Annotated in this window: 102 protein-coding genes and 4 pseudogenes (1 of these 106 running past the window's edge); 6 read left to right on the forward strand and 100 right to left on the reverse strand. The window is 41.4% G+C overall.

The window, feature by feature from the left end:
• Nucleotides 1–831, forward strand: an 831-nt coding sequence (locus tag ACFX4H_RS06715) for an NAD(P)/FAD-dependent oxidoreductase (protein ID WP_377434786.1), incomplete at its 5' end; no start/stop codon positions are given.
• A 54-nt stretch (nucleotides 832–885) separates the two neighbouring features.
• Here ACFX4H_RS06715 and chbG read toward each other — a convergent pair.
• From chbG to ACFX4H_RS06740, 5 genes are read right to left on the reverse strand one after another with little or no spacing between them, the layout of a single operon-like run.
• A complete protein-coding gene (chbG, locus tag ACFX4H_RS06720) occupies nucleotides 886–1,617 on the reverse strand; it encodes a chitin disaccharide deacetylase (protein ID WP_098936619.1) in 732 nt (243 codons plus the stop codon).
• Nucleotides 1,614–2,957 carry a 6-phospho-beta-glucosidase gene (locus ACFX4H_RS06725; RefSeq protein ID WP_377434789.1) on the reverse strand — a complete coding sequence of 448 codons (1,344 nt, stop codon included), beginning with the start codon at nucleotides 2,955–2,957 and terminating at the stop codon, nucleotides 1,614–1,616. The genes chbG and ACFX4H_RS06725 overlap by 4 nt, the downstream gene beginning before the upstream one ends.
• On the reverse strand, nucleotides 2,954–3,301 hold the full coding sequence (locus ACFX4H_RS06730; RefSeq protein ID WP_034313462.1) for a PTS sugar transporter subunit IIA: 348 nt from the start codon (nucleotides 3,299–3,301) through the stop codon (nucleotides 2,954–2,956). Before ACFX4H_RS06730 ends, ACFX4H_RS06725 begins: the two co-directional genes overlap by 4 nt.
• 17 nt (nucleotides 3,302–3,318) lie before the next feature.
• Nucleotides 3,319–4,668, reverse strand: coding sequence for a PTS sugar transporter subunit IIC (locus ACFX4H_RS06735; RefSeq protein WP_034313464.1), 1,350 nt, complete (start codon nucleotides 4,666–4,668; stop codon nucleotides 3,319–3,321).
• 4 nt (nucleotides 4,669–4,672) lie between these two features.
• Nucleotides 4,673–4,981, reverse strand: coding sequence for a PTS sugar transporter subunit IIB (locus tag ACFX4H_RS06740; protein WP_048684685.1), 309 nt, complete (start codon nucleotides 4,979–4,981; stop codon nucleotides 4,673–4,675).
• A 280-nt stretch (nucleotides 4,982–5,261) separates the two neighbouring features.
• On the opposite strand from ACFX4H_RS06740, the gene ACFX4H_RS06745 reads away from it, so the two are divergent.
• Nucleotides 5,262–5,978: a GntR family transcriptional regulator gene (locus ACFX4H_RS06745; protein ID WP_377435277.1), complete on the forward strand. Its 717-nt coding sequence runs from the start codon at nucleotides 5,262–5,264 to the stop codon at nucleotides 5,976–5,978.
• Nucleotides 5,979–6,375: 397 nt separating this feature from the next.
• Complete coding sequence (gene asnB / locus ACFX4H_RS06750) at nucleotides 6,376–8,259, forward strand: asparagine synthase (glutamine-hydrolyzing) (RefSeq protein ID WP_249597809.1); 1,884 nt, start codon at nucleotides 6,376–6,378, stop codon at nucleotides 8,257–8,259.
• Between the two features lie 1,137 nt (nucleotides 8,260–9,396).
• On the opposite strand, the gene ACFX4H_RS06755 is transcribed toward asnB, so the two are convergent.
• On the reverse strand, nucleotides 9,397–10,131 hold the full coding sequence (locus ACFX4H_RS06755; RefSeq protein WP_377434791.1) for an alpha/beta fold hydrolase: 735 nt from the start codon (nucleotides 10,129–10,131) through the stop codon (nucleotides 9,397–9,399).
• 483 nt (nucleotides 10,132–10,614) lie between these two features.
• On the opposite strand from ACFX4H_RS06755, the gene ACFX4H_RS06760 reads away from it, so the two are divergent.
• The gene (locus tag ACFX4H_RS06760; protein WP_377434794.1) at nucleotides 10,615–11,271 is read left to right on the forward strand and encodes a hypothetical protein; all 657 of its coding nucleotides are present in this window, start codon (nucleotides 10,615–10,617) and stop codon (nucleotides 11,269–11,271) included.
• Nucleotides 11,272–11,470: 199 nt separating this feature from the next.
• On the opposite strand, the gene ACFX4H_RS06765 is transcribed toward ACFX4H_RS06760, so the two are convergent.
• The 5 genes and pseudogenes from ACFX4H_RS06765 to ACFX4H_RS06785 all read right to left on the reverse strand — a co-directional run bounded on the left by ACFX4H_RS06765 (nucleotide 11,471) and on the right by ACFX4H_RS06785 (nucleotide 15,361).
• Nucleotides 11,471–12,079 (reverse strand): methyltransferase, encoded by a 609-nt coding sequence (locus ACFX4H_RS06765; RefSeq protein WP_249597812.1) that lies wholly within the window; start codon nucleotides 12,077–12,079, stop codon nucleotides 11,471–11,473.
• Between the two features lie 170 nt (nucleotides 12,080–12,249).
• The gene (locus ACFX4H_RS06770; protein WP_377434797.1) at nucleotides 12,250–12,423 is read right to left on the reverse strand and encodes an SDR family oxidoreductase; all 174 of its coding nucleotides are present in this window, start codon (nucleotides 12,421–12,423) and stop codon (nucleotides 12,250–12,252) included.
• A gap of 5 nt (nucleotides 12,424–12,428) precedes the next feature.
• Nucleotides 12,429–12,922 (reverse strand): annotated as a pseudogene (locus tag ACFX4H_RS06775) (SDR family NAD(P)-dependent oxidoreductase).
• 191 nt (nucleotides 12,923–13,113) lie between these two features.
• Complete coding sequence (locus tag ACFX4H_RS06780) at nucleotides 13,114–13,479, reverse strand: PqqD family protein (protein ID WP_034313480.1); 366 nt, start codon at nucleotides 13,477–13,479, stop codon at nucleotides 13,114–13,116.
• Nucleotides 13,469–15,361 carry an OPT family oligopeptide transporter gene (locus ACFX4H_RS06785; RefSeq protein WP_377434799.1) on the reverse strand — a complete coding sequence of 631 codons (1,893 nt, stop codon included), beginning with the start codon at nucleotides 15,359–15,361 and terminating at the stop codon, nucleotides 13,469–13,471. The genes ACFX4H_RS06780 and ACFX4H_RS06785 overlap by 11 nt, the downstream gene beginning before the upstream one ends.
• 323 nt (nucleotides 15,362–15,684) lie before the next feature.
• Here ACFX4H_RS06785 and ACFX4H_RS06790 point away from each other — a divergent pair, with 323 nt between their 5' ends.
• Nucleotides 15,685–16,338 carry a cupin domain-containing protein gene (locus ACFX4H_RS06790; RefSeq protein ID WP_034313486.1) on the forward strand — a complete coding sequence of 218 codons (654 nt, stop codon included), beginning with the start codon at nucleotides 15,685–15,687 and terminating at the stop codon, nucleotides 16,336–16,338.
• Between the two features lie 486 nt (nucleotides 16,339–16,824).
• On the opposite strand, the gene mutL is transcribed toward ACFX4H_RS06790, so the two are convergent.
• The 26 genes from mutL to ACFX4H_RS06920 form a co-directional block, all read right to left on the reverse strand.
• A complete protein-coding gene (mutL, locus tag ACFX4H_RS06795) occupies nucleotides 16,825–18,765 on the reverse strand; it encodes a DNA mismatch repair endonuclease MutL (RefSeq protein ID WP_249597816.1) in 1,941 nt (646 codons plus the stop codon).
• A 22-nt stretch (nucleotides 18,766–18,787) separates the two neighbouring features.
• Nucleotides 18,788–21,412 carry a DNA mismatch repair protein MutS gene (gene mutS, locus ACFX4H_RS06800; RefSeq protein WP_377434802.1) on the reverse strand — a complete coding sequence of 875 codons (2,625 nt, stop codon included), beginning with the start codon at nucleotides 21,410–21,412 and terminating at the stop codon, nucleotides 18,788–18,790.
• A gap of 218 nt (nucleotides 21,413–21,630) precedes the next feature.
• Complete coding sequence (locus tag ACFX4H_RS06805; protein ID WP_034313495.1) at nucleotides 21,631–22,170, reverse strand: outer spore coat protein CotE; 540 nt, start codon at nucleotides 22,168–22,170, stop codon at nucleotides 21,631–21,633.
• A 213-nt stretch (nucleotides 22,171–22,383) separates the two neighbouring features.
• On the reverse strand, nucleotides 22,384–22,812 hold the full coding sequence (locus ACFX4H_RS06810) for a YlbF/YmcA family competence regulator (RefSeq protein WP_034313499.1): 429 nt from the start codon (nucleotides 22,810–22,812) through the stop codon (nucleotides 22,384–22,386).
• A gap of 1 nt (nucleotide 22,813) precedes the next feature.
• Nucleotides 22,814–24,358, reverse strand: coding sequence for a tRNA (N6-isopentenyl adenosine(37)-C2)-methylthiotransferase MiaB (gene miaB, locus ACFX4H_RS06815; protein WP_048684706.1), 1,545 nt, complete (start codon nucleotides 24,356–24,358; stop codon nucleotides 22,814–22,816).
• A gap of 342 nt (nucleotides 24,359–24,700) precedes the next feature.
• Entirely contained in the window at nucleotides 24,701–25,741 is a 1,041-nt protein-coding gene (gene tdh / locus ACFX4H_RS06820) for an L-threonine 3-dehydrogenase (RefSeq protein WP_283867908.1), read from the reverse strand.
• A 655-nt stretch (nucleotides 25,742–26,396) separates the two neighbouring features.
• A complete protein-coding gene (locus ACFX4H_RS06825; protein ID WP_057278380.1) occupies nucleotides 26,397–27,263 on the reverse strand; it encodes a 2-oxoacid:ferredoxin oxidoreductase subunit beta in 867 nt (288 codons plus the stop codon).
• Nucleotides 27,250–29,007, reverse strand: coding sequence for a 2-oxoacid:acceptor oxidoreductase subunit alpha (locus ACFX4H_RS06830; protein WP_057278381.1), 1,758 nt, complete (start codon nucleotides 29,005–29,007; stop codon nucleotides 27,250–27,252). Before ACFX4H_RS06830 ends, ACFX4H_RS06825 begins: the two co-directional genes overlap by 14 nt.
• Nucleotides 29,008–29,222: 215 nt before the next feature.
• Complete coding sequence (locus ACFX4H_RS06835; protein ID WP_377434806.1) at nucleotides 29,223–30,155, reverse strand: dipeptidase; 933 nt, start codon at nucleotides 30,153–30,155, stop codon at nucleotides 29,223–29,225.
• Nucleotides 30,156–30,288: 133 nt separating this feature from the next.
• Entirely contained in the window at nucleotides 30,289–30,549 is a 261-nt protein-coding gene (gene spoVS / locus ACFX4H_RS06840) for a stage V sporulation protein SpoVS (protein ID WP_029281188.1), read from the reverse strand.
• A 174-nt stretch (nucleotides 30,550–30,723) separates the two neighbouring features.
• On the reverse strand, nucleotides 30,724–31,521 hold the full coding sequence (locus ACFX4H_RS06845; protein WP_249597817.1) for a TIGR00282 family metallophosphoesterase: 798 nt from the start codon (nucleotides 31,519–31,521) through the stop codon (nucleotides 30,724–30,726).
• 151 nt (nucleotides 31,522–31,672) lie between these two features.
• Nucleotides 31,673–33,232 carry a ribonuclease Y gene (gene rny / locus ACFX4H_RS06850; RefSeq protein WP_057278383.1) on the reverse strand — a complete coding sequence of 520 codons (1,560 nt, stop codon included), beginning with the start codon at nucleotides 33,230–33,232 and terminating at the stop codon, nucleotides 31,673–31,675.
• A gap of 352 nt (nucleotides 33,233–33,584) precedes the next feature.
• Nucleotides 33,585–34,631, reverse strand: a complete 1,047-nt coding sequence (gene recA, locus ACFX4H_RS06855) for a recombinase RecA (RefSeq protein WP_034313522.1) — start codon at nucleotides 34,629–34,631, stop codon at nucleotides 33,585–33,587.
• 348 nt (nucleotides 34,632–34,979) lie between these two features.
• On the reverse strand, nucleotides 34,980–36,212 hold the full coding sequence (locus ACFX4H_RS06860) for a competence/damage-inducible protein A (protein WP_034315395.1): 1,233 nt from the start codon (nucleotides 36,210–36,212) through the stop codon (nucleotides 34,980–34,982).
• 22 nt (nucleotides 36,213–36,234) lie between these two features.
• Nucleotides 36,235–36,819: a CDP-diacylglycerol--glycerol-3-phosphate 3-phosphatidyltransferase gene (pgsA, locus tag ACFX4H_RS06865; protein WP_034313524.1), complete on the reverse strand. Its 585-nt coding sequence runs from the start codon at nucleotides 36,817–36,819 to the stop codon at nucleotides 36,235–36,237.
• A gap of 163 nt (nucleotides 36,820–36,982) precedes the next feature.
• A complete protein-coding gene (locus tag ACFX4H_RS06870) occupies nucleotides 36,983–37,882 on the reverse strand; it encodes a helix-turn-helix domain-containing protein (protein ID WP_063591645.1) in 900 nt (299 codons plus the stop codon).
• Nucleotides 37,883–37,899: 17 nt separating this feature from the next.
• Nucleotides 37,900–38,691 carry a DUF3388 domain-containing protein gene (locus ACFX4H_RS06875; RefSeq protein ID WP_034313530.1) on the reverse strand — a complete coding sequence of 264 codons (792 nt, stop codon included), beginning with the start codon at nucleotides 38,689–38,691 and terminating at the stop codon, nucleotides 37,900–37,902.
• A 243-nt stretch (nucleotides 38,692–38,934) separates the two neighbouring features.
• Complete coding sequence (locus ACFX4H_RS06880; protein ID WP_034313532.1) at nucleotides 38,935–39,192, reverse strand: DUF3243 domain-containing protein; 258 nt, start codon at nucleotides 39,190–39,192, stop codon at nucleotides 38,935–38,937.
• Between the two features lie 82 nt (nucleotides 39,193–39,274).
• A complete protein-coding gene (gene ymfI / locus ACFX4H_RS06885) occupies nucleotides 39,275–40,000 on the reverse strand; it encodes an elongation factor P 5-aminopentanone reductase (RefSeq protein WP_034313534.1) in 726 nt (241 codons plus the stop codon).
• Between the two features lie 18 nt (nucleotides 40,001–40,018).
• A complete protein-coding gene (gene yfmH / locus ACFX4H_RS06890; RefSeq protein WP_377434810.1) occupies nucleotides 40,019–41,305 on the reverse strand; it encodes an EF-P 5-aminopentanol modification-associated protein YfmH in 1,287 nt (428 codons plus the stop codon).
• A complete protein-coding gene (yfmF, locus tag ACFX4H_RS06895; RefSeq protein ID WP_377434812.1) occupies nucleotides 41,305–42,585 on the reverse strand; it encodes an EF-P 5-aminopentanol modification-associated protein YfmF in 1,281 nt (426 codons plus the stop codon). The genes yfmH and yfmF overlap by 1 nt, the downstream gene beginning before the upstream one ends.
• Before the next feature lie 210 nt (nucleotides 42,586–42,795).
• Nucleotides 42,796–43,716, reverse strand: coding sequence for an ABC transporter permease (locus ACFX4H_RS06900; protein ID WP_048684941.1), 921 nt, complete (start codon nucleotides 43,714–43,716; stop codon nucleotides 42,796–42,798).
• Nucleotides 43,717–43,755: 39 nt separating this feature from the next.
• Nucleotides 43,756–44,799 (reverse strand): ABC transporter permease, encoded by a 1,044-nt coding sequence (locus ACFX4H_RS06905; protein ID WP_034313547.1) that lies wholly within the window; start codon nucleotides 44,797–44,799, stop codon nucleotides 43,756–43,758.
• On the reverse strand, nucleotides 44,792–46,327 hold the full coding sequence (locus ACFX4H_RS06910; protein ID WP_133348182.1) for an ABC transporter ATP-binding protein: 1,536 nt from the start codon (nucleotides 46,325–46,327) through the stop codon (nucleotides 44,792–44,794). The genes ACFX4H_RS06905 and ACFX4H_RS06910 overlap by 8 nt, the downstream gene beginning before the upstream one ends.
• Before the next feature lie 205 nt (nucleotides 46,328–46,532).
• Nucleotides 46,533–47,621 (reverse strand): BMP family lipoprotein, encoded by a 1,089-nt coding sequence (locus tag ACFX4H_RS06915; RefSeq protein ID WP_048684735.1) that lies wholly within the window; start codon nucleotides 47,619–47,621, stop codon nucleotides 46,533–46,535.
• Nucleotides 47,622–47,784: 163 nt separating this feature from the next.
• Nucleotides 47,785–48,510 (reverse strand): GntR family transcriptional regulator, encoded by a 726-nt coding sequence (locus ACFX4H_RS06920; RefSeq protein WP_034313556.1) that lies wholly within the window; start codon nucleotides 48,508–48,510, stop codon nucleotides 47,785–47,787.
• A gap of 303 nt (nucleotides 48,511–48,813) precedes the next feature.
• On the opposite strand from ACFX4H_RS06920, the gene ACFX4H_RS06925 reads away from it, so the two are divergent.
• Nucleotides 48,814–49,113, forward strand: coding sequence for a DUF6509 family protein (locus ACFX4H_RS06925; protein ID WP_063591649.1), 300 nt, complete (start codon nucleotides 48,814–48,816; stop codon nucleotides 49,111–49,113).
• A gap of 31 nt (nucleotides 49,114–49,144) precedes the next feature.
• On the opposite strand, the gene ACFX4H_RS06930 is transcribed toward ACFX4H_RS06925, so the two are convergent.
• From ACFX4H_RS06930 to smc, 63 genes and pseudogenes are all read right to left on the reverse strand, one after another.
• Nucleotides 49,145–51,472 carry a DNA translocase FtsK gene (locus tag ACFX4H_RS06930; protein WP_377434815.1) on the reverse strand — a complete coding sequence of 776 codons (2,328 nt, stop codon included), beginning with the start codon at nucleotides 51,470–51,472 and terminating at the stop codon, nucleotides 49,145–49,147.
• A 238-nt stretch (nucleotides 51,473–51,710) separates the two neighbouring features.
• A complete protein-coding gene (locus ACFX4H_RS06935; RefSeq protein WP_034313564.1) occupies nucleotides 51,711–51,938 on the reverse strand; it encodes a YlzJ-like family protein in 228 nt (75 codons plus the stop codon).
• Nucleotides 51,935–52,681: a ClpP family protease gene (locus ACFX4H_RS06940; RefSeq protein ID WP_034313566.1), complete on the reverse strand. Its 747-nt coding sequence runs from the start codon at nucleotides 52,679–52,681 to the stop codon at nucleotides 51,935–51,937. Before ACFX4H_RS06940 ends, ACFX4H_RS06935 begins: the two co-directional genes overlap by 4 nt.
• Before the next feature lie 122 nt (nucleotides 52,682–52,803).
• Nucleotides 52,804–54,474, reverse strand: coding sequence for a ribonuclease J (locus tag ACFX4H_RS06945; RefSeq protein ID WP_377434817.1), 1,671 nt, complete (start codon nucleotides 54,472–54,474; stop codon nucleotides 52,804–52,806).
• A 283-nt stretch (nucleotides 54,475–54,757) separates the two neighbouring features.
• Nucleotides 54,758–55,627 carry a 4-hydroxy-tetrahydrodipicolinate synthase gene (gene dapA / locus ACFX4H_RS06950; RefSeq protein WP_034313572.1) on the reverse strand — a complete coding sequence of 290 codons (870 nt, stop codon included), beginning with the start codon at nucleotides 55,625–55,627 and terminating at the stop codon, nucleotides 54,758–54,760.
• Between the two features lie 46 nt (nucleotides 55,628–55,673).
• A complete protein-coding gene (gene dapG / locus ACFX4H_RS06955) occupies nucleotides 55,674–56,900 on the reverse strand; it encodes an aspartate kinase (protein ID WP_034313576.1) in 1,227 nt (408 codons plus the stop codon).
• A gap of 105 nt (nucleotides 56,901–57,005) precedes the next feature.
• Nucleotides 57,006–58,061, reverse strand: coding sequence for an aspartate-semialdehyde dehydrogenase (gene asd / locus ACFX4H_RS06960; RefSeq protein ID WP_034313578.1), 1,056 nt, complete (start codon nucleotides 58,059–58,061; stop codon nucleotides 57,006–57,008).
• 211 nt (nucleotides 58,062–58,272) lie between these two features.
• On the reverse strand, nucleotides 58,273–58,875 hold the full coding sequence (locus ACFX4H_RS06965; RefSeq protein ID WP_034313581.1) for a dipicolinate synthase subunit B: 603 nt from the start codon (nucleotides 58,873–58,875) through the stop codon (nucleotides 58,273–58,275).
• Nucleotides 58,872–59,774, reverse strand: a complete 903-nt coding sequence (dpaA, locus tag ACFX4H_RS06970) for a dipicolinic acid synthetase subunit A (protein WP_249597872.1) — start codon at nucleotides 59,772–59,774, stop codon at nucleotides 58,872–58,874. Before dpaA ends, ACFX4H_RS06965 begins: the two co-directional genes overlap by 4 nt.
• 228 nt (nucleotides 59,775–60,002) lie before the next feature.
• On the reverse strand, nucleotides 60,003–60,272 hold the full coding sequence (locus ACFX4H_RS06975; protein WP_048684753.1) for a YlmC/YmxH family sporulation protein: 270 nt from the start codon (nucleotides 60,270–60,272) through the stop codon (nucleotides 60,003–60,005).
• A gap of 158 nt (nucleotides 60,273–60,430) precedes the next feature.
• A complete protein-coding gene (locus ACFX4H_RS06980; RefSeq protein ID WP_034313588.1) occupies nucleotides 60,431–61,657 on the reverse strand; it encodes a M16 family metallopeptidase in 1,227 nt (408 codons plus the stop codon).
• 46 nt (nucleotides 61,658–61,703) lie between these two features.
• A complete protein-coding gene (locus ACFX4H_RS06985; protein ID WP_034313591.1) occupies nucleotides 61,704–62,663 on the reverse strand; it encodes a polysaccharide deacetylase family protein in 960 nt (319 codons plus the stop codon).
• Between the two features lie 157 nt (nucleotides 62,664–62,820).
• Nucleotides 62,821–64,938, reverse strand: coding sequence for a polyribonucleotide nucleotidyltransferase (gene pnp / locus ACFX4H_RS06990; RefSeq protein WP_034313594.1), 2,118 nt, complete (start codon nucleotides 64,936–64,938; stop codon nucleotides 62,821–62,823).
• A gap of 319 nt (nucleotides 64,939–65,257) precedes the next feature.
• Nucleotides 65,258–65,527: a 30S ribosomal protein S15 gene (rpsO, locus tag ACFX4H_RS06995; RefSeq protein WP_034313598.1), complete on the reverse strand. Its 270-nt coding sequence runs from the start codon at nucleotides 65,525–65,527 to the stop codon at nucleotides 65,258–65,260.
• Nucleotides 65,528–65,662: 135 nt separating this feature from the next.
• The gene (ribF, locus tag ACFX4H_RS07000) at nucleotides 65,663–66,613 is read right to left on the reverse strand and encodes a bifunctional riboflavin kinase/FAD synthetase (RefSeq protein WP_057278396.1); all 951 of its coding nucleotides are present in this window, start codon (nucleotides 66,611–66,613) and stop codon (nucleotides 65,663–65,665) included.
• 33 nt (nucleotides 66,614–66,646) lie between these two features.
• Nucleotides 66,647–67,567 carry a tRNA pseudouridine(55) synthase TruB gene (truB, locus tag ACFX4H_RS07005; protein WP_034313603.1) on the reverse strand — a complete coding sequence of 307 codons (921 nt, stop codon included), beginning with the start codon at nucleotides 67,565–67,567 and terminating at the stop codon, nucleotides 66,647–66,649.
• Nucleotides 67,568–67,715: 148 nt separating this feature from the next.
• Nucleotides 67,716–68,084: a 30S ribosome-binding factor RbfA gene (gene rbfA / locus ACFX4H_RS07010; protein ID WP_034313607.1), complete on the reverse strand. Its 369-nt coding sequence runs from the start codon at nucleotides 68,082–68,084 to the stop codon at nucleotides 67,716–67,718.
• A gap of 17 nt (nucleotides 68,085–68,101) precedes the next feature.
• Nucleotides 68,102–68,383, reverse strand: a complete 282-nt coding sequence (locus ACFX4H_RS07015) for a DUF503 domain-containing protein (protein WP_034313609.1) — start codon at nucleotides 68,381–68,383, stop codon at nucleotides 68,102–68,104.
• A complete protein-coding gene (gene infB, locus ACFX4H_RS07020) occupies nucleotides 68,380–70,533 on the reverse strand; it encodes a translation initiation factor IF-2 (RefSeq protein WP_249597820.1) in 2,154 nt (717 codons plus the stop codon). The genes ACFX4H_RS07015 and infB overlap by 4 nt, the downstream gene beginning before the upstream one ends.
• A 19-nt stretch (nucleotides 70,534–70,552) precedes the next feature.
• Nucleotides 70,553–70,858 carry a YlxQ family RNA-binding protein gene (locus ACFX4H_RS07025; protein ID WP_034313614.1) on the reverse strand — a complete coding sequence of 102 codons (306 nt, stop codon included), beginning with the start codon at nucleotides 70,856–70,858 and terminating at the stop codon, nucleotides 70,553–70,555.
• Nucleotides 70,859–70,862: 4 nt separating this feature from the next.
• Complete coding sequence (gene rnpM / locus ACFX4H_RS07030) at nucleotides 70,863–71,138, reverse strand: RNase P modulator RnpM (protein ID WP_034313617.1); 276 nt, start codon at nucleotides 71,136–71,138, stop codon at nucleotides 70,863–70,865.
• 16 nt (nucleotides 71,139–71,154) lie between these two features.
• Nucleotides 71,155–72,285, reverse strand: coding sequence for a transcription termination factor NusA (gene nusA, locus ACFX4H_RS07035; protein WP_048684764.1), 1,131 nt, complete (start codon nucleotides 72,283–72,285; stop codon nucleotides 71,155–71,157).
• 43 nt (nucleotides 72,286–72,328) lie between these two features.
• Nucleotides 72,329–72,802 (reverse strand): ribosome maturation factor RimP, encoded by a 474-nt coding sequence (gene rimP, locus ACFX4H_RS07040; RefSeq protein WP_377434821.1) that lies wholly within the window; start codon nucleotides 72,800–72,802, stop codon nucleotides 72,329–72,331.
• A 193-nt stretch (nucleotides 72,803–72,995) separates the two neighbouring features.
• Nucleotides 72,996–77,318, reverse strand: a complete 4,323-nt coding sequence (locus tag ACFX4H_RS07045) for a PolC-type DNA polymerase III (protein WP_057278400.1) — start codon at nucleotides 77,316–77,318, stop codon at nucleotides 72,996–72,998.
• Nucleotides 77,319–77,481: 163 nt separating this feature from the next.
• Nucleotides 77,482–79,182, reverse strand: a complete 1,701-nt coding sequence (locus ACFX4H_RS07050; RefSeq protein ID WP_249597822.1) for a proline--tRNA ligase — start codon at nucleotides 79,180–79,182, stop codon at nucleotides 77,482–77,484.
• A 269-nt stretch (nucleotides 79,183–79,451) separates the two neighbouring features.
• Nucleotides 79,452–80,720: an RIP metalloprotease RseP gene (rseP, locus tag ACFX4H_RS07055; RefSeq protein WP_283867451.1), complete on the reverse strand. Its 1,269-nt coding sequence runs from the start codon at nucleotides 80,718–80,720 to the stop codon at nucleotides 79,452–79,454.
• Nucleotides 80,721–80,727: 7 nt separating this feature from the next.
• Nucleotides 80,728–81,888 carry a 1-deoxy-D-xylulose-5-phosphate reductoisomerase gene (gene dxr, locus ACFX4H_RS07060; RefSeq protein ID WP_034313632.1) on the reverse strand — a complete coding sequence of 387 codons (1,161 nt, stop codon included), beginning with the start codon at nucleotides 81,886–81,888 and terminating at the stop codon, nucleotides 80,728–80,730.
• 43 nt (nucleotides 81,889–81,931) lie between these two features.
• Nucleotides 81,932–82,729 carry a phosphatidate cytidylyltransferase gene (locus ACFX4H_RS07065; protein WP_034315397.1) on the reverse strand — a complete coding sequence of 266 codons (798 nt, stop codon included), beginning with the start codon at nucleotides 82,727–82,729 and terminating at the stop codon, nucleotides 81,932–81,934.
• A gap of 25 nt (nucleotides 82,730–82,754) precedes the next feature.
• Nucleotides 82,755–83,528, reverse strand: coding sequence for an undecaprenyl pyrophosphate synthase (locus ACFX4H_RS07070; RefSeq protein WP_034313634.1), 774 nt, complete (start codon nucleotides 83,526–83,528; stop codon nucleotides 82,755–82,757).
• A gap of 400 nt (nucleotides 83,529–83,928) precedes the next feature.
• Entirely contained in the window at nucleotides 83,929–84,486 is a 558-nt protein-coding gene (frr, locus tag ACFX4H_RS07075; RefSeq protein WP_034313637.1) for a ribosome recycling factor, read from the reverse strand.
• A 3-nt stretch (nucleotides 84,487–84,489) separates the two neighbouring features.
• Nucleotides 84,490–85,212, reverse strand: a complete 723-nt coding sequence (gene pyrH, locus ACFX4H_RS07080) for a UMP kinase (protein ID WP_034313639.1) — start codon at nucleotides 85,210–85,212, stop codon at nucleotides 84,490–84,492.
• A gap of 125 nt (nucleotides 85,213–85,337) precedes the next feature.
• Nucleotides 85,338–86,222: a translation elongation factor Ts gene (gene tsf / locus ACFX4H_RS07085; RefSeq protein ID WP_377434824.1), complete on the reverse strand. Its 885-nt coding sequence runs from the start codon at nucleotides 86,220–86,222 to the stop codon at nucleotides 85,338–85,340.
• A gap of 308 nt (nucleotides 86,223–86,530) precedes the next feature.
• Nucleotides 86,531–87,244, reverse strand: coding sequence for a 30S ribosomal protein S2 (rpsB, locus tag ACFX4H_RS07090; RefSeq protein ID WP_034313644.1), 714 nt, complete (start codon nucleotides 87,242–87,244; stop codon nucleotides 86,531–86,533).
• Between the two features lie 154 nt (nucleotides 87,245–87,398).
• Entirely contained in the window at nucleotides 87,399–87,617 is a 219-nt protein-coding gene (locus ACFX4H_RS07095) for a DUF6115 domain-containing protein (protein ID WP_377434826.1), read from the reverse strand.
• A 6-nt stretch (nucleotides 87,618–87,623) separates the two neighbouring features.
• Entirely contained in the window at nucleotides 87,624–87,935 is a 312-nt protein-coding gene (locus ACFX4H_RS07100; protein WP_377434828.1) for a hypothetical protein, read from the reverse strand.
• A 268-nt stretch (nucleotides 87,936–88,203) separates the two neighbouring features.
• Nucleotides 88,204–88,968, reverse strand: coding sequence for a FliA/WhiG family RNA polymerase sigma factor (locus ACFX4H_RS07105; protein WP_063591656.1), 765 nt, complete (start codon nucleotides 88,966–88,968; stop codon nucleotides 88,204–88,206).
• Nucleotides 88,969–89,094: 126 nt separating this feature from the next.
• Nucleotides 89,095–89,506, reverse strand: a pseudogene (locus tag ACFX4H_RS07110) (chemotaxis protein CheD); the annotation flags it as partial.
• A gap of 4 nt (nucleotides 89,507–89,510) precedes the next feature.
• A pseudogene (locus ACFX4H_RS07115) lies at nucleotides 89,511–90,195 on the reverse strand (Hpt domain-containing protein); the annotation flags it as partial.
• A gap of 21 nt (nucleotides 90,196–90,216) precedes the next feature.
• Nucleotides 90,217–91,310: pseudogene (locus tag ACFX4H_RS07120) on the reverse strand (protein-glutamate methylesterase/protein-glutamine glutaminase).
• 953 nt (nucleotides 91,311–92,263) lie between these two features.
• On the reverse strand, nucleotides 92,264–93,043 hold the full coding sequence (codY, locus tag ACFX4H_RS07125) for a GTP-sensing pleiotropic transcriptional regulator CodY (RefSeq protein ID WP_034313657.1): 780 nt from the start codon (nucleotides 93,041–93,043) through the stop codon (nucleotides 92,264–92,266).
• 107 nt (nucleotides 93,044–93,150) lie between these two features.
• Nucleotides 93,151–94,560 carry an ATP-dependent protease ATPase subunit HslU gene (hslU, locus tag ACFX4H_RS07130; protein WP_034313659.1) on the reverse strand — a complete coding sequence of 470 codons (1,410 nt, stop codon included), beginning with the start codon at nucleotides 94,558–94,560 and terminating at the stop codon, nucleotides 93,151–93,153.
• Between the two features lie 12 nt (nucleotides 94,561–94,572).
• The gene (gene hslV / locus ACFX4H_RS07135; RefSeq protein WP_048684874.1) at nucleotides 94,573–95,100 is read right to left on the reverse strand and encodes an HslVU peptidase proteolytic subunit; all 528 of its coding nucleotides are present in this window, start codon (nucleotides 95,098–95,100) and stop codon (nucleotides 94,573–94,575) included.
• Between the two features lie 20 nt (nucleotides 95,101–95,120).
• Nucleotides 95,121–96,023, reverse strand: a complete 903-nt coding sequence (xerC, locus tag ACFX4H_RS07140) for a tyrosine recombinase XerC (RefSeq protein WP_377434832.1) — start codon at nucleotides 96,021–96,023, stop codon at nucleotides 95,121–95,123.
• Nucleotides 96,024–96,082: 59 nt separating this feature from the next.
• Entirely contained in the window at nucleotides 96,083–97,390 is a 1,308-nt protein-coding gene (gene trmFO, locus ACFX4H_RS07145; protein ID WP_048684880.1) for an FADH(2)-oxidizing methylenetetrahydrofolate--tRNA-(uracil(54)-C(5))-methyltransferase TrmFO, read from the reverse strand.
• A gap of 401 nt (nucleotides 97,391–97,791) precedes the next feature.
• Nucleotides 97,792–99,867: a type I DNA topoisomerase gene (topA, locus tag ACFX4H_RS07150; RefSeq protein WP_034313673.1), complete on the reverse strand. Its 2,076-nt coding sequence runs from the start codon at nucleotides 99,865–99,867 to the stop codon at nucleotides 97,792–97,794.
• A 265-nt stretch (nucleotides 99,868–100,132) separates the two neighbouring features.
• Nucleotides 100,133–100,999: a DNA-processing protein DprA gene (gene dprA, locus ACFX4H_RS07155; RefSeq protein WP_053534373.1), complete on the reverse strand. Its 867-nt coding sequence runs from the start codon at nucleotides 100,997–100,999 to the stop codon at nucleotides 100,133–100,135.
• A gap of 118 nt (nucleotides 101,000–101,117) precedes the next feature.
• The gene (sucD, locus tag ACFX4H_RS07160; protein WP_034313677.1) at nucleotides 101,118–102,020 is read right to left on the reverse strand and encodes a succinate--CoA ligase subunit alpha; all 903 of its coding nucleotides are present in this window, start codon (nucleotides 102,018–102,020) and stop codon (nucleotides 101,118–101,120) included.
• 18 nt (nucleotides 102,021–102,038) lie between these two features.
• Nucleotides 102,039–103,199, reverse strand: coding sequence for an ADP-forming succinate--CoA ligase subunit beta (sucC, locus tag ACFX4H_RS07165; protein ID WP_377434835.1), 1,161 nt, complete (start codon nucleotides 103,197–103,199; stop codon nucleotides 102,039–102,041).
• Between the two features lie 478 nt (nucleotides 103,200–103,677).
• Nucleotides 103,678–103,950, reverse strand: a complete 273-nt coding sequence (locus ACFX4H_RS07170; protein ID WP_249597825.1) for an EscU/YscU/HrcU family type III secretion system export apparatus switch protein — start codon at nucleotides 103,948–103,950, stop codon at nucleotides 103,678–103,680.
• The gene (locus tag ACFX4H_RS07175) at nucleotides 103,947–105,866 is read right to left on the reverse strand and encodes a hypothetical protein (RefSeq protein ID WP_377434837.1); all 1,920 of its coding nucleotides are present in this window, start codon (nucleotides 105,864–105,866) and stop codon (nucleotides 103,947–103,949) included. The genes ACFX4H_RS07170 and ACFX4H_RS07175 overlap by 4 nt, the downstream gene beginning before the upstream one ends.
• A gap of 13 nt (nucleotides 105,867–105,879) precedes the next feature.
• A complete protein-coding gene (locus ACFX4H_RS07180) occupies nucleotides 105,880–106,662 on the reverse strand; it encodes a ribonuclease HII (protein ID WP_377435279.1) in 783 nt (260 codons plus the stop codon).
• 149 nt (nucleotides 106,663–106,811) lie between these two features.
• On the reverse strand, nucleotides 106,812–107,690 hold the full coding sequence (gene ylqF, locus ACFX4H_RS07185; RefSeq protein WP_241637040.1) for a ribosome biogenesis GTPase YlqF: 879 nt from the start codon (nucleotides 107,688–107,690) through the stop codon (nucleotides 106,812–106,814).
• Between the two features lie 17 nt (nucleotides 107,691–107,707).
• Entirely contained in the window at nucleotides 107,708–108,268 is a 561-nt protein-coding gene (gene lepB / locus ACFX4H_RS07190) for a signal peptidase I (RefSeq protein WP_034313700.1), read from the reverse strand.
• Between the two features lie 218 nt (nucleotides 108,269–108,486).
• Entirely contained in the window at nucleotides 108,487–108,834 is a 348-nt protein-coding gene (gene rplS / locus ACFX4H_RS07195; RefSeq protein WP_034313702.1) for a 50S ribosomal protein L19, read from the reverse strand.
• A 130-nt stretch (nucleotides 108,835–108,964) separates the two neighbouring features.
• Complete coding sequence (trmD, locus tag ACFX4H_RS07200; RefSeq protein WP_034313706.1) at nucleotides 108,965–109,699, reverse strand: tRNA (guanosine(37)-N1)-methyltransferase TrmD; 735 nt, start codon at nucleotides 109,697–109,699, stop codon at nucleotides 108,965–108,967.
• A complete protein-coding gene (rimM, locus tag ACFX4H_RS07205; RefSeq protein WP_034313708.1) occupies nucleotides 109,699–110,217 on the reverse strand; it encodes a ribosome maturation factor RimM in 519 nt (172 codons plus the stop codon). The genes trmD and rimM overlap by 1 nt, the downstream gene beginning before the upstream one ends.
• Nucleotides 110,218–110,227: 10 nt before the next feature.
• Nucleotides 110,228–110,614, reverse strand: a complete 387-nt coding sequence (locus tag ACFX4H_RS07210; protein WP_034313711.1) for a YlqD family protein — start codon at nucleotides 110,612–110,614, stop codon at nucleotides 110,228–110,230.
• 215 nt (nucleotides 110,615–110,829) lie between these two features.
• Nucleotides 110,830–111,060 (reverse strand): KH domain-containing protein, encoded by a 231-nt coding sequence (locus ACFX4H_RS07215; protein WP_034313713.1) that lies wholly within the window; start codon nucleotides 111,058–111,060, stop codon nucleotides 110,830–110,832.
• A gap of 13 nt (nucleotides 111,061–111,073) precedes the next feature.
• Complete coding sequence (gene rpsP / locus ACFX4H_RS07220; RefSeq protein ID WP_048684918.1) at nucleotides 111,074–111,346, reverse strand: 30S ribosomal protein S16; 273 nt, start codon at nucleotides 111,344–111,346, stop codon at nucleotides 111,074–111,076.
• Between the two features lie 152 nt (nucleotides 111,347–111,498).
• Nucleotides 111,499–112,839: a signal recognition particle protein gene (gene ffh, locus ACFX4H_RS07225; RefSeq protein WP_034313716.1), complete on the reverse strand. Its 1,341-nt coding sequence runs from the start codon at nucleotides 112,837–112,839 to the stop codon at nucleotides 111,499–111,501.
• Nucleotides 112,840–112,850: 11 nt separating this feature from the next.
• Entirely contained in the window at nucleotides 112,851–113,183 is a 333-nt protein-coding gene (locus ACFX4H_RS07230; RefSeq protein WP_034313718.1) for a putative DNA-binding protein, read from the reverse strand.
• Nucleotides 113,184–113,399: 216 nt separating this feature from the next.
• Nucleotides 113,400–114,428 (reverse strand): signal recognition particle-docking protein FtsY, encoded by a 1,029-nt coding sequence (ftsY, locus tag ACFX4H_RS07235; protein ID WP_377434841.1) that lies wholly within the window; start codon nucleotides 114,426–114,428, stop codon nucleotides 113,400–113,402.
• 27 nt (nucleotides 114,429–114,455) lie between these two features.
• A protein-coding gene (gene smc / locus ACFX4H_RS07240; protein WP_377434842.1) for a chromosome segregation protein SMC crosses the window boundary here: on the reverse strand, nucleotides 114,456–115,343 show its final stretch. It continues 2,676 nt past the right edge of the window; the window shows 888 of its 3,564 coding nt (coding positions 2,677–3,564); the start codon falls outside the window, past its right edge; it ends in the stop codon at nucleotides 114,456–114,458.

Here is a 115,343-nt window from a genome sequence, read left to right on the forward strand (position 1 = left end):
GGACTTGAGGAAAACAGCATGGTCTTGAAATCCGTTAATGATGCTAACAAGATTTACAAACATATCGAAGATCGCATCCGCGAATATTCTCAAACGAATAATGAAGCGGACGCAACCATCGTGATCGGCGGCGGCGGATTGACGGGCGTTGAGTTAATCGGTGAAATCGTGGATCATTTCCCTAAAATCTCCAAAAAGTTCGGAGTGGACTTCAAGGACTTGAAAATCAAGCTTGTGGAAGCTGGTCCAAAAATCCTTCCGGTCCTGCCTGATCACTTAATCGAACGTGCCATGACAAGCCTGGAAGCACGCGGCGTTGAATTCCTGACAGGTCTGCCTGTAACGGGTGTTAAAGGAAATCAAATCGAATTGAAAGACGGACAAACGATAACGGCCAATACGCTTGTTTGGACAGGCGGAGTTGCGGCTCTTCCTATCGTAGGCGAATCAGGCCTTGAAGTGGATCGCGGCAAAGCAACCGTCAATGAGTATTTGCAATCCAAATCCCATAAAGACGTATTCGTTGTCGGCGACAGTGCCGTTGCGTTCCCTCCAGAAGGCGGCCGTCCATACGCTCCTACTGCACAAAATGCTTGGCAAATGGGTGAGCTCGTTGGATACAACCTATATGCAGCATTTGAAGGCAAGAAACTTGAAGAATTCTCACCTGTAAACTCAGGTACACTTGCGAGCCTTGGCCGTAAGGATGCAGTGGCAACCGTCGGGGCCAATAACACGTCCCTTAAAGGCCTTCCGGCTACATTGATGAAAGAAGCAAGTAATGTTCGTTACCTATCACACATCAAAGCCCTATTCAGCCTGGCTTATTAATTTTAACAATAAAAGAGGACCATTCATCTTTTGATGAATGGTCCTCTTTTGAAATCAAATCTTTACTTGGTTAATGCTGAATCTAAGGGAAAATCCCTCAGGTAATTTTGCCTTTGTCAAAATCCTGGTTTCTTTCAAGCGTTTATCATTATAAGAGGAAACCTCCATCAATTCTTCATCCATATAAGCAGGATGGGTCATTATCTCCACACTCGCCCCATCCATTACTCTCCCTTTCAAGTTTTGAAAGTAATCTTCAACCACCATTTCTCCATAAAAATCATCCAGGAAAACATCTGTAACGGTTTGAATCCCTGCAAGGTGGCTTCCGGCATTACGGACTGGCAATCCATATTTATCTGACAGCTTTTTAATAACCGGTAGAAATGCTTTGATCCCGTGTACATGATGGTGGCTATCGAAATGAGTCGGGAATAGGCCAAATTCCAAAAATCTTTCGATTTGTGCTGACCACTCCCTCTCCAATTCGCTCAAGGAAATGCCGGCAGGATCCCCATATACCGTACCTTGCTTCTTAAAGAAACCAGATTCGTCAACCAAACTCGGAACATCACTCAACAAAGGTTTACCCCATGTCAGGACTAAGTGAATACCTACCTTCAACGATGGTGTTTTCTTGGCGATTTCAATCGCATGCTCCGTTGCTTTCGCATTCATCATGATCGTTGCCGAATTGACAATTCCATATTTATGGCTATCCAAAATCCCATAATTCACCGCTTTAGTTAACCCGAAATCATCTGCATTTACAAGGACTTCAATCATGATAAATTATCCTGCAACTCCTTTTTTTCAAAAAACTGCGGCAAATAATCTTTATGTGCCTCCAGCATTTCGTCCAAGATAAGTTTTGCAACCCGGTCGCTTGGAACAAGTGGATTGATCGTCATAGCAAGCAAAGCAGTATCATAGTCCCCCGAAATTGCAGCTTCGATGGCTACCCTTTCAAAGGATTTGATTTGCTGAATTAATCCGCGGACAGCGACAGGAAGCTCTCCAACATTGATTGGTTTAGGACCATCCTTAGTTATCACGCAACTGGTTTCAATCGCCGATCCGTATGGGATGCCTTCAATCGCACCATGGTTGACCGTATTCACCGCTTGAATATCTCGCTTATCCGTATGCATCGAGCAAATCAACCGCACAGCCGCATCACTGTAGTACGCACCTCCGCGCTCTTCAAGCTGCGGCGGCTTGATAGCCAAATCTTGGTCTTTGTATAGTTCGAATAAGCCTGTTTCAAGTCTTTGAACGACCTCTGCACGTGTTTCCCCTTTTTCCGCATCCTTCAATTCTTGGGCCAGCACATCACCCGTTTTATAATAGTAGTTGTGGTAAGGGCATGGAAACAGGTTCAACGCTCTAAGAAATTCCGGCTCCCAGCCCATTGCATGGATATTCTTCATCGTGACGGCTTTAGCTGGATCCGTAATCAAATGGATGATTTGATCTTTGACACTCTCGCCATCAACGAATACATCCAAGCCGTAAACCATATGGTTCAAGCCGGCAAAGTCGATCCGGACCCTTGATGGCTCTACATCCATCAAATCCGCAACACCCCGTTCCATCCCAATCGGTACATTGCAGAGTCCGATGATTTTGGAAATATTACTGTGACGAAGAACTGCTTCCGTTACCATTCCTGCAGGATTCGTGAAGTTAATCAGCCATGCTTCCGGACATAATTCCTCCATCTCATGAGCAATATCCAGAATGACGGGAATCGTTCTAAAGGCCTTGAAAAGCCCGCCTGGTCCATTCGTCTCCTGCCCGATCACTCCGTGTTTCAATGGAATCTTTTCATCAAGAGCCCTGGCTGCGAGTTGCCCCACCCGAAGCTGGGTCGTTACATAATCAGCACCCTTAAGCGCTTTCTTTCTATCCAGCGTGAGATGGACTTCAATATTCACACCAGCCTTTTTAATCATTCTTTTTGCCAAATTTCCGACAATTTCAAGCTTTTCCTTTCCCGCTTCGATGTCCACGAGCCAAATTTCACTCACAGGAAGTTCTTCATGATATTTGATGAAACCTTCGATCAGTTCAGGCGTATAGCTCGAACCTCCGCCAATCGTGACGATCTTCAACCCCTTGCTCATTCAGCAGTCCTCTCCTTCACAGCATCTGCATGTAAGAATTCTTCGCGTAGATCGATCATTTCAATTGCAAGATCCTTCATAGTCATCGCTGTCATTAAATGATCTTGTGCATGCACCAGGATAATGGGAAGATCAAAAGAGTCCCCGCCTGCCTCAGCATGGATTAATTGGGTTTGGTATTTATGGGCTTGCAGTAATTCCGTTTCCGCCTCGGCGATTTTCACGCGGGCAGAATCAAAATCCTTCTTCTTTGCCTCCTGCAACGCTTCCATTGCAAAGCTTCTCGCATTCCCGCTATATAAAATCAATTGAAAGGATAGCTGGTATAATTCTTCTTTTTCCATTTTTCATCACTACTTTCTTAAAGGCTTAGCGTTTCTGAATCTTTTGTAAGCTTTGTTTCATTTTTGGTGTCTATCTTCACTTGAGCATAAACGAATGGTAAATAGATAGCTGTTGAAATGACTAGATTGATTGCAGCCAAAACCGCTCCAGATACATGTCCGCCTGTGGCAAGGAATCCACCGACAATCGGCGGGGTAACCCATGGAATCTTAGCGACGATCGGGAAAACCATTCCGCTGCTTACCGCGATATAAGAGATCACCGTTGTAATTACCGGGCCGAGAACAAATGGGATGAACCACATTGGATTCAGAACGATAGGCAATCCGAAAAGAATGGGTTCGTTAATCTGGAACACTCCTGGTGCCCCTCCGAGTGCAATCATCTGTTTATACCGTTTCCGGCCGGCAATGATCATTGCAATGATGAGGCCCAGTGTTGCACCAGATCCGCCTAAATAAACAAATGCATCCAGGAAAGAACCCGCCAATACCCCGTATTGGTCCATGTCTTTGACGCCTTTTGCATATAAATCGATATTTTTCACTCCTGAACTTTCAAAAAGCGGTGTCGTTATACCACCAAGGATATTGGGTCCATGCAAACCGATCATCCATAATAAATGAACAAGAAATACTAGTAAAATAGCGAATGGCAATGAATCTACTGCACTTTGTAATGGAGATACGATCACTTTACTCAACCAGTCATTCAATACCTGCCCATCCGTAGCTTTACGGAACAGCAGTCCGAATATACCAGCGATAAAGATCGTTGCCATACCCGGCACTAACTTTGCAAATGAACGGGCAACCGCAGGAGGAACCCCATCAGGAAGCTTGATGACTAAATACTTCACGCGGGACAGTCTCACAAATATTTCAGTGGCTATCAAGGCAACGACAATTCCTGTAAAGAGGGCTGTAGCATTAAAATAGTTTACGCTTACAAAACCCCAGGCCCCGCCAGTAACATCCTTATCATCGATGGTTAAAGTTACATTTCCGATTTGAGGCAATAGTAAGAAGAAACAGGCTGCGGATACCAGCATCGCTTCAAAACCATCGTCACCGTATGATCGTGCCAATTTATAAGAAATGCCGAATACAGCGAATACCGTCATGAATGCAAAGGTTCCAAACCAAATATCACCGCCGAGCGTATTCCATGCTGGACCGAAGATGGCCTCCATCATTCTTCCGTATGGCTTGATGACTTGCCCTAGATTATTAAACAGGACGGCGAATGACCCGATCATTGTAATCGCTATCATTCCAATCAATGCGTCACGAATTGCAAGCAAATGCCGGTTATTTCCTACCTTTACCGCCCCAGGCATAATATACTTATCAATAAAAGTCATCATATCCTTATTCTCCTTTTATTAAAGTAGTGGCTTGTTTTAGCACTTCTTCACCATTACATAGTCCATAGAACATCGGATTGATGGTTGCGACAGGTATTCCCTTTTCTTTCCCCGCTTCCTGTAGCTTGGAAAGAAGATATCTAACCTGTGGACCTAATAAAATAACATCGGCCTTATCTATTTCATTGTTAACTTCTGTAGAACCAACTGCCCATATATGACACTCTACCCCTTGTTTTTTAGCACTTTCCTCCATCTTGGTAACTAATAAACTAGTAGACATCCCTGCAGAACAACATAATAAGATATTCATTGAAATTACCCCCCTTTTTAATGATTGATTATTCAGTATTTTCAAGTGAGTTGAAACCGTTTTCTTATAAATAACCGATGTTACTTTTTTATCACTTCCCTTGGATGAAATGGGTATTATTGCCTCCATACATACATTGTAGTTACAAATCGAAAAAATATCAACACAAATTTAAATTTGTTACTACAAATTTGTGAATTAAAGTTGATTATTGTACTTATCCGAGATAATCTATATGTATATATTGGGAATGAGCATAGGAGGAATCACTGTGGAGACCATGAATAAAGAAGCGGCATTGCATTCCATAGTTAAGGAATCGATTATCGATCTCATAAAAAATGGCGAATATCAAACAAATACAAAATTACCGACTGAGGCTGAATTTTGTAAAATATACGGAGTAAGCAGGACAACTGTTCGCACGGCCTTACAGCAATTGAACGTCGAAGGCTATATTTACCGTGTCCAAGGCAAAGGTACTTTCGTTTCGGAGAATAAAGTGAAGCAATTTCTTACAAGCACGGTTGAAAAATTCTCTGAGCAAGTCACGATGCAAGGTAAAAACCCTTCAACAAAGGTCATTAGCTTAAAGGTGATTGAAGCAAATGCTACACTTGCCAAGCTTTTCAAACAAAATATTGGAGACCCCGTAAATAAACTGGAACGGATACGTTACGTGAACGGCATCCCGCTTCAATATGAAATTGCCTTTCTCCCTTGGTATAAAACACCCGGGCTAAATATTGAAGCCTGTGAAAAATCACTCTTTAAAGTACTTGAAACACAATTCGATTTAAAAGTAAAAAAGACGGTCGAGCACTTGGAGTTTTCACTTGCCGACGATTCCATTTCTGATAAATTGGAAGTTCCGAACGGTTCACCTTGTTTTTCATTGGAAACATACACATATGAGAATGATGGATCGGTTATTGAATTCTCTAAAACTCTCTTTAGAGGCGATCGTGCCCACTTTATCATCGAGCGGAACTATTGAAATAAGACGGATGCCTTATTAATTACGGCATCATAGTCTGTAGACAAACTCGATTTTTTTAAGTGTTTGTAAGATTGAAACGTTGAATTCCCTCCAGGCACCCCCTCCAATCAACTGGAACCTTTTTTAATAAAAACTGCATGCAAACTTATTTTTCTTCTAGAGGCAATCATAATGATTGTCTCTTTTTGTTGTTTTTCTGATACATATTTACATAATTACAAATACATTCATTTTATGAGCAAAATTGACAAATATATCATAATCACCTAATCTAGAAGACTAGGAGATTCCATTCTATTTACATTGGCATTCAACTTTGTACCTATTTTTTGAAAATATTAATAAAAGTTATTGGGAAATCTCTTACTATTAATTAATTAGGCAGGTGGATTTTATGTGCGGTTTTGTTGGATGTATTCACGAATATCCGAAAGCCATAAATTCAAATATGAAAGAAACGATTCAGAAGATGAACACGATCATTACCCATAGGGGTCCGGATGATGAAGGATATTTCTTTGATGAATTTGTGAATTTTGGATTTAGGAGATTAAGCATAATCGATATAGATAATGGAAACCAACCCCTTTCATATGAAAATGAAAGATATTGGATCATTTTCAATGGCGAAATCTATAATTATATTGAACTAAGAAAAGAACTCATTGATGAAGGATATGAGTTTACGACAGATTCTGATACGGAAGTGATATTGGCCCTCTTTAGTAGCCAAAAAGAGCAAACTGTCCAGAAATTGCGAGGCATGTTCTCTTTTGTCATTTGGGATAAAATCGAGCTAAAGCTTTTTGGTGCAAGGGACCACTTTGGAATCAAGCCTTTTTTCTATTGTGAGCAAGATGATGTTACTTATTTTGCATCAGAAAAAAAGAGTATTTTGACAGCCATGAATGACGAGCTGGATGTGAATTCATTACAGCATTTTCTCAGTTTTCAATATGTTCCCGAACCATCGACCCTATCCAAGAATATTGAAAAGTTATTACCTGGACATTACTTCACTAAAGAACCAGGAAAGAAAATGGATATAAAAAGGTTCTGGAAACCTATTTTTCACCCTTCCAATATAGACGATTCAAAGGTCCTAAAAGAAATACAAGACACTCTGATGGATTCCGTAAACGTCCATATGAGAAGTGATGTTCCAGTTGGATCTTTTTTATCGGGCGGGATTGATTCATCATTTATCTGCTCCATCGCAAAAGAGATTAACCCTAAGATCAAAACTTTTTCTGTTGGGTTCGAAAGAGATGGATATAGTGAAATAAACGTTGCACAGGAAACAGCAGCCGCACTGAATGTAGAAAATATAAGTTATATCATTAGTCCTGAAGAATTCTTGGCGGAACTGCCGAAGATCATCTGGCATATGGATGACCCTTTAGCGGACCCCGCTGCCGTCCCACTATATTTTGTCGCCCGGGAAGCTAAAAAACACGTCAAAGTCGCTTTGTCCGGTGAGGGGGCAGATGAGTTATTCGGCGGATATAATATATACCGGGAGCCCCATTCCCTGCGCATGTTTTCCTATTTTCCAACACCATTGAACAAAGTGTTGAAGGCGATTTCCTCTCTTTTGCCAGAAGGTGTTAGAGGAAAGAGTTTTATAGAGCGTGGAGTGACACCTTTAGAAAACCGATATATCGGGAACGCAAACATATTCGGCGAGAAAGAGAAAAAACGACTACTTGTGAATTATCTCAACGGACTAGAAAATGAGAAAGTGACAAATCCCATCTATTCAAGTTCTTTAGGGTATGATCCTATAACCCAAATGCAAAACATTGATATTCAAACTTGGCTAAAAGGTGATATTTTATTGAAGGCAGATAAAATGTCCATGGCGAATTCTTTAGAGGTGAGAGTTCCATTTTTGGATAAATGCGTTTTCAATACGGCTTCAAAACTTAATATGGATCAAAAAGTGAGAAATGGAACGACCAAATACATGCTCCGAAAAGCTGCCCGCGGGATAGTGCCGGAACATGTATGGAGCAGAAAAAAGCTAGGCTTTCCTGTTCCGATACGACATTGGCTGAAGGATGAGTTACACGATTGGGCTGTAAGGTTAATCCAGGAAAGCCCGACTGACTACCTTTTTAATAAAGCGCAAATTATAGAATTACTTGAAAACCATGTAAATAATAAAGCGGACAACAGCCGGAAGCTCTGGACCATTTTGACGTTTATGACTTGGCATAAAATTTATATAGAAAAACGATATGAGCCCCAAAAGAATTTACAATCTGCTTTATATTAAACACCTTTATTGGCTTCACTCTTTGCACCCAAGCACCCATGAAAGATTGCTTGGGTTTTTTCAATATTTACTTTTTTATCATCAGTTTTTCGATGCAATCCCGATTATTAAGGGTGATTCAGGAAAAAGAGATTAGGAGAATGACATATCTAAGATTATCCCAATTAACCTACTCATTATTTCTGCGACGAAAAATATTGAAGAACAAACGAAAGGACAAACGTTCAGAAATGATTTATATTAGCTAAAATTTGCTGAACCCCTCCATTCCGTCTCTAAGTCAAAGAAGCGAGGGCATACCTCTCTTTATCCATCATTACATAAAAACGAAAAATCGATAAAAGAGGAGCAATAATCTCTGATGGGTAGGCTAAAAAGGGCGAGTGGGAATTCTCCATCCTCTCTGTAATACGTTAACTTTAAGAATAGTTCGTTGAATAGTTCTCGATTCCCGAATTGATGAAAATTCACTATAATTCCTCGTACACACAGCAGTAAAGGCTGAATGATCTATGGCACCACTAATTGCAAAAGTACAAGGAACATAAAAATAGACAAACTCGATTTTCATCGAGTTTGTCTACAGTCTGAAATCTCTTCTTATATAGTTGGCTTGCAATCAAAAACAAGTTTATAATTTATAGATTATATTTTTATTAAAGATTAGATTAAATAAAACTGCATTAGAGTAGCTGTTTCTCTCTTCGGTTATCTCGGTTTAATTTCGAATATTTCTTCTACCTTTACCGATATCTCATTCGTTTTCTCTAGAGAAGTGGATGGCGGCAACTGAATGGACGTCGTCACCGTTTTGGTACCTTCATTCGGAATAAATGTAAAGCCAAATGACGGAATGGCGAATGATTCAACAAGAATTACGGCTGAACTGATTAAAATATAAATTAGTGATTCAATATTTAACCATCAAATGCCATACCCTCTATGAATTGCCCTTTCACTTTCTTCTGGCGTCTCTCTTTAGAATGCAAATTTGGCTAAAACCGGAACAATTGTAATCGCGACCAAAAGTGAGAAAAAAATAATTAGGGCAAACGGTAAATAGAACTTTTCAGTAATGCCACCCACAAACCAATTGGAAGGAACACAACAACTGTTGTAATCGTTGATGAAATTTACTTATTCCCCATTCTGTTCAAGCCATTTTTTTGTGACAGCTATCATTTCCTCTTGTTGTTTCTTAGCTGAGATAGTCGCTTCATTATCTCCCTTTTGCTTTCCGTATACACCAAATTGACCGTGGTTCCCCCCCGCTATCTTATGCATGTTTGCCTCTTTAGATAGTAAGTGCTTTGTCTTCATAATCTTCTCTACTGTAGATAGCCCATCATATTTTGCATATAACGATAGCATAGGAACTTTCATTTTTGAAAAGTCATTCGAGTCACTGGGATATGAACCGAGGAGGATAATCCCTTCCACCTCTTTTGGATTTTCATAAGCATATGCGGTGGCGGCCACTCCTCCTAACGAATGACCAGCAACGTACCATTTCTCCACTGCTGGATATGCATCTTTAGCTTCCGTCGCTTTATTTTTATCAAACATAGCGAAATTGAACCTTACATCTGGGATAACGACTGTATATCCCTCTTTCGCTAATTCTTTTGCATAATAACCGTATGCTTCGGGCTCAACCTTAGCACCTGGATACAGGACAATGCCCACTTTCTTGTTTTTTGTTGGTTCGAATGTGACAAACCCATTTTCCTTTTTTATATCCCCCTTTCCAACTAACGCATACAATTCATCTGATGGTTTGTATGTTTGTTCTGACCATATATAAAAGCCGCCGAAAGCGATAATCATTAATAGAATTATACTAATGAGAATATATTTCATAACTTTCTTCATTTTATACCCCACTATCCCTAAAATTTATTTCTAAGTACTTTTTCTAACGCACATAGATACTGGTATTGCTCTTCATTTTCTTTTGGGCTATATAAAACGAACATTCCATCTAACTTCCTTCTCTTTTGAATATTTTTTGTCATTTTCCTCATGTAGACGGATAAGTCATCTCTACTTAATCTAAAAAAGAAACAAGGCGCGAAAGAAGCTGGTTACCACGTATTTCAATAGTTGCTTAACAGTAATATCGCTATTTATGGGTTTGACAATGCTTCCATCCTTGTTTAAATATAAAGTTTCTTATGTAGACCTTTGATCCTTTATAAAAACCACATATAAAGCCTACCTATTATATTCTCCGAATAGGTATTTCCAATCTTTCCTGAATATGAATTTCACAATAAACTAAAATTATATTTAAAAGGGCACTTTTATGTTTTGTTCTATTATAGTACGGAAAAAACAATATAGGGGGTGATGTAGTTGGATACTATTTTATATTTTTGTTATTCAATCGTTTATATGATCCTTTTTATCATGGGAATGGCGTTACTTCGACAGGACCGCAAACTCTTCTCGTATTCAAGCTTTCTTCTTCTAGTTACTTTCGGGCTTATCGTGGATAACTTAATTATTGCCTCGGGAAAGTTCATTGGTGATGGCCCTTTGTTAAACTCATTAAATGCATTACGTTTCTGGAGTCATGGATTTATCACTCCCACATTGATCTTGTTTGGATGGGGAATGGCAAAAAGGATACATATTCCTTTTACAAAAAAAACGATAGCACCCTACTTTTTCCTTTTCCTTACAGCTGGGCTTATCATCTATGAATTTATTGAAAATATGCATAAGACATTTGTACCAATCTACGAGTATGGAGTTTTAAGATATGTTAGTGAGGAATCTTCGGGCCCACCTTTAATGGTGCTTATTGTCACCTTTATATTATTGGTGATTAGCATCTACACATTTATAAGAACACGTTGGATTTGGATGCTTTTAGGGGTTATAGTCATGATAGTTGGAAGTGCCATTCCTATTCCCATAGAAAGTTCGGCTGTTACCAATGCATTTGAATTAATTTTTTTATGTTCACTATGGCTTACAAACTATAAACTGGAAACTCGCTCTTCATAGACAAAGTGATTCATCCTTAGAAATAAAAGGGCATAAAATTTAAAGATAAAAAATGGAATAGGAGCATGCAAAAAGAAAAAAGTAATAAGGATTTTACAATCCGCTTTAAATTAAGCGCCTTTATTGGCTTCACTCTTTGCACCCAAGCATCCATGAAAGATTGCTTGGGTGTTTTTATCACCGAAAAACGAATATCCATTCAATATAACAAATGGTATATGACGAATTTCTCAAAAGGATTAGATTCAGTCAAGCCAGGTAACATCACTTCGTTTTTCAGCTCGAAGGCAGTTTGATTTTCGAGGAAAAAAATATAATCCTGTGAAGCATAATATAATATCAGTTCGATTTGGCGCGGTTCTTTTTCAAAGGAAAGCAAAATGTTATTGATGATTTTCATGAAAATCTGTACCGAGAACGGATTAAAGAAATAAAAATGATTGTCTTGCGTATCAATATCATATTCTTCTGCCAAGCAACAGTGGAATTCTATATCGTTATTGTCGTTTTTCCTTTTTTTCATGTAGCCATTCAGATTCTCGATCGCTTCTTTATAGAAATTTTCATTCATTTCCACGCCAACCACAGATGATTGATAGAAGTGATGGATCAAAAAATTCAAGCGTCCTTTACCGCATCCAAAATCCACAATGCGATCATTTCTTTTCAATGGATATTCTTTGAATAACTGTTCTAATGCGCTGTATGGGGTAGGTTCATATCGATGATAATGCAAAGAATCATTGAATTTTTTTTGTTCACCTTCCGTCCTGATGTTCAGCATTTCATCATAATTTTTTACTTCCATTGTTATATGCACCTGCTTCATGTTTTTTAATAAAGGGCGTGGATTTTGCTCTCGTTACATAATCATTAAATTCGGAGATGCTTGAGGTTAACTATATAATGACCGCCTTCCACTTGGATCGTCTGACCTGTAATGAATTTGGACTCTTCAGTTGCAAGGAATGGTACGGTTTAACCGATATCATCCGCTTCACCATGATATGGCAATGCATTGAATTTGCCAAAAATATCGAGTACGGCCTGAGGCATATTATTTTTCGCTGCAGGAGTTAATATGAGACCTGGTGCCATTCCATTACAACGAATATGATCTTTACCATACTGTGCAGCGGTATAACGAGTCAAATTCACTACCCCCGCTTTGGACGCACCATATGCGGATCGTACGAGTCACCTGTAAATCCGGCCATTGAGTCCGTATTGATAATCGAACCTCCTCCAGCTTTAATCATGTGAGGAATCGCAAACCTGCTTCCTAATAGCACACTTTTTAAATTCACGTCCATAAGTCGATCCCATTCTTCCAAATCTAAGTTCACGACATCCAGATCACTATGCAGGTTAGTTAAACTCACATTATTAACGAGTACCGTATCCGTTCCATATTGTTCAATGGTAAAGTCGACTGCTGCCTGGATGGAGTCTGCTTGTCCAGCATCCAAAAATACTCCAGCTGCTTCCCCACCTTGTTTTTTAATGTTATCGGCCGCTTCTTTTGCTCCTGCTTATTAAAATCAGCAATCACGACTTTTGCGCTTTCTTTAGCCATTAGTGTCGATATGGATAACCCAATGCCTGAAGCTCCACCTGTCACTAATGCTACTTTACCTTGTACTCTTCCCATGATAAACCACCTGCGCTTCAAAATGTGAATAGTTTTGCTTTATTTATCATGACTAACAGTACAAGAATACAACGTATATAAAGTTATTACAAATAATTATACCTATAGTATAATTCCATAAAATGCAATGTGGTAAATTTTGTACCAATACAGAAAAAAGCTGAAGCACCCAGAAGTGCTTCAGCTTTTTTTCATTTTTCTTCTTCATCATCCCATATGATCCAATCATGAACCTCTAGAATTTCCAGGAATTTCATCAACCTGGGTAAGGCTGGTTCCGCTTCCTCACCAAAATGTTCACTCATCGCATCAGAGATCTGATTTACATTCCTTTGGAACTCCATCTGTTTAATGGCATATGCTCCAAACTTATCAAGCTTGATTTTACGGACTGATGGCTGTTTAAAGAAACGAATGGTCATTCGTTCCACAAAATTGGTCCTTTGAATGACCAAAAAAGTTGCTTCCGAAGATTCTTGCACCATAGTGACGCGTCTTTCCAAAAGGGGAACCATGGTTAACAGGTTCCTCTTTTTTGATTGGCGTTTACGAAGCATCTTCTTTTTTCCCTTTGCTGGATACGAACCAAAGCAATCCAGCTAGAGCAAGGAATAATAAGAATGGCAGCAAATTGCTGGCTAATTTAGCTGCAGCCGGAACTTGGACACCTGCCGCGATCAATATGGCAATAAGAACACCAATCAATGATTCACCCGCTATTAAACCAGAGGCAAATAATACACCTCTGTCAACCCTTGCTTTAAGCGTTTCTTTTGTTTTCGAGAAGAACTCAACGAAGAATCGAATAAATCCACCGATCATGATTGGCGTACTAGTATGAACCGGTAAGTATATGCCGACAGCAACAACAAGTGAATTCAAACCGAAAAACTCTAATGTAATGGAAATAGCCGCACCGATAAAGATCAGAGTCCAAGGTAAATCTCCCCCTAGAACACCTTCGGCAAGTATTTTCATAAGTGCCGCTTTAGGTGCAGGCAGTTCTGCAGAACCCATCGTATATGCGTTATCCATAAGAACCAGGATAAAACCAATGACAGAAGCGGACGCTACAACACCGATCATCATGGCAACTTGTTGTTTCCATGGTGTTCCGCCGACGATATATCCTGTTTTTAGATCCTGAGAAACATCACCTGAAACAGCAAGTGCTGTACAAATGATTGCAGCGACGGTTAAAGCTGCTACCATTCCAGTCGTACCAGTAAAACCAGTTGCCTTATAGACAATCGCAACAATCAATAGAGTGGCGATCGTCATTCCTGAAACAGGGGAAGACGAACTTCCGACGATTCCAACAACCCTTGAAGCCACTGTCACGAATAAAAATCCAAAAATCGCGATTGCAATCGCACCGATGATTCCTACATCTGTTATAGGTGTGAAAGCAATGACTAAAATTAAGATGATCGTACCCAACCAAACGTATTTAGCCGGTATGTCTTGTTCTGTACGGATAGAACCAGATTTTAGTTGTCCTTTATTGGCTTTTACGCCTTTAAGAGTATCAATAACTGAACTGAAAAGTATTGGTAATGTTTTGATCAAAGTGATCAATCCGCCCGTTGCAACGGCACCAGCACCAATATAGCGAATATAATTATCCCAAATTCCCCATGCATCCAATTCACCGATCGGTACATCAGAAGGGAAAATGGCTGTCCCATTGTTTCCGCCAAAAAAGCTGATGGCCGGTATTAAAACGACCCAGGCTAATAAACCCCCACCTAGCATTTGTCCTGCAACCCGCGGTCCAATAATGTACCCTACACCCAAAAGGGAAGGAAAGGCATCAAGACCAACCACTGCATTTTTAAAATTCGTGATCCCTGTTTCAACCTCAGTCTTGAAAAGCTTAAATCCATCACCAAACCCTTTAACAACACCGCCAATAACCAAACCGGCTCCGATTAGCTTGGCGCTTGTACCGCCCTTTTCTCCTGACTTCAGAACCTCGGCACATGCCGTACCTTCTGGATAAGGTAATGTTTCATGCTCCCTTACAATCAAAAGCTGGCGAAGGGGAACCATCATGAAGACCCCTAAAAATCCCCCAGTTAATACTACGAAAATGATGAATGCTTGACTCACGTCCATGTCCCACATGAATAATGCCGGAATGGTAAATACAGCACCGGCACCAATAGCCTCACCTGCCGTGGTCATCGTTTGCACAATATTGTTTTCTAATATTGAATCCCTGCGAAAAACCCCTCTTAATATGGCCATTGAAATTACCGCCGCGGGTATAGAAGCAGAGACAGTTAAACCAATAAGTAGGCCTAAGTATGCATTTGCCGCCCCGAATACGATTGCAAGAATGATCCCTAGAATGATTGCAGTTGCAGTCAATTCCGGTAGAGATTTAGATGCAGAAACGTACGGGACGAATTTACTCTCTTTTGAATTGTTCGACAATTTAGCCACTTCCTATGTTAAACTTTAAAATCACAGAGAACATTATATCACTGTAATTTAAAGTCGCGCAATGGGAAAATTCTGCTTATTAAAAGTTTGATTATATCCAATAATCAGATTAGTAGTTTCGGTTATAAAATAATATCGATATAATAATCATAACTAATACGTTACCCGAAGTCACTGTCTATCATTCATTCAATGACAGTATCATCAGCAACCCTTATCACCTCGATAGGCACATAACCACTGGGTTAGTGCACATTAGAATGAGATTTAACATACCCTGAAAAATCAAGTCTTAAAAAAGGAATGATAAATTCATGGTCTCCTATATGGACTATACTTCACCATCCACACAATTCTTTTTCGATGTCAATAAAAGCAATTTCATGAAAAAAGACAATCAAAACTATATTAATGCATTAGGTGTTAAACAATTAAATACCCTCGAAAATGTTTCATTATTAGATATTTACCTTAGTACAGACAATGTCGTAGAACCGCATTATCACCAAAATGCAGCGGAGCTAGTGTATTGCATTTCTGGAGCGGCAACCGTTTCCTTACTGAATCCATTTACAAAGCAAATTCAAAATTACCCCATTAAACCCGGTCAAGTAGCCAACGTCCCACAAGGTTGGTGGCATTATGAAGTGGCTAATGCTGATAATACCCACTTGCTCGCCATTTTTAATGCACCAACACCTGAGGTGATCCTCGGTTCAGATATCTTGAAATTGACGCCTGCAAATATTATGGCTCATACTTATTGCATGGATGAAAACCAATGGAAAAAAGCAATTGCAACAGTTCAGCCATCAACATTCATCGGTCCGCCAGCCAACTGCCATCGAGCGGCCGAAGAAGACATGCAGCAGTATCCTCAATATACTAATCACTATGATAACCAAATGTATACTGCCCCGGCTTACAACTATCAATATCAGCCCAATCCCCCGTATTATTATTTTTGAAGGATAAGTGCAGGGAACTCAATCCCCCCTGTTCGAGGTCCTATACAACTAATAAATCGGAATCAAAAAAGCAATGGAGAACCCTATTACATAAGGGTTCTCCATTGCCTTTAATTACATGATCCGTTTTTCACGCCACATCTTACATTATGGTGGTCACCTAATGTGGTTTATGAGCATTAAAAATCCAGGGTACGCTTGGATACAATCAGTTATACCTCTCTTTATATTCTACCGAGTTTCTTCTTATAATATAAGAGGTTCTCAAATTGCCCCCCATCTATAACAACAGATGATTCATTTCAATTTTGCGGTTGGCTCAGAGCTTTTCTTCTATAAAGGTACCTACCCTATTGTCTTATTCTTTGTATCTTTCTGAAATTTATTTTAAAAGTGCATGGACCAATAAATGTGGTCATTTTGTGGTCATTTAACTAAAAAAGCAATGGAGAACCCCATTACATAAGGGTTCTCCATTGCTTTTAATTACATGATCCGTTTGAACATTTTTTCCATTTCATATATGGAATATGAGATGATGATAGGTCTTCCATGAGGGCATGTGAAGGGATCTGTTGTCCGCCTCAGTTCATCCAGTAGTGCTTGGATTTCATCATTGCGCAGATGACGGTTTGCCTTTATGGAGGCTTTACAGCTCATCATGATGGCTGCTTCTTCGCGCAATTTTTTGATGTCGACCTTTTTCATCGATAGCAATTGTTCTATCATTTCCTCAAGGATTTCCTGTTCAATTCCTTTAGGGAACCATTGTGGATGCGATCGGACAATATAGGCATTATAGCCAAACTCCTCTAAAAAGACGCCGACTTTTTCCAACTCATTCCGATATTCATTTATCCGGATACATTGGTCCGTTGAAAATTCAAGGGTGATGGGGACCAGCATATCCTGTAGCTCGTTTTCAACTCGACCGACTTTTTCTTTAAAGTATTCGTATTTGATCCGTTCCTGGGCAGCATGCTGGTCTATGATATACAAGCCCTTTTCGTTTTGGGCGAAAATATATGTTCCATGCATTTGCCCAATCGGGTACATCGGAGGGATGCGGCTTTCCGGTTCATTCGCCTCGATTTCCTCCTCTTGTTCGACTGTGTAGGTTGTAAACTTTTCAGCTGACTCGAAATATGATTTGCTTTCATCATCTTGTAAGACCGGTACATAGACATCTTCCATTTGCTGCTGTTCAGTGCTATAGATTATTTCCTTTATTGGTTCAAGATTGAAATCTTCATTATGATCCACGTAATTCTTATGTTCCTGCTTTTCCCGTATCAAGGTATCCTTCAAGAGGGAAGCCTCTTTCTTGGCTTCTTCCAGGACCCGCTTGCCGCTTTCCACAACATGGTCCAATTCCAGAGTGGTTTGCTCACTTTTCACCTGTTCCGGCTTTGCTGCTGGTGTATATCCACTTGGTATTAGAGACATCTTTTTAAACGAAGATTTAATCGTTTCCGATACAAGACTGTACAATTCCTGTTCCTTGCTGAGCCTTACCTCCATTTTGGATGGATGTACATTGACATCGACAAGAATCGGATCCATTTCGATATTCAGCAAAGCGATTGGAAAACGTCCAATTGGAAGAAGTGTATGATACCCATCCAGGATTGCTTTCACGAGCGCATAGTTTTTAATGAAGCGTCCGTTTATCATGGTTGAAATGTAATTCCTTGAAGCCCGGGTGATCTCGGGCATGACGATATATCCGGATAATTTGAAATCCAAGGAGCTTGCCTGAACCGGAATCATCTTTTTGGCAATATTCGTACCATAGATTGCCGCCAGCACCTGCCTGACATCACCGTTACCATTTGTATGGAGGATACGCTTCTCATTGTGTGTTAACCGTATAGAAACATCCGGATGTGAAAGTGCGAGCCTGTTAGCGACATCCGTGATATTTCCTAGCTCGGTATGAATGGTTTTCATATATTTCAACCGTGCAGGGGTATTAAAAAACAAGTCGGAAACCAGGATATCCGTTCCTTTACGGCTGGATGAAGCCTCAAGTTCCTTAACCAAGCCTCCTTCAAGAAGTATGCGCGTTCCTACCCCTTCGCCAGTGCTGCTTTTCATTTCAAAACGGGAAACTGAAGCAATACTGGGCATGGCTTCACCGCGGAAGCCAAGTGTTCGGATTCGGAAGAGATCATTTTCATCTTTAATTTTACTGGTGGCGTGACGTTTAAATGCCGCTTCTATGTCATCAGGTAAAATCCCATCGCCATTATCCACGATCCGAATGGAACCAAGTCCAGCCTCCACCAATTCAATCTCTATAATGGTACTGTTTGCATCTATTGCGTTTTCCACAAGTTCCTTAACGACTGAGGCTGGGCGTTCAACAACTTCGCCAGCTGCGATTTTATTAGATAAAGCCTCATCAAGCTGTATGATTTTTCCCATTTTTATCGCCTCGCTTTAATTCTCATTTAAGTTTCTTTTGTAATTTATAAAGGGTATTCATTGCCTCAAGCGGCGTCATTTCAAGGATATCCAGTGATTTTATGTCATCCAGCACCTTTTTTTCCTTTGGTGAAGAATTCACCCTTCCTTTAGGAGCTTCTTCTCCAAAGAAGGAAAGCTGTGCCTCATTGACGGATGTCACAGGGGCAGCTTCGGCAATAGATGCTTTTTCAGCAGCAGGCTGTTCAGGAATCGCCTTTGCCTGTCCATTTTCATTCTCTAGCTGGGCTAAAATAGCAGCCGCCCGATCTATTAACTGCTCCGGTAAATCAGCAAGCTTAGCCACATGAATTCCATAGCTTTTATCTGCTGGCCCTTCTTTAATTTTATGAAGGAAAACGACATTTCCATTTTGCTCAATGGCACTTACATGGATATTTTTCAATTTTGGGAGTTCCGTTGCCAATACAGTCAATTCGTGATAATGAGTCGAAAAGAGTGTCTTTGCCCCAATTTCCTCATGAATAAATTCAATGATGGCCTGAGCAAGCGCCATCCCATCATAAGTTGATGTTCCCCGGCCTATTTCATCAAATAATATCAAACTGTTTTCTGTGGCATTCATGATGGCATTTCTTGCTTCAAGCATCTCGACCATGAATGTACTTTGACCGGAAATCAAATCATCTGCCGCGCCAATCCTGGTAAATACCTTATCAAAAATAGGTAATTCAGCTATACTTGCAGATACGAAGCATCCAATTTGCGCTAAAATCGATGTTAGCGCTATTTGACGCATATACGTACTTTTACCCGACATATTGGGCCCTGTGATCAAGAGTAACTCCCGATCTCCATCCATAAAGCAGTCATTGGGGACATATTCCTGTGATTGAAGGACTTTCTCGACCACTGGATGCCTGCCTTCCTTCAGTACGATTCTTCGATCATCGGAAAAGACAGGCTTCACATAATGGCGTTCTTCACTTATCGTCGCAAAGCACTGCAGGACATCCAGTTCACTGACGCCTTTCGCCAAATCCTGTAAGCGAGGGATATAGCTTTTGACCTCTTCACGAAGATTGAGGAATAAGTCATACTCCAAACTGATGCTTTTTTCTTCTGCTTGTAAAATCAAAGCTTCCTTTTCTTTCAATTCAGGTGTGATATAACGTTCGGCATTCGTTAAAGTCTGCTTCCGTTCATAACGGCCTTCTTCAAGCAGATGCAAATTTGCTCGTGTGACTTCAATGTAATAGCCAAATACACGATTATATCCGATTTTCAAGGATTTGATCCCGGTGCGTTCCCGCTCTTCGCGTTCAAGCTGTGCAATCCAAGTTTTCCCGTTTCTGCTGGCATCCCTGTATGTATCCAGCTCCTTATGGAAACCATCCTGAATGATATTCCCTTCCTTCACGGACAATGGGGGGGTTTCTACAAGCGCCGTTTCAAGTAAATCCGTCACTTCTTCACAAGGATCCAATTTATCGGCAAGGATTGAAATATCCTGATTGGAAGCCATTGACTTCACGATTTCACGAATGACCGGTACCTGTTGCAAGGAACGTTTCAGTTGAATCAAGTCCCGAGCGTTTACATTCCCGAAGGCCACCCTTCCGGCAAGCCGCTCCAAGTCGTACACTTCCTTCAGGCGTTCACGTAAGTCTTGTCGTTCGAAGTATTGATTTTTCAGGGTTTCAACAAGGCTTTGTCTCCGCTCGATCTGTTTTTTATTAATGAGCGGTCTATCAATCCATTGCTTCAACATCCTTCCGCCCATGGCTGTTTTTGTTTCATCAAGCAGCCATAGTAATGAGCCTTTTTTACCTTTGGAACGAATGGTTTCAGTTAATTCCAAATTACGTTTGCTATAATAATCAATTTTCATATATTGTGATGTTTCATATGCAAGCACTGGCTGTAAATGATCCAGGCTGCGTTTTTGGGTACGGTATAGATAATTCAATAAACGTGAGGTCGTTGTCGCCAGTTTCTGGTCTTTTAACAAATGAAGCAATGGAGCGAATGACTCGCTTTGGACCAAATTACTCTCTAGGGATAGAGCGGCTGCGCCCCGTTCTTGAAGCATTTTTTTCCATTCTTCATTGAAATCCTCGGCAATGACCACTTCACTCGCACCCAGGATGGCAAATTCATTCAGAACTTCCTCGAAACTCTCAATCAATGTAACCTTATTTTCCCCTGTCGATAAATCATTGTATCCAAAGCCAAACTGACCATCCGTAAAATAAGTGATGGTGGCAATATAATTATTTTCCTTTTCACGAAGACCCTTACTATCCATTTTCGTTCCCGGGGTAATCAGCTGGACAACTTCCCTGCGTACCACACCTTTGGCTTGCTTAGGATCTTCGGTTTGTTCACAAATAGCTACTTTAAAACCTTTTTCTATCAATATATCAATATAATTAGCAGCCGAGTGATACGGAATGCCGCACATCGGAATTCGCTCTTCACTACCGCCTTCTCGGCTCGTTAATGTGATTTCGAGCTCTTGTGATGCATTCAGTGCATCGTCAAAAAACATTTCATAAAAATCGCCTAAACGAAAAAATAAAAAGGCATCCTGATACTCTGCCTTAATTTTTAAATATTGCTGTATCATCGGAGTATATCCAGCCATTCCTTCAAAACCTTTCCAAACTAAAATCTATTACACATTTATGTCCTTCATTATAACATACGAAAATGCAACATGGCCTGTATTCGAAATTGCATGGTAAATCAATTATCCTTATACATTGTAAGCTAGCTGTATCTGCAAAGCCATAGGGACTTGTCCCGCTTTAAATTAAATAAAACCGGATGAAGGGAATGTCATCCGGTATTAATTTCTATATTCTATTCGTCTTCGAATTCATCAAGGAAATCCGGATCTAAATCTTCGAAATCCTCATCATCGAAATCAGAGCCCCAGTCATCCTCACAGCGGCCATCTGGACTTACAGCGACACAAATTTTCGTTTCGCCGACGACTTCCACAAAGAATTCCCTTTCCACATGGACAATGATTTTTTGTCCACATGGGGAGATGCATGCTTCTAAACAATTCGGCTGTTGGACAGCTTTTGCAACGATTTCATGGTCATCAAGACAATCGGGATCACGGTATTTCAGCGAAATAACGTCGGTATATTGCACTTTTTCAGTTACAACTTCCGTCTTTGAATTTTGGTTATAAGAATACCAGACGTTGATTTCGTAGCTGCCGTGAATTTCTACCTTTTTGCCGACTTTCTTTGCATCGTATTTATGGTTGATGATCCAACAACCTAGAATGCTAGAAGGATGATGAGCCGGGCAAATGGTGTGAGAGGACTTAGTGAATTTACGTCCTTTTGCCACCACCGCTTTAGTAATTATCTCTCTATATTGTGACATGCTAGCGAACCCTCCTCATACAGTTTCCATTCATCCTATGCGTGGTAAAAGTCTAGTGTGCGTAGAATTTTAATTGTTTGAAAACTGCTGTAATGTTTTAAACCTAGGTTATTTTATGCTCATGTTTTGGGATATGTGTCACGAATGGGCACTGTATAAGGATTTCCGCATATTAAAAAAGCCCTTCTGAAACCAGAAGGGCTTTTTTAATATTCATGAACAGCTTCCGCCGCCTGCTTGTACCTGTGAACCCGTCTCACCTCGAAGGACATCGCCTTCGGTCGATTCAATAATCAGGTCCGTCACCTTATTCGATACTTGTGATGAGACCATTTGTAAAAGATCATTTACATCCACTTGGGATTGTTTGAATTCTTGCACGATCGGAAGTTCATCCAATTGTTTTTCCAGTGCATCAATTTTGGCCTGCACTTGACTGTATGCTTTCTCTTTGCCGTAATGTTGGAAGTTTACAGCCTGTTTTTGCAAACTCTTGATGCTGGCGATCATTTCACGGATTTTTTGATTTTCATTGATGTGAGCTTCTGCCCGTTTAAAGAAATCGACTTCTTCCGTGCTGGCGATCATTTCAGCAAGCTCGGCCGCTTTATTCAGAATGTCATCTTTAGTATATTTAGTCATATTACTCCACCTCAATCGCCGTTGCTTCTTCAACCATATCCCCATTTAATGACCATGTTTTCGTTCCGGTGATTTTCACTTTTACGATTTTGCCAATAGCGGATTTTGGTCCTTTGAAGTTCACGAGCTTATTTTTCGTTGTATAACCTGCTAATACTTCCGCATTCTTCTTGCTTTCGCCTTCAACGAGCACTTCAACAATTTGTCCATCATACTCTTTCATTTTCAATGCGCACGTTTCATTTACAAGGGCATTCAAGCGTTGCAGACGTTCCTTTTTCACTTCCATCGGTACATTATCCTGCATTTTCGCAGCCGGTGTTCCCTCACGTGGTGAATAGATGTAAGTATATGCTGCATCAAAACCAACTTCACGGTATAATGACATCGTTTCTTCAAAGTGCTCTTCCGTTTCATTCGGATAGCCTACAATGATGTCCGTGGTTAGCGATGCACTTGGGATAGCTTCCTTGATTTTTTTTACTAGCTCTAAATATTGTTCGCGTGTATACTTACGGGCCATGATTTTAAGTGTTTCCGTACTTCCCGATTGAACTGGAAGATGGATATGGTCAACGAGATTTCCGCCTTTAGCCAGTACTTCAATCAAATGATCATCAAAATCACGGGGATGGCTTGTCGTAAAACGAATACGCGGAATGTCGATTTTGCGGATTTCATCCATCAAATCGCCGAAACGATAATCGATATCCGTAAAATCTTTACCGTAAGCATTCACATTCTGTCCAAGCAGGGTTATTTCCTTGTAACCCTGTGCCGCTAAATGACGGACTTCCTGGATGATATCTCCAGGCCTGCGGCTTCTTTCTTTCCCTCTCGTATACGGTACGATGCAGTATGTACAAAACTTATCGCAGCCATACATGATATTGACCCATGCCTTGGTTTTTCCTTTACGCACTTTCGGAAGGTTCTCGATTACATCACCTTCTTTAGACCAAACCTCAATGACCATTTCCTTGGAAAGATAAGCTTCATTAAGAATTTGCGGCAGGCGGTGGATGTTATGCGTTCCGAAAATCATATCTACAAAATGGTGCTTCTCTAGAATCCGCTTTACAACTGTCTCCTCTTGTGACATACAGCCGCAAACCCCAAGCAGTAGATCCGGCTTTTCCAATTTCAATGATTTCAAATGCCCCAATTCACCGAACACTTTATTCTCTGCGCCTTCCCGAATCGCACAAGTGTTAAGTAAAATGACGTTAGCATCATCCACCGAGTCTGTCGCCTGATAACCAAGTGCCATAAATATGCCCGCCATGACTTCTGTATCATGTTCGTTCATTTGACAGCCAAAAGTGCGAATGTAAAACTTTTTACCTTCTCCCATTCCGCGGAAACCTTCAGGGATGGCAAAGTCATCATGATATTCTACTTCTTCTTTTCCCCGCTTTTTCGCATCCTTTAAGGAAGGTGGAATATAAACGGCTTGAAAGTACTTACTGAAGTCCTTTTCGGATTTTTTGTCCGCTGGATTCTCAGCCTGTACTTGTTGTGATTCTAATCGTTGTTTCTCGTTCATAGTTAATCTCCTTTCAAAATAGTTAGTTTATTTCTTTCACCAACTATTCCAAGACCTATCATCAAATGGATTTATACGGATTCCTTTTTAAGAATTTCCAGTAAATATTAGCTATTAAGTGTGATATATCCACATTATCATAGTATAAAGCTTTTAACAGCAAGAAACAATCATTCTGTCGTGGCTTCTTCAATTGTAAGAAATTTTTCACAAATATTGAAAATAAGAACATGAAAGAAGAGGCTAGGACGAATTTAGCCTCTTCTTATCATTTTCGGATGACGCTTTCCCCTTTCAAGATTTTTCAAATGCAGACCATGCAATTTCCACCTTTTTAGGTGTTCAAGGTATAAGGAGAACCTTACCACACTGGCCTTTGATCATCAGTTCAAATCCCTTTTCAAAATCACTGAGTGAGAACCGATGGGTAATCATTGGTTTTACATCAACCTTGCCACTTTCAAGCAGACTTGAAACCTGTTGCCAGGTTGAAAACATCTTCCTTCCAGTTATCCCTTGGACAGTAAGACCCTTGAATACGATATCCTCTGTTATATTAATCGTGACGGGCTTAGAAGGCAGACTTAGAATGGATATTCTTCCACCATTGGTCGCCATCTTGAACCCTTGTTGGATAGCTGCTGGATTACCGCTCATTTCACAAACAACATCCACCCCGTCCCCACTTGTAATGCTTTTCGTGATTTCCACTGGACCCTGATTCATTGAATGAATGAGGTGTGTGGCACCCATCTTTTTGGCTAGCTGAAGTCGATAATCATTAATATCAAGAGCGATTACTTTATCAGCACCTGCGGCCTTTGCTACAGCAATCGCCATAAGCCCAATTGGACCACAACCGATTATTGCCACCGTTTTACCCAGCACCTCGCCAGCCAGCACTGAATGGACGGCATTCCCCATCGGTTCTTGGATGGTAGCTATATCGAGTGGCATATCACTTGGATTTTTCCATAAATTCTTGGCTGGCAGAGCTATGTACTCTGCAAAGCACCCTTGTTTATCCACACCGATAATGTTTGTTTTTTTACAGATATGGAATTGTCCGGTTAAGCATTGCCTGCATGTACCGCAAACTATATGTGTTTCGGCAGATACACAATCACCAACTGAAACATTACTGACACTTGCTCCTATCTCGATTACTTCCCCTGCAAATTCGTGCCCAAATACGTATGGCGGGCTCACCCTTCCTTGTGACCATTCATCCCAGGTGAAAATATGAATATCCGTTCCGCAGATCGAGGTCATCTTCACTCGAATCAAGACCTCGTCATCACGAATGTCCGGTATATCGACAACTTGTAATTGTGCCCCATAACCTCGGTGGTGTTTGACGACCGCTTTCATTTTACCTCTCAACATGTACATTCCCCCTGAAATAGGGCTGTGCTTTTTCATCTACCTTAATATGTAAAGATATGAAAAATCAATCACAAAAATACCATAATCACTTTTGTACCGGCCTTTTCACATTAATAATGATGATTTTTAGGCATTCGTACATTTTTGTTAAATGGGTCATGTTTCTATAGCATCTTGTCCGCTCTCGAATAAGATATCTTGTACAACAAAAAACAAAAACAATGAAGGAGTGACTTATATGTCATGTGGATGCAATAATCATGATCGGGATCGGGATCGCGATCGGGATAGAGATAACGACAGAATCGCAGACGATTTTTGTCGTGCTGTGAGGGGCTGTAATAGGCGCGACAACGATCGGGATCGGGATCGGGACCGCGATCGGGACAGAGATCGGGACAGAGATAACGATAGAATCGCAGACAATTTTTGTCGTGCTGTGAGGGGCTGTAATAGGCGCGACAACGATCGGGACCGTGACCGGGACCGCGACCGCGACCGCGACCGTGACCGCGACCACCATTGTCGTAGAAGGAATCGTTGCAATTTCTTCGGATTCTAATTTAGAGAGTATAGTACTCTCTCTACTTGAGCTTTCCAATTAGTCATAAAAAAAGGTTCACCCCATCTTAAGGGGTGAACCTTTTAACTTTTACATAAATTCAGCAACAAGCTTATCAAAGTGCGCTTGATCCAGTGTCAAATCTGATTTGTTTAGCGCTTTTTCAGCATACCCTGGCACTAATTCCTGGTACGAAGGGCGTGAAGAGTCTTGATAAATGATCCCTGTCACAAGGCTGTCATGCTGCATCAAAGTCTGCATGGCCTGTTCTTTATTTGATGAATCATAGCCTTCAATCGTGTTCAATTTAGTTAAGTTTTGTTTAAACCAATCATACGTATTGATCTTATTATATGTTACGCAAGGAGAGAAAACATTGATAAAGGAGAACCCTTTATGGTTTATCCCTGCTTCAATGATCGCCGTCAGGTCTTTCAAGTCAGTGGAAAAGCTTTGGGCCACAAACGTTGCGCCAGCTGACAATGCTAATTCCATAGGTGAAACAGCCTGTTCTATTGATCCTTCTGGAGTGGATTTCGTTTTAAATCCAGCAGCGGATCTAGGAGAAGTCTGGCCTTTTGTCAATCCATAAATTTGGTTATCCATGACAATATACGTAATGTCGATATTACGGCGGATCGCATGGATGGTGTGTCCCATCCCGATTGCAAAACCATCTCCGTCACCGCCTGAAGCTATAACGGTCAATTCACGGTTGGCCATTTTTACTCCTTGGGCAATTGGCAGTGAGCGGCCATGGATGCCGTGGAAACCATAGGACTTGATGTAACCGGATATACGCCCTGAACAGCCGATACCGGAAACAACGGCCAAATTCTCCGGCTCCAATCCCACATTGGCTGCCGCACGCTGCATGGCAGCCTGAACGGAGAAATCTCCGCAGCCAGGACACCAGTTGGGTTTTACATCATTCCGAAACTCTTTAAACGTTGCCATATTCGAACATCTCCTTGCATTGTGTGTGAATTTCATGCGGGAGGAATGGGTTGCCATCATATTTTAGGATGCTTTTTATTTTATTAACATGTCCGACATTCATCTTGATAATATTAGCCAATTGTCCAGTCGCATTATTTTCAATAACTACTACTTTCTTAGCACTTTGCACCAATGAAAGGACTTCATCAGCTGGGAAAGGATGAATCAAGCGGATTTGCGCATGATTCACTTTCATTCCGTCCGTTTCTAAACGGCCGATCGCTTCATCAATCGTCCCGCGTGTTGAGTTAAAACCAAGAATTAATAAATCCGCTTCTTCATGCGGTGTGTTTTTGTATACTGGTGTTTGGAATGTGTTAGTTAAATTATTCAGCTTACGCATCCGTTTATCCATTTGCACTTTGCGATTCAAGGCCGTCTCGGAAGGTCTGCCCGTTTCATCATGTTCAACACCCGTAACATGGTGAATTCCATTTTTCATACCAGGCACTACCCGTGGTGAGACTCCGTCTTCCGTTACTTCATAACGCTTGAAGTAAGATTTGTTTTCTGGCTCTTCAATTTCAAAGTCAACCAATTTTCCGCGTCTTATCTCCACTTTGCCGTAATCAAGCGGCTGAACCGTCTGTTTACCTAATGATAGCTGTAAGTCGGATAAAACGATAACCGGACATTGATATTCCTCTGCAAGGTTGAATGCTTCTGCCGTATCATAAAAAGCTTCCTCAACAGTACTCGGAGCCATGACGATTTTAGGTATTTCACCATGTGTACCATAAATCATGGCCATTAAATCGGATTGCTCCTGTTTTGTAGGAAGTCCCGTAGATGGACCGCCACGTTGAGTATCGACGATGACAATTGGCGTTTCGGTAATGCCCGCTAAACCAATCGCCTCCATTTTCAAGGAAAGCCCAGGTCCAGCTGAAGCTGTGATGGCACGTACACCGCCATAGTTCGCACCGATTGCCATTGTGGCTGCCGCGATTTCATCTTCAGTCTGTATGACCGTCCCGCCAAATTGAGGAAGTTTCTTAATTAAGTATTCCATGATTTCCGAAGCCGGAGTAATCGGGTAAGCTGCCATGAAGCGGCAACCTCCTGCAACTGCGCCTAAAGCGATAGCATCGTTTCCGATCATGAACATACGTTTTTGGCCGTCTGCCTTTTCCAGCTCCATCGCGCCCAGTTTTTCTCCAAGCAGCACTTCCATTGCCTTATAGCCGGCAGTAATGGCATCCATATTCTTCTTAACGATTTCTTCACCTTTACGGCCGAATATTTCATCAACCACATCGTTGAATACGGAAATTTCCATTCCGAGAACAGCACATGTTGCACCGATGGCAACCATATTTTTCATTAATGATGTTCCTAATTCGGCTGCTATTTCCGTAAAAGGAACAATATATAATTCTGCCTTTGTATCTTCTGGGCAGACAGGTTTGAATTTTGCATCTGCAATTATGATGCCACCCTCATGTAATTCTTTATAATTGACGTCAATTGTTTCTTGGTCAAAAGCAACTAAGATGTCTAAATCATCAGAGATAGCACGAGTTTCCGTAGTACTTACACGAATTTTGTTATTCGTGTGTCCACCCTTGATTCGGGATGAGAAATGACGGTAGCCATACAAGTAATAACCTAAGCGATTGAGGGCAATACAGAATATTTCTCCTGTACTTTCAATACCTTCACCTTGTTGTCCGCCAACTTTCCATGAAAGTTGATTGATCATGTCTTACACTCCTTTAGGACGTTCGTATATAAATGCATTTAACCGCACCTCTCTTAGAACATTCAATTATGTATAATTATCGTTCTAATTTAGGAAAGGTGTACTAAACGCTTTCAATTCTATCGGTTAAATCATCAAATTGCAACCTTTTTGCTTTTATTTTTTATATTTTCAGAATATTTATTCATATCTATATAGTAAGAATTGAAAATCACCTAAGATATTTCCTTTTCAAGCGGAAAATTACGAGTGAAATTATCAAAAAGGAGACCTTTTACAAACTCACTGGTATAAAGCCTGTTCAATTCATTTATTAAGTTATGATAATCCTTATATGACGTTAACTTCTCTACCATATGATCGATTCCATCGAAGTCGGACCCTAATCCAATTTGTCTTTCCCCGCCCAAACTGCATATATGCTCTATATGTTTCAAGATATCCTTTATCGTAACCGGGCCATTTGCTAGAAATTGCGGGACAAAGGTTACGCCGATCACCCCATTTTTCTGTAAAAGGGCTTTTATCTGCCCGTCCTTTAAATTTCGCGGATGCGGACAAAGGTGATAAGCATTCGAATGGGAGGCGATCGGGAATTTCGCCAACTTTAGGGTGTCCCAAAATCCAGCTTCAGATAAATGGGATAAATCACACCAAATTGACTTCTCATTCAGTAGCGCGACCACTTCCGTTCCAAATCCTGTCAAGCCTCCCCCTCTTGTTTCCAATGCCCCATCCGCTACCAAGTTAGCGTGATTCCAAGTCAGACCTACAGAGGATACTCCAAGATGAATAAGGGTTTTCAGTTTCAACAAATCATTCCCAATGCAATCGCACCCCTCCAAAGTTAGCATTGCACCGATTTCCTTTTCTTTTAAAGATTCGATGTCTGCCTTGGTCTTTATGAATTTCAATTCCGGCTCCGACAAAATCTTTTCATGAAAAATATCCACCATCGCCAAAGCCGCTTGAAATCTCATATCAGGGTGGACTTTTTCAGGAATATATATGGCAAAACATTGGACTTTTCCCCCTTCATCCAATAAACCCCGCTTTGTTATATGTAATTTATCACTATTTGTAAAAGAAATATCCGGATCGATGAACATCTTCATCAGCACATCACAATGTGCATCAAAAATCTCCAATGTAATCCCCCTTCCTGTACTTTTTTATGATTATATATACCATTATAAAGCGATAAGGATCTTTCGTCATTGGGAAGTCACGACAAAAAAGTGCCTGCTCGCCATCCGACAAACAGGACACCCAAACATGCAATTATCTTGGTTCAATGATTAGTTTTATTGCCGTTCTTTCTTCGCCATCAATAAGTATATCTGTAAAGGCAGGAATACAAATCAAGTCAACTCCACTAGGTGCGACAAACCCTCTTGCGATTGCTACTGCCTTGACGGCTTGATTTAACGCACCTGCACCGATTGCTTGAATTTCGGCTGCCCCTCTTTCCCTGAGCACTCCCGCTAGTGCGCCTGCTACAGAATTAGGATTAGATTTTGCTGAAACTTTTAATATTTCCATTCCTAGTCCTCCTTGTTTTCCCTGCCGATTCTAACTTGGCTCAATAGTTATAACACTTTCCACTGCTACTATATTCATCAAGTAAAACTTGTATGACAAAGAAAACCGGGATTGTACACCATTTATTAAAGAATGGAAAAACGGATGGCAGTTTGACTGTCCATCCGTTCTTAATCAATGGTAAAAGGGATGATCTTCGTTAATCAGGATCCTTTCTATCTTCTTTGCCTTGCCAGTTTTCTCATCAATTTCAAGGAGAACCCCACTTAATAGGGTCCGTCCCTCTTTTGGGACTTCGAAACGAACTGGAAGGCTGGTCAGGAACCGATGGATGACTGCCTCTCTTCCCATACCAAGGATGGCATCATATGGTCCTGTCATGCCTACATCTGATATGTAAGCGGTGCCTGCAGGTAATATACGGTTATCGGCTGTCTGGACGTGTGTGTGTGTACCAACGACGGCTGTAACCTTACCATCCAAGAACCACCCCATGGCTTGCTTTTCACTTGTCGCTTCACCATGAAAATCGACAAAGATGATCGGTGTCTTTTTTCGAGCCTCCGCCACTAGTTCTTCCGCCTTTTTGAACGGACAGTCCAAATCCGGCATGAACGTTCTCGCTTGCAAATTGATGACCGCTATTTCATGCTGGTTCAATTTTAAAAATTTCATACCTTCTCCGGGTACCCCGTCTGGAAAGTTTGCTGGACGGACAAGATATTTCGCTTCATCAATAAAATTGAAAATATCACGATTATCCCATGTATGGTTTCCCATGGTCACTGCCTGCGCTCCCCACTCTAAAAAACTGCGGTAAATCTTTTCTGTAATCCCCCGGCCACTTGCTGCATTCTCGCCATTGATGACCGTGATATGCGGACGATACTTTTCTTTTAACTTAGGTAGGTATTCTTGGATCATGTCACGACCTGGAGAACCCACTACATCCCCTATAAATAGCAATTTCATTGTAAAACCCTTTCTGGATTCACCTGATTATATGAATTATTCAAGTATGTATTGTAACATAATTGGGGGTAATTATAAGAATACGCTTAACGATTCATATCGGAAAAAGAAAAAACGAAGTGGTTTGCACCACTTCGTCTTTCACTAACAATTATTTGGCATATTCGACTGCTCTTGTTTCACGGATGACCGTGACTTTTATATGACCTGGGTAATCGAGCTCTTCTTCAATCCTTTTCCGGATATCACGTGCGAGTCGATGTGCCGAAAGGTCATCGATTTGTTCTGGTTTCACTAGAATTCGCACTTCTCGTCCGGCTTGAATCGCAAAAGATTTCTCCACTCCATCATAGGACTCGGAAATTTCCTCAAGTTTTTCAAGTCTTCTAATGTAATTTTCAAGCGTTTCACTTCTTGCTCCCGGTCTTGCAGCTGATAATGCATCAGCGGCAGCCACAAGCACTGAAATGATGGAAGTTGGTTCCGTATCGCCATGATGTGAAGCGATGCTGTTAATGACAGTTGGATGCTCTTTATATTTGGTTGCTAATTCAACGCCAATTTCAACGTGACTGCCTTCCACTTCATGATCGATCGCTTTCCCAATATCATGCAATAAACCTGCACGGCGGGCAAGAACTTCATCCTCACCGAGCTCAGCGGCCAGTAAACCTGAAAGCTGGGCCACTTCAATTGAATGTTTAAGTACGTTTTGCCCATAACTGGTACGGAATTTCAAACGTCCTAGTATTTTGATGAGATCTGGATGGAGACCGTGAACTCCAACTTCAAAAGTAGTCTGTTCACCAATTTCACGAATATGTTCATCTACCTCACGTCTTGCTTTGTCAACCATTTCTTCAATGCGAGCCGGATGGATCCGTCCGTCCTGAACAAGTTTCTCAAGAGCCAAGCGTGCCGTTTCCCGTCTAATTGGATCGAATCCAGATAAAATGACAGCTTCAGGAGTATCATCAATAATAAGGTCAATACCTGTTAGCGTTTCTAACGTCCGGATATTTCGTCCTTCACGTCCGATTATCCGTCCTTTCATTTCATCGTTTGGAAGATTTACTACAGAAACGGTGGTCTCTGCAACATGATCAGCCGCACAACGCTGAATGGCAAGAGAAAGGACTTCTTTTGCTTTTTTATCAGCTTCTTCTTTGGCACGGGTATCACTTTCTTTAATCATAAGCGCTACATCGTGAGCAAGCTCGTTTTCCATTCGGTCTATAATGATTGCTTTAGCCTCTTCACGAGTTAAACCGGAAACACGTTCAAGCTCTGTTTGCTGCTTACGAACCATCTCTTCCACTTTGCTTTCCATCTCTTCAATATGCTGTTGTCTTTGGTTTAGAGAATCTTCTTTTTTCTCCAAAAGGCTTTCACGTTTGTCTAACGTTTCATCCTTACGGTCCAGATTCTCTTCTCTTTGCAATAACCGATTTTCTTGTTTTTGTAATTCGTTCCTTCTTTCACGGGCTTCCCGATCCGAATCGGCACGAACTTTATGAATTTCATCTTTTGCTTCCAACAAGGCTTCTTTCTTAAGTGCTTCCGCTTCACGTTTTGCATCCTCAAGGATGTGTTCTGCAGAGCCCTTTGCCCCTGCTATTCTACTCTCAAATTTTGATTTGTGAATAAAATAACCAACAACTGCACCGACGATTAGGCCAAGCAAAGTGAAGATGATTGTCATGGGTTCCATCGTTTCACCTCCCCTTGCTATGAACTTTTTACATAAAATGTTGAACTGTCGGCAAGTACATTGCACATAAATTCAATATACAGCACTTAATTTTCAAAATTTTAGTTTGAAAAATTGTAAAATATACATATTAATTGTATAGTTGAGAATTTTTATTGTCAAGCGTTTGTCCCTTATGTATCAATGATTATTCAAGTTTTCTTAATATCAACCATCATAATGTACAGCATTCATTATGGAAGCAGTCTGTAAATCTTATTACAATGCCATTTAATCCGCTGAAAATTTCGCATTTTTCTTAAAATATACATAAAAGGCCTAAGCGAATAAGCTTAGGCCTTTTCCAATATCATTAATCAAGCAATTCAAAATGCTCTTCTGTTTCATTTTCTTCTGGTGGTAATTCATGCTCTCCATCAAGATTATAGTGATCTCTGATTTTCTGAGAAATTTCCTGAGCGATATCCTGATTTTCTTTCAGGAACAGCTTCGCATTTTCACGGCCTTGTCCGACACGCTCTTCATTGTATGAATACCATGAGCCGCTTTTAAGGACGATATCCAGGTCTGCACCCATATCGATGATTTCACCTTCCTGCGAAATCCCTTGACCATACATGATGTCAACTTCAGCTTGGCGGAATGGTGGAGCAACCTTGTTTTTTACAACTTTGATTTTAGTTTTATTACCGACGATTTCATTACCTTGTTTTAATTGTTCCGCACGGCGCACTTCCAGACGAACAGTTGAATAGAACTTCAATGCCCGGCCTCCCGGAGTCGTTTCTGGATTCCCAAACATAACACCGATTTTTTCACGGACTTGGTTAATGAAAATGGCAATGGTATTTGATTTATTAATGGAACCAGACAGTTTTCTAAGTGCCTGAGACATCATCCTGGCTTGAAGACCCATATGGGAATCTCCCATTTCGCCTTCAATTTCAGCTTTAGGAACAAGTGCTGCCACCGAGTCAATAACAATGATATCTACTGCTCCGCTTCGAACTAACGCTTCAGCGATCTCTAAGGCTTGTTCACCCGTATCAGGCTGTGAAAGGAGTAACTCATCGATATTCACACCAAGTTTTTCTGAATATGCTGGATCTAAAGCATGCTCGGCATCAATGAATGCAGCCGTCCCACCAGTCTTTTGTACCTCTGCAATGGCATGTAATGCTACAGTCGTTTTACCTGAGCTTTCAGGTCCATATATCTCAATGACCCGGCCTCTTGGATATCCGCCCACTCCCAACGCTACGTCCAATGCTAAAGAACCGCTTGAGATCGTTGAAATCCTACGATCAGTCTGTTCCCCAAGTTTCATAATCGAACCTTTACCAAATTGTTTCTCAATTTGTTTTAACGCCATATCTAAAGCCGCTTGACGATCACTCACTTAATTTCCTCCTCTATATTCAACTAATCGGCTGTCCGATTAAAGGTGTACTTACGTTAGCAATTATTCGAGTTCAAGGTTTGTACCCTGTCTCAAAACCTATCTTTACTATATACTCTTTTTACTATTTTGCCAAGCAAAAAGTCGAACATTCATTCGTTTTTTTCTTTCGGGATATTCTTTGTAAAAAAGCGTTTTAGCTTAAGGAAATTTCCATTTCGCTTCACTTACTCCCTAAAAAATACATTTTCATTGAATTAACTTTTTTCTTTTTTCCCTATTTTGCAAGAAACAAACTTCTAAAACCAAATAAAAAGCAGAGCTGTAAAAAAGCTCTGCTTATGGCGTTTATAAATCCCTTAATAGGTAATGACAGCCGTACTTCACACTCCGAATACGGTTTTGCGCCCTGCTACCGGAAAGATTCAACTCCTTGAAATGAGTGTTTCCATCCCGATAGGAAATGCCAATAAATACTGTACCAACAGGCTTGCCTTCTTGTTCATCCGGCCCTGCAACACCCGTAAAGCTTATGCCTACATCCGCATCGAGCTTACTCCGGACATTAGAGGCCATTTCCATTGCACACTCACCGCTGACCACCCCATACTCAGATATGGTATCATCACTGACGCCGAGGACATTGGACTTCGCATCATTCGTATAGCAGACCATTCCGCCCTTAAAGACTTTACCGGCGCCCGGGATGGTTGTCAGCTGTTCTTGGAACATCCCCCCGGTCAAGCTTTCAGCTGCCGCGATTGAAAGCTTGCGGACCGTTAATTCTTTTACAAGTTCCTTTATTAGCGAAGTATTATCACTTCCATAATGGAACTTGCCGACCCTGCTAAGAATTTCTTTTTCCGTTTCTAAAATAAGTTCTTCGCATTTTTCTTTGGAAGGGCCTTTGGCGGTGATCCTTAACGTCACTTCCCCTTCGGCTGCCAGCGGAGCGATTGTCGGATTCGTTTGATTGACAAGGAGATCTTCAATCACCGTTTCCAGTTCGGCTTCACCTATACCGTAGAACCGTAGAACCTTGGAATCGATCCGTTCATGCTTTTCCAATTTATTCATGATCTTTTCATAACCATAACTTAAAAACATCGGCTCCATTTCACTTGGTGGACCAGGCAGGAGCATATATGTAATCCCGGATTTGGACAAAACCATTCCCGGGGCCATGCCATGATCGTTTGCCAACACTTCACTGCCTTCTAAGACAAGGGCCTGCTTTTTGTTGTTTTCCGTCATCGGCCGTTCCCGTTTTTGGAAGTAAGCTTCAATGGATTGCAAAGCTTCATCATTAAAAACGAGCTTTTTCCCGATATGGCGAGCAATCGTTTCTTTCGTTAAGTCGTCTTTGGTAGGACCAAGTCCACCGGTAAAAACAATCAAGTTCGCCCTCGATTCAGCGATTTCTATAGCTTGTTGTAATCGGCGGTCGTTATCCCCGACCACAGTATGGTAAAAAACGTTGATCCCCATTTCCGCAAACTGCTGCGATAAGAATCTTCCATTAGTGTTATTGATTTGACCTAAAAGAAGCTCTGAGCCCACTGCAATGATTTCTGCATCCATCTTTTCAAAACCACCATTCGTTTTACTTTGAATTAACAAATACTTCTTTGTTTTTTATAAAATAATCCAAACCTGACCAGATTGTAAAGATTAATGCAATCCATAATGCGATATTGGCAAATGGAAGTGAAATGAGGGCAAATGGAAGATTATGCAGCAATAAAGCCGAAATAGAAACAATTTGTGCCCATGTTTTAATTTTACCTAGCTGGTTCGCTGCAACCACTTCACCTGTACCCGCTAACACCAAACGCAATCCAGTTACTGCAAACTCGCGACTTATGATCACGATGGCAATCCAAGATTGACCGTACATTAAATCTAGATCAACCAAAACGATTAAGGCAGCCGAAACAAGAAGTTTATCTGCCAATGGATCTAAAAATTTTCCTAAATCAGTAATCATATTATACTTTCTGGCAAAATGGCCATCGATCCAATCCGTAGTGGAAGCGATTATAAAGAGGATGGCTCCGGCCAGGTGTGCCACTGGCAAACTGTATTCTCCCCAAGTCAGTGTCCCCCATGAAAAAGGAACGAGCATGATGATTAAAAATACTGGTATTAAACAGATTCTTGCTACTGTAATCTTATTAGGCAGATTCAAAACTTTTACCTCCAAAATTTACGCCTGCCATTCGGGCCTGCGTCTTAGATCTAAAATAATGCTTATATGTATAATTTAACTCAAAATCCAATCTTATATGCCGAATGGACCATTTCCCGCGCCTTACCATTAAATAGAGCAAAAATAGTCATCTATAAGATGACTATTCGGCTTTCGTAAATTGTATCGTAACCAATTGCGTATTCACTTCAGTCGGTGAAATGGAATACTCCAGCTTCTCATCATTCACATAAATCTCTGTTTCATATGCTCTGCCTATATTGATGACAGCTTCTTTTTCATTGGTGAAATCAATTTCCTGGCTTTTGTCCTTTTCGATAGTGCCTTGGAAAAGTAATTTACCTTCACCATTTTTTATGCCGACCCATGGTGAGCCTTTGGAGGTCACCTTTAATTTAAAAGTATCGGTATTTTTTAATTCATACGTACTATTTTTACCGCTGGAACTTGTGACGGCAAGATTTTGCTCTTTCTCTTCATCTTTGACTGCTGTATCAACTTCATTCTTCTTTTCAGATGAATCTGATTTTTCTTCATTCTGTTTTTGGTCTGCATTCTCTTCTTCTTTGTTAAACTCTTCACTTTTATTGTAATCCACGGCATCGCTCTGTTTCGCGTCCTTTTTGTCCTCGTTATCCGGATTACTCATATAGTTCAATACCAGAACCCAAATCAATACGGCCGCACCAATGACTAAAACGGCAGCCAAGATCTTCGGTAACAATTCCACAACCTTTGAATCTCCTGCCGGAATGGTTTTCCGGGATTGGACCCGTGAAAGCTGTTCTGGCAATTCCTCACTATAGACCGATGGTATTTCACTCTTATATTGTTCGAAAATCTCTTCTGAATCCAGTCCGACCGCTTCACAATATTGCTTTATGAATGCCCGTACATAGAACTTTCCTGGCATCATGCTGTAATTTCCTTCTTCAATGCCAATGAGGTAACGCTTTTGGATCTTCGTTAATTCCTGCAAATCTTCTAGGCTAAGACCTTTTGCTTCCCTAGCTTCCTTTAATCGATTACCCAACTCAGTCAAATAAAACACCTGCCATTTTAAAAGTCAAAGGAACCAAAATCGGACCCTGAAAACTGGTCTTTTTGGTCGACAACTTCATATGTTATTTCTTCTTCAGGATTGTTTCGCAATTCAATAATATAATCAAAGTCTTCGAGGGTATACTCCGTATTTTGGACAAAAACATCCGGATGTTCGATTACTTTGACAGCATCAAGCCTCATTATTTCACGAATCAACTGCCAATGACGCTCATTTGCACGGCGAGTGGAAACAATTCCATCTAAAATGAACAAATTATCATTATTATATTCATCCTCAATAAGCTGGCTGCGGATAGTCTGCTTTAAAAGGGTCGATGACACAAACAACCATCTCTTATTAGCACAAACACTCGATGCCACGATAGATTCAGTTTTTCCGACACGGGGCATCCCTCGAATCCCGATCAATTTATGACCTTCCTGTTTAAATAGCTCGGCCAGGAAATCGACAAGCAAGCCTAGTTCATCACGAACAAACCTAAATGTGTTTTTCTCATCGGCATCGCGCTGAATATAGCGTCCATGCCTGACTGCGAGGCGATCACGTAATTTAGGTTCCCTAAGCTTAATGACCTTTATCGTATCCATCGTACGGAGAATTGACTCGAATCTTTCTATATTACGGCTGTCTTTGGCCAACAAAAGTAACCCACGCCTGCCTTCATCGACCCCGTTAATGGTGATGATATTAATGGAAAGCATACCCAGAAGGGATGAAATATCCCCTAATAATCCAGGACGGTTGACTTGAATTTCATATTCAAAATACCATTCTTTATTATCCACGATAACACTCCTTAAGCCTAAAAGCTTTTACCCTAATCATGGGCAAAAAACTTATCCATCGTAAATTTCAAGGTCTGAACACTTTAATATTAATTGTCTAGCTTCTATAATATAGCATTTCGTGATAAGTTAAAAGGAAAAACCCTATAAAAGTATTCATTTTTATATAAGAGGACAAATAGTCATCCCCCTCGAATCCAAAAGGCCCTGTTAATTAATAACAGGGCCTTTTGGATTGATATTTTACTTCGTTCCATTGTTCTCGACTAACTTGACCATGACACTTGCCATGGCATGTTTTTCTTGATCGCTTGCCACTGACCAAAGATCAGCAAGCACTTTCTCTTGATCATTCTGGGGCTCAACCTGATTAGCTAGGTAATCACCGATTTCGTAAGCCAAGTTGTTAACAGCGCCTTCTGACAAGCCTTGTTGTTCACCTTGATGTAATCTGTCGCCTAAGAAGTTTTTCCATTGATCCCAATTGTCCAGTACAGACATGAATGGTCACCCTTTCCTTCAAAATAGTACAAAGATATTTTGTGAAGAAATTGAGGGAATTATTCATGTCTTTTAAAAAAAATCATGTGTACCATCCGCCATTTACGCCTAAAATCTGCCCGGTTATATAGGACGACTTGTCGGAAAGCAAATAGTATACGGCCTCCGCGACTTCTTTGGAATGCCCCATCCTGCCCATCGGGATATCGCCTTTGATGATTTCCAGATCTTCTGCACTGAAAGATTCGAGCATGGAAGTGGAAATCGCACCGGGGGCAACGGCATTCACCCGGATTCCATTAAGCGATACTTCTTTGCTAAGCGCCTTGATAAAAGCATTTTGGCTGCCTTTGACCATTGAATATAATACTTCACAAGATGCACCTGTCTGCCCCCAAATTGATGTGACGGCAACGATGGCAGCCTGTTCTTGGTACATAAGCTTTGGAAGCAGTTCCTTTGTTAATTGGAAAGGGCTCGTTACATGCAGCTGAACCATTTCAGTAACGATAGTCTCATCCATATCAGATATAAGCCCATAATAGCTATTGCCACTATTAAGGACGATTGCATGAAGGGCAAAAATATTTTCCGCCAATTTCTTATAGCCGTCCGGTGCAGCCAAATCCGCTTGTATCGGAATAATTTCGACTTGATGAGGCTTCAGTTCTTCAATAAGGGCAAGTATCGCTTCTTCATTGCTGTTATAATGTAAATAAAGTGAGTAATTCTCCTCGGCGAGCTTTATAGCGATTTCCCTGCCGATTCCTCCACTGGCTCCTGTAATAAGGGCAAAACGTTTCCCCACTTTCACGCCCCCTTTATATTATTTCGGAAGTACCTGACAGACTGTCATCCGTTCATCGGATATTAAGTACTTGGCGACCTCCCTGATATCTTCGATAGTTAGTTTTTCCAATACCGATACAACATCGAACAAGTTCATATCATTGAATGCATATCTGGTGAATTGATTCGCTATATATTCCGGCGAATTCAAGGAACGAAGGAAAGATCCGATTTTTTTCTTGATAGTCCTTTGCAGGCTTTCTTCATTCAGGCCGGTTCCGGCTTTTGATTTTTGCAGGATACCGAATAAAGACTCCATCAACTCATCAGGTTTGGCACTGTCCCCGCCAATTAACGCAAATCCAAAACCTTGTTCCTGTGTGTAATCATATGAGAAGCTTTGATCGATCAGCCCTTCCTCATACAGCTCCTCATGCAAAGGCGAACTTTTGCCAAACAGCATTTCCAAATAAATATTGGTCGCCAATTCCCTTTTCAAAAGCTGTAAACCGGATTGGTTTACATTGATGGCCTTGATGCCCAGCATCACTTTTGGTGTCTGGACATTCATCCTTAAGACTTCCTTATCCTTGGCAACGGTTTCCGGCTCTTCGTCAAATTTACGTTCCACTGCTGGTTGTTCGTTGTATCCTTTACCATTTTGGTTATCCCGAATCAGTTTCATGGTACTTTCGACATCTACCGGTCCTACAACGAATAGGAGCATGTTGCTAGGATGGTAAAACGTATTATAACATTCATAAAGCATATCTTTCGTAATACCTGCAATCGATTCCACAGTACCGGCAATATCGATTTTCACTGGATGCTGATGATACATATTGGCAATCGTCCCAAAATATAACCGCCAGTCTGAATTATCATCATACATGTTGATTTCCTGCCCAATGATTCCTTTTTCCTTTTCTACCGTCTTTTCCGAAAAGTAAGGATCCTGGACAAAGTCAATTAAGGTAGTAAGATTCCTCTCGAAATCAGACGTGCTGGAAAATAAATAAGCTGTACGGGTGAAAGAGGTAAAGGCATTTGCAGATGCTCCCTGCTTTGAAAATTGCTGAAAAACATCACCATCTTCCTTTTCAAATAGCTTATGTTCAAGAAAATGGGCAATCCCATCTGGTACTTTAGAGAATTCCGTTTCATTCAATGGTTTGAAATGGTTGTCGATTGAACCATAATTCGTCGTGAAAGTCGCAAATGATTTATTGAACCCGCTTTTCGGAAGAATATATACTTCGAGACCATTATCCATTTTTTCATGGAAAAGCTCTTCTTTCAATTGAGTGAATGCTATTTTTTCCATTACCCTTGCACCTCCGCTTCCGTTAGGAAATAAATCGTATCAAGCTGGATCTTTTGACCAACTGCAATGATTTCTTCCTTTGTCGTCCGCTCTGTTTTTGTAAACCACTCGTCGAGTGATATATCCTGCCCGGAAATCACATTATGATATAAAATTTCCACAAGCCCTCTCGAAACGTCAATGGTTTCAAGGAGCTGGTTCTTAACGACCGCCTTTGTCTGTGCAAGTTCTTCATCGGAAAAGTTACCTTGCTTCATTTCCTTCATTTGTGCATGAATGATATCCAATGCCTGCTTGTAGTTGGCATTTTCAATGCCGGCCATGACCATCAATAGTCCTTTATGACTTTCAAGCCTTGAAGCTGCATAATAAGCAAGGCTGGCTTTCTCCCTGACATTAATGAAAAGTTTTGAATGTGAAAAACCACCAAAAATCCCATTGAAAAGCTGAAGAGCATAATAATCCGGATCACCGTATGCAACTTGGGTTCGATAACCGATATTCAATTTCCCTTGTTTCACATCCGATTTCTCGATGATTTCCTTTTCCTTCTCCACTGCCTTGCCCGTATTCCTCGGCAGTCTAACAGGCTCACGTTCTTGCAACGACACATACTTGTCAGCCAGTGCCTCCACTTCCGATCCATCGATGTCGCCGATTACATATAAATCGATTTCATCTTCCGACAGCATTTTTTTATAGTAGGCGAATAGGGACTCTGGAGTTATCGTTTCCAAGTCTTGAAGATTACCGCTCGCTTCTAAAGCATATGGTTCGTTTTTGCACATTTCCTCTACTAGACGTGTAGCTGAATATCGCATTTTGTCATCGGAAATGGATTGAATCCGCTGTTTTAAGGAACGGATTTCATTGGAAACCGTTTTAGGGTCAAAGGCTTCGCCGTTTTTCTTCGGATTGAAGATCACCTCTGATAATAACCCAAAAGCCTTTTCGAGAAGCGGGGTTGAATCACTAAGGAATTTTTCATTGACGATATCAATCGTAAAACTTATGATTTGATATTCTCCTTTTTTAGCTACATCGACATAAAACCCTGCTCCATATAAATCATCAAGATAAGATCGAAGCTCGGGTGTTGTAGGATATTTACTTGTATTACTTTGTAACACATATGGCAGCAATGCACGATATGTAACGTCCTCTTTTGTCAAAGCGGCCTTCATCTTCAGCACGAGAGTATTCGTTTTATATTTATCCGTCCGGACCACATGAAGCTTGTAGCCGCTTTTTTCCGTAATTGTATCGGAAGCAATAGACATGAATAATCCTCCTCATTATATAAATCACCTTTATTAGCTTATTGTTTGTAGTTTGGAACCCTTTTAAACATCTACTTAAAATATACATGTGAAAGGAAAAATCATGCAAGTTACAGCTACTTTTTTTGGTTTTTCACCAGCTTACCATCACTTATGGCTCAATCTCTAAAGAAAAAACCGGCCAGCACAGTTTGCTGACCGGTTAGACACTTATCTTTTCCCTTTGATGTATGGCTGTCCGGATGCTTTTGGAGCATCAGCACGTCCAATGAAACCAGTTAGCGCAATGATCGTCAGAACATATGGAGCGATCAAGAGATAAACTGATGGAATATCCTTGAAGAAGGGAAGGCTCGAGCCAACGATACTTAAACTTTGAGCCAAACCAAAGAATAAAGCTGCTCCCATTGCCCCGATCGGGTGCCACTTACCAAAAATCATGGCGGCAATGGCCATGAAACCTTGACCATTAATTGTCGCATGATTGAATTCATTTGAAAAGATGGTGGCATAAATCGCTCCGCCGATACCTCCAAAAGCACCTGATAATAAAACGGCGGCATATCGGATTTTCGTAACATTGACACCCATCGTATCAGCAGCCATGGGATGTTCTCCCACTGCACGAATCCTTAACCCGAATGGTGTTTTATAAAGAACATACCAAACGACAAAAGATATGAGAATCGCTATATATACGATGTAATAACCATTTGCGAAAAAGATGGGTCCAATAAATGGAATATCACTTAATAATGGAACATCAATCCTTGGGAATGTTTCTGTGATTCTATCAGTTTGACCTTTGTCAAAAATCAGCTTCACCAAAAACATGGTCAGACCTACTGCCAACAAGTTGATGGCAACCCCACTAACCGTTTGGTCCGCCCTGAACGTAATGCATGCCACAGCGTGCAGAATGGAAAACAGCAAGCCGGCAATCATTGCCGCTAAGACTGCAAGCCAAGGAGTCCATTCCCCAAATACATCAGCAAACATTAAGTTAAAAACAATCCCTGTAAAGGCACCAATGACCATCAAACCTTCTAAACCGATGTTTATGACACCAGCCCGTTCAGAAAACACTCCTCCGAGTGAAGTAAAAATAAGTGGAGCAGCTAGAGCTATCATAGATGGAATAATAATTTGTAATACTTGGAAAAAATCCACTTATTTCACCCCTTTCTTAAATCGAGCGGCAATCCAACGTATAAAATAACTGGATGCTACGAAGAAAATGATCAATGCTATGACAATATCCACAATTTCACTAGGTATTCCGGTTTCTAGCGGCATATTCAATGCCCCGGCTTTCAGTCCCCCAAATAATAAGGCTGCAAGCACAACACCAATAGCCGTATTCGCCCCTAATAAGGCTACTGCAATCCCATCAAAGCCCATACCTGTGAACCCGCCTTTGACCGCTGCATAACCGAAAGTTCCAAGGCCTTCCATCGCACCCGCAAGTCCTGCAAAAGCACCTGAAATAACCATGGAAAGTATGATGTTCTTATTGACACTCATCCCTGCATACTCGGACGCGTGCTGATTGAAACCTACCGCTTTCAGTTCAAAGCCGGTTTTGGTCCTTTCAAGCAGGAACCACATGATGATTACGCAAATAATCGCTACCACTATTCCCCAATGCATCCGGGAAAAATCCGTAATGCTTTCAAAAAAAGGAGACCGCAGTGATGCTGTATCAGCAATTCTTTCTGTTTTATCCAGCTTGTCAGTCATTACATTCCTAATTAAATAATTCGTCACATATAAAGCTGTATAATTCAACATGATGGAAACGATTACTTCATGTACACGGAACTTAGCTTTTAAATAACCAGGGATAAAAGCCCACAATGCCCCAGCAGCTGCACCAGCTAATATGGCCAATGGCAAATGGATGATTCTCGGAAGATCAAAAGCGATTCCGACCCAAACTGCCGCCAGCCAGCCTACAATTAATTGCCCTTCTACACCGATATTGAAAAGGCCCGTGCGAAAAGCAAAAGCCACTGCCAAACCGGCAAGGATATAAGGGATGATTGTCCTGACGGATTCCCCTACATAATAGGAATCCCCAATAATTCCATTTACCATGGAGCCATAGCCGGCAACTGGGTCATAGCCGCTTACCAACATGATTATGGCCCCAACGACTAAGCCGAGGATAACTGCTATTAACGGACTCGTTAATTTAGATAAATACTTAGACATTTTGTTTTCCACCTGCTTCCGTCCGTTTACTGCCAGCCATTAGAAGGCCAAGCTCCTGTTCAGTCGTTTCTTTCGGATCGACAATTGCGACGATTTCCCCTTCGTATATAACGGCAATCCTATCGCTCACATTCATGATTTCTTCCAATTCAAATGAAATGAGAAGTACCGCTTTTCCTGCATCACGCTGTTCAATGAGCCGTTTATGGATAAACTCGATCGCTCCTACATCAAGCCCGCGTGTTGGCTGTGCGGCAATCAATAAATCCGGGTTCCTATCAACTTCCCGGCCGATGATCGCTTTTTGCTGATTCCCGCCAGAAAGAGCCCTTGCCGGGGTATATTCACTCGGAGTCCGAACATCATAGCTTTTGATCAATGAACGGGCTTTTTCAAATATTTTCTTTGAGTTCAAGATACCGGCTTTTGAAAAAGGCTTTTGATAGTAGGTTTGCAAGACAATATTTTCCCCAATGCTGTAATCGAGAACCAAGCCATGCTTATGCCTGTCTTCTGGAATATGGCCGACACCTGCTTCAGTGATTTTACGCGGCTTCAGATTCCTGATTTCTTTTCCATTTAGCATTATCGAACCAGCTGTTGTCTTCCTTAGGCCAGCCAATGCCTCAATCAGTTCGGATTGACCGTTTCCATCTACACCGGCAATACCGACAATTTCTCCTGCACGGACTGTTAAATCCAAGTTCCGAACAGCTGAAACGCCCCGGGAATCCTTGACTTCCAGTTCCTGAACCTCGAGAACTACATCCGAAGGAGTAGCGGCCGTTTTTTCCGTCTTGAATAGAACTTCCCTACCGACCATCAAGCTCGCCAATTCGTTAGGATTCGTTTCGTTGACGTTCACTGTACCAATTCCTTGCCCTTTGCGGATAACCGTTACCCGGTCACAAACCTCCATGATTTCCTTAAGTTTGTGTGTGATTAAAATGATAGATTTACCCTCTTTGATAAGGGCTTTCATAATATAAATCAATTCCTTGATTTCTTGAGGAGTCAATACAGCGGTCGGTTCATCAAAAATCAATATTTCCGCACCACGGTAAAGCGTCTTAAGAATCTCGACACGCTGCTGCATCCCTATTGAAATATCGGCAATTTTCGCATAGGGGTCAACACGAAGCTGATATTGTTCTGATAGTTTCCTAACTTCCTCGCTCGCTTCTTTTAAATCGATCTTACCCGCTTTGGATGGTTCTTTTCCTAAAATGATATTTTCCGTTACTGTAAAAGGGTCAACGAGCATAAAATGCTGATGGACCATCCCAATTCCTAAATCATTGGCAATGTTGGGACTGGTAATCTTGACTGGCTTGCCATTCACACGGATTTCTCCCTGCTCAGGCTGGTATAAGCCGAATAAAACATTCATCAAAGTGGATTTACCCGCGCCATTTTCACCTAATAATGCGTGAATCTCCCCTTTTTTAACCTGAAGTGTAACGTTATCATTTGCGACGATGCCGGGGAATTCCTTACGGATATTAAGCATCTCAATTACATATTCCACGTATTATCAACTCCTAAAATGAGTGTAAATATTCTTAAATCATTTAATTGCTTTTACTAGCTTATTGATTTTTTAAAAAAAACCAAATGAAAAACTACGATTCTTTCATAGTTTTTCATTCGATATTTTTTCAGTTGCAAAGCGTGATTGGGAAAAGAAAGAATAGAGGGCAATTCTGCCTCTCTATTCTTTCTGGCATTACAGCTTATAAATCAAGTTTTTCGAATTCTTCATCCGTACCCGGAACGACGAATTCACCTGATTTAATTTTTTCTGTCCATTCTTCGACCGCTTTTAAAGATTCTTCTGTTACGTTATCTTTTGTTTCGGAAATGCCTACACCATTTTCTTCGATACCGTACTCAATTACTTTTCCGCCTGGGAAGTTTCCTTCTTTCGCTTTCTCGGAAAGGTCTTTAACTGCCACGTCAACACGTTTTAGCATGGAAGTCAGAGTAATGTTGTCGTCTGTTCCAGGAACTGCCCCCAATTTAGCTTGGTCGCTATCTACACCGATAACATAGATTTCTCTCTTAGGATCTTTTTGCTTTTGCTCTACTGCTTCAGTGAATACACCTTTTCCAGTTCCGCCAGCAGCATGATAAATGATATCGATACCTGAAGAATACATGGAGCCTGCAGTTGATTTACCGATGTCAGCTTTATTGAAATCCCCGGCATATTTAACTTCAACTTTTGCATCCGGATTTACAGATAAAACCCCAGCCTTAAAGCCAACTTCGAATTTCTTGATTAACTCAGATTCAACTCCGCCGATAAAACCGACTTTGTTTGTTTTCGTTTGCATTCCGGCAATTACACCTACTAGGAAAGAACCTTGCTGCTCTTTAAAATTAATGCTGGCTACATTCTTTTTGTCTACAACTGTATCCACGATGGCAAAGTGTGAATCCGGACGTTGGTCAGCCACTTCACCAACAGCTTCCGCTAAAAGAAAACCGATACCATAGATTAGTTGGTAATCTTCACGTACAAGCGTATTCAGGTTCTTAGCGTAATCGGCATCAGATTTAGATTGCAGGTAGTTGTAGCCATCTTTACCTTTTTCCAGACCATTATCCTTACCGAATTCCTGAATGCCCTTCCAAGCGGATTGGTTGAACGACTCGTCATCCACGCCGCCAGTATCAGTTACCATCGCAACAGTGAAGTTATCTTTGTTTTTCCCATTTGAAGATTCTTTATCATCATTCTCTGAATTACCACATGCTCCCAGTAGCGTACCGGCTGCAAGAACAAGTGAAAGAGCTAGTCCTAATTTGCGCTTTTTCAAATTTTTATCCCCCTAATTTACATAGTTTTTTGAGCAGGAATGTTCTGAAAAGTCATTTATGTTTGCGTTTTCACTTCTCGTTAATTTTTTTTGCATACGTTTTGATCGACTTTTTTTGGAATCGAAACAATCGCTTGCATTCATCCGTATGCAGAGTCAAGGCCTACACACGTTTACGAAGAACATGAAAGCTGAACATATTGGCTTTAAAGTAGTTAACAGAATACAGGATAGGCTGGTCCCAATCATCCAGATGCATCTGCTTTAAAACGAGTAGCGCGGCTTCTGGCGAGCATTTAAGGATAGGAGAAACTTTCTCATGATATCCAATGGGCTCAATCTCCGCTACGGCATGCGTAATTTTCCGATGCGCATCTCTTTCCAAAATATCAAAAAGAGACTCATCATTACGGTCAAAATTTTCTGAAAGAATAGATTCAGGAATTTTGTCAATACAGTAGACGACTGGCTCCCCATTCGCTGTCCTTACTCGTTCGATGCTGACGATGCGTTCGTCTGTTGAACAAGAAAACCTGCGTATATCCTCTTCTGTAGGTTCTTGGGCCGTCGAGCTTAAGAAAATCGTACCCGGCTTCATCCCTGCCTCTTCAATCATGTTCGTGACACTTTTTAATTGCTCGATACCTGAAGTGAACCGAGGTTTCGGATTGACGAAAGTCCCAACTCCATGGCGGCGAATGATAATGTTTTCTTCTTCCAAAATTCGCAGCGCTTCTCGAAGTGTCGCCCTACTAACTCCCAATTTTTTCGCAAGATCGAATTCTGAAGGGAATTTTTCATTTTCCTGATAGACTCCAGCTTCAATATCCTGCTTCAGGTAATCAATGACCTGCAAATATAAATGTCGACTATCTGATTTTATTGACATACAGTTTCCCCCAGCTAATTTCTTAAGACATCAGACCTCTGATGTTGAATCATTCCTACTAATCGAAAATAATATAACATTTTTTTTAATATAAATAAATAGTGTTTTACTATTTACTTTAAAAGAATTTAGGAGAAATTACCCTTCCCTGTGTCTTTCAATCTAGATGTGGCCACGGAATTTGTACGATTATTCTCCTAAATCAGATAAATTTTAAAAAAAATGCAAGATGCATGCAGCTATGTTCAAGATGCTTTTTTCCTGTATAATAGGATTTATCTTCTTTGAAGGGATGTACACAAGATGTTAAAGATTACAGAATACACAATCGAAAAATTGAATGATCCATTTGGTATTTTGTCCGGGGAACGTTACGAGTTGTTCTTGGATATTGAAGTGCCTGAAGAGGATGAGCTCTTTTCAGAAAATGGTTTATATATCCGGGTGCTTTTTGCAGTGGAAGAACAAAAAGGCAAATTGATTAAATATGATATTTTTGAAAAAGGGAACGAAGGCGCACTCGAATTCGATTTAGAAGAAGATGAAGAAGCGTTGATTACCGACTTCTGCCTTAAACATTTAGACGAGGCGATGAATAATTAAAAAACCGGGCAGCTGCCCGGTTTTTTCTTTACTATGATGAATGCGCTTCATCTTGTTCATCTTTTGTAACCAATACATTTCGTGGTTTACTTCCTTCATATGGACCGACAATTCCCCTAGCTTCCATTTCATCAATCAATCTGGCTGCCCGGGTATAGCCAATCCGGAAACGGCGCTGCAGCATGGAAACGGATGCAGTCTGCATTTCTACGATCAAGGATACCGCATCCCCATATAAATCATCTTCAACTTCACCATTTGAGGTTTCTGCAATTTCATCGGGTATCATTTCTTCGTTGTATTGTGCTTTTTGCTGTGAAATGACATATGTGACAACTTCCTCGACTTCATTGTCGGATAAAAAGGCCCCTTGGACGCGGACCGGTTTTGAAGCTCCTGAAGGCAGGAAGAGCATGTCACCCCGGCCTAACAGTTTTTCGGCCCCGCCCATGTCGAGGATCGTTCTCGAATCGGTCATTGATGAGACACTAAAGGCAATCCTAGATGGGATGTTCGCTTTAATGACCCCTGTAATTACATCTACGGATGGCCGCTGAGTGGCAATTATCAAGTGGATGCCAGCAGCACGTGCCATTTGTGCAAGCCTTGTGATGGCATCCTCTACATCGTTAGAAGCGACCATCATCAAATCTGCCAGCTCATCGACAATGACTACGATATAAGGCAAGAGCGGCTGTTTGGCGTCTTCTTCTATGTTATACCGGTTAATGTAATCATTGTAGCCTTCAATATTTCGCGTACCGGAATGAGAAAATAGCTCATAGCGCCTTTCCATTTCACTGACCACTTTTTGCAGAGCCTGTGCAGCTTTCTTTGGATTGGTCACTACAGGTGCGAGTAAGTGGGGAATTCCATTATAGACATTCAACTCGACCATTTTTGGATCAATCATCATCATTTTCACTTCATGCGGTTTTGCCCGCATCAGAATACTCGTGATAATCCCATTGATACAAACGGATTTCCCGCTGCCCGTAGCACCAGCCACTAGTAAATGCGGCATTTTATTGAGCTCCGCCTTAACCGCTTCACCGGAAATATTCCGCCCTAAGCCTATTTGCAGTTTTGCGTCAGGCTTGTCAACTTCTTTGGCCTCTAAAACTTCCCTTAATGACACCATCGCCACTTCGGAGTTAGGCACTTCTATTCCGATTGCCGATTTTCCGGGAATCGGCGCTTCGATCCTAATATCCTTTGCGGCAAGTGCAAGGGCCAAGTCATCGGATAGGCTGACAATTTTACTTACCTTCACCCCTACATCCGGATGTACTTCGTATTTGGTTACGGCAGGGCCTAAATGAACTTGAGTGACCCTCGCTTTCACTCCAAAGCTATGAAAGGTGCGCTCAAGTTTTGCCGCATTTTCATGAATCAATTGGTACTCTCCGCTTTGGTCGGTTTTTTTAGGCTGCAATAACAAAGAAAGAGGCGGTAAAAGATATTCTTTATTCTCCACTTCCGTAAAATTCATAGGCGGAACGGCATCATCCTGGTCCACTGCATTTTCAGGTGCGGTTTCCGGAATAGCGGGAATTATTTCGTTTTCGTCGCTATAGGCTTTATCAGCAAAGCTGGAAATGATCCGTTCCGTCGCCATTTCCTGTGTTTCCTCTTCTTGAGGGAGCTGATCCGTTTCTTCCACCGGTTCGTTTTGCCGTTTCTTCTTTTTCACGGGATTCTTTTTCTTTTCTTTTTTGTCTTCATTCCACGTTTTCACATCATCTCTGAATGCGGACCATTGCTTTTTGAAAAAGCCTCCAAGACCCCTGAAAAACTTCCCGAGGGTTTCACCTAACGTTTTCCCGGTCATTAGGACGGCACCTACAATGATAAAGAGGAATGAAACGATTTTCGATCCAGCTTCGTCGAATAAAAAGTATGAAGCTGCAAATAATATCGCTCCAATCATACCGCCCCCAAGGTCCTTCGAGCTGGCCTTGCCGGTCACTTCCATCCAGAATAGTTCCCATGTATTCGAAATGACGCTGGGCTTCGTAAATGGTCCCCCATCTGCAAGCATGTTAAACAGGGTAACATGACTTAGCAGGAGCATGCTCGCAACAAGGAAGTACATCCCGACCAATTGCCGTTTCAACAGGTACGGGACCTCTCTCTTTATCATCAAATAGAACCCAGCTGCAATTGCTCCCAACAAAAAGAGGATATACCATTCCCCCATGAAGAAGCGGATTAAAAAGACCGTCCCGTTTCCCACTGCTCCAAGCTTGGCAATGGCAATGATGGCCAAACCTATTATGGTGAGGCCAATCAATTCATATTTAAGCGTTAGTTTTAACTTCTCTGTACTATTCTTTTTTCTGCGTTTCTTCTTTGCCATAATATCACCTGATTCTTCATGAAACTATTCTAACTTTCCTATTCAACATCACTACTTGATTTCCCTTCACGAAACAAACGTTCGCTACTGATTATACCAAATAAATATGACCCTGTCCTTGATATATATACCATTCATTCTTTAGGCGGACATTTTTCCCATATAATGAATAAAGCAGCCAAGCGGCTGCTGATTTTCATTCCAGTATATCATAATTTACCTCAGTTAGTCGTATTTACTAATGGTTCATATGTTCGAACACATTTATGACAGCTCCCGGCTGAATGTGTACATTCATATAATCTTCAGGATCGGTGCTGACGATTCGATCAATGCGAAACGTACGGCCACCGTCATGTTCAACCATCACATGTACACCATTGTAGATCATTTCTATTAAATTTGCCGTCTTCTCATGGTGATGAGGGAAAATTATTTCTTCAGGAACGATCGTATAAAGCGTCATTGCAGAAGCCCCTCCTCTTCCCCGGCAATTTTTGGCCTTCTTTCTTCCATGAAGCTATTTAGTTTTCTCATGGCCTGGCCCACTCCTCCTACATCATCGATCATACCGATTTCAACTGCCTCGGCCCCGATAACATTCGTACCGATATCACGTGTCAAGTTTCCTTTGGCAAACATTAAATCCTTAAAACTTTCTTCCGTAACGTTGGAGTGGCGCGTAACAAATTTAATGACTCTTTCCTGCATTTTATCCAAGTATTCAAAGGTTTGAGGCACGCCAATGACTAGCCCTGTCAAACGAATTGGATGAATCGTCATCGTTGCTGTTTCTGCTATATAGCTATGGTCACACGAAACCGCAATCGGCACACCGATCGAGTGCCCTCCCCCAAGTACAATCGAGACGGATGGCTTTGATAGGGAAGCCAGCATTTCTGCGATTGCCAGTCCCGCTTCGACATCTCCTCCGACTGTATTTAATATGACAAGCAGCCCCTCTATATTGGGATTTTGTTCAATTGCCACAATTTGCGGAATAACATGTTCATATTTGGTCGTTTTATTTTGAGGCGGCAGCTGCATATGTCCTTCAATTTGTCCAATGATCGTCAAACAATGGATTTTTGAGTCTTGAGATAGTTGCGGAACATTAGTAGCCCCCAGCTGCTGTATCTTTTCGATTAAAGTTGAATTCTTACCTTCCTGCTTGCCTTCATTTTCGTTTGGTAATGGTGCATTATCCACTATGCCAACCCCTTTCTCTTTTAGCCTATAGCTTTATTATGTCTCGAGCCTCGGACTTCATTCTTCAAGATATAAGAGTCAGAAAAAAGAACCCCTGACTGTTCAAATCAGGGGTTCCTTACTTAATATTCCATTATGATCGGTAAAATCATTGGGCGGCGTTTCGTTTTTTCATAGAAGAATTGGTTTAAGGCATCACGCATTTCCTGCTTCAGCGTAGACCAATCAAAAGGCTGGCGCGACCCATTTTTCTTTACGATTTCACTTACTATTTCAGTTGCTTCCGCAATCATTTTTTCTGATTCGCGAACATATACGAAGCCCCTTGAAATGATTTCTGGGCCTGCTGCAATGCTTTTATCCTGACGGTTCAACGTGACAACTACAATCAAAATGCCATCTTGGGATAACAAGCGCCGATCACGAAGAACGATATTACCCACATCTCCAACACCGCTGCCATCTATCAAGATATTTCCTGCAGAGACTTTGCCGGAAAGCCCCATTTTATTGCCCTTAAGTTCGATGACATCCCCTTTTTCGGCAATTATGATGTTTTCACGCTTAATTCCCGCAGCAACCCCAACTTTTTGATGGGCATATAAATGGCGGTATTCCCCATGTACAGGGATTAAAAATTTGGGATTCATCAAATTGATCATCATTTTAAGCTCTTCCTGGCTGCCATGTCCTGTTACGTGCACTTTATATTTATTGGCAGATACCACTTCAGCCCCTACCCTGTATAGCAAATCGACCGTTTTGGATAAAATAAGTTCACCGCCCTGCAGGGGTGATGCACTGATCAAAACGGTGTCTCCCTTTTTGATCGTTACCTGCTTGTGGGTCTGCTTTGCCATTTTTTGAAGTGCTGCAATGGGTTCGCCCTGATGACCTGTCGATAACACGACGATTTCACGGTCTTCATACTGGCCAATTTCATTAATCGGGATTATCAGCTCTTCTTCGACCTTTAAGTAGCCAAGATTCAAGGCTGTTTCATAAACTCGTTGCAGGCTTTTTCCTACAACTGCCACTTTTCTGCGACTTGCTACCGCTGCATTGAAAACATGTTGAATCCGGTTGATGTTCGAAGCGAAGCACGCAACGATGATCCTTCCGGAGGCAGCATGGAAAGCCTCTGTAATATCTTTGGCCACAACTGCTTCTGAAGTCGTATAACCTGGCCTCTCGGCACCGGTACTATCCGAAAGCAGGCATAGGACACCTTCTTCACCGATACTGGCCATCTTACCGATTTCCGGTTTATATAGATCCGTTGCTGCCTGGTCGAATTTGAAATCCCCTGTATAAACGATTGCACCTTCACGAGTGTGGATCACGACTCCGACGGAATCGGGAATACTATGGTTAGTCCGGAAAAAGGACACGGCTGCTTGAGGGAAACTTAAAAGGGAATCCGAATCGATTTCAGTGAAAGTTGCCCTGCCGTTAAAGCCATCTTCCTTTAATTTCGTTTTGATTAAAGCAAGTGTAAGCTTAGTTCCATAAACAGGAGCCGGTAAATATTTCAAGACATAAGCAAGCGCTCCCATATGGTCTTCATGGCCATGGGTAATGAATATCCCCTGCACCCGTTCCTTATTATCCATCAAATAAGAAATATCTGGGATAACCGCATCGATTCCGAGCATTTCGTCTTCCGGCAGCATTAATCCTGCATCAAGAAGATAGATGTCCTCGTTCACCTCAACGACGTACATATTTTTACCAAGCTCCCCTTGTCCTCCAAGAGAAATCACTTTTATTCCATTATTTTTATCTTTACCCAATCGAATATCCTCCTTAAAAAATCCCGTTCATAATTTCCCAATGATTTCATTATAACCGATGTTCAAAAAACATGAAAACACTTACCATTTTCAGAGGGACTTTTTCATATAATTCAAAAAAAAACAACCTATTATGTAAGAGATCTTTTGTACTTTTACCAGTTTCGATTGATCATAAAAAATTCCAATACTATCATCCCGAAATCGGAAAGTATATCCCGTTCATATACATCATTATGTAAAAACAAGCCAATCTTCAACGATCAGCTTGTTCCGTGTCTTTTTATTTTTTTAATACCTTGGTTAATGCCAGGCGTTCCTGCTCCGTCAATGGCACGATTGGAAGTCTCACCGATCCAACGTCAATTCCATATAACTGAAGCGCTGTTTTGACAGGTGCAGGGCTTGGCGCTGCAAACAAACCTTTTATAAGCGGTAACAGTTCCTGATGCAGCCGGGCTGCCTCTTTCAAGTTCCCACTGATGAAGGCCTCCACTATTTTCTGCAGCTCCTTACCAGCAATATGTGAAGCAACCGATACTACACCCACACCACCAATCGCCAATACCGGTAGTGTTAAAGCATCGTCCCCGCTATATAATGCAAAATCTTCATCCGTGCCGGCTATGATTTGGGTCATAGCGTTTAAATCCCCGCTCGCTTCCTTAACGGCTACGATATTAGGAATTTTCGAAAGGCGGATGATCGTTTCCGGTTCAATGTTAACTGAAGCCCTCCCAGGGATATTATATACCATAACAGGGAGCGTCGTACTAGCTGCAATAGCCTTAAAATGCTGGTACAGCCCTTCTTGATTCGTTTTACTATAATATGGGGCAACCAGCATTATCGCATCGGCGCCATTTTGTTCCGCCTTTTTTGTCAACTCGATGGAAGCATACGTATTGTTGCTTCCTGTACCCATGATGATGGGCACACGTTTTTCAACAACCTTAGAAACATGACGCAATAACGCGATTTTCTCCTCCGAAGATAAAGTTGGAGATTCCCCTGTCGTTCCCGACAGCACAAGCGAATCGGTTCCATTCGTTAATAAGTAATTAACCAATGAAGTCGTCTTTTGAAAATCAATATTTCCCTTGCTATCGAAAGGGGTGACCATCGCGGTTGATACTCTACCAAATATCATCATCTAACACCTCTTTAATTTTTAAAACATTACTTAATAAAAAACCTGATTATTGGACTTCCCCTTCATGCAATTGAAATGCATAGTGCAGGGAATTAACGGCTTCTATTAAATCTTCTTCTTTTACGAGTACCCAAATTGTCGTATGGCTATCCGCTGACTGGAGAATGGCAATTTCCTTTTCGGAAAGCGCTGTGACAATCTTCGCTGCCACACCAGGTACTCCATTGATGCCTGCACCGACTACCGATACCTTGGCACAATTCCTTTCAATGACCGGTTCATGACCAAGCTCGGCCAAAATCGAGAGGGCAAGTTCTGTCATCTCTTCCGATACGGTATAAACTACACCACTTGGATATATATTTATAAAGTCAACTGAAATGGAGGCATTTGCCATCGCTTTGAAAACTTCAGCCTGTAGATTATATTGATCTTTTTTCGCACGGACCTTGATTTGAGTGATCTTTGGTACATGGGCAATCCCGGTCACAAGCCTTTCACGTATGTCACTGCCCTGGCTTCCCTTGTTCACGCCTGTAACAAGGGTTCCCAAACCTTCGCTGTATGTTGACCTTATCCGAATCGGGACTTTCGCCTGCATCGCAATTTCAACAGCTCTAGGATGAATGACCTTCGCCCCTTGATATGCCATGTTGCAAACTTCCGTATATGAAACGATTGATAATGGACGAGCTTGATCGGCAATCCGCGGATCTGCTGTCATGATTCCTTCCACATCCGTAAAAATATCGACCCGTTCAGCTTGCAATGCGGCACCTAATGCAGCTGCTGAAGTATCACTTCCACCACGGCCGATGGTCGTGATGTCACCATTTTTAGCAGCTCCCTGGAAACCTGCTACAACGACAACATCCTTCACCTCAAGTTCTTTCATGAGGCGATCGCATTTCATTTCGATTATTTTCGCACTGGAATAGTCGGTATTCGTCATGAATCCTGCTTGAGCTCCAGTATAAGCAACCGCATCAATACCATGTTCCAAGAGCATGTTAGTAAATACTACAGAAGATATCGTTTCTCCGACAGACATAAGTAAATCCTGTTCTCGCTTTGAAAGGCTGGCTTTGGCTCCATTTACAAGGGAAAGTAAGGTATCCGTTGCATAAGGATCCCCTTTTCTTCCCATTGCTGAAACCACAACCACCACTTTATATCCTTCTTTAATCGCTTTTTCGATATGCCCCTTGGCAAATGAACGGCTTTCCTCATCACGAACGGATGTCCCACCGTATTTCTGGACGATAATTTTCATAATATGCACCCCAAATATAAGCCAGCTCCCCGATCCGGGAAGCTGACAAAAACTCTCTATCCTATTGGAATTTATTTTTCTGTCGAGTTCATTAAGAATAAATTATTACTTAACGGTAACCAAACCTAATTTCAAAAGGCTTTCAGCAATTTGAACGGAATTCCAAGCTGCACCTTTTAATAGATTATCGGAAACCACCCATAAATGGAAGCCTTTATCTTCATCCAAATCTTTGCGAATTCGACCGACGAATACATCATTCTTGCCGACGGATGAAGCAGGTGTTGGGTAAACTTGTTGTTCCGGTTCGTCTTCCAACACTATTCCAGGTGCCGTTCTCATTAAATCCTTGATTTGAGAAGCCGCTATGCCTTCTTTTTCAACTTCAATGTATACAGATTCCGAATGACCTGTTACAACAGGAAGCCTCACGCAAGTTGCAGCCACTGGTAGGTCTTGCATATGCATGATTTTCTTTGTTTCATTAATCATTTTCATCTCTTCGAATGTGTACCCATTATCTTGGAATTTATCGATTTGGGGAATGACGTTAAATGCGATTTGATAATGCTTTTCGTCCCCTTTTACCGGTAATATTTTCGGATCGATCTCTTTATCATCAAGCAAGTCGCGAGCCTGTTCCTTTAATTCATTTATCGCAGCTGCACCTGCACCAGAAACAGCCTGGTAGGTAGAAACGACAATTTTTGATAAGCCATATGTCTGGCGGATAGGCTCTAATGCCACAACCATTTGGATAGTTGAACAATTCGGGTTTGCAATGATCCCATTATGCTGCTTCAAGTCTTCTTCATTTACTTCAGGAACGACTAGCGGCACATTTTCATCCATGCGGAAAGCGCTCGTATTATCCACCACTATCGCACCGCGTTTCACTGCTTCTGGAGCCAATTCCTTAGACACGCTTCCTCCAGCACTGAATAAAGCGATATCGATGCCTTCAAAGCTTTCAGGTTTTGCTTCCTGCACTTCGATTTCTTCGCCCTTAAACGTAAGTTTGATGCCTGCGGAACGAGCCGATGATAAAAAGATGATTTTCTTAATCGGTAAGTCCCTTTGTTCGAGTGTTGAAATCATTTGTTGTCCTACTGCTCCAGTTGCTCCCACAACTGCAATACGCAATCCCTGTGTCTCAGTCATTTATACATACTCCTTTTCTATCTCTTAAATTAGTTATTTGTTGGAATTATTACTTCTTGTTCAGAATATCATTTATTTTATCACATTAACATTCCAAAGGGTCGGACTTTAACAAAATATTCTGGTAGCGGAGTGGTTTTTTATAACTTCAACCTACAAATTTATGCATATATGTCAGTCGTTGAAAGCTAGATCCGTGGCAAAAACTTATTCAGGCTAAATCATCCTTGAACCTTTCGACGATGACAGGTTGAATCTGTTCCCTCTCCAGTGCCGATATGATCGTATCCCTTATCATGCTCATCCTTGCAACCATGGAACTTGGTTTGCCTGTGGGATTATCCTGGCCATATGGAACAAAATAAATATCTTTTGCTGCCATCAGCCTCATTAGATTGACACCATTTAACCCAAGTGCATCATTTGTTGATATCGCGACCACGACTGGACGATGATTCCTCATCGTCGCTTTTGCAGCCATAAGTACAGGCGAATCGGTAAGAGCATTTGCCATTTTACTCATTGAGTTACCCGTTAAAGGAGCGATCACCATACAATCGAGTGGCAATTTAGGTCCTAAAGGCTCCGCTTTGACGATTGTATCAACGACGTGATTCCCCGTCAATTTTTCTATTCTTTCGACCCAGTCTTCGCCCTTTCCAAAACGGGTTTCCGTGTTTTGAACAGTCGATGTTACGATTGGGATGACTTCCGCCCCTTCATTTACAAGTTTTTCTATTTCCGGAAACACTTCATCATATGTGCAATGTGATCCTGTTAATCCGAAACCAATCCGTTTACCTTTGAGACTCATATCATTTTCCCCTTCCTTTTCAAGAACTCGCCTTGAATCAATAGTCCCAGTGCATTCGCTAATATCTGACCAGCTGTTTTCGGGGCGACTATCCCCGGTAGGCTCGGTGCCAACAGCGCCTTAATTCCCCTTTTTTCAGCGTAACGAAAATCCGTCCCCCCCGGTTTTGAAGCAAGGTCGATGATTAATGTATGAACGGGCATATTAGCGATGACTTTTGCGGTAATTATAGGAAAAGGGATCGTATTGATACATATATCAACATTTTTCATTTCTGCAGCAAGATCATTTAAATGAAAAGGGGCTAATGCCATTTCACTGATCCTCGCTATATCTTCGCTTTTTCTTGCCCCCACCTTTACTTTTGCTCCAAGTGCCTGGAATGACCGGGCTACACTCATACCGACCCTTCCCAGTCCTAGTACGGCTACATTCGACCCATGGATAGTAAAATCCGTATGTTGAATGGCCATCATGATCGCACCCTCAACAGTGGGAATCGAATTATAAATAGCGACATCATCACGTTCGAACAATAGAACAAGTTTGCGATCCACCTTCTTGAATATCTCATCGAGGTAATCGTTACTGATTCCTGCATAAAAAGTGCAATGTTCCGGGGTATTTTTTATCATTTCTTCAGTCAAAACAACCTCTTCACTGGAAAAGATCGTTTCTACTTTCCCATCTGAATCCGTACCCCGGACAGGTAAAATAACTGAATCCAATTCCTTGAAGTTTATATCATCCATTTTTTCCTTAACCGCTCCGGTAAAAGCATGGTCGAGCTGTTCAAAACCTACCAATAATAGCTTTGCATCAAGCTCCGTCAGTTTACGGACAACTTCAAGCTGACGCGCATCTCCACCAATTACAGCGATTTGCATGCCTGTAAGCATTAAAACCGTCACCTTCTTTATATAAAAGATCCTAAACATTCCTTGCCCCATGATACAATTCATTCAGGAAGCAATTCGGTTTTTGCTACATTCTCTAGTTACCCTGCCATCTTATGTTTTTACTTAAAAAACGGTGATAAGAAAAGAAAAAACGCCATAGCTATTGCCAGCTAAGGCGTTTTCGAGAGTGTATTTCGAAAAGTTCCAAGGAGTATGAAGCGAGCGTCATTATCCGTCCATATGCTCTCCGTCTTTAAGTGAAAGTCCTTCCTGAAAATCAATGATGACCATATCCGCACCGATTTTTTTTATATGTTCCCATGGTACTCTTATTTCACTGCCATTCCTTAAAAGGCCGAACCATTTGACAGATGGAATGATCAACGAGGTAATTTGTCCAGTTTCATCTATTTCCAAATCCGTCTGACCAAGGATCCCTAATCTTTCCGCCCTATTCACATCGACTATTTCCTTACCGCTCAGTTCGCTTAACCTCAATTTTGGTTCCCCCTTTTTCGTCTTCTATTCAATCTATATCCGAAAAAGGTAAACTTAGAAGGCATTTAACCAAATATTGTCCATAACTCTGGACCCTCCCGCACTCAAAGAAAAAAAGCCTGACCTCCCAATGAAGGAAGGTTCAGACTTGTTCGTTGTTATTTGTCCCAATTTTCCAGCGGGCTCACTAATGACAAGGAATGTTCCGTAAAGATCTGATTTGCCAATTCATTGACGGTATCCTCAGTCACTTCGTCAATCTTGATGATGATATCATCAAGGGAACGGTGCTCACCCAACATAAGCTCATTTTTCCCGTTCCGGCTCATGCGGCTATTCGTGCTTTCAAGGCTGAGCATCAAGCTTCCTTTAAGTTGCTCTTTGCTATTCCTTAATTCCTTTTCCGTAATGCCATCCCTTTTTAAAGTATCCAATGTTTCCTGAATGGTTTCATACAGGCTGTCAAGCTGATTTGTGCCTGTCCCCCCATATACTGTCACCATACCGCTATCTTGATAGCTGGAATGATAAGAGTAAACGGAATAGGCAAGGCCGCGTTGCTCCCTGACGTCCTGGAATAGACGGCTGCTCATGCTTCCCCCAAGGATATTATTCAAGGTAATCAGGCTGTATGTTTTATCATTGCCGATTTCCAATCCGTTGTAACCAAGGCATAAGTGGGCTTGTTCCGTATCTTTTTTACGAGTGATCCTATTTTCGTGGAAGGAAGGTTTGACCAATTCAAGACGTTCTTCCCCTCCTTGATACGAGCCAAAGTAGCTTTCGACTTCATTGATCAATTTTTCATCCACATTCCCAGCAATGGACACGACTACCTTATCGGGTGTATACATGTCATGGACGTATTTTTTTAATGTATCACTATTGAAGGTTTCAAGCGTATTTTCCGTCCCTAGTATTGGATAACCAAGGGGGTGATTTTCATATACCGCCTTGCTTAAGAGGTCATGGACAATGTCATCAGGTGTGTCTTCGTACATTTTGATTTCTTCATAGACGACATTTTTTTCTTTTTTCAATTCTTCCCCATCAAATGTTGAGTTGAAGAACATATCAGCCAGGATTTCAAGCGCATAGCTTGCATGGTTATCCATTACTTTAGCATAATAGCATGTATATTCTTTTGAAGTGAATGCATTCACCTGTCCACCGATACTATCGAACGATTCGGCAATTTCACGCGCATTTCTCTTAGTTGTCCCTTTAAAGAACATATGCTCCAGAAAATGTGAAACCCCATTCAATTCTGGCGTTTCATTCCTTGAACCTGTTTTGATCCATACTCCAATTGCCGCTGAACGTACAGTTGGAATATTTTCCAATACAATTCTAACTCCATTTTGACACGTGTATTTCTTAATCAACTAACATTCCTCCCAATCATTCTATGCTGCCATCGTTACCAATACATTATGGATTCGATCGCTCTTCATCTACAGCTTCCGAAACGGTAACAACATCTAAATCTTTCTTTTTTATTTCAATTATTAACGTTTCCAATGATTTTGCAGTAGATTCAGTCGGATGCATCAATATAAATGCTCCAGGGTGTACCTTAGAAAGCACTCTTTGTTGAAGGACTTCAGGGCTTGGCTTTTGCCAGTCGATCGTATCCACACTCCACATGGCGGTCTCCATACCGAAAGAATCCGCGATTTTCACCGTTTCATCCCGGTAGCTTCCACTTGGTGGTGCGAACCATTTCATTTTCAAACCTGTCACAGCTTCAATGACTTCATTCGTTTTTCGAATTTCCTCACGTGTAGCTTGTGCGGATATGTTTTTCATATCTGGATGTGAATAAGAATGATTTCCAATTTCGTGCCCGCCACCCTTAATCATCTTGGCCAATTCTGGATTTTTCTTGGTCCAATTACCTTCAAGGAAAAATGTGGCCTTGACATTATTCTTTTTTAACACGGCCAACATATCTTGTAGGTATTCATTCCCCCAGGCCACATTGATTAAAAATGATACCACTGGCTTTTCAGGATGGGCCCGGTAAATGGGAGCCGGCTCCAGATCCTCCATATGTATCTTTGCAGGGACCTGCTGAAATACCAGCTTATTCTTATCGAACACGCCCTCCTTCTTCATGGCTTTATACGAATCATCAATATTTACCTTCAGGCCGTTATATGCAGGAACGGTTTTCCAAACAGAATCTATTCGTGCATCCTGTGGTGCAATCTCATATTTTTTTGTTGATTCTTTTATTTGTAAAAGAAGCTCGTCTTCTTGCTTCATAGAAGCAACTGAATCATCGGTTAATTGGGTCAAATAAATTTGTGTATATGGATTTTGCACTAATAACCATGATATACCTGCAATGGCACTTATCGCAACTATCTGCTTCCATTTATTATTCATTTTTTACGCCCCCTTCATACCAAAATGTATGAAGAAAACGGACAAGGTAGAACATGACATCCTTTTGACGCCCTTTCCCCTATGGATATTCCAATACCTTTAAACAAAAAAAGCATGCAGATTCACAAGGAATCGCATGCCGGATTTCTATTTTTCATTACGATTGAGAAGGGTTGGCTGCCTCTTTTTGCTCTTTCAAGACTGCTTTTCGGGAAAGGTTAACCCTTCCTTGCTTATCAATCTCAGTGACCTTGACCAATAATTCATCGCCAAGTGAAACGACATCTTCCACTTTTCCGACTCTTTCTTCAGCCAGTTCAGAAATATGTACCAAACCGTCTTTACCATTGAAGATTTCAACGAAGGCACCGAACTTTTCGATACGTTTAACTTTACCTAAGTATAGTTCGCCCACTACGACTTCACGTACGATATCTTCAATGATTTTCTTCGCTTTTTGAATCATTGGTTCATCAGTAGAAGATATGAATACCGTTCCATCTTGTTCGATGTCGATTTTCACGCCAGTTTCTTCAATGATTTTGTTGATATGTTTTCCGCTCGGTCCAATGACATCACGGATCTTATCCGGATTTATGGACATTGTAACGATTTTTGGTGCATATTTGGATAACTGCTCACGCGGTTGATTGATCGTTGACATCATTGATTCCAAAATGTGCATCCGGCCATGTTTGGCTTGAAGTAAAGCTTCTTCAAGAATCTCTCTTGAAAGTCCTTCAATCTTAATATCCATTTGTAGGGCAGTAACACCTTTTGAAGTCCCTGCGACTTTAAAGTCCATGTCTCCCAGATGATCTTCCATACCTTGAATATCCGTTAAGATTGTATAATGCTCACCTGATTTGACTAGGCCCATGGCAATACCGGCAACTGGAGCTTTCAATGGAACTCCGGCATCCATCATTGCCAAAGTGCTTGCACAGATACTTGCTTGTGATGTTGATCCGTTCGATTCAAGGACTTCAGATACAAGTCTGATTGTATATGGGAAGTCTTTATCGTTTGGAATGACAGGCTCCAATGCTCTTTCACCAAGTGCACCGTGACCGATTTCACGGCGTCCTGCCCCACGGATAGGACCAGTTTCACCTACACTGAAATGCGGGAAATTATAGTGATGCATAAAACGTTTTGACTCTTCGGTCCCAAGTCCGTCCAGAATCTGCACATCACCAAGTGCACCTAATGTACAGATGGATAGTGCTTGGGTTTGTCCGCGTGTGAACAATCCGGAACCATGTGTACGGGGCAGAATGGTGACTTCAGATGATAATGGTCTGATTTCGTCAGGATTACGGCCATCCGGGCGCACTTTTTCTTCCGTGATCAAACGGCGGACTTCGGATTTAACCAATTTATTAAGGATTTCTTTAATTTGCTTTAATTTTTCTTCATCAGTTTCTTCTTCATAATGAACCAATACACGATCTTTTACTGCTTTGATCGCGTCTTCACGAGCATGTTTTTCCTGAACTTGTACAGCTTTGTTCAAGTCTGCTTCACATAGGCCTTTCACTTCTGCTTCCAGTTCAGCATCCACTTGGTATAAAGTGACCTGCATTTTTTCCTTGCCGATTTCAGCAACGATTTTCTCTTGGAATGCAATGATCTTCTTGATTTCATCATGTCCGAACATGATTGCTTCAAGCATCGTTTCCTCTGGTACTTCATTCGCTCCGGCTTCAACCATGTTGATGGCATCTTTAGTGCCGGCAACCGTCAGATTGATGTCACTTTTAGCTAGTTGGTCAACAGTAGGGTTAATAATGAATTCATTATTGATTCTCCCCACTACAACTCCAGCAATCGGACCTTCGAACGGAATATCGGAAACTGAAAGTGCAAGGGAAGAACCTAGCATGGCTGCCATTTCCGTAGAGCAATCTTGATCGACACTCATGACCATGCTGATGATCTGAACATCGTTCCTGAAGCCATCGGCGAAAAGCGGACGGATTGGACGATCGATTAAACGGCTTGCAAGAATTGCCCTTTCACTCGGTCGTCCTTCACGTTTGATGAAGCCTCCCGGAATTTTACCGACTGCATAAAGTCTTTCTTCGTAGTTGACTGTCAAAGGGAAGAAGTCAACATTTCTAGGTTCCTTCGAAGCTGTCGCAGTACTTAATACAGCAGTTTCTCCATAACGGACTAAAACTGCCCCGTTCGCTTGTTTGGCTAATTGCCCTATCTCTACCGTTACATTACGGCCGGCCCAGTCAAATGAATACGTATGTTTTTCCTGTCCCATTTATTAAACCCCTCTCTGAATCTTCACTTAGAGGCTTAGTTTACCTAAACCTGTATTGGATTAAATCATTTATATGTGAAAGTAACTAAACTCGAGTTAAAACCAAACTATTCCTATTATGCACGAAAAAAACAAGCATTAACAGTAAAATGAATAAAAATTTCATTCATTTGATTATGTATATCCTGATCATTTATAAATGGAAAAGGACCCGGCTCCTGCCGAGTCCCAAGGACGAAGGCCCAGCCTTAAGTAGAACACGTCCAAATCATTTGATTAACACCAAAAAAGCGGGAAATTTCCCGCCTTCCTGAAAAAATTATCTACGTAGACCTAATTTGTTAATTAGTGTACGGTAACGAGTAACGTCTTTGTTACGTAGGTAAGTTAAAAGATTACGACGTTTACCTACCATTTTTAGAAGACCGCGACGTGAATGGTGGTCTTTTTTGTGTGTGCGTAAGTGATCGTTCAAGTTGTTGATTTCTTCTGTTAATACTGCGATTTGAACTTCTGGAGATCCAGTGTCAGTATCGTGAGTTCTGAATTCTGCGATAAGTTCGTTTTTGCGTACTTGTGTAATTGCCATGTTATTATTCCTCCTAAAATTCTGTAAAATCACCAATTACCGAGCCAGCGTCGGAGTCTCGACTAGCCAAGCAATGGTTATTTTCATACATACAATAGAATACATGTTTTTCATCAAAATTGCAAGTCTTGTCTTTTATGCTTCAAGCTTTGCAAAATAGGCTATTGCATTTTGCTTATCCGTTTCGATCTGTGCGACCAATGCTTCAAGTCCGGAAAATTTCTGCTCACTACGAAGTCTTGTATGCCATTCAACCGAAACCTGGTTGCCATAAATATCTCCCGAGAACTCCAAGGCATGGACCTCTACAGTGGGATATTTAGGTTTTTCCTCGTGGAACGTAGGTTTGTATCCGACATTGCAAACCCCGTTATACCATTTACCGCTTATTTTGATCCTGACGGCATACACGCCTGCAGCAGGAAAGATATAATCGTCACTTACTTCAATATTAGCGGTGGGGAAACCCAACTTCCTGCCCCGCTTTTCACCGTGAACGACATGACCTTTCGTTAAATAGCGTCGTCCAGCCAAATGATAAAAGTCGGAGAAGTTGCCATTACCGAGAGTTTCCCTGATTCTCGTCGAGCTAACCTTTTCATCTTCAAGTGTCTGTTTTGCAACGACTGTCTGCGAAAATCTGCCCTGTGCGTAAACCGGCAAATCTTCCATCGACCCTTGACCATAGCGACCGTATGAATAATCAAAGCCTGCAACTACATGACGGACATTCAGCCCGGCAATGTATTCGTCAACGAACCGTTCCGGCAGTACTGAAGCAAATTCCTTGCTGAAATGGACAATGAATAAATAATCGATCCCCATCGACTCTATGATATCGACCTTATCTTCAAGTGGAGTGATATAGCGGATATTTTCCGTTTTCCTACCCAGTACTGCAGAAGGATGCGGGTCAAATGTCATGACTGCTGACTTAAGATTCATTTCATCGGCTTTTTGCTTGGCGGTTTGAATGACAATTTGATGGCCTTTATGTATACCATCAAAAAATCCAAGCGCCATTACAAGCTCGGGAAAATCATCCGTATTAAATTGATGAGGATGCTCTATTGCGATCACTTTCACCTTTCAATCTCCTCTTTCCGGCGGTAAAACGGTCTATATTTCTTGTGCCAATACTTTTACAGGTTTAATTAATCCCTCTTTTGTCGGATGTATTTGATAAATGGCAATGGCCTTATTTGCTGGATCGACCATCACAAATGGCATTCCTTTTTCAACAGCAACATCCTTTGGTTGTTCCAATACCGCGCCGTTAAGTACTTTCTTTGCTACTTTATCACTAATCTGAAATTTGGGCAAATGAAATAATCCCCGCTCCAAAGGCAACAGAAATTCATCCGTTTGACCATTTTCCATGAACTCTTCCACTTCAGAAAATGTGAAACAGTCCTCCTGCTTAAAACCTGCTGATTCAATACGCGTCAAGTCTGACATATGAGCAGGAAAACCCAGTTCTTCACCCATCATGACTGCAAGTGTCCGAATATACGTTCCTTTGCTGCAATTTACGCGAAAACGAAAAGATATGGTTTCCCCTTTAAATTCGGAACGATCATCGAGAAGGGTAATATCATAGATGGTGACCTCCCTTGTCGGCCTCTCCACATCTATCCCTGCACGGGCATATTCATATAATTTCTTCCCGTTCACCTTTACCGCTGAAAACATCGGCGGCGTCTGTTCAATTTTTCCAGTCAATGATTCAAGCACTTCCAGAATCCGTTTACGCTGAATCACTTGATCAATCTTTTTCTCTACGACTTTTTCTCCGCTTGCGTCTTCAGTTGTCGTTGAAAAACCAAGGGTCACTTCTCCTTCATAAGCTTTACCGGCTTCTGTCAGATATTCGGCTATCTTTGTTGCCCTGCCAATACAAATAGGTAAAACCCCTGTTACATCAGGATCTAAAGTACCTGTGTGACCAACCTTTTTTGTCTTTAAAATCTTTCTTAATTTAAAAACACAATCATGGGATGTCAATCCCTTGGGTTTCCATAATGGAAGAATACCGTTCACGCTTTCACCTCATCTTTTATATAACACCTTAAACGATTATGACCCCCGCTAAAGGTGTTTTTCCTTTTTTCAATTCGGTTTCAAAAAAAAGAGACCGACTTCAAGAAGTGCAAAGCACTTATTGAGTCGGCCTCCTTTTACTGCTTGCTTATTCCTCGTCTTTTTCAGCCGGTTTATCCTCTGAATTGATTTGGGAAATCAACGACTCGATACGATTACCATAATCGACCGATTCATCAAATTCAAAAAACAGCTCAGGGGTTTTGCGCAGGCGGATTCGCTGCCCAATTTCTGAACGCATGAATCCTTTTGCCTTAGCTAGACCTTGCAGGGTTTTCTCCCTTTGTTCCTGGTCACCCAAAACGGAAATATAAACTGTTGCCTGTTGTAAATCGCCTGTAACCGCGACATCCGTCACGGTAACAAATCCGATTCTTGGATCTTTAATTTTTCGGCCGATAATTTCACTCAGCTCTTTTTTCATTTGTTCGCCAACACGATTTGAACGAAGGCTCATAATATCACCTCGATAGCCTAAAGCCAGTCTATATCTGTTATTGTTCGCTCTAGTTCCGGAAAAGAATCTAGAAATTTAAGGGCATTTTGAAGTTCCCGTTCAGTAGCCTTCCTTGAGGATGTTACGGTTACGATTGAAATCTTTGTCCGCTGCCATAAATCCTGAAAATCGGTCTCTGCTACAGAAATATTGAACTTCTGCTTAAGCCGTGTCATGACACGCTGAAGCACGGCCCTTTTTTCTTTTAAAGAATGGGTGTCATGGATGATGCATTCACATTGGACGGAGCCAACGATCATTTACGTTCGATCTCTTCCATTACATACGCTTCAATTACATCGCCTTCTTTAAGGTCGTTGTAATTTTTAATCGTAATACCGCACTCATAGTTCGTTGCCACTTCTTTAACATCATCTTTAAAACGTTTCAATGCATCAATTTCACCTTCGTAAATGACGACACCTTCACGAATTAAGCGAATTCCGCTATCACGTGTAATTTTACCTTCTGTTACGTAAGAACCGGCAATAGTTCCTACCTTGGATACTTTGAAAGTCGTACGAACCTCAGCCTGACCGATAATTTTTTCTTCGAATTCAGGGTCAAGCATCCCTTTCATAGCAGACTCGATCTCTTCGATCGCTTTATAGATGATGCGGTGTAGGCGGACATCAACATTTTCTGATTCAGCTGCACGCTTCGCATTCACGTCAGGACGGACGTTAAAACCGATGACGATTGCATTCGAAGCTGTAGCAAGGATGATGTCAGACTCTGTAATGGCACCAACGCCTATGTGAATGATTTTCACTTTAGCGCCTTCCACTTCTATTTTATTCAGGGAAGCGGCTACTGCTTCCGCAGAACCTTGAACATCAGCTTTTAGAATGATGTTCAATTCTTTAATTTCCCCTTCTTTCATTTGTTCGAACAAAGTATCTAGGGTTACACGGGATTTCTCGTTGCGTTGTGAAGCAAGTTGTCTCTGTGCACGCACTTCCCCAACTTGACGTGCCGTTTTCTCATCTTCAAAGACGATGAAACGATCGCCGGCTTGCGGCACTTCGTTCAATCCAGTGATTTCAACCGGTGTTGAAGGACCTGCATCCTTAACACGGCGTCCAAGATCGTTGACCATCGCACGAACACGTCCGAATGTATTACCGATAACAATCGGATCCCCGATTTTCAACGTTCCGTTTTGAACAAGCAATGTGGCAACCGATCCGCGCCCTTTATCCAAACGTGCTTCGATAACCGTTCCATTTGCTTTACGAGTTGGATTCGCTTTATACTCCTCCACTTCACTGACAAGAAGAATCATTTCAAGCAAGCTATCGATACCCTCACCGTTCTTAGCTGAAATTGGTACGAAAATTGTGTCTCCGCCCCACGCTTCAGAAACTAAACCATGTTCTGTCAATTCTTGCATGACACGATCCGGATTGGCAGCTTCTTTATCCATCTTATTGACAGCGACGATAATTGGAACTTCTGCCGCTTTAGCATGGTTGATCGCTTCAATCGTTTGAGGCATGACGCCATCATCCGCAGCGACGACAAGAATGGTGATATCGGTAACTTGTGCACCGCGGGCACGCATTGTTGTAAACGCAGCATGACCTGGTGTATCAAGGAATGTGATTTTCTTATCGTTAACTTTAACTTGATAAGCACCGATATGCTGAGTGATTCCGCCCGCTTCGCCTTCAGTGACTTTTGTATGGCGTATAGAATCAAGCAATGTCGTTTTACCATGGTCAACGTGACCCATGATCGTCACGACAGCCGGACGTTCAATCAAATCTTCAGAAGCATCCTCAGTGACAAGTGATTCAAGGTCTGTTAGATCGACACGAATCTCTTCTTCGGCCACTACACCGTATTCCGCACAAATCAATTCAATTGCATCTTTATCCAAAGTTTGGTTGATTGTTGCCATAACACCAAGCATAAAGAGCTTTTTAATGATTTCAGAAGGTTCACGGTGAAGTTTTTTTCCAAGTTCCATAACCGTCAAAGACTCATAAAACGTAATTTTCTCTGGAAGTTCTCTTTCTTTACGTTTAGTAACAGGTGCCTGAGGCGCTTGTTGTCTTTGTTTATTATTTTTATTCTTGTTATTGCGACCCTTGTTGAACTGGCCGCCAGTTGGTTTTTTCGTCCCTACAGGTTTAACTGGTGGTTTCTTCTTCAGTTTTTCTTTATTGACAGTGCTCTTTTCATCCGCTTCGGCTTCGTACTTCGCAACCGTAGCGTTAGCTTTTGGCTCTTGGCTTTTATCTTCGCTTTTAGGTTTGATTGAATCGTTTAATTTATTTACAGTTGAATCGTCTAATGCTGTCATATGGTTTGTTACCTCTATATTCATTTCTTTAAGTTTATTTATTACATCCTTGCTTGAAACGTTCTTTTGTTTTGCATATTCATATACACGCAATTTTGTCATACGTTCACCCCCGTAAAATTTAATCGAGCAGCGTTCGGAGTTTTTGTGCAAAACCTTCATCCAGAACTGCGACGGCAACTCTAGCATCCTTACCTATCGCATGGCCGAGCAATGACCTGCTTTCGACTCTTTTTAAAGGAACCTGATAAAATGCGCACTTATCAGATATTTTTTTTTCAGTGTTTTTTGAAGCGTCCGCGGATAAAATAACAACTTTGGCATTACCGCTTCTAATCTCTTTAACCACTAATTCTTCACCCGAAATTAGCTTGCGTGCTCGATTGGCCAAACCTAATAGAGACATCCATTGTTGTTGTTGGGTCATGGTGTTAGTTTTTCTCCTTATTCACTAATTCGAGCAATTGTTCATAAAGGGAAGAATCGATTTGGGTACTAAGGTGATTAGCCAGCACATTTTTCTTTTTGGCCAGCTCGATAACATCCCGATCAAGAGTCAAATAAGCTCCCCTTCCAGATTTCTTACCGGTCGGATCCAGGCTGACTTCCCCTTCTTTAGATCGAACGATGCGAATGAGTTCTTTCTTCGGCTTCATTTCGCCTGTCGCCACACATTTACGCATCGGGATTTTTTTTCGGTTATTCATCTTTTTTCACCTCGAATTACTCGTTATCCTCTTCGAAATCTGTTTCCTCTTCAGTAACATAACTATCTCTGCTCAAAAGGAATTCCTGTTCTTCCACAGGATATATACCAGCTTCGCGGGCTTCCGTTTCACTCTTGATATCAATTTTCCAGCCTGTAAGCTTGGCAGCTAAACGGGCATTTTGCCCACGCTTACCAATTGCCAGGGAGAGTTGATAATCCGGTACGATTACAGTCGTCGCCTTTTCCTCTTCTTTAACAATGACCTCAAGTACTTTTGAAGGGCTTAAAGCATTCGCAACGAAAATGACCGGATTCTCCGACCATTTGACGATATCGATCTTTTCACCTTTCAATTCGTTGACGATGGCCTGAACACGCTGGCCTTTTTGGCCTACACAGGAACCGACAGGATCGACTTCTTCATTATCGGAGTGCACGGAGATTTTTGAACGGTCGCCTGCTTCGCGGGCAACTGACTTGATCTCGACTGTTCCGTCGAAAATTTCAGGCACTTCGATTTCGAATAAACGTTTTAAAAGGCCAGGATGTGAACGGGATACAAAAATTTGCGGACCCTTGGAAGTCTTTTCAACTTTAGTGATGAAAACTTTAATGCGGTCATGCGGTTTATATTGTTCATTCGGCATTTGCTCATTCACCGGGAGCAAAGCCTCGATTTTACCTAAGCTCACATAAATGAATCGGGAATCCTGGCGTTGAACGATACCAGTCATGATATCCTCTTCACGATCGATGAATTCGGCATAAATGATGCCCCGTTCCGCTTCACGCACCCTTTGAGTGACGACTTGTTTTGCTGTTTGTGCAGCAATACGGCCGAAATCCTTAGGTGTTACTTCCATTTCGACAACATCCTCTAACTGATAGTTGGGATCAATTGCTCTTGCTTCTTCAACAGAAATTTCCAGACGCGAATCGAACACTTCGTCAACTACGTCTTTTCTGGCAAATACACGCATTGTTCCTTTACCAAGATTCAAGTCGATACGTACATTTTGTGCTTGGTTAAAGTTACGGCGATATGCCGATATAAGGGCAGATTCAATCGCGTCGATCAAAACCTCCCTGGAAATTCCTTTTTCGTTTTCTAAAATATAGAGAGCATCCAATAACTCATTGCCCATGGTGATCCCCCTTACGGATATTTAAATTAATGATTTGCTTGACTTAAGCGAAGGTAATCGCCAATCTTGCTTTGGCTACCTTTTCGAATGGTATGACGATCGTTTTCTTTCTTGTCTTGATTCTGACTTCGATTGTCACTTCTTCACCATCGAAACTGGTTAAGGTTCCTTCGAATTCTTTTTCATCTAAAATGGGCTCGTATGTTTTTATGTAAACATTTTTACCGATAGCATTAAGGAAATCCTTCTCTTTTTTCAGAGGCCTTTCAGCTCCGGGTGATGAAACTTCGAGAAAATAATTTTGTGGAATCGGATCAACCTCATCAAGCTTTTCACTGAGTTTTTCACTCACATTTCCGCAATCATCAATATCTACGCCTGTTTCTTTATCAATGTACACTCGAAGGAACCAGCTTTTACCTTCCTTCACATACTCCACTTCGACTAATTCAAGCTGCAATTCTTCAAGAATTGGTAATGCTAATTCCTCTACGACTTCCGTTACCTTTTTACTCATTTGTTTCCTCCATACGTGCGTTGTATGCGCTTGGTTTCGGATTCAAAATAAATGGTCATTACAACACGAAAGAGTGGGTTTCCCCACTCTTGCCATTGGTTCCTCTTAGTATTTCCAATAAAAATATACCATAATCAAGATATTTATGCAAATATCATGTCTGTTTCTTCCTTTTTGAAATCCGTTTCCTCTTTTAAAATAAAGATAACTGATTTTGTTCAGGCAATGACTCCAGGCAGCCTTGTTTATCAAGGTATTCAAGGATGGTCTTCGAAACCTTACCCCGCTGTTGAAGGTCTTCTTTGGAGAGGAATTCACCATTTCCCCGTGCGTTGACAATATTGATCGCTGCATTCGTTCCAAGACCAGGTATCGAATTGAATGGCGGAATCAAAGTATTTCCTTCAATTAGGAATTGATCTGCACTGGATTTGTACAAGTCCACTTTAGCGAATGAATATCCTCGTTCACACATTTCCAAAGCTAGTTCAAGAACCGTCAATGTATTCTTTTCCTTTGTGGATGCATCCAATCCCTTTACCATGATTTCTTCCATTTTTGCTTTGATCGCTTGCGATCCCCGTGTCATGGCGTCGATTTCAAAATCATCGGCACGTACTGTGAAATAAGCCGCATAGTATAATAAGGGCAGATGCACTTTAAAATAGGCAATCCGGACAGCCATTAAGACGTAAGCTGCAGCATGGGCTTTCGGGAACATGTATTTAATCTTCTTACATGAATCGATATACCATTCCGGCACCTCATTTTTCCTCATTTCCTCTTCGAATTCCTCCGAGAGCCCTTTCCCTTTACGTACAGATTCCATGATTTTAAACGCCAGGGAAGGATCGAGACCTTGATAGATCAGATAGACCATAATATCATCCCGGCAGCCTATAACCTCACTTAGTGTGCAGATCCGGTTGTGGATCAGTTCCTGTGCATTGCTCAGCCATACATCCGTACCGTGGGAAAGACCTGAAATCTGAACAAGCTCGGAAAAAGTCGTAGGTTTCGTATCTTCAAGCATCTGCCGGACAAAACGCGTACCAAATTCCGGGATGCCAAGCGTACCCGTTTTACACATGATCTGTTCTTCGGTAACTCCTAAAGATTCAGTACTGCTGAATATTTTCATTACTTCCGGATCATCGGTAGGAACGGTCTTTGGATCGATGCCACTTAAATCTTGAAGCATCCGGATTACTGTCGGATCATCGTGTCCAAGTATATCAAGTTTCAAAATATTATCGTGAATGGAATGGAAATCAAAGTGAGTTGTTTTCCACTCTGAATTCCGGTCATCCGCAGGGAACTGAATTGGTGTGAAATCATAGATATCCATATAATCCGGAACGACGATGATTCCGCCCGGGTGCTGTCCAGTCGTCCTTTTCACACCAGTACAACCGGCAACAAGGCGATCGGTCTCGGCTCCGCGCATATGGATGTTATTATCAGAGGAATACCCTTTTACATATCCATAAGCCGTTTTTTCAGCGACCGTACCAATCGTTCCGGCACGATATACATATTCTTCACCGAATAAGACCTTCGTATAGTTATGGGCCTTCGGCTGATATTCACCGGAGAAGTTCAAGTCGATATCCGGAACCTTATCCCCTTTAAATCCAAGGAAAGTTTCAAACGGGATATCATGCCCGTCTTTTGTATAAGCGATGCCACAATCCGGGCAGTCTTTATCGGGCAGGTCAAACCCTGAACCTACAGAACCGTCATTGAAGAATTCGGATTTCTTGCACTCAGGACATACATAATGCGGCGGAAGAGGGTTCACCTCTGTAATTTCAGTCATGGTGGCAACAAAAGATGATCCAACCGATCCCCTTGAGCCAACTAGATAACCATCATTCAATGATTTTTTAACAAGCTTGTGGGAAATTAAATAAATAACGGCAAAACCGTGGCCGATGATGCTTTTCAATTCTTTCTCAAGGCGGGCTTCTACGATTTCCGGCAGGTTTTCCCCATAAATCTTCCTTGCCATGCCATAACTCATTTCACGCATCTCTTCATCTGCACCTTCAATTTTAGGTGTGTATAACTCATCCTTGATTGGCTTGATTTCTTCAATCATATCAGCGATTTTATTCGTGTTGGTTACCACGACCTCTTTGGCTTTCTCGGAACCGAGGAAGGAGAATTCCCGAAGCATTTCATCTGTTGTCCGAAAATGTACGTCAGGAAGCTTATGACGATTCAACGGGTTCGCGCCGCCTTGTGAATTCACAAGGATTTTACGGTAAATTTTATCATTCGGATCCAAATAATGCACATTTCCCGTGGCTACGACTGGCTTGTCCAGCTTTTCACCAAGCTTGACGATATTGGAGATGATCGTTTCTAATGATTTATCATCCCGGACATATTCAAGCTCAATCAAATGCTGATACACTTCCTTCGGATGGATTTCAAGATAATCGTAGAATTCGGCGATATCGACCACTTCCTCAAAACCCTTCTGCATCATCCCTTCAAAAACTTCCCCTTTATCACATCCCGATCCGACCAGGATTCCTTCACGATACTTTTTAAGTTGTGAGCGCGGTAATCGGGGCACACGATAGAAATAATCGATGTGTGATATTGAAATTAATTTAAAAAGGTTTTTTAACCCCGCCTGTGTTTGCGCGATCAACGTACAATGGGACGGCCGGGAACGCTGGTAAGCATTTCCTTTACCCATATTGTCATTAAGTTGATCATGATGGGTAATCTCCTTTTCCATTGCATCCTTCAGCATCTTCAGCATAAGGTAACCTGTAGCTTCGGCATCATAAATGGCCCTATGATGCTGGGTCAAATCAATATCGAACTTTTTACATAGTGTATTTAACCGGTGATTTTTAAACTCCGGATATAAGAAACGGGCAAGTTCCAATGTATCAAGCACAGGATTGGAAGCTTTAGGATAACCCAAGTTTTTATAACCTATATTCAAAAACCCCATATCGAAGGCTGCGTTGTGGGCAACCAGGATCGCATCGCCCGCCCATTCCTTGAACTTTTCCAGCACTTCCGAGACTTCTGGAGCATTTTCTACAAGATCATCAGTGATTCCAGTCAATTCTATCGTCGTATTGGATAGTGGGTGATGCGGATTAGCAAATGACTCGAATCGATCTATGATGTCACCGTCACGGATTTTCACTGCAGCAAATTCAATGATCGTATCATAAACGGCTGACAGACCCGTCGTCTCTACGTCAAACACAACATAGGTTGCATCTGCCAAAGCGATATGCGCCTCATTATAAACGATGGGTACACCATCATTTACAAGATTCACTTCGACGCCATAAAGGATTTTGATACCATTCTTTTTCCCGGCACTATAAGCTTCTGGGAATGATTGTGCTCCCGCATGATCTGTAATGGCAACTGCCTTATGCCCCCACTTTGCAGCTTGGGCAACAAGCGCTGAAGTAGGTGTCACTGCATCCATCGAGCTCATTGGGGTATGCATATGCAGTTCTACACGCTTTTCTCCTTCTGGGGCCTTATCCTGTCGTCCTTGTTTAGAAATTTCATTTATATCATTTGCGATCATTACAAGGTCACGTACGAATGTATCATTTTGGATGCTTCCTTGGGCACGTACCCACATCCCTTTTTTCACTCGGGCAAGTATGGCAGCATCTTCTTTATCACGCGAAAACATTTTGACCAATATCGAGCTCGTATAATCCGTGACTTTAAATGTCAACAGGCTTCGGCCGCTTCGCAACTCACGCACTTCTGCATCAAATACGAAGCCTTCGATAGCAATCCTGCGCTCTTCATCGATAATTTGTTCGATTCTGCGGAAATCCGCATCTTCTTTAATCGTATAGCCAATTTTAACCGGTCCTTCGTAGACGCCATCGTCGCCGCCTTTTTCCGATTCTTTCTTCTGCATTTCCACTAGCGCAGCAAGACCTTTTTCCGCGTCTTCCTTTTGTTTCTCTTCCAAAAACTTTTGGTAATCAGGATTCGACACCGTTTCCTTCACTTCCGCTTCAAGTGTCAACGGAGGAAAACCGAATGTTTGGTAGATATTCGAAATGATGCCGGAGTATTTTCGTTTCAGCTGACCAGCTTCCGTGTCATTTCGGGCACTTACGATAAGCTTATATCCATTTACCGTTGGCACTTGTTCATTCAGGAGCGATAACAGTGCTGGAGACATGCCTTCAAGCTCGCCAATGCAGTTTTTCCAATACTCTTTTACCAATTGTTCGGTCACTTGCGGATTGGCCACGTTCAAGTTGAATGTGACCTTTGCAATATGGGAAAACGTACTTGCTAGATGAGTAGCAAGTCTTGTATGAACACTGCAAGGAATCAATGCAGGTATATTAAAGGCAAAATGCCATGTTTTAGACTCCCTCTCGATTGAGAGTTTATCAATTTCGGCACCTATGAAATAATTCACAAAGGCATCCTCGGTCAAGTCCATTTGCTGGAGCAAGAGTTGAAATCTCTCTCTACCGCTATTTGGATTTTGATCCATTCCCTCTCTCCCCTATCTACTATCTCTTTAGATATTATTCACTATCATTTTCGTTTTGATATCAGAGGCTATTATAACATATCATGAATGTTTCACTAGTATCCAAATCATGAAAAGGAAAGGCATCATCCAATTGAATGATGCCTAGTTCCCCATTTTTAAATTATCCCAGTATTTCGTGAAGCTTTTGAGTTAGTTCAGCTCTTTCAAGTTCAAGAACCTCACCCGTTTTGCGGATTTTCACTTCGACAATTCCGTCGGATGCCTTTTTACCAACAGTCACCCTGACAGGAAGACCAATCAAGTCGGAGTCTGCGAATTTTACGCCGGCACGTTCTTGACGATCATCCATTAGAACTTCCATGCCTTGTCCCTTTAAATCTTTATATAATTCTTCTGCCATGGCAGCCTGAGCCTCATCTTTCATATTGATTGGAATCAAATGGACTTGGTATGGCGCTAAATTCTTTGGCCAGACCAATCCTTTTTCATCGTTGAATTGTTCAGCGACAGCTGCAAGTGTACGGGAAACCCCAATACCATAACATCCCATGATCATTGGCTGCGACCGCCCATTCTCATCCAGGAATGTCGCGTTCATAGCTTCGGAATATTTTGTTCCTAGCTTGAATACGTGGCCTACCTCAATTCCTTTGGCAAATTTAATTTTTCCGTTTCCGTCGGGCGATGGGTCACCCTCTTGGATGAAACGAAGATCTATATAATTGGCCACGTTAAAATCACGAGCGGGATTAACGTTCACATAATGGTGGTCTTCCTCATTTGCACCACAGACTCCATTAACCATGGCTTCGACGGCAAGATCCGCAATCACTTCCACATCAGAAGTGACATTTATTGGTCCAAGAGATCCAATTGCACATCCCAAGACTTCCTTCGTCTCATTTGGATCGACCAAATCAACGATTGAAGCGTTATAGAAGTTCTTCAGCTTGATATCATTGACTTCATGATCTCCTCGTACCAAAACTAGCACATACTTTTCATCCACTTTAAACAATAATGATTTTATTAGTTTCGCTGCATCGGTATTCAGGAATGCAACAACTTCTTCTATCGATTTTTGACCTGGTGTATGAATTTTTTCAAGTGCAATTTGTTCTTCGCTGCTTTTTTCATATTTTACATTCACAGGTGCCATTTCAATATTGGCTGCATAATCGGAAGTATCCGAATAAGCGATGGTATCCTCCCCTATTTCAGACAGGACCATGAATTCATGTGTATCCTTACCACCCATTGCCCCAGAATCGGCAATGACCGCACGGAAGTTCAACCCACAACGGCTAAATATATTCGAATATGCCGCAAATAAATTTTTATATACAGCATCCAGGCTTTCTTGATTAGCATGGAAAGAATAAGCATCCTTCATGATGAACTCACGTCCACGCAACAATCCGAAACGCGGTCTTTTTTCATCACGGAATTTGGTCTGGATTTGGTAAACCGTCAATGGAAGACGCTTATAGGATTTCACCTCATCGCGAACTAAACTGGTTATCACTTCTTCATGCGTGGCACCAAGCGCAAATTCACGGTTGTTACGATCCTTAAGCCGCATCAACTCTGGACCATAAGTATACCAGCGTCCAGATTCCTGCCAGAATTCGGCTTGTTGTAAAGCCGGCATCAACAGTTCCACCGCACCAGCATTTTCCAGCTCTTCCCGAACGATCGCCTCAACCTTTTGAAGCACCTTTTTTCCAAGCGGCATAAAACTATAAACCCCGCTGGAATTTTGTCTCATAAATCCTGCACGCAATAGCAGCTGATGACTTTTGATTTCAGCATCTGCAGGCACTTCCCTCAATGTAGGGATCAACGTCATACTTTGTTTCATATTTGCACCTCTTCAATATTTCCTTTAAATTACTTGCAGCTTCGGTAAATTTGATACCGCAACATTTTAATACGGTCATTTCATACAAAAAAGACTTTCCGGTCATTCAGAAAAGCTAATTTAATATACTCATTCTCGATTATACTTACGATTTCCCTAGAAAACAAACAATTTCCCCAAAACGATTAAAAAACTAGGAAATCCCTTCAGATAAGAAAACGGCCAACAGATAATTCTGCTGGCCTGTTTTTGCATTATCCAAACATGTCTTACAGGAAGAATCGCTGGATGTCATTCCAGGTAACGACAATCATCAATAACATCAGCAAAGCAAAGCCGATGAAGTGGACCATCCCTTCTTTTTGACGGTCAATTGGTTTCCCTCTTAAGAATTCGACCACAAAGAATAACAGTCTTCCTCCATCCAATGCCGGCAGCGGAAGCAGGTTCATGATTCCCAGGTTAATGCTTAGCAGCCCTGCCCATTTCATTAACGTGAATAAACCTTGTTTCGCCACTTCCTCAGTTGATTTATATATGCCTACAGGACCAGATAAACTGTCGATCGTAAATCCGCCCGTTACAAGATCACCAAGGATGATGAAGATTTGTTTTGTCCAAAAATACGTTTCTGTAAAACCATATTGTATAGCTTTAATCGGTGCTTTTTCAACCGGAGGGTAAACACCGATAATCCCGATTTTCTTCCCTTCCCTTTCCACTTCTTGTGGAACAACCGGTACTTCTAGTGTTTTCCCGTCCCTGTCAACGACAAACTCGATCTCTTGCCCAGGGTTCTTTTGAATGCTTTCCTGAACATCTCCCCAAGTGGAGACTTCCGTCCCTTCTATGGATTGAATGACATCTCCCGATTTTAAACCGGCATTTACAGCCGAACCATCCGGAGTCAACTCACCTAGTTTCGCTTCATCCACCACGACACCTTGAAACAGGCCGATCAGCACAAAAATGACAAAAGCCAAAACGAAATTCATTGCCGGACCAGCTACAATCGTCAGAAAACGATGCCCAAGCGACTTTGAGGCAAATTGCCGGTCATAAGGAGCAATCTGGTTCTCTACACCATTTTCAACGATCACAGCCTCTTTATGGATGGCAAACGTTTTTAGTGTATCTTCCTCTCCCTCTTCATAACCAGTAAGGATCAGTTTATGATCAAGGTCGATCACTTCAACTTCCACAAGTCGAATATCAGGATATTTATCTTTATTGTTCAAAATGATCTTTGTAACATTCTCATCATTATCGAACATTAACCCCACCCGATAGCCGGGTTTCAATTCTATATTTTCTGCGTCTTCACCGGCCATACGCACGTAACCGCCAAGAGGAAGCAATCGGATGGTATAAACGGTTTCCTTCTTTTTATATGTGAATACTTTTGGCCCGAAACCGATTGCGAACTCACGGCATAAGATTCCTGCTCGCTTTGCAAACACTAAGTGCCCAAGCTCATGGAAAAAAACTAGAGCTCCAAAAATGATGATGAACGCTATAATCGTTTCTAAAGTCTGCATGTTCCGGTCACCTATCTTTCACTAAAGATTCTATATACTGCCTTGTCATATTATCGACTTCCTGAATCGTTTCTAAATCTGGAAGGGCTATGACGGAATGCTGATTCAGCGCTTTTTCAATTAACGTCTCAATTTCAAGGAAGGTTACCTTTCCTGATAAGAATGCAGAGACTGCGGCTTCATTGGCGGCATTCAACACAGTAGTCATCGTTCCGCCCATTTTACCTGCTTTATAAGCGAATTGCAAACAAGGATATCTGGTGAAATCCATATCCCTAAAATGCAGTTTGCCTGCTTCAGCAAGGTTCAATCGTTTGCGGCCTGCCAGCGGAATACGGTCTGGATAAGTAAGTGCATATTGTATCGGCACCCGCATATCCGGTGTCCCCAGTTGTGCTATCACGCTGGAGTCATGAAACTCAACCATGGAATGGATGATGCTCTCCTTATGTAGCAATACATCAATTTTATCGTAGGGAAGATCGAATAGCCAATGGGCCTCGATCACTTCCAAACCTTTATTCATCATTGATGCTGAATCGATCGTGATTTTAGCTCCCATTGACCAGTTCGGGTGGTTCAGTGCTTCTTCCACCGTTACATCCTTCAATTCTTCCCTGGTCCGATCTCGAAAACTGCCTCCTGAAGCAGTAATGACAAGACGTTCTATATTTTTTTCCTTTTCACCTTGCAGTGCCTGAAAAATAGCGGAATGCTCACTGTCAACCGGCAGCAATCTGACCCCCGCTTTTTTTGCTTCACTCATGACCAAATGACCTGCCGTCACCAACGTCTCCTTGTTGGCGATAGCAATATCCTTTTTTGCCTTTATTGCTTGAAGTGTCGGATAAAGACCCACGCTTCCGATGACGGCATTGACCAATATCGTCGCCTGACCATAAACAGCAACAGCAGTCAATCCCTCATCCCCATACATGAACTCGATATCTTTGCGATTGGAGAATTCACTTTTCAAAACATGATAATCTTCTTCCGTCTGGACTGAAACCAGTTTCGGTTCAAACTCTTGTATATAAGTCCTGACCAATTCTATATTCTTTCCAGCAGAAAGCGCCACGATCTTGAATTGATCTGGATGGGACCTAACTACATCCGCTGTTTGTTGACCAATCGATCCTGTCGCGCCCAAAAGGCTGATATTTTTCAAATTGTTCATCTCCTAATTCATATAACGCTTGCCTATATTTATATTATAAAACATGCAATAAATGCAAAATCGGTAAAATGAAGATCACACTATCAAGCCTGTCCAAAATCCCACCATGTCCCGGGAGAAGATTCCCTGAATCCTTAACGCCATAATGACGTTTATACGCGGATTGGACGAGATCACCCAATTGGCCGAATACCCCAATGATTAATGAAATCAATAATAATTGTAATAACGTGTAATCAAGGCTGGAGAAGGCGTAAAATAGAACACCCACCACCATCGCGGATATTAACCCGCCGATAAATCCTTCCACCGTCTTGTTTGGACTTATTTCTGGCCATAGCTTTCTTTTACCAAGCGATTTACCAATGAAGTAGGCTCCGGAATCAGTTGCCCAGATCGTAAATAGGGTAAGCAGGATATAGATCAGCCCCAACCCCAAAGAGTCACGTGTTTCAAATAGGAAGTAGAAACCTATCCCCAAGTATAGGATTGAAATCACTAGAAAGCCTGCGTCATCAAAGGTAAAACGGTTTTTTGAAACGACTGTATAAAGTAACAGCAGCAAAACCCCTATCAAGAATACTTGAACTTTATCATAATTAATTTCTGCCAAAAAAGCGGTATGCTCATTAGGCAATAAAAGCACCCACAATAATATGTGAGAAAGAAATGCTTCAAAAGAAAGTACACGTAACTTTTTCATTTTCATCAGTTCGTACAAACCAATTGAACCTAACAGATAAACCGTCAGTAAAAAGGGAGTGCCCCCTAAAATGACTAGTGGAATGAAGATAGCGGCAACTACGACCGCCGTAATAATTCGTTGTTTCATTATTCCATTTTCCTCGCCTTCTACATTAAACGCCACCGAATCTTCGTGAACGCTTTTGATACTCCTCAACTGCCTGCAATAAATGCTCTTCACTAAAATCCGGCCACAGCACTTCAGTAAACCAAAGCTCCGTATAAGCAGACTGCCAAAGCATGAAATTACTTAAACGGATTTCACCGCTTGTACGGATCAGTAAATCGGGATCCGACAAATGTTTGGTCATCAGGTAACTGGATACCATTTCCTCCGTTACATTTTCCTTTATTATACCATTCTTAGCATCTTGAATGATGCTATTCACAGCCGATACAATCTCCCCACGGCTTCCATAGTTCAGGGCAAAATTCAGAATCATCCCATCATTGTCTTTCGTGTCTTCCATTGCCCGTTTAACGGCACTTTGAGTATGTGACGGAATGAGTGACAAGTCCCCAATCGTTTCAACTCTAACATTTTCCGAAATGAGCTCGGGCAAAAAAGTCCCAAGAAATTCCTGGGGCAGCTTCATCAAAAAGTCGACTTCACTTTTCGGGCGTTTCCAATTTTCAGTGGAAAACGCATAGACCGTCAAAGTTTTGACCCCTAATTTATTGGCAACTTTCGTAATTCTACGAACGGTTTTCATTCCTTCATGATGACCCGCCACACGTGGCAATGCACGCTTTTTGGCCCAACGGCCGTTCCCATCCATAATGATGGCGATATGCTGAGGAACATCAAACTGTTTAATATGCTGAATCCTATTTGTTACATCGGAAGAAGCATCTTTTTTAACGAAACGCTTCCAAAGTGAATACATATGTTAGTCCCCCATCAGGTTGTACTTATCTCTCTACAAAGGCAAAGTTTTTCGTGCACTATGTATATCAAGCTTTCTGCCGCTTAAAAAGAATCTATATTATAATATCAAAAAAAAACTCGTTCTCATATTATTATTATGAAAATTATTTCTTCATTAGAAGCTTGAAAGGGAGAAATCATTCCTTCTTTTTTTCTGAAACCGATTATGACTGCCATGAAAAATGCAAAAAAAGGACCACCTCCAACGTTTGCATGCAACATACTAACTCAAGGAGTAATCATTATCGGAGAAACCTTATTATAACAGTTTTCTCCTTTAAGCACACCTATATGTTAGCACCAAGACATGACCCAGTATGGATTCGGCCCTCTTTATTTAATCAATTCTTCAATGGAAATTATACTTCCAAAATTTCTTTTTCTTTATCTTTTGTAATTTCATCGATTTTCGTGATATTGCCATCTGTCATCTTTTGGATGTCATCAGCATAGCCACGTAAATCATCTTCAGTGATTTCACCACTTTTTTCAAGCTTTTTCAAATCATCATTAGCATCGCGACGCACATTACGGACAGCTATTTTTGCCTCTTCCGCTTCTTTTTTCACAACTTTCACAAGCTCTTTTCTGCGCTCTTCAGTTAACGCCGGGATGGCTATCCTGATGATCGATCCGTCATTAGAAGGATTTAAGCCTAAGTCTGATTTCAAAATCGCCTTTTCGATTTCACCCAATACCGTTTTATCATATGGTTGAATGACTAATAGTCTAGCTTCCGGGACAGAAATACCAGCCACCTGATTAACTGGTGTCGGCGAACCATAATAATCAATCGAGATTCTATCAAGCAATGAGGCATTTGCCCTTCCGGCACGGATGCTTGCTAATTCACGTGTGTACGCTCCAATGGCTTTTTCCATTTTCGTTTTCGCATTCGAAATAACTTGTTTCGGCATCTTTTATTTCCCCCTTACAATAGTTCCAAGCGTTTCGCCTAAAACGGCCCGTTTAATATTGCCTTTTTCCATGATCGAGAAGACGATCAATGGAATATCATTGTCCATGCATAGTGAGGACGCAGTTGAATCCATTACTTCTAACCCTTCTTTAATCACATCAAGATAGGAAAGTTTATCATACTTCACTGCATTTTTGTCTTTAACCGGATCTGCATTGTATACGCCATCCACATTATTCTTCGCCATCAAGATGACATCAGCTTCAATTTCTGCAGCACGCAGGGCGGCAGTGGTATCCGTTGAGAAGTATGGATTACCTGTACCAGCTGCAAAAATCACCACTCTCTTTTTCTCTAGATGCCTGATTGCACGGCGTCTAATGTATGGTTCTGCTACTTGTCTCATCTCAATGGAAGTTTGCACGCGTGTTTCAATTCCAAGCTGATCAAGGCTGTCTTGTAATGCCAATGAGTTCATGACTGTAGCCAACATCCCCATATAATCGGCATTAGCACGATCCATGCCCATTTCACTGCCTATTTTCCCGCGCCAGATGTTTCCGCCACCGACAACAACAGCTACTTCCACATCAAGCTCAGCCACTTCCTTGACTTGTTCAGCAATGGATTTAATTACTGCAGGGTTAATTCCAAATCCTTCTTCACCGGCTAATGCTTCACCACTTAGTTTTAGAACGACACGTTTATATTTAGCGTTACTCATGAGAACCTCCAACTATGTAATCTTTTCATTCGTTCATCATGCTTTCTTGCAATACTGCCAAAAAATCATGACATTTCAAAAAATAGGGAACACAAGAGTGTTCCCCATTATTAATTATCTGACAATTAGTCTTTTTTAACTTGGTTCATTACTTCTTCAGCAAAGTTTTCTTGACGTTTTTCAAGACCTTCCCCTACTTCATAACGAACGAATGATTGGATTTTTCCGCCTTTTGATTCAACGAATTGTCCCACTTTTTGATCAGGGTTCTTAACGAAAGCTTGTTCGTTAACACAGATTTCTTCGTAGAATTTATTGATACGTCCTTCAACCATTTTCGCAACGATTTTTTCAGGTTTTCCTTCATTAAGAGCTTGCTGCGTAAGAACTTCGCGTTCACGTTCTAATTCGCTAGCATCGACTTGGTCGCGAGAGATATATTTAGGGTTAATTGCAGCAATATGCATTGAAACGCTTTTAGCTGCCTCTTCGTCAGTTGTACCTTCAAGAACTGATAGTACGCTGATGCGTCCACCCATGTGAAGGTATGCACCAAATGCGTCGTTATCTGTTTTATAAACGACTTGGAAACGGCGAAGAGTTAATTTTTCCCCAATTTTAGCAACAGCAGCATTGATATGATCTGCAACTTTTGCTCCATTTTCCATTGTTTGCTCAAGAGCAGCTTCAACGCTTTCAGGTTTGTTCGCAAGAAGGAACCCAGCCAATTCCTTAACAAGAATTTGGAAGCCTTCGTTTTTAGCAACGAAATCAGTTTCAGAGTTCACTTCAAGAATAACCGCTTGGTTTCCTTCAACAACGATTGAAGTTAAACCTTCAGCAGCGATACGGTCGCCTTTATTAGCAGCTTTTGCAATTCCTTTTTCCCGTAGGAAATCGATTGCCTTTTCCATATCGCCTTCTGTTTGTACAAGTGCCTTTTTACAGTCCATCATACCGGCACCAGTTTTTTCACGCAATTCTTTAACTAATTGTGCAGTGATTGCCATAATATATATCCTCCTCAAATTAAATGCAGTTTATTCAATCTTTACCCATTATTGCCAAAAAATACTTGTTATCATCAAAGAAAATAACGAGCTTTGACAATTTTTCCGAAAAACATCCACTTTTTCAGTCAATATGACGGAACTAAACCAGCTGATGATTTTCATCCCTTAAAAATCGCCCATACCTTTTAAAAAAGACATTCCGTACAGTGATTTTATGTATGTTTATTTAGTGCAAAAAAAAGGGATAAAAGGCATTATCCTCTTATCACCTTTTTTCTTACTGAATAAGCAACCTTTTTTTCTTATTAAGCAGTAGTTGTTTCAGTTGCTGTTTCTTCGCCTTGTTTAGCTTCTAAGATAGCATCTGCCATTTTACCTGTTAATAATTTAACAGCACGGATTGCATCGTCATTCGCAGGAATAACTACATCGATTTCATCCGGATCACAGTTTGTATCAACGATACCAACAAGTGGAATGTGTAATTTGTGTGCTTCCGCAACAGCAATACGCTCTTTGCGTGGGTCGATAACGAAGATCGCATCTGGAAGAGTCTTCATATCTTTAATACCGCCTAAGAATTTCTCTAAGCGATCCCATTCTTTTTTAAGTTGGATAACTTCTTTTTTAGGAAGAACTTCGAAAGTTCCGTTTTCTTCCATTTTTTCGATATCTTTAAGACGAGCGATACGTTTTTGGATTGTTTCAAAGTTTGTTAAAGTTCCGCCTAACCAACGTTGGTTTACATAGTACATACCAGAACGGATAGCTTCTTCTTTAACAGATTCTTGAGCTTGTTTTTTAGTTCCGACGAATAGAACAGTACCGCCGTTAGCAGCTAGTTCCTTCACGAAGTTATAAGCTTCTTCAACCTTTTTAACTGTTTTTTGAAGGTCGATGATGTAGATGCCGTTACGCTCAGTGAAGATATATTTCTTCATTTTTGGGTTCCAGCGACGTGTTTGGTGTCCGAAATGCACACCAGCTTCAAGCAATTGTTTCATAGAAATGACTGACATTTTAGTTCCTCCTAAATGGTTTTGTTTTTCCTCCGCACCGATCATTTTCATACAGAAACTGTCGTAACAGCACCATCTGCAAGAATCACGGGGCGTGTGTATTAACACCATTTCATAATATATCATAATGACTCTGCACAATCAAGTGATAAGTTTATCTATTCATGCGAAACTTTAGTAATAGCTCTATCTCCGTTCGACCGCGACCTAACTTTTTGGCGATTTCCTCTATTGAATGTCCTTGATCCGCTAACATATCCACTTTTTCATTTAATGACCGTTCATTTAACGAAGCCTGCAGCATGTCCGAAAATTCCTTGGCAGCCGGCTTCTCTTGATTTTGAGGGGAAGTGGCTGCCGATGCAAATTCCAATTTGTCCTAGACTTTTACGGGTAAAGCATTGGCCTCATTTTTTTCAGGCATTATTTTATAAGCGTTAATTGCCTGCCTTTTAGCGGCGGCACGACTTCCCGCTTTATACTCTAGCAGAATGTTTTGTTCTTGTTTTTCTTTCTTTGTTTCTTTGATTGAACTATGTTCTTGTCCTTTTTGTCCATGCTCGGGATTCATGGCCACCGAATTGTTGATTGCCTTTACCAGTGTCTCGTTATCCTCTTTCATCTCCATTAAATAACCAGACAAAAGTTGTTCCATTTCTCCAATGACGGCTTTTTGGTCTTTTTCCAACATGCTTAAACGATTTTGGCGAAGATATAAAACGATGATGGCAAAAATGGTGAATAGGATGGGGATCTTTTTTCACTGTTGTTTTTTCTTGATTACTTTCCCTATCCTCTTCTTGACAAAGTACAGTTCGAACATTCTGTGATTTCGAAACATTTATTGATGCAAGAATCCGTAAAAATTCTATCAAGTTGATTTACAGGGCTTTCTTCGTTCAATAGGAATCCCTTATGCCTTCCAGACTCCATAGCCCTCTTCAATGAAAGTATCTTCATTAAATCTTTTGATCTTGCATCGTGTTCCTTAATTTATAAATCGCTTTCGAGTGAATTTGGGATATCCGTGACGTAGATAGACTCATCACTTGTCCGATTTCGGTTAACGTCAGTTCTTCTTTATAAAAAAGCTGTAAAACCAACTGTTCTTTTTCATTTAGGGTTTCAATGACTTTGGCTAATTCCTCATACAGTTCGTCCCTTAACACATGTTCCTCAGGTAAATCCGCCTTTTCATCTTTAATATGAAAATTCGCGCTTTCTTTATCGTCCTCTTGGGGATTTTCATCCATCGATAGTACATTGGCAAAGAAGTTCTCATTTAATGCAGCATATACTTCATCTTCCGGAATATTCAATTCAGCGGCAATCTCAGTTGGCGAAAGGTTCCTCATGTATTGCTGCTCCAGCTTCTCTATTGCAGATTCAATTTTCTTGGCTTTATCTCTTGCACTCCGTGGAAGCCAATCCTCTTTTCTTAATCCATCTAAAATGGCACCACGAATTCTAAATGATGCATATGTGTCAAACTTGAGGTCACGCTTCGTATCAAAACGTTCCAGGGCATCGAATAACCCCATCATCCCTAAACTCCTTATATCATCCCGGCTCACATTTTTAGGAAGACTTACTGAAATACGTTGAACATGGTACGATACGAGAGGTATGTATTTCTTTACCAAAATGTCCCCGGCTAGCGGATCTCTGCAATCCACCCAATTTTTCCAACATAACTGCTCTTCTCCGATGGTCAGATGAGACATTGGACATCCTCCTAACATTGTTATACGATTTGTGATCAATACGGCCCTTAAAGCCATACATGCAATAATGATTCGGTTGCAAATGTACCTGTCATATTTTTGGCTTTTCAAAAGCCAAATCCGAGCCTATATGTTTTTAGTCCCTTTTGTAACGGTCCGTATATTTAGCAGACAATCATTTAAATTGAATTCAACCGTTCTTCCGCTATTCCCGCCAACATCTTCGGCAACGATTCTAATCCGCCGCAAGTCAGATAACTCTTTCCGGACAGCTTCCACATTCCGGGGTCCGATTCTCATTAAATCCCCTCCGGAGGCAAATTGAAACATTTGTGCTCCTCCAGCCAGCTTCGCTTTTTAGGAATGGCATTCTTGCGCCTTCTTTGACTAATACCTGCACTAATTCCTTTATCGCCGTATCTGCAAATTTGGCAACGTTGATCTGTCCCGATTTTGCGAGTGAAGAGTCTGGAAGCATGATATGGGCCAAACCTGCAATTTCTTTTTTTTCATCATAAATCACAACACCGACACACGACAGTTGTTACCATAGTTATCATACATTGCTGATCGAATTGCTCTCCTTCCAAAAGTTCGACGGGTGGGTGTGACTTGATTACTTCACCTAACTTTTCAAGCACTTCGAAAACCATAAACACCCTGGCCGCTTTTAAAAGACAGTCCTCACGCAACCCTATCGAAATTTCGAAGCTGTTGAAACCTTGATCTTTGGACTGTTGAATTACTGTTCATTCAAAATTCATCGTACTCTCCCGCAATCATTTCCTTCTTTTCTAGGACGGCAGAAGCTGCTGCAATCTCTGCAATGGTGGAAGAAAAGGGCGACTCCCCTTTTTCAATCATTTCCAGCTGATGGACAACATCCTTCACATTTCTTTTTCCATCTCCACCTTCAGCAATGGACATGACCATTGCTTCTAAATCATCAACCGCTAAAAATATCACATCAAACAATTCAGGAGAAAGGGCGATTTGACTGTTTCGGATCGCATCCAGCACATTCTCCATTTTATGAGTTAAATTGGCTAGATCCTCATATCCCATAGTTGCTGACATCCCTTTTAAGGTATGGGCGGAACGAAAGATTTCGTTTACGATCGAGAGGTCTTCCGGGTTCTTTTCGAGTACCAGCAACTGTTCGCTGCACGTTTGAAGATGTTCTTTACTTTCTTCTATAAATACCTCTAAATATTGATTCATTTCCATACAATCTCACACCTCCACGTGTTAACAATAGCTTAATATCGCTTTAGCTATTTTTTCTACATCCTCTACGCTATCTATTAACTCGGTATTGATTACCGCCTTAGGCATACCAAAAACGATTGATGTCTCCTGTGATTCGGCTATCGCTTTTAAAGGACCCTTTTGTTTAAGATTGGTAAGCCCACTCGACCCGTCCCCCCATCCCGGTCATGATAACGGCTATTTTCGCAGAATCATTCATTTCACTTACCCGATTCAAAAAGCACATCAACCGACGGGCGATGTCCCTGACGCACTTCGGATTAATCCAAAAGGATTGCCCAACTCATCCCGACCTTCCTCACTTTCAAGTGAAAACCTCCAGGTGCGATGTGAGCGACACCTTTTTGAATCAGTTCTCCCTCTTCAGCTTCCTTCACTTTAATCTTGCATAATGAATTCAGGCGTGTTGCCAAAGTTTCGTGAAACCGGGGGGCATATGCTGGACAATGAGTATGGGAGTATCAATGTCTTCTGGGAGTCCTGTCAAGACAGTCTGCAGAGCTCTCGGGCCTCCTTTTGATGTACCGATGACTATTATTTTTTGTATCCATAGGCCCACTACCTTCGATTTTTTTCGTTTATTGACGATAACATTGAATCTATTTTACTATATTTTCCCCAAACGGATGGGCTTCTTTCAATATTTCTCGCATTTTTTTCTAGTTTGTGAACATTTGCCCTGCTGGCAGCCATAACTTTTTCATGGAGTTCTTTCTTGATTTTATGTAAGTCCAATGAAATGGCTCCCGAAGGTTTAGCCACAAAATCAAAGGCTCCGCTGTTCATGGCGGCAAATGTATTTTCCGTTCCTTTTTTTGTTGTGCTTGATAACATGACTACAGCGGTTGGACATTCATTCATGATTCGGTTTAATGCTTCCAACCCGTCCATAATCGGCATTTCCACATCCAATGTCCCGACATTGGTTTTAAAGCCTTTATTTTGTCAGTGACATCTCTTCCATTCCTGGCAGTCTCGATGACTTCCATCCTGCTATCTTCTGCTAAAAACTCTGAGATTAACTTTCTCATAAATGCAGAATCGTCCACTATCAGCACTCTTACTTTACCCATAAAAAGGAGGCCTACTTTCCAAAAAAATATCTCTTCTTGGAGAAAATGGCTTTTTTGCAAAGTCAATTCTACCCCAAATGAATGATTTGCATATCTAGAAGCAATGTCCACAATGGCTTTGGATACATCGGCTTCAGAATCGAAAAGGAGAAAGGCATTTGGCATTTTCTAGTGATTGAAAAGTATTTGAAAATAATTCCACATCGATCACCTCTTTCTGTAATTAACAAATAATTACTTTACAAGTAAATTAACCCAGTGAATTTACGTTTTAATATTAAAGAAACATTATAACTATGTCCATAAACAATACATGAACTTTAGACCTATTATCGTCAAAATTCGTCACGAATTTCTCAATTTTGTCTTTTTTTTAGTATCATTATAGGGTTAATATTACATAATATTACATTTTAATGTGATATTCTACATATTAACCAAATTTTAATTCTATTAACTTTTATATCATATCGAAAAACACACCTATATACCTGATACTTTAGAACTAATTTTCACATTTACTTGCAAATAATTATTTTTTTTTAGTTGATTTCACCCTTTAAAATAAGGATTTATAAGAAAACAACGGATTACTGCATTTTTTCTTTTTTGAAAAAAACCGTTTTTATCAAAGTGTTGAACCATTCGACAAATTTCCCTAATGGCTAAAACCGTTATCAATAGTCTTTTAAGAATCAAAAAGTTATCCTATCGTTCATTTACACCATTTCGACAGTTATAATAATATAATTACCCTTTATAAGAAATATTTAACTATACTCCGCTACTAATGGAAAACATGCCTATATTCACCATTTCAATTTTAACCGAATTACCTCTTTTTCCTTTCTCCCCCTGCCCTTCACCGCATTTGTCTGCTTGTCCCGGACAAGTAACACATCCAAATATCAAAAAAAAAGGCAGCCCTTTTTCAAGGACTGCCTTTCTATATGTTAATTATTTTTAAGCTTCTCTAATTCAAGAAGGAATTTATCGTTCAATACCTTGATATAAGTACCTTTCATTCCAAGAGAGCGTGATTCAATGACCCCTGCACTTTCCAGTTTCCTTAGGGCATTTACGATAACGGAACGGGTAATGCCGACACGGTCCGCAATTTTTGATGCTACAAGCAGACCTTCATTACCTTTAAGTTCCTCAAAGATGTGCTCTATTGCTTCCAATTCACTGTAAGATAACGAGGAAATCGCCATTTGAACGACAGCTTTACTACGAGCTTCCTCTTCTATCTCTTCTGATTTTTCACGAAGGATTTCCATACCGACTACAGTCGCACCATATTCAGCTAAAATTAAATCATCATCGTGAAATTTTTCCTGTAAACGGGCAAGAACCAATGTTCCTAAACGTTCTCCACCACCCATAATCGGTACGATCGTTGTTAATCCAGTTGAGAAAAGTTCCTTGTTTTCGACTGGGAAAGCAGTATATTCGCTTTCGATATCAAGGTTCGAAGAGGTTTCAGGAATATTGAACAGGTTTTTTGTGTACTCTTCAGGGAATTGTTTATCTTCCAACATTTTGTACATGCGTTCGTTTTCAATTTGCTGACTTACCGCGATGCCAAGTAATTTCCCGCGGCGGCTGACGACGAATACATTTGCTTCGATAACTTCACTTAAACTCTCAGCCATTTCCTTGAAGTTAACTGCTTTACCTGCTGCTTTTTGGAGCATTGCATTGATTTTTCTTGTTTTTGCTAATAAGTTCATTTGATTTGTTCCTCCTAAAAATACCATGGTTCACAATAACTATGAAGTTGTATTTCCGTAATTTTATGTTCATTGCGTAGGCAAATTATTGCCAAAATTGTTTCTAATTAAAGGATAAACTGGCTTAAATCTTTGTTCCGCGCGATAGAACCAAGCTTACCTTCGACATATTGGGGTGTAATTGTAATCTTCTCCATCGTTATTTCCGGAGCTTCAAAAGATAAGTCTTCAAGCAACCGTTCCAAAATGGTATGAAGTCTTCTAGCACCAATATTGTCTGTGTTTTGATTTACTTCGAAGGCCACTTCTGCTATCTTACGAACAGCATCGTCAGAAAATTCAATTTCTATACCTTCAGTTTCCAATAAAGCAACATATTGTTTTAACAAGGCATTATCCGGTTCATGCAGAATCCGTACAAAGTCGTCTACAGTCAGCTTGTTCAATTCTACACGAATTGGGAATCTACCTTGTAATTCCGGGATTAGGTCGGATGGCTTAGCCATATGAAAGGCCCCTGCAGCAATGAATAGGACATGATCCGTTTTAACTGAACCATATTTAGTCACTACTGTAGAACCTTCAACTATTGGCAGGATATCCCTTTGGACACCCTCTCTTGATACATCCGCTGATGAACTTCCAGATTGCTTACTCGCAATTTTGTCTATTTCATCTATGAAGATGATCCCATTTTGCTCAGCCCCGTATACTGCATCTGAAGTTACTTCATCCATATCAATCAATTTTGCCGCTTCTTCATTTGTTAAAACGGTTCTCGCTTCACTTACTTTCAATTTGCGCTTCTTGCTTTTTTTCGGCATCAAGCTTCCTAAAGCATCCTGCATGTTCATCCCCATTTGTTCCATTCCCGAACCTTGGAGCATATCAAACATCGAAGCAGTCTGTTCTTCCACTTCGACCGTTATCATTTCACTTTCCAGCTCACCATTAGCCAGCTTTTCAGCGACGATTTTTCTTTTTTCCTGCAAACTTAAATCTTCGGAATTTTCTTCCGGGTCCTGTTCGTCTTGATTGTTATTGCCTCCAAAAAAGACTTCAAGAGGATTCTTGAAATTACTCTGTTTTTTTGTTGATGGCACTAATAACTCTATTAGGCGGCGATTTGCATTTTCTTCTGCCCGTTCCTTTACGCTGGCCATCTTTTCTTCCTTCACGAGGCGGACGGAAGTCTCAACCAAATCACGAACCATGGACTCTACATCACGGCCGACATACCCGACTTCCGTAAATTTTGTTGCTTCAACTTTTACAAAAGGAGCACCTACCAATTTAGCCATTCTCCGAGCTATTTCTGTTTTCCCAACACCTGTCGGTCCAATCATTAATATATTCTTCGGAACGACTTCATCACGAAGTTGATCCGAGAGAAGGGAACGTCGGTAGCGATTCCGAAGAGCCACTGCCACTGCCCGTTTTGCTTCACGCTGCCCAACGATATACTGATCCAGTTTTTCAACGATTTGCCTCGGTGTTAAATTAGCTTTTTTTGACATTTGCGCTCCTCCTTACAACTCTTCCACGATTATATTCGTATTCGTAAATACACAAATTTCCGCTGCAATTTGTAAAGATGATTGAGCGATTTCCTTTGCCGATAAATGGTCACTGGAAAACCGCATCAATGCCCTGCCGGCAGCCAGTGCATAATTCCCTCCCGATCCTATGGCGAGAATCCCGTCATCCGGTTCAATTACTTCCCCGGTACCAGAGACGAGAAGCAAATGGTTCTTATCCATGACGACTAACATTGCTTCCAGCTTTCTCAAAACATTGTCACTTCTCCATTGCTTTGCCATTTCGACGGCAGCACGCTGAAGATTGCCATTATACTCTTCTAGTTTGGCTTCGAACATCTCAAATAAAGTGAATGCATCTGCAACGGAACCAGCAAAACCTGCAAGAACATTACCATTAAAGATTTTTCTCACTTTCCTCGCTGTATGCTTCATCACTACTGAATTTCCTAAAGTAACCTGCCCATCACCGGACATGGCACATTCACCTTTATGATGCACTGCGAATATCGTTGTCATAAAGTGTCCCCTTTCAACATTTAAGACCGCGGATGTGATGCATTGTAGACTTTTTTCAATTGGTCTTTTGTAACATGCGTATACACTTGCGTTGATGAAATTTTAGAATGACCAAGCAATTCCTGAACCGTGCGAATGTCCGCCCCATTATTCAATAGGTGTGTAGCAAACGAATGCCTTAGCATGTGGGGATGAAGACTTCCATCTGCGGCTGACTTTTTAATCAATTCATTCAATATATAGCGAACTCCCCTAGGTGTCAGAGGGTCTCCACGAAAATTAACAAATAAATAAACATGCGCCTTGGCGTCAGACGAAGTCAATTCCATCCTGGCTGTACGTATGTATAAATCTATCGCTTCCTGTGCATATCTACCAACCGGAACGTAGCGATCCTTTTTTCCTTTTCCATGGATCAGTACCGTCCCTAAGGAAAGATCGATATCCTGCAGTTTAATATCACAACATTCACTTACGCGAATGCCTGTAGCATACAATAATTCCAGTAAGGCATTGTTCCTTATTCCTATCGGTGAATCTTTCTTTAAAGAAGAAAACAACTGATCCATTTCCTTCTCATAAAGAAACCGTGGCAGTCTTTGATCCTTTTTAGGTAAAGAAGCAAGGGAAAAAGGGTTATCCTTCACATCACCTTCACGCAGTAAAAATTTATAAAGGCTCCGCAAGCAAGAAGTTTTTCTTGCAACAGTGCGCTTAGAAAGTTTTTTCTCATATAAATTCGTTAAATATAACCGGACATCAAGATATTCAACGGACGTGATGTCCTGAATCCCCTGTTCATTAAGGAACAGAAAAAATTCGTGAATATCACGTTTGTAATTTTCAACGGTGTAATGCGAACTGTTCTTTTCAATTTGTAAATATTCGATGAAGGATGATAATGCCTTTTTTTGATTAATCATGGAAACACCTCGCAAAGGCTAATAAATAGTATCATACTTTAAAACAGCAGGCAAATATTTTACAAATTTTTCACAAAGTTCTGAATTGTGTCCAAAGCGCGTTTAGCATGTGTTTCGTTCCGCTCTTTTTTGGATTTGATTCTCACTTCAAGGTCTGGAAGCAATCCAAAGTTGGCATTCATCGGCTGGAAGCTCTTACCATTAGTCGACGTTATGTACCTTGCCATGCTGCCCATCGTCGTCTCCGCAGGGAAAATGATAGGCTCCAAACCTTCGACGATCCTTGCAGCATTGATACCTGCGACAAGTCCCGACGCAGCCGATTCAACATACCCTTCAACTCCAGTCATCTGACCGGCAAAGAATAAATCATCGCGATTCTTGAATTGGTACGTTGGCTTCAAAACATTAGGTGAGTTTATGAAAGTGTTTCTATGCATCACCCCATAACGTACAATTTCAGCATTTTCCAATCCAGGTATGAGCTGCAATACTTCTTTTTGCGGCCCCCATTTCAAATGTGTCTGAAAACCAACAATATTGTAAAGTGTTCCTGCCGCATCATCCTGACGCAATTGAACTACAGCAAAAGGGCGTTTTCCCGTTTTTGGATCTTCTAGGCCAACAGGCTTCAATGGACCAAATAACATCGTTTTCTTCCCACGTGATGCCATCACTTCAATCGGCATGCAGCCTTCAAAAAAGATTTCTTTTTCGAATTCTTTAAGCGGGACTGTTTCAGCCGCAATCAATGCATCATAAAAGCGGTCAAACTCTTCTTCCGTCATCGGACAGTTCAAATAAGCCGCTTCCCCTTTATCATAACGGGATTTCAAATATACTTTATCCATATTGATGCTGTCTTTTTCAAGAATTGGTGCGGCAGCATCGTAAAAGTACAAGTATTCTTCATCCATGATTTGCTTTAAGCTATCAGATAGTGACTGACTTGTAAGCGGACCGGTTGCAATGACGGTAGGACCTTCCGGAATTTCCGTCACTTCTTCATTAATGACCGTCACATTTGGATGATTTTTGACCCTTTCCGTAACAAGACCGGCAAATTCATGACGATCAACAGCTAATGCACCGCCAGCCGGTACAGCACAAGCATCCGCTGCGGACATGATGACCGAATCCAGTATACGCATTTCTTCTTTTAATACACCAACTGCATTTGTTAACGTATTTGCCCGAAGTGAATTGGAACAAACAAGTTCAGCGAATTTATCGGTATGATGGGCTGGCGTTTGTTTTACAGGGCGCATTTCGTATAGATCGACTTTAATTCCTCTTTTAGCTAACTGCCACGCCGCTTCACTTCCAGCAAGCCCAGCACCGATTACACTTACTTTTGTTTCTTTCATTTTTCGAACCTCCATGTATAGATATGATAAGACAGGATCATTTATCATTAAAACTGCTTTCCAGAAGTTTCATTTTTAACGATATCTATGTATTTATACCCGAAATACTCATTCCTGCTAACGATTATTTTATAGATATGCCATCCTTATTTACTAAAAGGGTAACGGACGCAAATAGGAATTATATCTTTAAAAGAATGTACTTGTCCACTGAATTTTACATCACATGGCTTAAATAAAAAAGTTTCAAGCTTTATCCATTTTCTTCTTGGAAGTAAATCCACATATCACCATGATATCATACTTCCCTGAACATAAAGAAACCCGGCAGATGCCGAGTCCATTTATATTTAGGGTTTTTCGATAGTTCACAAGGAAAGTAAACGATTTCACGGCCTTTTCTATGCTTGGGGCATTTCTTTAAAATCACAATCCATGCACTGGACCTGGACTCCTTTTTTGAGTTTTTTCTCAACAAGTGTACCTTCACATTTTGGACAACTCCGCGGCAGCGGTTTATCCCAAGATATGAAGTCACATCCAGGGTAGGTATCACATCCGTAAAATATGCGGCGTTTTTTACTTTTCCTTTCAATGATATTTCCTTCTTTACATTTTGGGCATTTGACCCCGATTTCCTTGACGATTGGTTTTGTGTTACGGCAATCCGGGAAATTACTGCATGCCATGAATTTTCCATAACGTCCCATCTTAAAGACCATCCCATGTCCGCACTCCACGCAATCTTCACCTGCAGGTTCATCTTTGATTTCAATTTTCTCCATCTCGACTTCGGCCTTGGCCAAATGAATGGCAAATTCTTTATAAAATTCATCGATGACCTTAATCCATTCAATATTGCCTTCCTCAACGCTGTCAAATTCCTGTTCCATCTTGGCAGTGAACTCTGCATCGAGAATATCCGGGAAGAATTCGCGTATCAATTCGAGAACGATCTCACCAAGCTCTGTCGGGATGAACCGTTTATTATCCAAGGTAACATAGCCCCGTTTTTGGATCGTATCCAAGGTAGGCGCATATGTAGACGGACGGCCTATTCCCAGTTCCTCTAGGGTCTTGACCAGACGGGCTTCAGTATATCGGGGCGGAGGCTGTGTAAAATGCTGCTTCGGCTCGATATCTTTTGAAAAGAATTGATCTCCTTTTTTCACATCCGGAAGTGCATTTTCCTTTTCTTCCACCGAGTCATCGGATCCTTCAACATATACCTTCATGAAACCCGGAAATTTAATTTTTGAACCATTTGCCCTGAAGATGACATCCCCGTTATGCAGGTCGATGCTCATCGTATCCATGACCGCCGAAGACATTTGACTGGAAACGAATCGTTCCCAAATCAATTTATAAAGACGGAATTGATCTCTGGATAAGAACTCCTTGACTACACCCGGTTCACGTAATGTGCTTGTTGGCCTGACCGCTTCATGCGCGTCCTGGGCATTAGTTTGTTTTTTCTCCTTGCGCTGCTCGACCTGAACATATTCTTTACCATAATTATTTTGAATGAACGTATGGACTTCCTCTTTGGCACTATCTGAAATACGGGTCGAATCGGTTCTCATATAAGTGATTAACCCGACTGTACCTTCCTTGCCAAGTTCGATTCCTTCATAAAGCTGCTGAGCAAGCATCATGGTTTTCTTCGCACGGAAATTCAATTTACGTGCCGCTTCCTGTTGCAGGGAAGAAGTTGTAAAAGGTGCTGCTGGATTGCGCCTTCTTTCCTTTTTAGCCACAGCTCCTATCGTAAATTCGCCGCCATTTAAAGAAGCGAGCACTTTTTTGACGTCCTCTTCGGTATTTAATTCCTTCTTCTCGCCGCCAAGGCTGAAGAAAGAACCTTCAAACTGTTCTTTCCCTTTTACAAAATCAGCCTTGATTGTCCAATACTCTTCCGGAATAAAATCTTTGATCTCCTTCTCCCGGTCAATGATCATTCGTACAGCAACCGATTGGACCCGTCCCGCGCTTAATCCTTTTTTCACCTTTTTCCACAATAACGGGCTTATATTGTATCCGACCAAACGGTCCAAGACCCTTCTTGCCTGCTGAGCATCAACCAATTTCATATTTATTGGCCTAGGCGATTTAAATGATTCCTTGATAGCCTCTTTCGTGATCTCGTTGAATACCACGCGGCAATCTGAGTTAACGTCAACATCAAGACTGTGAGCCAAATGCCAGGCAATCGCTTCCCCTTCCCTGTCGGGGTCAGCCGCGAGATAGATTTTTTTCGCTTTTTTTGCAGCGGTTTTCAATTCTTTTAAAACCGGGCCTTTGCCGCGGATAGTTATATATTTAGGTTCATATTCATGTTCAACATCGACACCCATTTGACTTTTAGGCAAATCGCGTACATGCCCCATGGAAGCCTTTACTTTATATTTTTTTCCCAAGTAACGTTCTATTGTTTTCGCCTTTGCGGGCGATTCCACAATCACTAAGTATTCTGACATCCAATAAATCCTCCTCAAAGAGGTAATATAAATCTTCACTATTATTAATCATTCAAAAATCATTTGTCAACACCTCTTTATTTTTCAAAGCATGCTGATTCATTTATTTCTAGTTTTTTTACAAGAGGTGCCATTTGCAAAACTTATAACAGTTTTACAATATTTTCAACCTTTTTGTCTAATAATTCAACCCACCCTTCAAAAAAAGCACCTATTTTTTCAATTTTCCCGTTTGATTCTCCGTCTATCTTCTATATTATATTGTTCAAAACTCTTCCTCGATCTGCCTGGAGCTAAAAACAAGTTTGGCACCATCATAAATCAATTGATTGGTACCCAGTGATTCAGGGCTCGTAACATTACCAGGAAGCGCAAATACTTCCCTGCCGTGTTCCAAAGCAGCTTGTGCCGTAATAAGGGAACCGCTTCTTTCTTTTGCCTCCACCACGAATACGCCCTGCGATAATCCACTGATGATTCGATTCCTAAGTGGAAACATCCATGGTTCCGCCTTCACTTCCGGTGGAGTCTCAGATATAAGCAGGCCTTTATTCATGATTTCTTCAGCAAGGGTAAAATTGGATTTCGGATATATTTGCTTAAGCCCTCCGCCTAAAACCCCGATCGTATCTCCGCCTTCCCTTAATGTGATCTTATGTGACTCTGCATCGATTCCAGCCGCCATTCCGCTTATGATCACGAACTTTTTCTTTACAAGCGGTAATAGAATCGTTTTTAAGGCCTCCAGCCCATACGAGGTTGGCTTGCGTGTTCCAACAACACCTAGGGTATTCTTCCTTGTTAAAAGCTTCTTATCACCTTTAAAATAAAGAACCCACGGAGGATCGAATATTTGCTTTAGCAAAAAAGGATATTCATCATCGAAGATCGTCAAACAATGGATTTGGCTATCTTCGTATTTTTTAAGTTTTTCGATGGAATGGAGTGAATGTAAATCTTTGAGAAAGAGGTTAAGCTTATTTGAAGGGATAGGGAGCATTTTTGCCCATTCAACGTAATTCGTCGTGAACAGGGAAGATAATGATGGGTCTTTGGACATGATTGCTTGGATTGTTTTCCATCCTGCTCCGCGGCAATGATGGAGATGGATTAACTTTTCTTTTTTATTCAATCGGAAACGCCCCTAATCGGATATTTTTAAAGGTAGGTTGATAGTGATGTACTTGGTCTCTCCCGAGGAAATTCGAGGAAATAAAGACCGACCCAAAAAAAGGTCGGCCCAGCTTAAATCAATGTGTTTTACAAGGTTCGTAAATATCTTTTTCTTTTAAAACGGAAATCAATGTTTCTCCCATTACGGATGGAGTTTCGGCAACTTTAATTCCACATTCGTTCATGACGCGGATTTTCTCGTCAGCCGTCCCTTTTCCTCCTGAGATAATGGCACCAGCATGTCCCATGCGTTTACCGGCAGGAGCCGTACGGCCACCAATGAAACCAACAACTGGCTTAGTCATATTTTCCTTCACCCAGATTGCCGCTTCTTCTTCTGCCGTTCCGCCGATTTCCCCGATCATGATCACCGCATGTGTTTCCGGATCTTCATTGAACGCTTTTAATACATCAATGAAATCCGTTCCGTTAACGGGATCTCCACCGATACCGACAGCCGAAGATTGCCCGATGCCTGCTTGTGATAATTGGTGAACAGCTTCATATGTCAAAGTTCCAGAACGGGAAACTACGCCTACATGGCCTTTTTTGTGGATATACCCTGGCATGATACCAATCTTACACTCTTCAGGAGTAATGACACCCGGGCAGTTCGGTCCGATCAAGCGAGTTTTTTTGCCTTCCATGTAGCGCTTCACCTTGACCATATCCAGTACAGGAATATGTTCCGTGATACAAATGGCAAGATCAAGTTCTGCGTCTACGGCTTCAAGAATTGCATCGGCAGCAAATGGTGCCGGTACATAGATAACAGATGCACTCGCGCCGGTTTCAGTGACAGCTTCGGAAACTGTATTGTATACAGGTACCCCTTCCACTTCTGTTCCACCTTTACCCGGAGTGACTCCCCCTACGATTTTCGTGCCGTATTCCAACATTTGTTTTGTATGAAATAATGCTGTTGCACCAGTGATTCCCTGAACGATCACTTTCGTATCTTTATTAATATAAACGCTCATTATGTTCCCCCCTGCCTATTATCCTACAAGTGATACTATTTTTTGTGCTCCATCTGCCATTGATTCAGCAGCCGTAATATTTAAACCTGACTCTTTTAGAATCTTTTTGCCAAGGTCCACATTCGTTCCTTCTAGACGAACAACAAGAGGGACATCCAGTCCAAGCTCTTTGGCAGCAGCCACGACGCCTGTAGCGATGATGTCACATTTCATGATTCCTCCGAAGATATTAACGAAGATGCCTTTAACATTTTGATCGGAAAGGATGATTTTGAAAGCCTCTTTTACTTTTTCCTCAGTGGCGCCGCCACCTACATCAAGGAAGTTAGCCGGATCCCCCATATAATGTTTAATGATGTCCATCGTCGCCATAGCAAGCCCGGCACCATTAACCATGCATCCGATATTTCCGTCAAGCGATATGTAACTTAGGCCATGTTTTGATGCTTCAATCTCTTTCGCATCCTCTTCATCCAAATCACGGTACTCCGCGATGTCCTTATGGCGGTAAATCGCATTATCATCGAAATTCAATTTAGCATCAAGCGCCATTACATTGCCGTCGCCCGTTACCACTAATGGGTTGATTTCTGCGATTGAGCAATCCTTATCAACGAAAGCTGTATATAGGTTAATCATCAGTTTAGAAGCTTTATTTATAAGTGAAGCCGGAATATTGATATTGAATGCAATCCTCCGTGCTTGGAAACCAGTCAGGCCGACAACCGGATCGATTACTTCTTTGAATATTTTCTCTGGTGTTTTTTCGGCCACTTCCTCAATTTCCGTACCGCCTTCTTCAGAAGCCATCAATACGACACTGTCCGTAGCACGGTCAAGGACAAGCCCGATATAATACTCTTTAGTAATGTCGCAGCCTTCTTCAATAAGTAAACGCTTAACTTCCTTGCCTTCAGGTCCCGTTTGATGGGTCACCAGTGTCTTGCCAAGAATCTCTTCTGCATATGTACGTGCTTCATCAAGATTCTTCGCTACCTTGACTCCGCCGGCTTTACCGCGGCCGCCCGCATGAATTTGAGCTTTGACGACAACAACTTCCGTACCTAACTCCTTCGCTGCTTCAACTGCTTCATCAACAGTAAAGGCAACCCGGCCATTTGGAACGGATACCCCGTATTGTCGCAATATCTCTTTCCCCTGATACTCATGGATATTCATTTCCCATCCTCCTTATCTACTAAAAAACAACTTTGGAATTTAATGCGTGTTTTCTCTATCATATTACAACAAAATTCTCCCTCGTGCATAATATTCTTTCACATAATTTTTGAAATATTATTATAATATACTTCCTTACCCTTTAATAAAATAGAAAAAACCTTCTGCGCCGTTGTGTTTTTTTCTTATTAATAGCATTTATTTCGGATCTGCAATTCTAGTACAAATAGAGTCATATTTCTATCATAAACACTTCCATGAAAGCCTTTTCAATCTTTTGATCCAAAGATACCCTCATGAAAAACCACTGTCAAAACCTGGTCTTGATTCAAAGGAAAAGCAAAAGGACAAAGCCATGGCCTTGTCCTTTAACAAATAGTTTAGTATTTTTTTAATATAATGAAAAATCGTCAGTGATTTCCCTAATATTCTACATAAACCAACAGAAACCCATTGGTGAAACCAAATGGGTGGTCTCCTACCGATTCATGTCCTTGTCAACTTTATAAATGAATGCAAATACCTCTGCAACAGCTCCATACATTTCTTCCGGAATCGTTTGATTTATATCCAATTGACCTAAAAGTGCAGCAAGCGATTCGTCCCTTTGGACCGGTATATCGTGTTTCATGGCCTTTTCCATAATAGTTTCAGCCGTTTTCCCTTTCCCCTTGGCCAATATGACGGGCGCTTTGGATGTCTTTTGATCATACTTTAAAGCAATGGCTTCTTTTCGTTTATCATTTATCATATTCGAATATCCACTCCACTATATGAACCCGCATCTGAAAAAGGAATCGGTTTCCCCCTAAGGTCCCGCTCTTTTCCATATACGGGATTTACAAACGAAACTCCTGATAATCTGTAATCCATTTTCCCAAGATTCTCTCTCAGGATGCCAAGATATTGACCGGCCGCCTCTTCAAGGGTTGTACCATGCCCATTGATGACCGTCACTTTTATGATTCGGTTTTGAACCTGCATGTCGATGACCGTCTCTTCAAGGCGCTCCAATTCTAAATAAAATAGGACTCGGCAGTAATCCGGGTCTATTTTGCCTTCTTTTGTCTTCCTTCCGCTCCATTGTAACGTCAGATCCGTTTGAGTGGACCCCAGATTGAGTGGAAGTGTAAGGAGTAAATTCTGAATCGGCCCGTTTTCCTGTGAAAGGATCTGTTGCGCAGTAATCCGATTCAGGATTTGTTCTGCCATCTCCTTGATAGCTGCCGGAATTTGCTCATTCAGCAATTTAAGCAGCAACGGTTTAAGTGTCTCTAAATCATTGGGGAAATCCGCCATATCATCTCCTGGAAGATTGATGAGTGCATGTTCCAGCTGGAGTCCAAGGATCTTGGTCATTTCTTTCAGTTGGTGTGCGACAGAAGGTCCATTGGTGAAATCGATTGATTGAAAATCAGCTGCCAATACATATGAAAGGACCAGCTTCTCATTAATCCTAGCATATTGGGCCTCAGGAGGCTCATTAAGCGACTTAAACAGTAACTCAGCCACTTTACCCTTCGACTCAGCTACTTGCTCTGTGTCCATATTCAAGTAGCCTATAAGGTCATTCACTTCTATTTTTCCGCCTACTGCATTTGTAGCTATCGCTTCTGCAAAAGCATTCTGGAGTAAATGAAAGGCAAGAGGGGTAAGTTTTTCTGCAGGAATGTTTTGTCTCTGCATCGAGTGGATATCAATCGGCAGTTTTGCCTTCTCGTGATCATGTCTATTCAATATGCGGTTAATAGCCATTTCGATTTCTTCAACATGTGCAAATGCTCCGCCTTTAGCCTCGGAAAGCAACTGCAATCCTTGGTGTAATTTATCAATCGCTGAATTTTTAATAATACCGGACCTAACCTCAGCTCCATCCACTAAACTTTCCAGAAAGACGGATTCCGTCATCCCCTTTGGAACGAAACCCGTCTTTTGAAGCAGGGAAAATGCCGCGGATTTCATTTCTGGCGTTGAATCGGAATTCAGCCAAGTGGTCACAAGTTTCTGTAAACCTATTTGTTGAAGCTGGTTCTGTTTGGCAACATGTAAAGAGTACAATACCTCCTTTAGTTTGGATGCAGTCCTCGTTACTGCCCCACCATCCTGCAGCTGCTGCCTGAAGCCACTGAGGAGTTTGTGGAAAGGTTCACCTTTGGACTGCGTAAATAATGCATCAAATACACCTTTTACAAAAGGCAGTTGCTGAATGAACATTGTTTTTATTACAGGAAGACCAACTTCTGCAGCATCAGCAGCTTTTAACCATTGCAAAGCGGATCGAAAAGTCTCCTTGGTTATCGGAAGGCGGTTTGTCAGCAGGTATTCGGCAAGCTTGGTTGCGGCCGGTTCAGGTTTTATGCCGAGGTGAGCGATCAATTGTGCAACTGTTCCCTTTAAGCCAGAAACGTTCAAATTGGGGGAATCTAAAGCTTTTAACACGACAGACCCCTCAATTGGTTGCTGCACTTGAAACCAATACTTCACTCCTGTACGAAGCGGGATATCAAGAGTGGCAACCATTTTTTGATGGACAAACTGTACCTCGGCCGTTTGGTTAAGAAAAACCTTATTTACCTTCCCGAAAAGGATTTGCCCGTTTTTCAAACTCGCAGTTCCTTTTATTTCAATGGGTGAAGCTACAGGTTGACCGCTTGCTATGGATTGCACCACTCATCCCCCCTTATTCCTTCGTTCGTGCAGCGATTTCCTTAACTGGCGCAAAACTTCTTCTATGCCAAGGTGTAAGCCCGTGTATGTCGAGCGCTTCTAAATGTTGGCTTGTCCCGTAACCCATGTGCTTTCCAAAACCATATTCCGGATATTTTTCACCATATTCCTTCATCATCCTATCACGAGTCACCTTGGCTATTATGGATGCCGCAGAGATGCTAATGCTTCTTGCGTCACCCTTAATGAGCGAAAGCTGGGGAATCGGCACATCCAGTTCCATCGCATCGATCAACAAATGATCCGGAAGTTCTGACAGATCGTTCACTGCAGCCACCATTGCCTTTTTCGTAGCTTGATATATATTGAATTCATCAATTACTTCGCTATGTACAACACCTACACCTACGGATATCGCTTCCTTAAAAATCATCTCATAAAACTGTTCCCTTTTTGACTCCGGAATCTTTTTAGAATCATTAAGCCCTGGCAAATAAAAAGAATCAGGCAAGATGACTGCACTTGTCACAACCGGTCCTGCCAGAGGTCCTCTTCCCACTTCATCGATGCCAGCGAGAATGGAAAACCCCTGTTTCCTTAATTGCCTTTCAAACTCTGTCATTTCCGTGAAAGCATCCCTTACCTGTTGTTCTTTTTCATAAGTTCTTTGCCATTTGTTTACTAAGTCGGTTACTCCCTTCCGACCGTCCTCCCGACATTTCTGTAAAAATAAATCTTCAGGCTCTTTTATCGTCTTTAACTTTAAGGAGATTTCCTTAATGCTCATTGCAGTTATCATCTTTTATCACCCATCATTTTAATTATCGGCAGTCTTGCTTCCTTTCTACAGTTCAAACAAAAATACGGAGCGGAAAAGAGACATCAAAAAGAAAAAATCTTTTCGACATCCAACTCCAGCTCCGTATTACAACACTCAAGTCAATGTTAATCTGATTCGGGGATATCATCCTTTTCATAATCCGAAGGAACCTCGAACGTAAGCGGGCCCATCTTTTCTGAACGGATTTCACGTACGACCAACTCTGCGGTTTTGTCATAATCGATGAAGCCCCCAGATGCTAAACAGCCCCTGAACTTTCCGACAGCATCAAACAATTCGAGCGTTTCCTGTGGAATTACATCCAGGTTATAACGGGATTTCAGTCTTTCCGGGTATTCTTTTTCCAAAAAGCGAAGGCCGTATAATGAGACTTCGTGCAAGTTTAAAATCGTATCCTTGATCGCACCTGTCAACGCAAGCTTCAAACCTACTTCTTGATCCTCGAATTTCGGCCAGAGAATCCCCGGCGTGTCGAGCAATTCCAATTCCTTACCCACTTTTATCCATTGCTGCGCTTTAGTGACTCCAGGTGTATTTCCTGTTTTGGCAATGTTCTTTTTGGCAAGTCGATTGATTAAAGTCGATTTCCCCACGTTCGGAATGCCGACTATCATGGCACGGATCGCTCTCGGCTTTATTCCTCTTGATTCCATCCGCTCATACTTTTCTTTTAAAAGATTTTTGGATGCAGCTGTAATCTGGTTTAAACCGTTTCCTGCCTGTGAGTTAATGGCAATCGCCGTTTTCCCCTGCGATTTATAATGTTCGAGCCACATATTCGTTTTTGCCGGATCGGCCATATCAGCTTTATTCAAAAGGATGACCCTCGGTTTATGCTGAATGATTTCGTCGATCATCGGATTTCGTGAAGATGCCGGAATCCGGGCATCCACAAGTTCAAAGATGATGTCGATCAGTTTTAATTTCTCTGTTACTTCCCGTCTTGCTTTGGCCATATGGCCAGGGAACCACTGTATTGTCAATGGAATCCACCTTCCTACTATTCCGCCAATCGAAAGTCTTCGATCGGCCAATAAACTAATTTAGTTTTTCCTAACACTTTATCGTAAGGAACGACACCTACACCAATATGGCGGCTATCCTTGCTGAAACGGCGATTATCCCCCAGGACAAATAGGTGGTCTTCAGGCACCGTTCCTTGTTCTATGACATCACTTAATGTAAAAGGTTCCGTCAAAGCCCCGCCATCAATCAATTGTTCTTTATATTCATCCAAGTATGGCTCATCATAAGCTTTTCCATTCACGTAAAGAGTATCATTTCTATATTCAACTTTTTCCCCTGGCAATCCGATGACCCGCTTTATGTAATCTTTGCCTTCTGGAGCTTCGAAAACGATAATGTCGAATCTTTTGGGTTCGCCAATCGAATAGGAGATTTTGTTAACGATCATGCGGTCCGTATCCTTTAATGTCGGCATCATGGAATTGCCGTCCACAACAATAGGAGCCAGGAGGAAATAACGAATCAGCGTCGCCGCTATAACCGCGATTATGACCGCCTTTGTCCATTCCCACAATTCATTTTTCTTTTTCGCCATCCTTATCCACCCTTTTTGAAGCATATCAACAATTATTTTAACATGTTGCGGACGCTATAGCGAGCAGGATTCTATATAGCTTTCACCCTATGTGCATTCATCGTTTCTTAAAGTGCAAAAAGGGAGCCTGATAAACAAGCTCCCTTTTTTTGCATGATACTGTTTGGTTATTCACCTTATGTGGATCATGGTAAACCCGCATGAAGATATTCGAAGAATTAACGACGAATTTCTTTAATACGTGCTTTTTTACCACGAAGTTCGCGTAGGTAATAAAGTTTCGCACGACGTACTTTACCGTGACGGATAACTTCTAGTTTCGCAATTTTTGGTGTGTGAACAGGGAAAGCACGTTCTACTCCAACTCCGTAAGAAATCTTACGTACTGTGAAAGTTTCACTAACTCCGCCGCCACGACGTTTGATTACAACGCCTTCAAACAACTGGATACGTTCGCGAGTTCCTTCAATAACCTTTACGTGTACACGTACTGTGTCACCAGGTCTGAATGATGGAAGATCTGAGCGAAGTTGTTCTTTTGTGATTTCGTTAATAAGATTTTGCATCGATTTCAACTCCTCCTGGACGCTCTTGCAAATACTTATTGTTTGCAGCGGAACATCGTTATAAGACTGAGCATTTTGCCCAAGTCACAAGGTATATCCTATCATACTCTAAGCGTCGATGCAATAGACATCAGTCTTCTTTTTTAATCTCGGACAATAATTTTTTTTCAACTTCAGATAGTTCATAACTATCGAGTAAATCCGGACGTCGAATCCAAGTTCTGCGCAGAGATTCCTTCATCCGCCATTCATCGATTTTTTTATGATTCCCGGATATTAGCGGATCGGGAACTTTCATCCCCCGGAAATCTGCAGGTCTAGTATAATGGGGATGCTCTAACAAACCAGAAGAATAGGAATCAAGGATCGGGGAGTCAACATTCCCCAAAACGCCCGGCAGCAAGCGAACAACGCTATCAATAATGACCATTGCGCCCAATTCCCCGCCTGTAAGCACAAAGTCACCTATAGATATTTCATCCGTTACGACATGCTCCCGGATGCGCTCATCATACCCTTCATAATGCCCGCAAATGAAAATGAGATGTTCTTCTTCAGCAAGCTCTTCGGCTTTTTTCTGCGTGTAACGCTCTCCCTGGGGACAAAGCAGGACTACCCTTGGGGTTAGCTCACCTTGCCCTTTAAGAGCTTCCACAGCATCAAAGATCGGCTGTGCCTTTAATACCATTCCGGCACCGCCTCCATAAGGATAATCATCTACCGTCGAATGCTTATTATCTGCATAATCTCGAAAATTGGTCACCTTATAGCTAACAGCCTGCTTTTCCGCAGCCTTTTTTAAGATTGACGAACCAAATACCCCTTCGAACATTTCTGGAAAAAGCGAAAGCACATCGATTTTCATCAGTCTAAAAGTCCTTCCATCGGTGTAATGATGACCTTTTTAGCGGAAATATCCACTTCTTTAACAATTTGTTCAATATACGGGATCAGGATGTCCTTACTGCCAGCTTTCTTAATGACCCAAACATCATTGGCACCAGGCGTAAGAACCTCAACGATTTCCCCAACTTCCATTCCTTCATCGGTAAATACCGAACAGCCGATGATTTCATGGAAGTAGAACTCACCTTCGTCCAATTTACCAAGCTGTGCTTCCTTCACTTTCAGGACCCCGTTTTTAAATGCCTCGACCTGTCCGACGTTATAATAGTTCTCGAACGTCAATAGGTTAAAGTTTTTATGGGTGCGATGCGACCTGATGATGAGGGGCAAGGGTTTTTTCTCCGTGTCCCTAAACAGATACAGAGTATTTCCCACTTTGTATCGTTTTTCCGGAAAGTCTGTTGAAGAAATTACACGGACTTCTCCTAAAAGACCATGTGTGTTGACAATTTTACCTACATTAAACCATTTTTCCATTCTTTCACCTCTAACGAATTTCCGAGACGATTCCATCTTTTATGACAATGGTCTTCGTTGCCATGATTTCGTCCCAATCTGCCCCAATTTCCACATCAATGATACTTTGAACTTCCCGTTCCTTCAATTCACTACCTGCGGGAAGGATCTCCAACTGCTCCATTTGAAATTCAAGCAGTTTAATTTTTTCTTGCCTCTGGTTTATTTCTTTTTCGAAATGAGCACGGAGACTAGCAGGTTGGAGAGTTCTTGTTTTTTCAAGTTTTTTCAGTTCAAAGCGAAGCTGTTCACTCTCTTTTTGAAGCTGAAGGCGTTTTGACTTGTATTTCTCGAGGAGCTGATTCTTGCTGGATTCCGTTAATACTTGGTTAACGATTACATTTTGGAGAATTTTCATTCCAGCACCTCCTATTATCTAAGATTTCTTATTTCCTTCAAAAAATATGTATGATGGGGTAATCTTTTTGAAATGGGGGTCATTCTCTTAAGTATAACGTAAATCGATAAAAGATGCGTCTTAAAAAGGCGTAAAGTTTAAAGTCCGGGTCTATTCAATTAGGATCCAAGTCGAAATTTCAAGTACAAAAAAAAAAGGAGGGGTATTAACCCTCCTTATTCGGAAATCTCCAAATAGATTTTCTTCTGCTGTGAAGATCCTGCTGCATATACCACAGTCCGAATCGCCTTAGCAACACGCCCTTGTTTACCGATAACCTTGCCCATATCCTCTTTATGAACGGAGAGGGTATAAACAATCCGGTCGGATTCTTCCTTGGAGGTCACAATGACCTCTTCCGGATAATCCACAAGTGCTGAAACAATCGTTTCAATAAGTGCTTTCATCAACTACCGTCGATTACTTGCTGTTTTTTGCAACATGGAATTTTTCCATGATGCCTTGTGTAGAGAATAAGTTACGAACTGTATCAGATGGTTTAGCTCCATCTTGTAACCATTTAAGAGCAAGCTCTTCGTTGATTTCAACTTTAGCTGGTTGAGCAACCGGGTTATAAGTTCCTACCACTTCAATGTAACGTCCGTCACGTGGTGAACGAGAATCTGCAACTACAATACGATAGAAAGGAGATTTTTTAGCTCCCATACGTTTTAAGCGAATTTTTACTGCCATTTTAAATAAGCACCTCCGAATAGTTTCACACAAGATAGTATAATATCAAATGTCTTGCATGTTTGTAAAGGTTTTTTTCTTAACAGGTAAAAAAAGTGTTGAAATACATGGCTTCGACCCGTATTTGCCTCAGTTTAAACCTGAAATAAACCTTACATGAACGGGAATTTGAATCCCTTTTTCTTTCCTTTTTGCATGTTCGTGACCTGTTTCATCATCTTTTTCATTTCTTCGAATTGCTTCAGTAGACGGTTCACTTCTTGAATCGATCTGCCGCTTCCTTTTGCAATCCGTTTCTTGCGGGATGCATTCATGGTTTCCGGATGTTCCTTTTCATGCGTTGTCATTGAACGGATGATAGCTTCAACATGACCGATCTGTTTCTCATCGATCTGAAGGTTGTCCATCCCTTTCATTTTATTCGCACCGGGAATCATTTTCAGAATATCATCAAGCGGTCCCATATTCCGCACCTGACCAAGCTGATCAAGGAAATCATCAAAGGTAAAAGTGGCGGTACGCATCTTTTTCTCTAATTCTTTCGCTTTTTCTTCATCTACATTGGCCTGTGCTTTTTCGATAAGGGTCAATACATCACCCATGCCGAGGATCCTTGACGCCATCCGTTCTGGATGGAACGCTTCAAGTGCATCCAATTTTTCACCCATACCGACGAATTTGATCGGCGTGTCGGTGACTGAACGAATTGAAAGTGCCGCACCACCACGTGTATCCCCATCAAGTTTCGTTAAAACGACTCCTGTCAGGCCTAGCTGTTCATTGAAGCTTTGGGCTACATTGACCGCATCCTGACCTGTCATTGCATCGACAACCAGGAAGATTTCATCAGGTTTTGTCAACTCTTTGATATCCTTCAGTTCGCCCATCAAGTTTTCATCCACATGAAGACGGCCTGCGGTATCAATCAACACATAGTCATGATGTTCTTCCTTAGCTTTTTCAATTGCCTGTTTGGCAATTTCAACAGGGCTGACCTGGTCCCCAAGGGAGAAAACAGGCATGCTTAATTGTTTGCCAAGTGTTTCGAGCTGCTTAATCGCCGCCGGACGGTAAATATCAGCCGCAACGAGCAATGGCTTGCGGTTGTATTTTTTTCTAAGAAGATTGGCAAGCTTTCCGGTGGTCGTCGTTTTACCAGCACCCTGAAGACCTACCATCATAATGACAGTCGGTGGTTTCGAGGCAACGGCAATCTTGCTCTGTTCGCCGCCCATCAGCTCAGTCAATTCTTCCTTAACTACTTTAATTACCTGTTGACCGGGGGTTAAGCTTTTCAGCACTTCCTGACCTACCGAACGTTCACTGACACGTTTTACAAAATCCTTCACGACTTTAAAGTTAACATCCGCTTCAAGCAGGGCCAATCGAACTTCACGCATCATTTCTTTAACGTCCGCTTCGTTGACCTTCCCTTTTCCACGGATCTTTTGCATCGTGCTCTGCAGTCGGTCGGCCAATCCTTCAAATGCCATATTGCCGCCTCCTAATCCAACTTCTCAAGCGTTGTGATTGCGTCTAGCAGCTTCTCTTTTGAAAAGGATTCCTTTTCTATGAGTCCCTTCATATTCGCAATCCACTGGTTACGCTCTTGAAATTTTTGAAATAACAATAGCTTTGCTTCATATTCCTCAAGCATCGCTTCTGTTCTTTTTATATTATCATAGACTGCCTGCCTACTGACTTCGTATTCATCGGCAATCTCGCCAAGAGAGTAATCATCCAGATAGTAGAGGGACATGTAGCTCTGCTGCTTCTCTGTTAACAACGATTGGTAAAAGTCATACAAATAATTAATCCGCGTTGTCTTTTCAAGCATCTTAGCAAGCCTCCCTGCTGTTAAGTGAAAACCCTTTACAAGTTTATATTGTAAAGCCTTGTTTATTTGATGTCAAGTTAAACTCCTTACCACGTGTTTGCAAAGCATTATTTTTTTCATTTTCCGCTTCTTTTTTGGGCATTTCTTCAATAGTTCCTCCAATTATCATGGTAAAAAACCAGAAGAGAATGGACTCTTCCGGCTTACAATTTTCCCTTAAACCTCTTCTTTATCGATGATATCAGCAAAAAGGCCATAAACATATTTCTCGGCATCGAATTCCTGTAGATCATCCATTTTTTCACCTAGCCCGACAAATTTAACGGGAATGGCCAATTCATTGCGAATCGCCAAAACAATTCCACCTTTTGCGGTGCCATCAAGCTTTGTTAAAACAATACCGGAAACATTTGTCGCTTCCTTGAATGTCTTGGCCTGGATAAGGGCATTTTGTCCAGTTGTAGCATCAAGGGCAAGCAGCACCTCGTGTGGTGCACCTGGTACTTCACGTTCAATTACACGTTTCACCTTTTCCAATTCCTTCATTAAATTCACTTTATTCTGCAAGCGACCGGCAGTGTCACAGATAAGGATATCCGCTTTTCGTGCCTTGGCGGCCTGAATGGCGTCGAACATGACAGCTGCTGGGTCAGAGCCTTCACCCTGTTTGATTACACTGACACCGACACGCTCACCCCAAACCTCAAGCTGTTCAATCGCACCGGCACGGAAGGTATCCCCTGCAGCCAATACGACAGATTTTCCTTCTGTTTTGAATTTGTGGGCAAGTTTACCAATGGTGGTCGTTTTACCTACCCCATTAACCCCTACAAACAAAATGACAGTCAAACCTTCTTCTTGTATATTCAGGCTTGAAGTCGCTTCATCATCACCTTGGTAGATTTCAACAAGCTTTTCGGAAATAACGGACTGCACTTCCCTCGTATCAGAGATATTGCGAAGCTTGACTTCCATTTTTAATTGATCAATCAGTTCCATCACAGTATCAAAGCCTACATCAGCCTGTATCAGGATTTCTTCAAGTTCTTCAAAGAAGTCCTCATCCACTTTCCGATAACGGGCAACAAGTTCATTAACCCTTCCAGTAAAGGAATTCCTCGTCTTTGTCAAACCTTGTTTGAATTTTTCCCCAATGGATACTTCTGCTTCAACTGATTTTTCTTTTTCTTTTTCTTTTTCTTCCTGAGTCGTAAATTTCTCTTTTAACTTTTTGAAAAAACTCATTGTCCCACTTCCTCTAATTCATGAATTTTAAACTTCCATAAAGTTTTCTGATTCTTCCATCCGGACGGAAACAAGTTTGGAGACACCTGATTCCTGCATCGTAATGCCATATAGGACATCTGCCTCTTCCATCGTGCCTTTGCGGTGAGTAATCACGATGAACTGCGTTTCCCTGCTGAACTTTCTTAAAAATTGGCTGAACCGGACGACATTCGCCTCATCTAGCGCTGCCTCGACTTCGTCAAGGATACAGAAAGGAACAGGACGCACTTTTAGAATGGAGAATAAAAGGGCTATGGCTGTCAATGCTCGTTCTCCGCCGGATAAGAGGCTCAAATTTTGCAGTTTTTTTCCGGGAGGCTGTGCAATGATATCCACACCTGTATTTAGCAAATCATCAGGATTCGTCAGTTTCAGCTCCGCCCTGCCTCCGCCAAATAAAGCTTTGAAGACTTGTTCGAATTCTTTACGGATCGAATAGAAAGTATCCGCAAAGCGGCGTTTCATTTCATCATCCATTTCATCGATGACTTGGAATAATGTATCTTTCGCCTGTTGAAGGTCTTCCTTTTGACTAAGAAGGAATTCATAGCGTTCAGCTACACGTGCGTATTCATCAATTGCACCTAAATTCACCGTCCCCAGTTCCTCGATAGCAAGCTTGATGAGCTTCACCCTTTTTTGAGCTTCGTCGTCAGGCATCATCAATGGATACTGTTCTTTAGCACCTTCAAAGGAAAGGGTATATTCTTCTCGCAAGTGGTCGAGGCGATTTTCCAGTTCGACATCCAGACGAGTTAATTTCACTTCTTCATCCTTTATCACTTCGACAATGCCTCTATAAAGTCGATTTTCTTCTTTCAAGGACAGTTCGAGCGTTTCAACTTCCATTAGAAGCTCGTTTTTTTCCTGTTT

Origin of the sequence: Peribacillus sp. YIM B13477, assembly GCF_042787955.1 — a bacterium.
Classification (GTDB): domain Bacteria; phylum Bacillota; class Bacilli; order Bacillales; family DSM-1321; genus Peribacillus; species Peribacillus frigoritolerans.

What these genes read in the sequence shown, in the direction of transcription:
- xerC (WP_377434832.1), bottom strand. Translation starts at nt 96,023, where the DNA reads ATGATTAATCAAAAAAAGGCATTATCATCCTTCATCGAATATTTACAA.
- mutL (WP_249597816.1), bottom strand. Translation starts at nt 18,765, where the DNA reads ATGGGAAAAATCATACAGCTTGATGAGGCTTTATCTAATAAAATCGCA.
- ACFX4H_RS06965 (WP_034313581.1), bottom strand. Translation starts at nt 58,875, where the DNA reads ATGAGTCTCAAAGGTAAACGGATTGGTTTCGGATTAACAGGATCACAT.
- ACFX4H_RS06825 (WP_057278380.1), bottom strand. Translation starts at nt 27,263, where the DNA reads ATGGCAACGTTTAAAGAGTTTCGGAATGATGTAAAACCCAACTGGTGT.
- ACFX4H_RS07215 (WP_034313713.1), bottom strand. Translation starts at nt 111,060, where the DNA reads ATGAAAGCACTTATTGAAACGATTGTTTCAGCACTTGTGGATTATCCG.
- ACFX4H_RS06735 (WP_034313464.1), bottom strand. Translation starts at nt 4,668, where the DNA reads ATGATGACTTTTATTGATAAGTATATTATGCCTGGGGCGGTAAAGGTA.
- ACFX4H_RS07105 (WP_063591656.1), bottom strand. Translation starts at nt 88,968, where the DNA reads ATGTCTCATCTGACCATCGGAGAAGAGCAGTTATGTTGGAAAAATTGG.
- dapG (WP_034313576.1), bottom strand. Translation starts at nt 56,900, where the DNA reads ATGAAAATTATCGTCCAGAAATACGGTGGGACATCCGTTCGTGATGAG.
- sucD (WP_034313677.1), bottom strand. Translation starts at nt 102,020, where the DNA reads ATGAGCGTTTATATTAATAAAGATACGAAAGTGATCGTTCAGGGAATC.
- dpaA (WP_249597872.1), bottom strand. Translation starts at nt 59,774, where the DNA reads ATGCTTACAGGCATGCAAATCGCTGTAATTGGTGGAGATGCGCGTCAG.
- ACFX4H_RS06925 (WP_063591649.1), top strand. Translation starts at nt 48,814, where the DNA reads ATGTTAAAGATTACAGAATACACAATCGAAAAATTGAATGATCCATTT.
- ACFX4H_RS06880 (WP_034313532.1), bottom strand. Translation starts at nt 39,192, where the DNA reads ATGTCTGTACTGGACAATTGGGATCAATGGAAAAACTTCTTAGGCGAC.
- asnB (WP_249597809.1), top strand. Translation starts at nt 6,376, where the DNA reads ATGTGCGGTTTTGTTGGATGTATTCACGAATATCCGAAAGCCATAAAT.
- ACFX4H_RS07230 (WP_034313718.1), bottom strand. Translation starts at nt 113,183, where the DNA reads ATGCTTGAAAAGACAACGCGGATTAATTATTTGTATGACTTTTACCAA.
- nusA (WP_048684764.1), bottom strand. Translation starts at nt 72,285, where the DNA reads ATGGGCAATGAGTTATTGGATGCTCTCTATATTTTAGAAAACGAAAAA.
- ACFX4H_RS06810 (WP_034313499.1), bottom strand. Translation starts at nt 22,812, where the DNA reads ATGACTAAATATACTAAAGATGACATTCTGAATAAAGCGGCCGAGCTT.
- topA (WP_034313673.1), bottom strand. Translation starts at nt 99,867, where the DNA reads ATGTCAGAATACTTAGTGATTGTGGAATCGCCCGCAAAGGCGAAAACA.
- rimM (WP_034313708.1), bottom strand. Translation starts at nt 110,217, where the DNA reads ATGGAAAAATGGTTTAATGTAGGTAAAATTGTCAACACACATGGTCTT.
- yfmH (WP_377434810.1), bottom strand. Translation starts at nt 41,305, where the DNA reads ATGGAAAAAATAGCATTCACTCAATTGAAAGAAGAGCTTTTCCATGAA.
- ACFX4H_RS07070 (WP_034313634.1), bottom strand. Translation starts at nt 83,528, where the DNA reads ATGTATTCACTTTGGAAGCGTTTCGTTAAAAAAGATGCTTCTTCCGAT.
- ACFX4H_RS06805 (WP_034313495.1), bottom strand. Translation starts at nt 22,170, where the DNA reads ATGTCACAATATAGAGAGATAATTACTAAAGCGGTGGTGGCAAAAGGA.
- rpsP (WP_048684918.1), bottom strand. Translation starts at nt 111,346, where the DNA reads ATGGCAGTAAAAATTCGCTTAAAACGTATGGGAGCTAAAAAATCTCCT.
- sucC (WP_377434835.1), bottom strand. Translation starts at nt 103,199, where the DNA reads ATGAATATCCATGAGTATCAGGGGAAAGAGATATTGCGACAATACGGG.
- rplS (WP_034313702.1), bottom strand. Translation starts at nt 108,834, where the DNA reads ATGCAAAATCTTATTAACGAAATCACAAAAGAACAACTTCGCTCAGAT.
- ACFX4H_RS06930 (WP_377434815.1), bottom strand. Translation starts at nt 51,472, where the DNA reads ATGGCAAAGAAGAAACGCAGAAAAAAGAATAGTACAGAGAAGTTAAAA.
- ACFX4H_RS06755 (WP_377434791.1), bottom strand. Translation starts at nt 10,131, where the DNA reads ATGAAGAAAGTTATGAAATATATTCTCATTAGTATAATTCTATTAATG.
- chbG (WP_098936619.1), bottom strand. Translation starts at nt 1,617, where the DNA reads ATGATTGAAGTCCTTGTAAATGCAGATGATTTCGGGTTAACTAAAGCG.
- ACFX4H_RS07015 (WP_034313609.1), bottom strand. Translation starts at nt 68,383, where the DNA reads ATGATCGTTGGCTCCGTCCAATGTGAATGCATCATCCATGACACCCAT.
- codY (WP_034313657.1), bottom strand. Translation starts at nt 93,043, where the DNA reads ATGAACTTATTAGCAAAAACAAGAAAAATCAATGCAATGCTCCAAAAA.
- ACFX4H_RS06905 (WP_034313547.1), bottom strand. Translation starts at nt 44,799, where the DNA reads ATGTCTAAGTATTTATCTAAATTAACGAGTCCGTTAATAGCAGTTATC.
- yfmF (WP_377434812.1), bottom strand. Translation starts at nt 42,585, where the DNA reads ATGTCTATTGCTTCCGATACAATTACGGAAAAAAGCGGCTACAAGCTT.
- asd (WP_034313578.1), bottom strand. Translation starts at nt 58,061, where the DNA reads ATGACTGAGACACAGGGATTGCGTATTGCAGTTGTGGGAGCAACTGGA.
- rpsO (WP_034313598.1), bottom strand. Translation starts at nt 65,527, where the DNA reads ATGGCAATTACACAAGTACGCAAAAACGAACTTATCGCAGAATTCAGA.
- hslV (WP_048684874.1), bottom strand. Translation starts at nt 95,100, where the DNA reads ATGACAACGATATTCGCAGTGCATCATAAAGGTGAATGTGCCATGTCC.
- pnp (WP_034313594.1), bottom strand. Translation starts at nt 64,938, where the DNA reads ATGGGACAGGAAAAACATACGTATTCATTTGACTGGGCCGGCCGTAAT.
- ACFX4H_RS07025 (WP_034313614.1), bottom strand. Translation starts at nt 70,858, where the DNA reads ATGACCCAACAACAACAATGGATGTCTCTATTAGGTTTGGCCAATCGA.
- infB (WP_249597820.1), bottom strand. Translation starts at nt 70,533, where the DNA reads ATGACAAAATTGCGTGTATATGAATATGCAAAACAAAAGAACGTTTCA.
- ACFX4H_RS06935 (WP_034313564.1), bottom strand. Translation starts at nt 51,938, where the DNA reads ATGACGCTTTATACGATCGTTCCTGAAGAAATAATTTTCCCTCATCAC.
- ACFX4H_RS06830 (WP_057278381.1), bottom strand. Translation starts at nt 29,007, where the DNA reads ATGATCAATCAACTTTCATGGAAAGTTGGCGGACAACAAGGTGAAGGT.
- frr (WP_034313637.1), bottom strand. Translation starts at nt 84,486, where the DNA reads ATGCCGAAACAAGTTATTTCGAATGCGAAAACGAAAATGGAAAAAGCC.
- ACFX4H_RS06985 (WP_034313591.1), bottom strand. Translation starts at nt 62,663, where the DNA reads ATGAATAATAAATGGAAGCAGATAGTTGCGATAAGTGCCATTGCAGGT.
- ACFX4H_RS07100 (WP_377434828.1), bottom strand. Translation starts at nt 87,935, where the DNA reads ATGTTGGAAAAAGACCAAAAAGCCGTCATTGGAGAAATGGAACAACTT.
- ACFX4H_RS06860 (WP_034315395.1), bottom strand. Translation starts at nt 36,212, where the DNA reads ATGGATGCAGAAATCATTGCAGTGGGCTCAGAGCTTCTTTTAGGTCAA.
- pyrH (WP_034313639.1), bottom strand. Translation starts at nt 85,212, where the DNA reads ATGAGTAACGCTAAATATAAACGTGTCGTTCTAAAACTAAGTGGTGAA.
- rpsB (WP_034313644.1), bottom strand. Translation starts at nt 87,244, where the DNA reads ATGTCAGTCATTTCTATGAAACAATTGCTTGAAGCTGGTGTGCATTTC.
- rny (WP_057278383.1), bottom strand. Translation starts at nt 33,232, where the DNA reads ATGGAACCCATGACAATCATCTTCACTTTGCTTGGCCTAATCGTCGGT.
- spoVS (WP_029281188.1), bottom strand. Translation starts at nt 30,549, where the DNA reads ATGGAAATATTAAAAGTTTCAGCAAAATCTAATCCTAATTCTGTAGCA.
- ACFX4H_RS07045 (WP_057278400.1), bottom strand. Translation starts at nt 77,318, where the DNA reads ATGGATCAAAATCCAAATAGCGGTAGAGAGAGATTTCAACTCTTGCTC.
- trmD (WP_034313706.1), bottom strand. Translation starts at nt 109,699, where the DNA reads ATGAAAATCGATGTGCTTTCGCTTTTTCCAGAAATGTTCGAAGGGGTA.
- ACFX4H_RS07170 (WP_249597825.1), bottom strand. Translation starts at nt 103,950, where the DNA reads ATGATAAATGATAAACGAAAAGAAGCCATTGCTTTAAAGTATGATCAA.
- ftsY (WP_377434841.1), bottom strand. Translation starts at nt 114,428, where the DNA reads ATGAGTTTTTTCAAAAAGTTAAAAGAGAAATTTACGACTCAGGAAGAA.
- rbfA (WP_034313607.1), bottom strand. Translation starts at nt 68,084, where the DNA reads ATGAGCCTTCGTTCAAATCGTGTTGGCGAACAAATGAAAAAAGAGCTG.
- rnpM (WP_034313617.1), bottom strand. Translation starts at nt 71,138, where the DNA reads ATGAATAACCGAAAAAAAATCCCGATGCGTAAATGTGTGGCGACAGGC.
- rimP (WP_377434821.1), bottom strand. Translation starts at nt 72,802, where the DNA reads ATGAGTAAAAAGGTAACGGAAGTCGTAGAGGAATTAGCATTACCAATT.
- miaB (WP_048684706.1), bottom strand. Translation starts at nt 24,358, where the DNA reads ATGAACGAGAAACAACGATTAGAATCACAACAAGTACAGGCTGAGAAT.
- ACFX4H_RS06740 (WP_048684685.1), bottom strand. Translation starts at nt 4,981, where the DNA reads ATGAATATCTTATTATGTTGTTCTGCAGGGATGTCTACTAGTTTATTA.
- ACFX4H_RS07065 (WP_034315397.1), bottom strand. Translation starts at nt 82,729, where the DNA reads ATGAAACAACGAATTATTACGGCGGTCGTAGTTGCCGCTATCTTCATT.
- ACFX4H_RS06765 (WP_249597812.1), bottom strand. Translation starts at nt 12,079, where the DNA reads ATGGAAGTAAAAAATTATGATGAAATGCTGAACATCAGGACGGAAGGT.
- ACFX4H_RS07210 (WP_034313711.1), bottom strand. Translation starts at nt 110,614, where the DNA reads ATGAAAATTCTCCAAAATGTAATCGTTAACCAAGTATTAACGGAATCC.
- lepB (WP_034313700.1), bottom strand. Translation starts at nt 108,268, where the DNA reads ATGGCGAAAAAGAAAAATGAATTGTGGGAATGGACAAAGGCGGTCATA.
- ACFX4H_RS06845 (WP_249597817.1), bottom strand. Translation starts at nt 31,521, where the DNA reads ATGAAATTGCTATTTATAGGGGATGTAGTGGGTTCTCCAGGTCGTGAC.
- ffh (WP_034313716.1), bottom strand. Translation starts at nt 112,839, where the DNA reads ATGGCATTTGAAGGATTGGCCGACCGACTGCAGAGCACGATGCAAAAG.
- ACFX4H_RS06730 (WP_034313462.1), bottom strand. Translation starts at nt 3,301, where the DNA reads ATGGAAAAAGAAGAATTATACCAGCTATCCTTTCAATTGATTTTATAT.
- rseP (WP_283867451.1), bottom strand. Translation starts at nt 80,720, where the DNA reads ATGCAGACTTTAGAAACGATTATAGCGTTCATCATCATTTTTGGAGCT.
- ACFX4H_RS06920 (WP_034313556.1), bottom strand. Translation starts at nt 48,510, where the DNA reads ATGTCAATAAAATCAGATAGTCGACATTTATATTTGCAGGTCATTGAT.
- dapA (WP_034313572.1), bottom strand. Translation starts at nt 55,627, where the DNA reads ATGATGATATTTGGTAGAGTATCAACCGCGATGGTCACCCCTTTCGAT.
- ACFX4H_RS06900 (WP_048684941.1), bottom strand. Translation starts at nt 43,716, where the DNA reads ATGATAGCTCTAGCTGCTCCACTTATTTTTACTTCACTCGGAGGAGTG.
- ACFX4H_RS06780 (WP_034313480.1), bottom strand. Translation starts at nt 13,479, where the DNA reads ATGCTTCGTAAACGCCAATCAAAAAAGAGGAACCTGTTAACCATGGTT.
- ACFX4H_RS06725 (WP_377434789.1), bottom strand. Translation starts at nt 2,957, where the DNA reads ATGAGCAAGGGGTTGAAGATCGTCACGATTGGCGGAGGTTCGAGCTAT.
- trmFO (WP_048684880.1), bottom strand. Translation starts at nt 97,390, where the DNA reads ATGAAAGAAACAAAAGTAAGTGTAATCGGTGCTGGGCTTGCTGGAAGT.
- ACFX4H_RS06790 (WP_034313486.1), top strand. Translation starts at nt 15,685, where the DNA reads ATGGTCTCCTATATGGACTATACTTCACCATCCACACAATTCTTTTTC.
- ACFX4H_RS06745 (WP_377435277.1), top strand. Translation starts at nt 5,262, where the DNA reads ATGAATAAAGAAGCGGCATTGCATTCCATAGTTAAGGAATCGATTATC.
- tsf (WP_377434824.1), bottom strand. Translation starts at nt 86,222, where the DNA reads ATGGCAATCACTGCACAATTAGTTAAAGAATTGCGTGAAAAAACTGGT.
- mutS (WP_377434802.1), bottom strand. Translation starts at nt 21,412, where the DNA reads ATGGCTGGATATACTCCGATGATACAGCAATATTTAAAAATTAAGGCA.
- hslU (WP_034313659.1), bottom strand. Translation starts at nt 94,560, where the DNA reads ATGTCAAAAAAAGCTAATTTAACACCGAGGCAAATCGTTGAAAAACTG.
- ACFX4H_RS07050 (WP_249597822.1), bottom strand. Translation starts at nt 79,182, where the DNA reads ATGAAACAAAGTATGACGTTGATCCCTACATTGAGGGAAGTGCCTGCA.